At 35.2% G+C, this 115,343-nt stretch carries 100 protein-coding genes, 1 tRNA gene and 1 pseudogene (1 of these 102 running past the window's edge); 41 read left to right on the plus strand and 61 right to left on the minus strand.

The window, feature by feature from the left end; genetic code table 11:
* From H602_RS0104690 to radC, 8 genes are all read right to left on the minus strand, one after another.
* The coding region (locus H602_RS0104690) for a transposase (protein WP_035758939.1) at nucleotides 1-246 on the minus strand (246 nt) is incomplete at its 3' end.
* Between the two features lie 429 nt (nucleotides 247-675).
* Nucleotides 676-1,692, minus strand: a complete 1,017-nt coding sequence (locus tag H602_RS0104695; protein ID WP_157504912.1) for a hypothetical protein — start codon at nucleotides 1,690-1,692, stop codon at nucleotides 676-678.
* A gap of 405 nt (nucleotides 1,693-2,097) precedes the next feature.
* Entirely contained in the window at nucleotides 2,098-2,814 is a 717-nt protein-coding gene (locus tag H602_RS0104700) for a hypothetical protein (RefSeq protein ID WP_026976978.1), read from the minus strand.
* 20 nt (nucleotides 2,815-2,834) lie between these two features.
* Nucleotides 2,835-3,524 carry a YjjG family noncanonical pyrimidine nucleotidase gene (locus H602_RS0104705; RefSeq protein WP_026976979.1) on the minus strand — a complete coding sequence of 230 codons (690 nt, stop codon included), beginning with the start codon at nucleotides 3,522-3,524 and terminating at the stop codon, nucleotides 2,835-2,837.
* Nucleotide 3,525: 1 nt separating this feature from the next.
* Nucleotides 3,526-4,023 (minus strand): hypothetical protein, encoded by a 498-nt coding sequence (locus tag H602_RS0104710; RefSeq protein WP_026976980.1) that lies wholly within the window; start codon nucleotides 4,021-4,023, stop codon nucleotides 3,526-3,528.
* On the minus strand, nucleotides 4,016-5,260 hold the full coding sequence (locus tag H602_RS0104715) for an ABC transporter permease (protein WP_026976981.1): 1,245 nt from the start codon (nucleotides 5,258-5,260) through the stop codon (nucleotides 4,016-4,018). The genes H602_RS0104710 and H602_RS0104715 overlap by 8 nt, the downstream gene beginning before the upstream one ends.
* Nucleotides 5,257-5,883 (minus strand): ABC transporter ATP-binding protein, encoded by a 627-nt coding sequence (locus H602_RS0104720; RefSeq protein WP_026976982.1) that lies wholly within the window; start codon nucleotides 5,881-5,883, stop codon nucleotides 5,257-5,259. The genes H602_RS0104715 and H602_RS0104720 overlap by 4 nt, the downstream gene beginning before the upstream one ends.
* A gap of 82 nt (nucleotides 5,884-5,965) precedes the next feature.
* Nucleotides 5,966-6,655 (minus strand): RadC family protein, encoded by a 690-nt coding sequence (radC, locus tag H602_RS0104725; RefSeq protein WP_026976983.1) that lies wholly within the window; start codon nucleotides 6,653-6,655, stop codon nucleotides 5,966-5,968.
* Between the two features lie 75 nt (nucleotides 6,656-6,730).
* On the opposite strand from radC, the gene H602_RS0104730 reads away from it, so the two are divergent.
* The gene (locus H602_RS0104730; RefSeq protein ID WP_026976984.1) at nucleotides 6,731-7,309 is read left to right on the plus strand and encodes a DUF1287 domain-containing protein; all 579 of its coding nucleotides are present in this window, start codon (nucleotides 6,731-6,733) and stop codon (nucleotides 7,307-7,309) included.
* A 53-nt stretch (nucleotides 7,310-7,362) separates the two neighbouring features.
* Here the strand turns inward: H602_RS0104730 and H602_RS0104735 are convergent, their stop codons facing one another.
* Both H602_RS0104735 and H602_RS0104740 read right to left on the minus strand, forming a co-directional pair.
* Nucleotides 7,363-8,718 carry a UDP-N-acetylmuramate--L-alanine ligase gene (locus tag H602_RS0104735; protein ID WP_026976985.1) on the minus strand — a complete coding sequence of 452 codons (1,356 nt, stop codon included), beginning with the start codon at nucleotides 8,716-8,718 and terminating at the stop codon, nucleotides 7,363-7,365.
* Nucleotides 8,718-9,413, minus strand: coding sequence for a tetratricopeptide repeat protein (locus tag H602_RS0104740; RefSeq protein WP_026976986.1), 696 nt, complete (start codon nucleotides 9,411-9,413; stop codon nucleotides 8,718-8,720). Before H602_RS0104740 ends, H602_RS0104735 begins: the two co-directional genes overlap by 1 nt.
* Nucleotides 9,414-9,587: 174 nt before the next feature.
* On the opposite strand from H602_RS0104740, the gene H602_RS19280 reads away from it, so the two are divergent.
* Complete coding sequence (locus H602_RS19280) at nucleotides 9,588-16,079, plus strand: alpha-2-macroglobulin family protein (protein ID WP_026976987.1); 6,492 nt, start codon at nucleotides 9,588-9,590, stop codon at nucleotides 16,077-16,079.
* Nucleotides 16,080-16,135: 56 nt separating this feature from the next.
* Here H602_RS19280 and H602_RS0104750 read toward each other — a convergent pair.
* Nucleotides 16,136-16,375 (minus strand): annotated as a pseudogene (locus H602_RS0104750) (S46 family peptidase); the annotation flags it as partial.
* A gap of 154 nt (nucleotides 16,376-16,529) precedes the next feature.
* Between H602_RS0104750 and H602_RS0104755 the strand changes: the two are divergent.
* A complete protein-coding gene (locus tag H602_RS0104755; protein ID WP_026976989.1) occupies nucleotides 16,530-18,173 on the plus strand; it encodes a hypothetical protein in 1,644 nt (547 codons plus the stop codon).
* Between the two features lie 534 nt (nucleotides 18,174-18,707).
* Here H602_RS0104755 and H602_RS0104760 read toward each other — a convergent pair.
* The 7 genes from H602_RS0104760 to H602_RS0104795 all read right to left on the minus strand — a co-directional run bounded on the left by H602_RS0104760 (nucleotide 18,708) and on the right by H602_RS0104795 (nucleotide 27,483).
* A complete protein-coding gene (locus tag H602_RS0104760) occupies nucleotides 18,708-20,861 on the minus strand; it encodes a S46 family peptidase (protein WP_035758946.1) in 2,154 nt (717 codons plus the stop codon).
* 376 nt (nucleotides 20,862-21,237) lie between these two features.
* Nucleotides 21,238-22,293: an o-succinylbenzoate synthase gene (locus H602_RS0104770; protein WP_026976992.1), complete on the minus strand. Its 1,056-nt coding sequence runs from the start codon at nucleotides 22,291-22,293 to the stop codon at nucleotides 21,238-21,240.
* 6 nt (nucleotides 22,294-22,299) lie between these two features.
* Entirely contained in the window at nucleotides 22,300-23,505 is a 1,206-nt protein-coding gene (locus tag H602_RS0104775) for a tetratricopeptide repeat protein (RefSeq protein WP_026976993.1), read from the minus strand.
* Between the two features lie 156 nt (nucleotides 23,506-23,661).
* The gene (locus H602_RS0104780) at nucleotides 23,662-24,339 is read right to left on the minus strand and encodes a metal-dependent hydrolase (RefSeq protein ID WP_026976994.1); all 678 of its coding nucleotides are present in this window, start codon (nucleotides 24,337-24,339) and stop codon (nucleotides 23,662-23,664) included.
* A gap of 26 nt (nucleotides 24,340-24,365) precedes the next feature.
* The gene (gene menA / locus H602_RS0104785; protein ID WP_026976995.1) at nucleotides 24,366-25,340 is read right to left on the minus strand and encodes a 1,4-dihydroxy-2-naphthoate octaprenyltransferase; all 975 of its coding nucleotides are present in this window, start codon (nucleotides 25,338-25,340) and stop codon (nucleotides 24,366-24,368) included.
* Between the two features lie 122 nt (nucleotides 25,341-25,462).
* Complete coding sequence (locus tag H602_RS0104790; RefSeq protein ID WP_026976996.1) at nucleotides 25,463-26,968, minus strand: PH domain-containing protein; 1,506 nt, start codon at nucleotides 26,966-26,968, stop codon at nucleotides 25,463-25,465.
* Nucleotides 26,968-27,483, minus strand: coding sequence for a PH domain-containing protein (locus H602_RS0104795; protein WP_026976997.1), 516 nt, complete (start codon nucleotides 27,481-27,483; stop codon nucleotides 26,968-26,970). Before H602_RS0104795 ends, H602_RS0104790 begins: the two co-directional genes overlap by 1 nt.
* Before the next feature lie 386 nt (nucleotides 27,484-27,869).
* On the opposite strand from H602_RS0104795, the gene H602_RS0104805 reads away from it, so the two are divergent.
* A complete protein-coding gene (locus H602_RS0104805; protein WP_084404207.1) occupies nucleotides 27,870-30,209 on the plus strand; it encodes a patatin-like phospholipase family protein in 2,340 nt (779 codons plus the stop codon).
* 33 nt (nucleotides 30,210-30,242) lie between these two features.
* Here the strand turns inward: H602_RS0104805 and H602_RS0104810 are convergent, their stop codons facing one another.
* From H602_RS0104810 to H602_RS0104820, 3 genes are all read right to left on the minus strand, one after another.
* Nucleotides 30,243-30,515, minus strand: a complete 273-nt coding sequence (locus H602_RS0104810) for a type II toxin-antitoxin system YafQ family toxin (protein WP_026976999.1) — start codon at nucleotides 30,513-30,515, stop codon at nucleotides 30,243-30,245.
* Complete coding sequence (locus tag H602_RS0104815; protein WP_026977000.1) at nucleotides 30,508-30,723, minus strand: hypothetical protein; 216 nt, start codon at nucleotides 30,721-30,723, stop codon at nucleotides 30,508-30,510. The genes H602_RS0104810 and H602_RS0104815 overlap by 8 nt, the downstream gene beginning before the upstream one ends.
* A 124-nt stretch (nucleotides 30,724-30,847) precedes the next feature.
* The gene (locus tag H602_RS0104820) at nucleotides 30,848-31,687 is read right to left on the minus strand and encodes a 1,4-dihydroxy-2-naphthoyl-CoA synthase (RefSeq protein ID WP_026977001.1); all 840 of its coding nucleotides are present in this window, start codon (nucleotides 31,685-31,687) and stop codon (nucleotides 30,848-30,850) included.
* Between the two features lie 60 nt (nucleotides 31,688-31,747).
* Here H602_RS0104820 and H602_RS0104825 point away from each other — a divergent pair, with 60 nt between their 5' ends.
* A complete protein-coding gene (locus tag H602_RS0104825) occupies nucleotides 31,748-32,863 on the plus strand; it encodes a C1 family peptidase (protein ID WP_026977002.1) in 1,116 nt (371 codons plus the stop codon).
* 32 nt (nucleotides 32,864-32,895) lie between these two features.
* The gene (locus H602_RS18200) at nucleotides 32,896-33,243 is read left to right on the plus strand and encodes a PH domain-containing protein (RefSeq protein WP_035758949.1); all 348 of its coding nucleotides are present in this window, start codon (nucleotides 32,896-32,898) and stop codon (nucleotides 33,241-33,243) included.
* A gap of 82 nt (nucleotides 33,244-33,325) precedes the next feature.
* Here the strand turns inward: H602_RS18200 and H602_RS0104835 are convergent, their stop codons facing one another.
* Together H602_RS0104835 and menD are read right to left on the minus strand one after the other, a co-directional pair.
* Nucleotides 33,326-34,180, minus strand: coding sequence for a CvfB family protein (locus tag H602_RS0104835; protein ID WP_026977003.1), 855 nt, complete (start codon nucleotides 34,178-34,180; stop codon nucleotides 33,326-33,328).
* Nucleotides 34,181-34,339: 159 nt separating this feature from the next.
* On the minus strand, nucleotides 34,340-35,995 hold the full coding sequence (menD, locus tag H602_RS0104845; protein WP_026977004.1) for a 2-succinyl-5-enolpyruvyl-6-hydroxy-3-cyclohexene-1-carboxylic-acid synthase: 1,656 nt from the start codon (nucleotides 35,993-35,995) through the stop codon (nucleotides 34,340-34,342).
* 182 nt (nucleotides 35,996-36,177) lie between these two features.
* On the opposite strand from menD, the gene H602_RS0104850 reads away from it, so the two are divergent.
* The gene (locus H602_RS0104850) at nucleotides 36,178-36,672 is read left to right on the plus strand and encodes a GNAT family N-acetyltransferase (protein ID WP_026977005.1); all 495 of its coding nucleotides are present in this window, start codon (nucleotides 36,178-36,180) and stop codon (nucleotides 36,670-36,672) included.
* Between the two features lie 139 nt (nucleotides 36,673-36,811).
* Here the strand turns inward: H602_RS0104850 and H602_RS0104855 are convergent, their stop codons facing one another.
* Nucleotides 36,812-37,351 carry a glutathione peroxidase gene (locus tag H602_RS0104855; protein WP_425402316.1) on the minus strand — a complete coding sequence of 180 codons (540 nt, stop codon included), beginning with the start codon at nucleotides 37,349-37,351 and terminating at the stop codon, nucleotides 36,812-36,814.
* A gap of 247 nt (nucleotides 37,352-37,598) precedes the next feature.
* Between H602_RS0104855 and H602_RS0104860 the strand changes: the two genes are divergently transcribed.
* Together H602_RS0104860 and H602_RS0104865 are read left to right on the plus strand one after the other, a co-directional pair.
* Entirely contained in the window at nucleotides 37,599-38,129 is a 531-nt protein-coding gene (locus tag H602_RS0104860; RefSeq protein WP_026977007.1) for an RNA polymerase sigma factor, read from the plus strand.
* Nucleotides 38,129-38,917, plus strand: a complete 789-nt coding sequence (locus H602_RS0104865; protein ID WP_026977008.1) for an anti-sigma factor — start codon at nucleotides 38,129-38,131, stop codon at nucleotides 38,915-38,917. The genes H602_RS0104860 and H602_RS0104865 overlap by 1 nt, the downstream gene beginning before the upstream one ends.
* A 326-nt stretch (nucleotides 38,918-39,243) precedes the next feature.
* Here H602_RS0104865 and H602_RS0104870 read toward each other — a convergent pair whose 3' ends face one another.
* The gene (locus H602_RS0104870) at nucleotides 39,244-42,393 is read right to left on the minus strand and encodes a cytochrome c biogenesis protein CcsA (RefSeq protein WP_026977009.1); all 3,150 of its coding nucleotides are present in this window, start codon (nucleotides 42,391-42,393) and stop codon (nucleotides 39,244-39,246) included.
* Nucleotides 42,394-42,847: 454 nt separating this feature from the next.
* Here H602_RS0104870 and H602_RS0104880 point away from each other — a divergent pair, with 454 nt between their 5' ends.
* The 5 genes from H602_RS0104880 (at nucleotide 42,848) to H602_RS18205 (ending at nucleotide 48,034) form a co-directional block, all read left to right on the plus strand.
* Complete coding sequence (locus H602_RS0104880) at nucleotides 42,848-43,612, plus strand: Rossmann-like and DUF2520 domain-containing protein (RefSeq protein WP_026977010.1); 765 nt, start codon at nucleotides 42,848-42,850, stop codon at nucleotides 43,610-43,612.
* Complete coding sequence (locus H602_RS0104885) at nucleotides 43,596-44,123, plus strand: KdsC family phosphatase (RefSeq protein ID WP_026977011.1); 528 nt, start codon at nucleotides 43,596-43,598, stop codon at nucleotides 44,121-44,123. Before H602_RS0104880 ends, H602_RS0104885 begins: the two co-directional genes overlap by 17 nt.
* Before the next feature lie 298 nt (nucleotides 44,124-44,421).
* Nucleotides 44,422-45,636, plus strand: coding sequence for an RsmB/NOP family class I SAM-dependent RNA methyltransferase (locus H602_RS0104890; RefSeq protein WP_026977012.1), 1,215 nt, complete (start codon nucleotides 44,422-44,424; stop codon nucleotides 45,634-45,636).
* Nucleotides 45,637-45,746: 110 nt separating this feature from the next.
* Nucleotides 45,747-46,808: an endonuclease gene (locus H602_RS0104895; protein ID WP_026977013.1), complete on the plus strand. Its 1,062-nt coding sequence runs from the start codon at nucleotides 45,747-45,749 to the stop codon at nucleotides 46,806-46,808.
* Nucleotides 46,809-46,939: 131 nt separating this feature from the next.
* Nucleotides 46,940-48,034 (plus strand): endonuclease, encoded by a 1,095-nt coding sequence (locus H602_RS18205; RefSeq protein WP_051224202.1) that lies wholly within the window; start codon nucleotides 46,940-46,942, stop codon nucleotides 48,032-48,034.
* Nucleotides 48,035-48,128: 94 nt separating this feature from the next.
* Here the strand turns inward: H602_RS18205 and rho are convergent, their stop codons facing one another.
* Entirely contained in the window at nucleotides 48,129-49,838 is a 1,710-nt protein-coding gene (gene rho / locus H602_RS0104905; protein ID WP_026977014.1) for a transcription termination factor Rho, read from the minus strand.
* Between the two features lie 186 nt (nucleotides 49,839-50,024).
* Here rho and H602_RS0104910 point away from each other — a divergent pair, with 186 nt between their 5' ends.
* Nucleotides 50,025-50,444: a DUF4293 domain-containing protein gene (locus H602_RS0104910; protein WP_026977015.1), complete on the plus strand. Its 420-nt coding sequence runs from the start codon at nucleotides 50,025-50,027 to the stop codon at nucleotides 50,442-50,444.
* 425 nt (nucleotides 50,445-50,869) lie between these two features.
* Here H602_RS0104910 and smpB read toward each other — a convergent pair whose 3' ends face one another.
* Nucleotides 50,870-51,328 carry an SsrA-binding protein SmpB gene (gene smpB / locus H602_RS0104920; protein ID WP_026977016.1) on the minus strand — a complete coding sequence of 153 codons (459 nt, stop codon included), beginning with the start codon at nucleotides 51,326-51,328 and terminating at the stop codon, nucleotides 50,870-50,872.
* Nucleotides 51,329-51,453: 125 nt separating this feature from the next.
* Between smpB and H602_RS0104925 the strand changes: the two genes are divergently transcribed.
* Nucleotides 51,454-51,690 (plus strand): VF530 family protein, encoded by a 237-nt coding sequence (locus H602_RS0104925; protein ID WP_035758952.1) that lies wholly within the window; start codon nucleotides 51,454-51,456, stop codon nucleotides 51,688-51,690.
* A 127-nt stretch (nucleotides 51,691-51,817) separates the two neighbouring features.
* Here the strand turns inward: H602_RS0104925 and H602_RS0104930 are convergent, their stop codons facing one another.
* From H602_RS0104930 to hpt, 6 genes are all read right to left on the minus strand, one after another.
* Nucleotides 51,818-52,219: a hypothetical protein gene (locus H602_RS0104930; protein WP_026977018.1), complete on the minus strand. Its 402-nt coding sequence runs from the start codon at nucleotides 52,217-52,219 to the stop codon at nucleotides 51,818-51,820.
* A gap of 66 nt (nucleotides 52,220-52,285) precedes the next feature.
* Entirely contained in the window at nucleotides 52,286-53,134 is an 849-nt protein-coding gene (locus H602_RS0104935) for an aldose 1-epimerase family protein (protein WP_026977019.1), read from the minus strand.
* 68 nt (nucleotides 53,135-53,202) lie between these two features.
* Nucleotides 53,203-54,210 (minus strand): GTPase ObgE, encoded by a 1,008-nt coding sequence (gene obgE, locus H602_RS0104940; RefSeq protein ID WP_026977020.1) that lies wholly within the window; start codon nucleotides 54,208-54,210, stop codon nucleotides 53,203-53,205.
* A gap of 85 nt (nucleotides 54,211-54,295) precedes the next feature.
* Nucleotides 54,296-55,570, minus strand: coding sequence for a hemolysin family protein (locus H602_RS0104945; protein ID WP_084404209.1), 1,275 nt, complete (start codon nucleotides 55,568-55,570; stop codon nucleotides 54,296-54,298).
* 52 nt (nucleotides 55,571-55,622) lie between these two features.
* A complete protein-coding gene (locus tag H602_RS20300) occupies nucleotides 55,623-56,198 on the minus strand; it encodes an adenylate kinase (protein ID WP_026977022.1) in 576 nt (191 codons plus the stop codon).
* A gap of 51 nt (nucleotides 56,199-56,249) precedes the next feature.
* A complete protein-coding gene (gene hpt, locus H602_RS20305) occupies nucleotides 56,250-56,780 on the minus strand; it encodes a hypoxanthine phosphoribosyltransferase (protein WP_026977023.1) in 531 nt (176 codons plus the stop codon).
* A gap of 232 nt (nucleotides 56,781-57,012) precedes the next feature.
* On the opposite strand from hpt, the gene H602_RS0104965 reads away from it, so the two are divergent.
* Nucleotides 57,013-57,903 (plus strand): hypothetical protein, encoded by an 891-nt coding sequence (locus H602_RS0104965; protein WP_026977024.1) that lies wholly within the window; start codon nucleotides 57,013-57,015, stop codon nucleotides 57,901-57,903.
* Here H602_RS0104965 and H602_RS0104970 read toward each other — a convergent pair.
* Nucleotides 57,877-61,602, minus strand: a complete 3,726-nt coding sequence (locus tag H602_RS0104970; RefSeq protein WP_026977025.1) for a metallophosphoesterase — start codon at nucleotides 61,600-61,602, stop codon at nucleotides 57,877-57,879. The genes H602_RS0104965 and H602_RS0104970 overlap by 27 nt on opposite strands.
* A gap of 23 nt (nucleotides 61,603-61,625) precedes the next feature.
* On the opposite strand from H602_RS0104970, the gene H602_RS0104975 reads away from it, so the two are divergent.
* A complete protein-coding gene (locus H602_RS0104975) occupies nucleotides 61,626-62,816 on the plus strand; it encodes a Pycsar system effector family protein (protein ID WP_026977026.1) in 1,191 nt (396 codons plus the stop codon).
* Nucleotides 62,817-62,830: 14 nt separating this feature from the next.
* Here H602_RS0104975 and H602_RS0104980 read toward each other — a convergent pair whose 3' ends face one another.
* Nucleotides 62,831-65,188 (minus strand): GAF domain-containing protein, encoded by a 2,358-nt coding sequence (locus H602_RS0104980; RefSeq protein WP_026977027.1) that lies wholly within the window; start codon nucleotides 65,186-65,188, stop codon nucleotides 62,831-62,833.
* A gap of 120 nt (nucleotides 65,189-65,308) precedes the next feature.
* Here H602_RS0104980 and H602_RS0104985 point away from each other — a divergent pair, with 120 nt between their 5' ends.
* The 5 genes from H602_RS0104985 to H602_RS0105010 all read left to right on the plus strand — a co-directional run bounded on the left by H602_RS0104985 (nucleotide 65,309) and on the right by H602_RS0105010 (nucleotide 70,185).
* A complete protein-coding gene (locus H602_RS0104985) occupies nucleotides 65,309-65,845 on the plus strand; it encodes a hypothetical protein (RefSeq protein WP_026977028.1) in 537 nt (178 codons plus the stop codon).
* 70 nt (nucleotides 65,846-65,915) lie between these two features.
* A complete protein-coding gene (locus H602_RS0104990; RefSeq protein ID WP_026977029.1) occupies nucleotides 65,916-67,076 on the plus strand; it encodes a 5-(carboxyamino)imidazole ribonucleotide synthase in 1,161 nt (386 codons plus the stop codon).
* A gap of 107 nt (nucleotides 67,077-67,183) precedes the next feature.
* Nucleotides 67,184-67,666, plus strand: coding sequence for a 5-(carboxyamino)imidazole ribonucleotide mutase (gene purE, locus H602_RS0104995; RefSeq protein WP_157504914.1), 483 nt, complete (start codon nucleotides 67,184-67,186; stop codon nucleotides 67,664-67,666).
* 79 nt (nucleotides 67,667-67,745) lie between these two features.
* Nucleotides 67,746-67,973: a hypothetical protein gene (locus tag H602_RS0105000; protein ID WP_026977031.1), complete on the plus strand. Its 228-nt coding sequence runs from the start codon at nucleotides 67,746-67,748 to the stop codon at nucleotides 67,971-67,973.
* Between the two features lie 187 nt (nucleotides 67,974-68,160).
* On the plus strand, nucleotides 68,161-70,185 hold the full coding sequence (locus tag H602_RS0105010; protein ID WP_026977032.1) for a M3 family metallopeptidase: 2,025 nt from the start codon (nucleotides 68,161-68,163) through the stop codon (nucleotides 70,183-70,185).
* A 77-nt stretch (nucleotides 70,186-70,262) separates the two neighbouring features.
* Here H602_RS0105010 and H602_RS0105015 read toward each other — a convergent pair whose 3' ends face one another.
* Entirely contained in the window at nucleotides 70,263-71,378 is a 1,116-nt protein-coding gene (locus tag H602_RS0105015; RefSeq protein ID WP_026977033.1) for an ATP-binding protein, read from the minus strand.
* Between the two features lie 190 nt (nucleotides 71,379-71,568).
* On the opposite strand from H602_RS0105015, the gene H602_RS0105020 reads away from it, so the two are divergent.
* The 7 genes from H602_RS0105020 (at nucleotide 71,569) to H602_RS18210 (ending at nucleotide 77,917) form a co-directional block, all read left to right on the plus strand.
* A complete protein-coding gene (locus H602_RS0105020) occupies nucleotides 71,569-72,072 on the plus strand; it encodes a GbsR/MarR family transcriptional regulator (protein WP_026977034.1) in 504 nt (167 codons plus the stop codon).
* 58 nt (nucleotides 72,073-72,130) lie between these two features.
* On the plus strand, nucleotides 72,131-73,201 hold the full coding sequence (locus H602_RS0105025) for a YqjF family protein (RefSeq protein ID WP_342663477.1): 1,071 nt from the start codon (nucleotides 72,131-72,133) through the stop codon (nucleotides 73,199-73,201).
* Nucleotides 73,198-74,019, plus strand: coding sequence for a DCC1-like thiol-disulfide oxidoreductase family protein (locus tag H602_RS0105030; RefSeq protein WP_026977036.1), 822 nt, complete (start codon nucleotides 73,198-73,200; stop codon nucleotides 74,017-74,019). The genes H602_RS0105025 and H602_RS0105030 overlap by 4 nt, the downstream gene beginning before the upstream one ends.
* Before the next feature lie 3 nt (nucleotides 74,020-74,022).
* Nucleotides 74,023-74,931, plus strand: coding sequence for a TIGR01777 family oxidoreductase (locus H602_RS0105035; protein ID WP_026977037.1), 909 nt, complete (start codon nucleotides 74,023-74,025; stop codon nucleotides 74,929-74,931).
* A complete protein-coding gene (locus tag H602_RS0105040; protein WP_026977038.1) occupies nucleotides 74,928-75,380 on the plus strand; it encodes an SRPBCC family protein in 453 nt (150 codons plus the stop codon). Before H602_RS0105035 ends, H602_RS0105040 begins: the two co-directional genes overlap by 4 nt.
* Before the next feature lie 72 nt (nucleotides 75,381-75,452).
* On the plus strand, nucleotides 75,453-76,001 hold the full coding sequence (locus H602_RS0105045) for a LemA family protein (RefSeq protein ID WP_245574913.1): 549 nt from the start codon (nucleotides 75,453-75,455) through the stop codon (nucleotides 75,999-76,001).
* Nucleotides 76,001-77,917 carry a DUF2207 domain-containing protein gene (locus H602_RS18210; RefSeq protein ID WP_051224204.1) on the plus strand — a complete coding sequence of 639 codons (1,917 nt, stop codon included), beginning with the start codon at nucleotides 76,001-76,003 and terminating at the stop codon, nucleotides 77,915-77,917. Before H602_RS0105045 ends, H602_RS18210 begins: the two co-directional genes overlap by 1 nt.
* Nucleotides 77,918-77,968: 51 nt before the next feature.
* Here the strand turns inward: H602_RS18210 and H602_RS0105055 are convergent, their stop codons facing one another.
* A complete protein-coding gene (locus H602_RS0105055) occupies nucleotides 77,969-78,826 on the minus strand; it encodes a UbiA prenyltransferase family protein (protein WP_245574914.1) in 858 nt (285 codons plus the stop codon).
* A gap of 102 nt (nucleotides 78,827-78,928) precedes the next feature.
* On the opposite strand from H602_RS0105055, the gene gcvP reads away from it, so the two are divergent.
* From gcvP to rpe, 6 genes are all read left to right on the plus strand, one after another.
* Nucleotides 78,929-81,772: an aminomethyl-transferring glycine dehydrogenase gene (gene gcvP, locus H602_RS0105060; protein ID WP_026977041.1), complete on the plus strand. Its 2,844-nt coding sequence runs from the start codon at nucleotides 78,929-78,931 to the stop codon at nucleotides 81,770-81,772.
* Between the two features lie 85 nt (nucleotides 81,773-81,857).
* Nucleotides 81,858-82,244 (plus strand): group III truncated hemoglobin, encoded by a 387-nt coding sequence (locus H602_RS0105065; RefSeq protein ID WP_026977042.1) that lies wholly within the window; start codon nucleotides 81,858-81,860, stop codon nucleotides 82,242-82,244.
* Between the two features lie 114 nt (nucleotides 82,245-82,358).
* Nucleotides 82,359-83,417, plus strand: a complete 1,059-nt coding sequence (locus tag H602_RS0105070) for a 3-oxoacyl-ACP synthase III family protein (protein WP_026977043.1) — start codon at nucleotides 82,359-82,361, stop codon at nucleotides 83,415-83,417.
* A gap of 81 nt (nucleotides 83,418-83,498) precedes the next feature.
* The gene (locus H602_RS0105075) at nucleotides 83,499-84,041 is read left to right on the plus strand and encodes a class I SAM-dependent methyltransferase (RefSeq protein WP_035758955.1); all 543 of its coding nucleotides are present in this window, start codon (nucleotides 83,499-83,501) and stop codon (nucleotides 84,039-84,041) included.
* A gap of 74 nt (nucleotides 84,042-84,115) precedes the next feature.
* Complete coding sequence (locus tag H602_RS0105080) at nucleotides 84,116-84,964, plus strand: glycosyltransferase family 2 protein (protein ID WP_026977045.1); 849 nt, start codon at nucleotides 84,116-84,118, stop codon at nucleotides 84,962-84,964.
* 227 nt (nucleotides 84,965-85,191) lie between these two features.
* Entirely contained in the window at nucleotides 85,192-85,851 is a 660-nt protein-coding gene (gene rpe, locus H602_RS0105085) for a ribulose-phosphate 3-epimerase (protein WP_026977046.1), read from the plus strand.
* Nucleotides 85,852-85,885: 34 nt separating this feature from the next.
* Here the strand turns inward: rpe and H602_RS0105090 are convergent, their stop codons facing one another.
* The 16 genes from H602_RS0105090 to H602_RS0105165 form a co-directional block, all read right to left on the minus strand.
* Nucleotides 85,886-86,698, minus strand: coding sequence for a zinc-dependent peptidase (locus H602_RS0105090; protein WP_026977047.1), 813 nt, complete (start codon nucleotides 86,696-86,698; stop codon nucleotides 85,886-85,888).
* 46 nt (nucleotides 86,699-86,744) lie between these two features.
* Nucleotides 86,745-86,821 (minus strand) — tRNA-Arg (locus H602_RS0105095).
* Between the two features lie 37 nt (nucleotides 86,822-86,858).
* Complete coding sequence (locus H602_RS0105100; RefSeq protein WP_026977048.1) at nucleotides 86,859-87,308, minus strand: GatB/YqeY domain-containing protein; 450 nt, start codon at nucleotides 87,306-87,308, stop codon at nucleotides 86,859-86,861.
* Between the two features lie 304 nt (nucleotides 87,309-87,612).
* Entirely contained in the window at nucleotides 87,613-89,658 is a 2,046-nt protein-coding gene (gene ftsZ / locus H602_RS0105105) for a cell division protein FtsZ (RefSeq protein ID WP_026977049.1), read from the minus strand.
* A 53-nt stretch (nucleotides 89,659-89,711) separates the two neighbouring features.
* Nucleotides 89,712-91,085: a cell division protein FtsA gene (gene ftsA / locus H602_RS0105110; protein WP_026977050.1), complete on the minus strand. Its 1,374-nt coding sequence runs from the start codon at nucleotides 91,083-91,085 to the stop codon at nucleotides 89,712-89,714.
* A gap of 7 nt (nucleotides 91,086-91,092) precedes the next feature.
* Entirely contained in the window at nucleotides 91,093-91,827 is a 735-nt protein-coding gene (locus H602_RS0105115) for a cell division protein FtsQ/DivIB (RefSeq protein ID WP_026977051.1), read from the minus strand.
* Entirely contained in the window at nucleotides 91,814-93,163 is a 1,350-nt protein-coding gene (gene murC / locus H602_RS0105120; RefSeq protein ID WP_026977052.1) for a UDP-N-acetylmuramate--L-alanine ligase, read from the minus strand. The genes H602_RS0105115 and murC overlap by 14 nt, the downstream gene beginning before the upstream one ends.
* Nucleotides 93,164-93,169: 6 nt before the next feature.
* Nucleotides 93,170-94,264 (minus strand): undecaprenyldiphospho-muramoylpentapeptide beta-N-acetylglucosaminyltransferase, encoded by a 1,095-nt coding sequence (gene murG / locus H602_RS0105125; RefSeq protein ID WP_026977053.1) that lies wholly within the window; start codon nucleotides 94,262-94,264, stop codon nucleotides 93,170-93,172.
* Nucleotides 94,265-94,279: 15 nt separating this feature from the next.
* Nucleotides 94,280-95,584 carry an FtsW/RodA/SpoVE family cell cycle protein gene (locus H602_RS0105130; protein ID WP_026977054.1) on the minus strand — a complete coding sequence of 435 codons (1,305 nt, stop codon included), beginning with the start codon at nucleotides 95,582-95,584 and terminating at the stop codon, nucleotides 94,280-94,282.
* Nucleotides 95,585-95,603: 19 nt separating this feature from the next.
* Nucleotides 95,604-96,938, minus strand: coding sequence for a UDP-N-acetylmuramoyl-L-alanine--D-glutamate ligase (murD, locus tag H602_RS0105135; protein ID WP_026977055.1), 1,335 nt, complete (start codon nucleotides 96,936-96,938; stop codon nucleotides 95,604-95,606).
* On the minus strand, nucleotides 96,939-98,177 hold the full coding sequence (mraY, locus tag H602_RS0105140; protein ID WP_026977056.1) for a phospho-N-acetylmuramoyl-pentapeptide-transferase: 1,239 nt from the start codon (nucleotides 98,175-98,177) through the stop codon (nucleotides 96,939-96,941).
* A 6-nt stretch (nucleotides 98,178-98,183) separates the two neighbouring features.
* Nucleotides 98,184-99,647, minus strand: a complete 1,464-nt coding sequence (locus tag H602_RS0105145; protein ID WP_026977057.1) for a UDP-N-acetylmuramoyl-L-alanyl-D-glutamate--2,6-diaminopimelate ligase — start codon at nucleotides 99,645-99,647, stop codon at nucleotides 98,184-98,186.
* Nucleotides 99,644-101,650: a penicillin-binding protein gene (locus H602_RS0105150; RefSeq protein WP_026977058.1), complete on the minus strand. Its 2,007-nt coding sequence runs from the start codon at nucleotides 101,648-101,650 to the stop codon at nucleotides 99,644-99,646. Before H602_RS0105150 ends, H602_RS0105145 begins: the two co-directional genes overlap by 4 nt.
* Nucleotides 101,641-101,991: an FtsL-like putative cell division protein gene (locus H602_RS0105155; protein WP_026977059.1), complete on the minus strand. Its 351-nt coding sequence runs from the start codon at nucleotides 101,989-101,991 to the stop codon at nucleotides 101,641-101,643. Before H602_RS0105155 ends, H602_RS0105150 begins: the two co-directional genes overlap by 10 nt.
* 2 nt (nucleotides 101,992-101,993) lie before the next feature.
* On the minus strand, nucleotides 101,994-102,902 hold the full coding sequence (gene rsmH, locus H602_RS0105160; RefSeq protein WP_211224031.1) for a 16S rRNA (cytosine(1402)-N(4))-methyltransferase RsmH: 909 nt from the start codon (nucleotides 102,900-102,902) through the stop codon (nucleotides 101,994-101,996).
* Nucleotides 102,877-103,350, minus strand: a complete 474-nt coding sequence (locus tag H602_RS0105165; RefSeq protein ID WP_026977061.1) for a division/cell wall cluster transcriptional repressor MraZ — start codon at nucleotides 103,348-103,350, stop codon at nucleotides 102,877-102,879. The genes rsmH and H602_RS0105165 overlap by 26 nt, the downstream gene beginning before the upstream one ends.
* Before the next feature lie 412 nt (nucleotides 103,351-103,762).
* Here H602_RS0105165 and H602_RS0105175 point away from each other — a divergent pair, with 412 nt between their 5' ends.
* The 3 genes from H602_RS0105175 to H602_RS0105185 all read left to right on the plus strand — a co-directional run bounded on the left by H602_RS0105175 (nucleotide 103,763) and on the right by H602_RS0105185 (nucleotide 105,488).
* Entirely contained in the window at nucleotides 103,763-104,527 is a 765-nt protein-coding gene (locus H602_RS0105175) for an alpha/beta fold hydrolase (RefSeq protein WP_026977062.1), read from the plus strand.
* 92 nt (nucleotides 104,528-104,619) lie between these two features.
* On the plus strand, nucleotides 104,620-105,237 hold the full coding sequence (yihA, locus tag H602_RS0105180) for a ribosome biogenesis GTP-binding protein YihA/YsxC (protein ID WP_026977063.1): 618 nt from the start codon (nucleotides 104,620-104,622) through the stop codon (nucleotides 105,235-105,237).
* Nucleotides 105,238-105,254: 17 nt separating this feature from the next.
* Nucleotides 105,255-105,488: a hypothetical protein gene (locus H602_RS0105185; protein ID WP_026977064.1), complete on the plus strand. Its 234-nt coding sequence runs from the start codon at nucleotides 105,255-105,257 to the stop codon at nucleotides 105,486-105,488.
* A gap of 145 nt (nucleotides 105,489-105,633) precedes the next feature.
* Here H602_RS0105185 and gldC read toward each other — a convergent pair whose 3' ends face one another.
* Both gldC and gldB read right to left on the minus strand, forming a co-directional pair.
* Nucleotides 105,634-105,957: a gliding motility protein GldC gene (gene gldC / locus H602_RS0105190; protein ID WP_026977065.1), complete on the minus strand. Its 324-nt coding sequence runs from the start codon at nucleotides 105,955-105,957 to the stop codon at nucleotides 105,634-105,636.
* Between the two features lie 136 nt (nucleotides 105,958-106,093).
* Nucleotides 106,094-107,056 (minus strand): gliding motility lipoprotein GldB, encoded by a 963-nt coding sequence (gene gldB / locus H602_RS0105195; RefSeq protein WP_026977066.1) that lies wholly within the window; start codon nucleotides 107,054-107,056, stop codon nucleotides 106,094-106,096.
* A gap of 156 nt (nucleotides 107,057-107,212) precedes the next feature.
* Between gldB and nadE the strand changes: the two genes are divergently transcribed.
* Complete coding sequence (nadE, locus tag H602_RS0105200) at nucleotides 107,213-108,010, plus strand: NAD(+) synthase (RefSeq protein WP_026977067.1); 798 nt, start codon at nucleotides 107,213-107,215, stop codon at nucleotides 108,008-108,010.
* A gap of 97 nt (nucleotides 108,011-108,107) precedes the next feature.
* A complete protein-coding gene (locus H602_RS0105205) occupies nucleotides 108,108-108,740 on the plus strand; it encodes a LuxR C-terminal-related transcriptional regulator (protein ID WP_245574915.1) in 633 nt (210 codons plus the stop codon).
* 2 nt (nucleotides 108,741-108,742) lie between these two features.
* Here the strand turns inward: H602_RS0105205 and dnaG are convergent, their stop codons facing one another.
* The 6 genes from dnaG to H602_RS0105235 all read right to left on the minus strand — a co-directional run.
* Nucleotides 108,743-110,728: a DNA primase gene (gene dnaG / locus H602_RS0105210; protein WP_026977069.1), complete on the minus strand. Its 1,986-nt coding sequence runs from the start codon at nucleotides 110,726-110,728 to the stop codon at nucleotides 108,743-108,745.
* Between the two features lie 321 nt (nucleotides 110,729-111,049).
* Nucleotides 111,050-112,246, minus strand: a complete 1,197-nt coding sequence (locus tag H602_RS0105215; RefSeq protein WP_026977070.1) for a POT-type proton-dependent oligopeptide transporter — start codon at nucleotides 112,244-112,246, stop codon at nucleotides 111,050-111,052.
* Between the two features lie 429 nt (nucleotides 112,247-112,675).
* Complete coding sequence (locus H602_RS0105220; RefSeq protein ID WP_026977071.1) at nucleotides 112,676-113,728, minus strand: hypothetical protein; 1,053 nt, start codon at nucleotides 113,726-113,728, stop codon at nucleotides 112,676-112,678.
* 29 nt (nucleotides 113,729-113,757) lie between these two features.
* Nucleotides 113,758-114,465: a hypothetical protein gene (locus H602_RS0105225; protein ID WP_026977072.1), complete on the minus strand. Its 708-nt coding sequence runs from the start codon at nucleotides 114,463-114,465 to the stop codon at nucleotides 113,758-113,760.
* Nucleotides 114,452-115,012, minus strand: coding sequence for an RNA polymerase sigma factor (locus tag H602_RS0105230; RefSeq protein ID WP_026977073.1), 561 nt, complete (start codon nucleotides 115,010-115,012; stop codon nucleotides 114,452-114,454). Before H602_RS0105230 ends, H602_RS0105225 begins: the two co-directional genes overlap by 14 nt.
* Before the next feature lie 110 nt (nucleotides 115,013-115,122).
* A protein-coding gene (locus H602_RS0105235) for a hypothetical protein (protein ID WP_026977074.1) crosses the window boundary here: on the minus strand, nucleotides 115,123-115,343 show its final stretch. Its footprint extends 337 nt past the window's final position; 221 of the gene's 558 nt are visible here — the last part of the coding sequence; its start codon lies beyond the right edge, outside the window; it ends in the stop codon at nucleotides 115,123-115,125.

The raw sequence follows: 115,343 nt of genomic DNA on the forward strand, positions 1-115,343 counted from the left end.
TTTTAAGATATCACGTTCTAGCGTTACTTCTCGTAATTCCTTCCTCAATGCCTTAAGTTCTTGTTCCTCTGGCGAGACGTCTCGCTTCTTAGAGAAATCACCTGATTTAGCTTCATATTCACGTCTCCAACGACGCAGCATATTGCCATTCAAGCCATACTCATCACTTACTTCCTGTACTTTTCGTCCCGAATTTAATAGTTCAACCAACATAACCTTAAATTCTTGTTCATAAACTTTTGCCATAATTCAAATATACTATTTTATGGGCTCAATAAATTCGTCTCAGCAAAGGTAGACACTCCAAAAAGCCATAAAAAAGTGGAAGAGTAAAATTAGAATAATTGAATTAGTTAACAAAGCATTATATTTATTGCGTCCCGATTCAATATCGGGAAGGTCGCAGGTTCGAATCCTGCCACCCCGACTAAAAGATCCTTTCTGTTTTCAGAAGGGATTTTTTATTTTCAAAAGAATCGTCTTGTAATAAATTTATTACATCATTTTATCAGAAAGCAGGTTTACACATTCTAAACACGTTAGTAAAGCAAAGCAAGATTACATAAAAATGCCCCAAAAAACTAATTGTTGTTTGGGGCATTATACTTTTGATTTATGCGTAATTCGATTTTTTAAATTGAAATTAGTACCGCTTTAAATTACACCAGAATTATATTAATCGCAGAATTTAATCGTCAACGGCTCTGAAACCAGTCTTCCGTCAATAAAATACTCAAAAACCCATTGGTCATTTTTCATAAATACTGCACCGAATTTTTGATCAATTCGAGCCTCATAATAATTCGCTTGTAATGTATTGGTTATTTTTAAAATAACTTTTGGTGTTGTATCTATCAACTGATATCCATTCTCAATCGCTTGAGCATAAAGCAGCATTCCACTAAAACTATCCTCTTTTTGAATAGCCTCTTTTTTGCTTGAATCAACTTCTGCCTTAACTTCCGCAGTAATTTGCGTGGCCTTAGACTGCTCTTTAACCGGTATTTTCACAGCAGGATTTTGCGGCACTACTTTAGGCGTCGAAACAGCAACTGTAGACGTATTTTTATTTACAACTGTTGGTTTAGCAATTTCGTCATTATTACCTTTACTAGCAGCTTTTACTGCATCTTGTAGCGCTGATGCTACTATTTTTACTTCTGTTGACGCACTAGGGTTTTGCTGCAATGTACTTATCGCTTCTAAAGCAGGTTCAACTTTAGTGATTTCCAAAGCATTGCCATTAGTAAGTATTATTTGTCTTTTGACACCTTCGTACTTATACTTCAACAGATTTGGCGACTTTAACGCACCATCTAAAGCTGCAGTAAATGCATCATGGTGGTCCTTTTCACTACTTCCACCAATTTCAGATTGATAAATTACCGAATTATTGCAATCCGTAAACTCGATAATAAACTTAAATAAAAAGATATTACTCTTAGGAATAACGTTCGCATTTAAAATATAACAGCGGTCACTTTCTTGTACATTTGCAAGATCAGAGTTGTACAGCACATTGAAACCATACTCTTCCAATTGGCATTTCAAAAGTCTGTTGAGTTGGTACTCATCTGGAGTGCGTTGAAAATTGTACTTCGGACTGATCGAAACGTATTCGTAATCATTCAAGGTTTGTGCAAACGACATTACAGTGCATAAGCTGCAAAGCGCTAAAATTATCTTTTTCATACTCATTTTCATGAAATACTCATGATTTTTTTTTGGCACAATAGGCCAAGTTATAATTAATGTAGATTTTGGGGGAGGTTAATTGGCGTATACTTTTACAAAATGTTTTTACAAAACACGAATACTAATCGCGTCGAAAAATTTATTTTCTTTCAATGATGGATGCAACTTTTCTAAAACTAATTCAATAATTTATTAGAAAATAGCACTGCTGATTCGCAATTTGTCTTACAAGCTCTAATGGAACATAGAACTAAGTAAAAGACTACAATTGGAACCGCAAATTTTGCGCAAAAGTACTCTTAAAAACACAATTAATAGCTATTTTGTGAAGATTTTAAAATGTAATTTGACTCGCTGAACTCTAAATTTTAGGATAGATACGTATTGTAACGGATTTAGGATTTAAAACTTAATGATCAATTGCTCTGAAATAAGTTTTTCATTCTTGTAATATTCAAAAAACCACTTACTGTCTTTTTTGAAAACCAAACCATTTCTTTCGCCTGAAGTGGCCATAAAATAGTCGGGTTGTGAAGTACGATGCATCTTCAATATTACTTTTGGACTGGAGTCAATTAACTGAAAACCATTGGGAATTGGTTGCGCAAAAAGAGTATTATCAGAAACCAGCGTTGTAACAGGAGCCACGGTGTTCACCTCACTTTGAGGTTCTTGTGTCTTTGCTTCATTTTTCTTACCAATAAATTTATAATTTATCGCTTTAACGGATTGCAATGCATCTTGTAATGCTTCATTATACGCCTCTTTTTTTGCTTTGATTTTACTTGTTCCAATATCCGATTGAAAAATGGTCGCATTATTGCAATCTTTAAAAACGATATAAATCTTGGTAAGAAACATGGTGCTTTCGTCTATTACATTTGCGTTTAAATACAAGCATCTGTCCGTATAATTGGTATTCATCTGATCTGAAGTATAAGACGCCGTGAAGCCATAATCTTCCATACGGTATTTCAATAATGTATTGAGTCGATATTCATTTTCGTCACGCTGGAAATCAAATTTAGTTGGCACCACTACAAACTCAAATTCATTGATTTTCTGTGAAAACACCATCAACGAACATAACCCAAATACCATTAAAAATGCATGTTTCATTATTCTACTTTTTATCCTTGTTATAGGTATGTTTTTAAATCTAACAAGTGATTGACTTGTCTTATTGTTTGATCTTCGAGAATTTGAGGGATTTCATTAAAGAGAATGGCTTCCATTCCGCAATTGATCGCGCCACAAACATCTGCGTGAATGCAGTCTCCAATCATAATACTCTGTTCTCTATTGGCATTCGCTTGACGCAAGGCAAACTCATAAATAATGGGATTTGGCTTCTTGACTCCAGCAGATTCACTGTTCGTAACTGTTTTAAAATATGGTGTCAATTTGGAATTATCCAATTTATAATTTTGCAAATCATGAAAACCATTTGTTATAATGTGCAAATTATATTTCGGCTTTAGGTACTCTAAAAGTTCAAATGTTCCCTCAAAAAGATGATTGTTATCAGGCAAGTACTGGATATATTCGTCCGCCAAAATCTCCACAGCCGATTGGTTTACTTGCACATTTAATGCCGCAAAAGTATCAATTAATCGACCGTACCGCATTTCATCTTTCGAAATCTTATCGTCCAGAAAAAGATCCCAATATTTATAATTTATGGGAGAATAGTGTCTTATAAATTCCACCGGATCCACTGGAATGTTGTTTTTCAGTAAAATTTTCTCAAAAGTCATTGCAGAATTTTTCTCAAAATCCCACAACGTATGATCTAAATCAAAGAAAACGTCTAAAATAGGTGCTTTCAAATTATTTACCTTTTACAATTTCTGCATTCTCAATGTGATAAATCCAATCTTCCACATCATTTTCATTGATTCTAAAAGTACCAACTAAAGTTACATATTGATCGGTTTTTAACTTAGGAGTTGCTCCTTTAAATTTGATTCCCATAATGGTTTCTGGACCAGCATTTCCGCAGAAAAAACAAGAAGCAAAGACAAATTTACTCAATGCAAATGTGGTATTGTCAATAGGAATAATGAAACCGCTCATCGAAATTCGCTTGGACGCTTTTTGTTTCAATAAAGGACTCACTTGAGGATACATGATTTCTCCGTATTCCTTATCTGCTTTTTTGATGAATTTAATCATTCCGAGAAGCTTCCAATTTAAAGAATCTATAGGCGAAGCGATAAAATAGGATGCAGTTGATTCTACATTTGACATTTTTTTAAAATGAGTCTCTTTGGCAGAAGCCAAAAAAGTACACAATAAAAGAGCGGATATAAAAATTGATTTATGCATTTGCTAACGTTTTTGAAATATTAAGTCGATATGCTTTTACGGCTGGAATCACTGCCGCAATCAAACCGACAAAAATAGTGGTTAAAAATAAAATTCCTTCTTCTTTTCCGGCAAATTCAAATGGATTGAATGCCATTTTATAATTTTCTTCTGTGGAAGTGGAAATAAGATACAGTCCGAGACGACCAACAATTGTGCCTAAAATAAATCCGATGACACAAAGTAAAATACTTTCAAACAAAACTAAAATTAGTAATTGTGAACGACTTGCTCCAGAAACCCGCATTAATGCAAATTCGTATTTCCGTTCTTTCAAGGTATTGTACAATGCGATAAAAATACTAATTCCAGAAATGAGCATGATTCCATACGCTAAATATTGGAGTGCTTCCAATCCAATTCCGAACAGCGAAAACAATCGATTGATCTCAATAGCAGGCGAAGCAGCTTGCATTTTGGTATTCTGAGCAATCAATCTCGGCCACAATATGAAACCCATTTTATTTTTTAATTTGACCAACACTGCGGTAATCTCATGGTCACTTTCATGATCGTGTGCTTCTTCATGATTGTGATCGTCGCCTTCTTCATGCTGGTGTTCTGCTGCAGCGGTCGCGTCTTCTTCATGATGGTGCATGGCCCAAACGCTTTCAATGTTTGACAAAATCAAGTTGTCAATCACTTTTCCAGTTGGTGACGCAATTCCTTTAACGATGTAAGCATATTCGTCATGAACTTCTCCTTCTTCTGCATCTCCGTGTGACCCAAAAAATTTGTCCCCAACTTTAAAGTTCATTTTTCGCGCTACTTCGCTTCCCAATACTACTTCAAAGTTTTTAGTAAACATTGTACCCGAAACTAGGTTGGCTTCATATTTTTTTAAGTACTCCTCGGTAGTTCCCACGATTCTAAAACCGCGGTAATTATCACCAAAAGCCAATGGAATTGCTGTTTTTACAAACGGATGCTTCATCCAGACTTGTGCTTCTTTGTAATTGATATTTCCCGTTGGCGCGTCCATTTGATAAACAGAAGAAAGAATCAGTTGCATCGGACTACCTTTGGCTCCAATAACCAAATCCACACCGTCAATGTTACTCGAAAATTGTTTTTCAAATTGTTTCTGTAACAAAATCAAGAGGGAAATAATCGCCACACTTGCTGTCAAAAGTATGATGCTCAAAACGGTGTTGAGTGGCTTAAACCAACTGTTTTTCCAGGCAATTTTAGCTATCATAATTCAATAGTAGTTTTAAAACGTTCTTTTAATCGTTGATCGTGCGTCACTATAATTAAAGCCGCATTGTATTTCTGTGATAAAGTAGCCAACAATTCTGCTACAATTTTTGCGTTTTCATCGTCTAAGCTGGAAGTAGGTTCGTCTGCTAAAAGGAGTTTGGGTTGGTTAATCAAAGCTCTCGCTATGGAAACGCGTTGTTGTTGCCCCACACTCAATTGACTCGGTAATTTGGATGCCGATTGCTCCAAACCCAAAAGCGACAATAATTCGATTGCTTTTTCTCTCTTTTTGGTATTATCGGTTAACCAAGAAGCTAGCTCAATATTTTCCAAAACAGTTAACGAAGCTATGAAATATGCTTTTTGCAAAATCAAACCAATATTTTGACCTCTAAAATGATCCAATTTCTTGGCGGAAAGTGTGCAAATATTGACATCATTTATAAAAATAGCACCGGATGTTGGTTTTAAAAGACCACCAAGCAAATGCAGTAATGTCGTTTTTCCGGTTCCCGAAGCGCCCGTGATCAATGTGGCTTCTCCTGCTTTGCATTGCAAATCGGAAAACTGAAACTGTGTTTCGGAATTGTACTGAAATAAAAGTTGTTGCGTACGAATCATCGGCAGAAAACGTTAAATTTTACAATTGGGAAAGATAGGCATCTAGAAAATTTTCGGCAACAATTTAACGTAAGTTTTATACTTATAAAATTCCGTCATCGGCAAAACTTAAATATCCATTTTGAGTTACAATTAAATGATCGATTACGTTTACATCGAGCATTTTTCCAGCTTCTTTTAGCTTTCTTGTAATTTGTTTGTCGGCCTCACTTGCCTGCAAAATCCCTGAAGGATGGTTGTGACAGAGAATTAAATTCACTGCATTTTGTTCAAATGCCATTTTAAAAACAAGGCGAATATCGACCACAGTTCCCGTAATTCCGCCTTTACTCAATTGTGATTTGTAGATGACTTTATTGGAATTATTGAGGTATAGAATCCAAAATTCTTCATGAGGCAATTCGCCAATAAATGGGTAGATGATGTCAAATGCTGCCTTGCTGGACGTTATCTTTTTGAGTTCGACTTCCTCTTCAGAACCACGGCGGCGTCCAAGCTCCATCGCTGCCATAATTGTAATGGCTTTTGCTTCGCCAATTCCTTTGAATTTAGTGAGTTGCTGCAGTGTCATTTTTCCCAATGCTTTTAAATTACTGGCTTCGCCCAAAATGCGTTTACTTAAATCAACAGCACTTTCGTCGCGACTTCCTGAGCCAATTAAAATAGCAATGAGTTCTGCATCGCTCAAAACTTGTTTGCCTTTGAGCATTAATTTTTCACGCGGTTTATCGTCTTCGGCCCATTGTTTAATTGAAAATGAAGTCTGTTCCATGGCTTTTAATTTATCTGAATAATACTAAAACTACTTTTCAAACGTTTGAACATCTGAAAATCAAGTACTAAATTAATGAAATTACTCTATACTCTAGGATTATTTTTGATGATTTCTTTTCCAAATCAAGAAATAACTTTTGACCGGAAATTATCCAATGCCGCAATTACTTTAACTAAAGATAACGTTACTTATGATGGTGCATACGTTTCCATTAAATACCCAAACGGTGATGTTCCTTCAAACAAAGGCGTTTGTACAGATGTAATTATTCGAGCGTACCGAAAGCTGGGTATTGATTTACAAAAAGAAGTGCACGAAGATATGAAAGCCAATTTCTCAAAATATCCCAAAACCTGGGGTTTGCGAAAAACCGATACGAATATTGACCATCGACGGGTACCAAATTTAGAAACATTTTTTAGTAGAAAGGGACAAAAATTAGCAGTCACTAACAATCCATCTGATTACAAAACAGGAGAAATGGTGACTTGGATGATTGGTGGTAAAATGCCTCACATTGGGATTGTTACACATTTAAAATCGCGTGATGGGAAACGTTTTTTAATTGTGCATAATCTAGGCGGTGGCCAAGTTTTAGAGGATTGTTTATTTAGTTATGAGATTGTGGGCCACTTTAAGTTTAAAAAGTAAAAACCAACTAACTTAAAGTTAATTGGTTTTTAATTATTACAAAAAGAATTTTTCTATGAAAGCATTCCTTTCACCTCATCAAAGTTCAAACCACCATAATTTCCAGAACTCATTAGTAACAATGCACTTTCTTTTAAATCATGGGCACGCAAAAAATCTTGAAATTCTTGTGGGTTGGTGTAAATAATCAAGTCATTTCTTTTGAAAGCTGCTGAAATTTGTTCGTAAGTTACTTCTTCCAGTTGTTTGATTTTTACTGCGTCAGGCGAATAGAAAACTACGGCAACATCTGCAGCATCAAGTGCTCCTTCATATTCTTTTAGAAACTCGGCGTTCAAACTACTGTAGGTATGCAATTCTAAACAAGCTACTAATTTCCGATTGGGATATTGTGCTTTTACGGCTTGTGTAGTCGCTTTTACTTTACTTGGGGAATGTGCGAAATCTTTATAAGCAACAGCCGTTTTCGTTTCGGCTATTTTTTCTAAACGTTTCGAAGCACCTTTAAAAGTAGCAATCGCTTCATAGAAATCGGCTTCATCCACTCCCATGTTTTGGCAAATCCATTTGGCTCCAGCCAAATTATTTAAATTGTGTGCGCCAAAAACCTCTATTGGCATTGGTCCTTCTGGCGTTGACAATAGAGTGGTTCCATCTTCAACGGTATATTCTGGTGTTTTGTAAGCGATTTTACGAATTGGATTTGTCGCATCTTCAGCCACTCTTTTCACCTCGGCATCGTCTTCGTTATACACTAAAATCCCACCATTTTTTATTTTTTGAATAAAAGTTTCAAATTGCTCCACATAAAAGTCATAAGTGGGAAACACATTAATGTGATCCCAAGCAATTCCTGAAATCAATGCAATATTGGGTTGGTACAAATGAAATTTCGGACGCAAATCAATGGGAGACGACAAATATTCATCGCCTTCTAAAACGATAAAATCATTTTCTTTGGTCAAATGCACCATCGTATCAAAACCTTCCAATTGAGCGCCAACCATATAATCAACTTCGATATTGTGGTAATGCATCACGTGCAAAATCATCGACGTTATCGTAGTTTTTCCATGTGAACCGCCGATTACAACCCGCGTTTTATTTTTGGATTGTTCAAATAAAAACTCCGGATACGAATAGATTTTCAAACCCAATTCTTGTGCTTTTAGCAATTCTGGATTGTCTGCCTTGGCGTGCATTCCTAGAATTACTGCGTCAATTTCTGTAGTAATTTTTTCTGGAAACCAACCCATTTCCATAGGTAACAATCCTTTTTTATCCAGACGTGTTTTTGACGGTTCAAAAATTGCGTCATCGCTACCGGTTACTTGATCTCCTTTTTGGTGTAAAGCCAAAGCTAAATTGTGCATGGCACTGCCGCCAATTGCTATAAAATGAGTCCGCATTATTTATTTTTTTTAGTGTCAAAAGCAATTTTCAACGCTTCTGCTTTCTTAGATTGATTTAATTTATTTTTATACAAATTGTATAATTTTTCAAAAGTAGTTTTGGATTGACCCATTTCAAATGCCTTCTTAAATTCGGGTTCGGCTTTTAAGTAACGGCTAAAATATTCCTGAATATGTCCTCGCGATAAATAACCATCCACAGGTGAAATTACTAAAAGTTCATCGGCGTATTTCTGTGCTTTTTTCTCACTTCCGCCTAAAATTCCAGGCACTTGCAAGTAAAATTCAATTAATGCCCAACGTGCATCAATGTGTTTTGGATCTAATTGAATGGCGGTTAAAAATGATTTTTCAACATCGCCAAGCATTCCTAAAGCGGCAAATTTATTTCCCTCTTTTGCTTTCATACCCAAAACGCCTCCGTATTTATAGTGGTAATTGGCATTTTGTGGATTAGCAATTTTTAATTTCTGGTAGTATTTCAATGCCAGATTCCAGTCTTTAAAATGTCCAGCAATATCGCCTAGATATTCTATCGCCTTATAATTACTAGGTTCTGACCGTACAATATTTTCAAAAATAGGTTGTGCCAAGGTGTATTTCTCCTGTTGAAAAAGAAACTCAGCCTTTTTAAAATCAGATGCATCCATAGTTACAGTGAATAAAAGTAGAAAAACAATCAAAGTCCGCATGAAACAATATTTGATTTCAAAAATACGCATTTGAGTTGAATATCATTTGGTTTTTTAAAATGTTTAGTAGTTTTCGTTGTCGCAAATGTTGTAAATTGGCTTAGCAGAAAATGTTGTGCTGTGATTTCAACCTTCTGCCCTTTTTTGTACTCTATATCATTATACACCGGACTTATGAAAAAACTTCTACTCTTCATTTTATTCTTTACATTATCATTTGGGTTTGCACAAGATTTTCAACAAGAATGGCGCGAAGTAATCCAGTTTGAATTGGACGGAAAAGTTAAATCTGCCAGTTCATTAGTGGATGAAATTTACATAAAAGCCAAACGAAAAAATCTAGAAGATCAGATTATAAAGTGTTTTTTCTACCAATCCAAATTTCTGCAAATTCAAGACGAAAATGCGCAAACGTTGATCGTAAAAAACATTAGAGCTGAAATTGCCAATTCCAAATTTAGTAAAAAAGCGCTTCTAAGTTTTATTTATGCTACGCTTCTCGAAAGTCACTACCAGCGAAATCAGTATGTAATAAATGCACGAACTGATTTGGAACACAACAGCTCGCTTGATTTTAATACTTGGACTCGAAAAGATTTTGAAACTGAAATAGCCAAAATCTATACAACTTTACTAAAAGACGACAAGCAATTGCATGAAACACCGATTTTAAAATTCGGTTCTATTTTTGAAATTTCACCGTATACGGATGCTAAAAAATGGTCGGTTTATGATTTTCTTCAGGATAAATCATTGAAGTATTATTTTACAAATTTCAACGCTTTGGCAGAAAAAAAAGCGGCGAAAATCATTCCTTTGTTGCTTGCTGATGCGTCTGAATTTATAAAAATAAATGCCGACACCATTTCGAACGAGCAATTAAAAAGCATTGTAACCATTTTTCAAAATAATGAACGCTATGCTTTACAAAACAGTTTAAAAGAAATTGATGCTTTGCGCTACGAGCGGATGCATCGATTTTCAACATTTATAAGTGACCAAAAATTGTACTTTTCCCAGCTCGAAATTTTGCGAGAAAATACAAGCGATTCCTATTTACTTCAAGATTTGAAAGTTGATTTTGCCACTTTTTACAATTCGATAACGACGAAGGAAAGCATACAAAATTATCACCCTGAAGTTTTAGCTCTCATTGACGAGGTTTTAGATCAGAAAGAAAACCCCAACGCAAAAGCAACTGCCGAACGGTTAAAAGAATCCCTACTTAAAAAGAGTTTGAGCATTAATCTAGCGGGTGCTTTTTATCCGTTTCAAAACTACCGCGCTTTTGTAAGTTATAAAAATGTGGATACGTTGAAAGTCAGCTATTATAAAATTCCTGTATCCGTTTTCAAGAATTTGGAGGTCACAAATGATTACAACAGACGTGTAAGAAATGACATTTTCGATCGAGACGCTTTAGTTTCGGCTTATATTAAACAGCATCAGCCACAGAAAACTGTTGTAAAAACGCTTCCGTCCAAGAACAATCATTTTGAATATACGACTGAAATTTTAATGGATCCTATGGATGTAGGTCAGTATTTAATTTACTTTGAAACCAAAAATCCGTATCACAAATCCAAATCCGATTTTGCGTATAAAGTGATTCAAGTTTCTACTATTAATTTTGTGCAGCAGAAAAATAATGATTTTGATGCGTTTAATTTATTAGATCGAAAAACGGGAAAGCCTATTGAAAATGCAGTGGTCATTAATGAGAAAACTACGGTTAAATCGGACAAAACAGGAAAAGCGCGTTTTATTTTGGATTCCAAAGGATCAACTTCTACTACTGATTTGCTTTTGATCAAAGAAAAAGATACACTTTACACTTCTTATAGTAAAAGTAAAAAATACAACACAGACGACGGCGAAAAATTGGATTCAAAAGCAATGGTTTTTTTCGACAGAGCCATTTATCGCCCAGGGCAAAAGGTATTTTTTAAAGGCTATATGTTTCAAAATAAAAACTATTTCAAAAGTGTGGTTCCGAACCTGACTGTTCATGTCATTATTGAAGATGCAAATGGAGACGAGGTTAAAACCTTTGACATTCAAACGAATGAATTTGGCAGCTTTACGGGTGAGTATGTTATTCCGAAAAATGTGCTAACAGGCGAATTCAGCATTACGATTGAAGAGCCCGATAATTACGAGGCTGATTCAAACTATTATAACAAAAAAGAAGACGAACATTCATTTTGGGACAATGCCAACTATTCCAACTACCAAGGCTTTAAGTTTCAAGTGGAAGAATATAAACGACCGACTTTTGAAATCACTTTTGACAAAATTACAGCGAATTATACCATTGGCGATACTGTAATTATAAAAGGCAACGCCAAATCTTTGGCAGGAAGTAATTTGACAAATGTAAAAGTGGCTTACACGCTCTCAAAAAATATAGAGATGCAAGATGTTTTCAATCCTAATGAATATAAAATCGTTGAAAATGAAACGAAAACAGACGAAAAAGGTGATTTTGAAATCAAATTTGTTGCGGAATTAGAAATTGGCACAAATGCGACCGTAAACGTTATTAATTATAATTTAAATGTTTCCATCACTGATTTAAATGGCGAAACAAGAACGGCAACTTCCCGAATCGCTGTGGGACAAGAAATGCTTAAACTCAACTGTGTCATTGAACCTGTACTTGTGCAAGAAGATCAAAATTCGATGGAAATAGTAGCTACCACTTTAAACGACTTTCCTATAAACGCCAAGGGAAGTATTACGTTTATTGAACAAAATGCGTCCGATTTTCTAATTCAAAGAGAGCGGTTTCCCGAATTGCAAAGCATCGAAAAGAAAGAATTCGAACGCTTATTTCCTTATGAAGCTTACGATAAAAAAGATATTGAAATAACTGAAAAAGAAGTTATGACTATCAATTTTGACACTGAAAAATCTAAAGTTGTTGACTTGTCTTTTTTGAAAAAATTTAGAACTGCTAATTATAAAATTATCCTTAAAGCGAACGATCAAAACGGAAATGAAATTGTTAGTGATCGCACCTTTGAACTCATTTCAAAAATAAAAATAGCCGATAAAAAAGAACTTTTCACTTATTCTCAAATTGAGTCAGATGCGTCACATTTTGTTTTTGAATTAAAATCGGTTATACCTGATTTGTACATTACAACAAGAATGTATAATGATAATAAGCAAGAATCAGAACTAGTAACTCAATTAAAAAACGGCTACGGCGTGGTGAAAATTTCGCGTAAAGCAAAATACAGGAACGATGTTCATTTTCACTTTTCAACGTTATGGGAAAACACGTATGTAGAAGATCAGTTTTCAATTTTAAAAGACGACATCACAAATAACCTCGAATTTGAAATTGTGAGTATGCGAAATAAAGTGGAACCCGGAAGTCTCGAAAATTGGTCTTTTGTACTTAAAAATTCAAAATTGCAATCGGAAGTTTTGGCCAGCATGTATGATTCTTCTTTAGATCAGTTTACAACTAGCGATTGGAAAGTACAGGAATTTTACAAGAATAGAAATTTACCCGAAGTTATTTACCAAACTGAATATTGGTATAATAACACGATACAGTTTAGAAATTTAAGTTTTACATCCAGTCATTTTAAACCGTATAATCCCGATCCTGAACTCAATTGGTTTGGTTTTAATTTTACAGATCGAAGTAAATATGTCAACAAGAGTTATTTAGAAAAAGTACAAAGCATCGCTTCCATTCCGGCAAATGCTACAATGGTTTCGGGAAGTATTTTTGAAAAAGAACTTCCATTACCCGGAGCTGTTGTGATGATTCAAGGAACAACTCGTGGCGCTCAAACTGATTTTGACGGACGCTTTACCATTGCCGTTGCAAAAGGCGAAGTATTGGTCTTTAGCTATTTGGGATTCCAAAATGAAACAGCTGTTTATAACGGTCAGAAAAATTTTAAAATTATCTTACAAGAAGATGAAAATAAACTAGAAGAAGTTGTTGTGCAAGGTTATGATGTTGTTAAAACAAAAAGAAGTTTAAGCCTTTCATCGGTAACAATTACATCGCGTCCCAATGCATCATTATTACAAACACTTCAAGGTCAAGTTGCCGGTTTAAACATTGTAAGTAGTAGCGGCCAACCGGGAGGTAGTTCAATGATAATGATTAGAGGCGTAAGTTCTGTAAATAATGATCCATCTGAACCGTTATATGTAGTTGATGGTGAAATTGTAACTTCAGAACAATTTAAAAATCTAAATCCTGATGATTTACAAACAGCAAGCATTTTGAAAGATGCTTCTGCAACTGCAATTTATGGAAATCGCGGAGCAAATGGCGTTTTAATTATCACCACTAAAACTGGGATGAAAGATTTGGTACAAGTTAAAACGAGAACCAACTTTAATGAAACCGCCTTCTTCTATCCAAACTTAACTACCGATTCAAAAGGAAACCTTAATTTCAGTTTTACCACTCCCGAATCTTTAACCAAGTGGCGCTTGCGGTTATTCGGTCATAATAAAAAAGCAGAAACAGGCTATTTTCAAACGGATATTATTTCGCAGAAAGACATTATGGTCATGCCAAATATGCCGCGATTTGTACGAGAAAAAGACGAGATTCAATTTGCAACGAAAGTTGTGAACATGACCAACGAAACGAAATCTGGAAACGCTATTTTATTGCTTTTTGATGCGGCAACCAATACCGCGATTGATTCCATTACAATGAATTCTGACAATATGAAAGTCTTTAATTGCAAAGCCAAAGAAAGTGTGGTAGTAAAATGGAACGTTAGCATTCCAGAGGGCGTTCAAGGTTTACGTTATAAAGTCATTGCAAAATCAGGAACAGTGAGCGACGGTGAAGAAAACATTTTGCCTGTTTTAACCGATAAAATTCTTATTACGGAAAGTATTCCAATTTGGGTCAAAGGAAATACGAAACGAGAATTCACAATTGAAAATCTAAAGAATAATACGTCAACGACTTTGCAAAATCATGCGTTGACTTTTGAATATACGTCCAATCCGGTGTGGATTGCCTTACAATCGCTACCGTATTTGATGACGTATGAACACGAATGTTCCGAACAAGTTTTTGCAAAATATTACGCCAATTGTATTGCAGAAAAAATCATTTCAAGCCATCCGCAAATTGAGCATTTATTCAAAAAATGGCATGACGACAAATCTGTTGTTTCGAAATTAGAGATGAATGAAGAATTGAAGTCAATTGTACTCGCAGAAACACCTTGGTTATTAGACACCGAATCAGATGCGGAGAAGAATAAGCGATTGGCAGTTTTGATGGATTTGAATACATTAAAGCAGAACAATACTGATACGTTTAAAAAACTAGAAGATAAAATGTTAGCGAGTGGCGGTTTTCCTTGGTTTAGCGGTGGAACGGAAGACCGATTTATTTCGCAACACATTTTGGCTGGAATTGGGCATTTGAATCAACTATTTCCTACAGACAGTTTGAAATATAAAACAATTGTTTCGAAAGGAATTCCGAATTTAGACCATAAGTTTGTTGCAAATAATTCTAAAAAAGAAAAAATAGATCGTCCGTCTACTTTAGATCTAAATTACTTATATACACGAAGTTTTTATTTGAAAAATTATCCTTTTGAGACCAAAACAGATTCACTAATTCAGTTGCAATTGAAACAATGCAAAACAGATTGGCTTTCTTATTCATTGTACGAAAAAGGTTTGTTAGCCTTAATTATGAATCGTTTTAATGAAAAGGATTTTGCCCAAAAAGTAATTACAAGTCTAAAAGAAACGGTTTCAAATAATGATGAGATTGGCATGTATTGGATTGAAAATAATTCGGGTTACGGTTGGTATCAGTCTAGTATTGCAACACAAGCTTTATTGATTGAGGCTTTCGCCGAAATTGATAAAGACAAGGAAACAATTGACGCAATGAAAGTTTGGCTGATTAAAAACAAGCAAACCAATCGTTGGTCTTCTACAAAATCCACCACTGAAGCCGTTTTTGCATTAATGAATCAAGGAAGTGATTGGACTTCGCTGAAAGAAAATACTAAAATTGAAATTGGAGACGAGAAACTATTTACACAAAAAACTTCGAATAAAGAGGACGAACAAAATGCAGGTTATTTAAAAATCCACTATAAATCAGAAGAAATAACTCCAGAAATGGGCAGTATTTCTATAGAAAACAAATCAGATGTTCCGGGTTTTGGTGGTTTGTATTGGCAGTATTTTGAGTCTTTAGCAATCATCAAGAAAGATTCGACTCAAACCATTTCCATTGATAAAAAGTTGTTCAAAAAAGTCACCACCTCAAAAGGAGAAGAATTGATTGCGATTACAAATGAAACCTTGAAAGTGGGCGATCTATTGACGGTTCGCTTGATAATTAAAACGGAAAATGATTTGGAATTCGTTCATTTAAAAGACTTACGAGCTTCGTGTTTAGAACCTGTTGATGTGATTTCAAAACATGAATGGAAAGGAAATTTCAGTTACTACAAAAGCACAAAAGACGTTTCCACGAACTTCTTTTTCGACCGATTGCAAAAAGGAACTTACGTTTTAGAATACGATTTAAGAGTGACCAATCAAGGAAATTTCAATAATGGAATTTCGACTTTGCAAAGTATGTATGCTCCGGAATTTTCGGCACATTCTGAAAATAGTAAAGTGATAGTAAAAGAGTAACAAAAAACCCGAAAGCACAAACTTTCGGGTTTCTTAATTTATAATTCTAAAGTAAATTACTTCACAATAGTCATCTCATCAATGATGTGTTTTGCACCAGCATATTTGTCGATAATCCAAAGTACGTAACGAATATCTACGTTAATTGTTCTTTGTAATTTCGGGTCAAAAATAACGTCACCTGCCATAGCTTCAATATTTCCGTCAAAGGCAAGACCGATTAATTCTCCTTTTCCATTCAATACCGGAGAACTTGAATTTCCACCTGTAATGTCATTATCTGTTAAGAAATTGATTGATTAAATAATACAGCATTTTGCTATTCTAAATAATATTTCATAAATTTCAGCTAAATAACTTAAAACCATATATCATGAAAGAAAGAAAGAAAGAAAGAAAGAAAGAATAAGTCATATTGTACTTTTTCTATCATTAATTGGATTGCTGTTTATGAATTGCGACACTAAAGACGACACATTTGAAGAGGAAAGCAGACTGAAAAGTCCAATAGAATACGTTACACTTTCGGATTTTAGCTCCAACATAACTACTAGTGATATTTCAGAAAAGTTAAAACTTAATTTTGACATCAACAAAAACAATAATCAGTTGGCACAAAGTAAAGGTGTTACTAATGATGATTTAACTATAATTACCGATGAAATTATAAAAATCACAAAGAACGACACTATTTATTATACTTTTAAAACATTTACCCCACTTGCAAAAAACAATGAATTTTATAACTTAATTGTTTATGTAAATCGCCAACACGAAATTTTTAATCTCGAATTATTGAGATATACCCCAGAAATTGATTGGCTTTCCGATATTAAAAAGCCATACAGGGGCACGGTAGCAAAGATAGAACATGAAATTTCAATGAGCACTTTAATTGCAAACCGCTCTTTTAATGGTTTAGGAAATTGCCTTCAAAGCGTTTCTACGAAGTGGAACTGTGAACAAGATAATGAACATTCTGGTCCAGGAAAAGGTAGAACTTGTACGTATTGGGATTTAATTGTTACGCTAAATTATGGCCCTTGCCCTGATGAGAATGAGGAAGAAGTTGAAGTAATTGTAGATGTACCTTCACCAGGTGGCGGAGGTGGTGCAACTCCTGACGGAACACCTACTGTACCAACACCTCCTTGTCAAGAAGTTGTTGGAGGTCAAACTATTGGGATTACTGACGGAAGTGGGGGGTGTTTGGATGCACAGTTGTCTTTAACTGCAATTCAATTGAAAAATGCTTTAGAGACAAACCCGTATTTACTTTTAGACATTCCTTGCGACCAAATACCAAAATGGCAAGAAATAGCACAATATGAAGTTCCGCAGGTAGTAAAAGACAAAATTAATACTATTGATTCTCAAACTGGTTGGTTTTCATCAGCTGCAATTCAAACTTTAAATGATTCAAACAATGGCGCTGCTGTAAATATGGATTTTTTTCCGGTTACAATTTCCCAAATGCCAAAAAAACCTAATGGACAAGTTTTTACTCAAAAAGAATTATTTGAATATATAAGAACTAATATCAATGATTTTTTTGACGATTTAACATTTACTCCAATTGTTGATTCAAATTATAATATAGATGACACAGCATTGTGGCAGTCGAATAATCCACTAAAAGCTATTCTTCAAATAAACATCTTTCCAAATATGGGAAGCGTTGTCTGCAGTAATTTCAACTCAAATACAGGAGAATGGTACTTTTCAACCATAACTGATCCTTGGTCTTATAGTCATCCTGTAAGCGGAAATAGATCATTTGGCTATTTTACCGATAATTTAGGCCGTATGGTAATTTATACACGTGGAGTTGATAGGATCACTCATGGAAGCTCCATGCTAAGTTTACCAGGTGTTATTGCTGAGGCTATTCAGCAAGAAATTGCTTTTAACAGTGCTGATAATAAGTGGATAAATTTTCAAAATAAGATTAAAGATTTCGTTAATAGTGGACAAGCTGCATCTAATAATGGTCAAGCTGTTGCTAATATTCCCAAGAAATTTAGGCCGAATTGGGATAAAGTGAAAAATGTACTAAATGGTAGTCAGCCTATTTCTAGTCTAGGATGTAATTAAAATAGAAAACAAGATATGAAAGTAATAATTGCTCTATTGGAATCTTTTTTAGGCATATTACTATATGCTATTGTGAACTCACTATGTCATTATTTAAAGTTAGATTTTTTTTCATTGGAAATGAATCTTAATCAATTTACTTTTTATAATATTTTTTCATCAATATTTTTAACACTGTTCTACATTTTATTTAATTTTAAACTTCTACTACTATTTTTATTATTTTATGTTTTACAAAATATTGTTTTACAAAACAGAGCATATAAGCTACAAATTAAAATTGTGCTTTTTTTGCTTGTATTTATTATTTTGACACTTATTTTTGACAGCAATTTCAGTTCTAATAATCAAACAATAAATCGGTTTCTGCAGTCCTGTATTTCGATTTTTATAACCTTAATTCTTGTCTCTAAAATTTCAGCATACGTACAATTGAAATATAGAGATTGGAGTTTATGAATGATAACTGTATTTTGTCAACAAAAAACCCGAAAGCACAAACTTTCGGGTTTTCTATATAATAATAAAATTGAATTACTTCACAATCGTCATTTCATCAATAATGTGTTTTGCACCAGCATATTTGTCGATAATCCAAAGTACGTAACGAATATCTACGTTAATTGTTCTTTGTAATTTCGGGTCAAAAATAACGTCACCTGCCATAGCTTCGATGTTTCCGTCAAAGGCAAGACCGATTAATTCTCCTTTTCCGTTCAATACGGGCGAACCTGAATTTCCACCTGTAATGTCGTTATCCGTTAAGAAATTTACCGGCATGAAACCTGCTTTATCAGCATATTGACCGTAGTCTTTTGCTTTGTTCATTTCGATGATTTTGGTTGGCATATCAAATTCGGCATCGCCTTTTTTGTATTTCTTTACCATTCCGTCCATCGTGGTGTAATTGTTGATTTTTGCATCGTTACGTTTGTCCGCTGGCAAAGCTCTTACTTTACCGTAAGTCAACCGCAAAGTTGAATTGGCATCTGGATACTGAATTGCATTCAATTTAGACTCTCTCAAACCTTCCACTAATAATCTAAATGACTTTTGAAAATCATTTTCCATAGCTCCCAATTCTGGCGATTTTGCACGGTATTGGTTCAATAAATCCGTTGAAATTTGATACAATGGATCATTTTTAACCACTTCTGCATCTGGATTCTTCATAAACTCCTCCACTGCTTCTCTACTTGAAAAAATACTTTTCTCCGTAGCGTTATTTACAAATTGCGTAAAATCACCACCGTTTTCAGCACTTAATTTAGCAACCATTGAAGGCAAACCATAAGCAGCTCCTTTTTTTGCATACAAATTCATTTGAGCAGCAAAAACATCTCTTTCTAATGGAGCATAAAACTCACCGTAATAATTTTCCAAAGCCCCTTGAAGTCTTGGCAACATTTCTGCTCTTTTTGCTTCATTTTCGCCAGCATAAGCAATCAAACCATTTCCTAAGTTAGCTGGTAAAACACTATAAGTAGCCGTTCTCAACGCTTGCATCAAATAACTATCGTGACCTGACTTTAAATCTGTAGCTGCGTAATATTTATTGATTGTAGAAAGTACGTTTCCGTATTTTTCTTTATTTGCTGATTTGTTTGCCCATTTGTCAAATTTAACTTCCTGACCTGCTTTGGTTTTTGCTGTTCCAAATTTAGTCAAAGCATCAATCATTCCTTGACGGTTTTTCCAGTAGTTTGCAGTAGATGCAAATTTAGAAGCATACATTAAGTTTACTTTTTCGTCTACTTTCATGTATTTCTTCATGTTGTCCATACCCGTTTTAGCACCTTCAACCCAAGCAGGGTAAGCATACTTTACGTTCTGGTCAATTCCACCCGCCGGCATCCAACGGTTTGTTCTTCCTGGATAACCTAAAATCATAGCAAAATCATTTTCTTGAACACCTTTCAAACTTACAGGCAAATGGTGTTTTGGTTCCAAAGGCACGTTATCCGCAGCGTATTCTGCAGGATTTCCGTCTTTATCCGCATATACTCTAAACAGAGAGAAGTCGCCTGTGTGACGCGGCCATTCCCAGTTGTCTGTGTCGCCACCAAATTTTCCAACACTCTCTGGAGGCGTACCTACTAAACGAACGTCTGTGTAATCTTGATATACAAAATAGTAGTACTCATTTCCTTGAAAAAACGGACGAACAGAAACGGTATATTTTCCACCGCCGTCATTTTCTTTCTGGATTTTTGCCATTTCTTGATTTAAAGCTTTTTCACGCTCTAATTCAGTCATTTTGTCGTTTACAACGGCTAACATTCTTTTAGAAACATCGTCCATACGTACAAAAAATCGAACGTATAGTGACTTTGGTTTCATCTCGTCTTTTTTGGTAGCTGCCCAAAAACCATTTTTCAAGTAGTTTTGTTCTTCGCTTGAAAGTTCTGCGATCGCATCGTATCCACAGTGGTGGTTTGTTAAAACCAACCCTTGGCTTGAAACCATTTCAGCAGTACAACCGCCGTTAAATTGAACGATTGCGTCTTTCAAACTTGAATTGTTAACGCTATAAATTTCCTCTGCAGTCAATTGAAGACCCATTTTCTGCATATCTCTGTGATTCAAACGTTCGATGAACATTAAAAACCACATTCCTTCATCGGCCTTAACCGTTGCCGGCATTACCATTATCGAAAGGGTAACGAATAAAATAATTTTTTTAAACATGTGTATGTTAATTAAATAGTTAGTGTTTTGCAAGTACAAGATAACTTGTTTTTTGCGGTGCTAATATATGACATCTAAATAAGTTGAAATACTTTATCGATTGCAAACTAACTCGTTTGCGTAGTTTTTAACTTTTCTTTTAGAAATTTTTGCCGATAGGGAATATGCATCGGTGTTCAAATGTAATTTCGCTTAAGAATTTTTCTGGTTCTGGTTTAAAAAATTGGCTCGCAAAGTCGCAAAGAAAAGCAGCTCGAACTTCACGTCCTTGCGGGATAAAAAAATTTAATGTTAAAATAGAAATCATGAAGTATTATATCACACTCAAGCCACAAATGATAACATTTCAAACTCTGCATATTTGCGAGCTAGAAAATTAACGGTTAAAAATGAAATTTGGCACATTTATCGCCCATTTTAAGTGAGAATTGTACCACAATTGTCCTTCTTTTACTTCCAAAGGCGAATCAAAATTATTAGTATACAAACCGCCCGTTCCCAAACCTTGCGGCAAAGCTGATTGAAGTGTAAAGGTAAATTGCGCAATCGCATTTAAACCGATGTTACTTTCTAAAGCAGAAGTAATCCACCAACCGATATTGTATTTCTCAGCAACTGCAATCCATTCTTGAGTACCTTGAAATCCACCCACCAAACTTGGCTTTAATATGATGTATTGCGGTTTTATTTCTTGTAAAAGTCGTTCTTTATCGTCAAGCGAAAAAACACCAATGAGTTCTTCGTCCAATGCAATTGGAAATGGTGTTTGTTGACACAACTTTTTCATCTCAGCAATCTGATGTTGCTTAATTGGTTGTTCGATGCTGTGTAAATCAAATTGATGCAATTCTGTTAACTTCGAAAGTGCTTCTTCTTGCGAAAATCCACCGTTGGCATCCACCCGAATTTCCATGGTATTTGAATCAAAATTGGTTCGGATGAACTGCAATAATTCGAGTTCTTTACTAAAATCAATTGCTCCAATTTTAAGTTTGATGCAGTTGAAACCTTCCGCGATTTTCTGTTCAATTTGTTCCTTCATGTAAGCAGGTTCGCCCATCCAAACCAAACCGTTTATAGGAATGCTTTCGCTACTTTGTGTAAATTTTGAAGGGAATAATTCTAATGGATGATCACTTTCTACTGATAAAAATGCCATTTCAACGCCAAATTGAATGGATGGAAATTCAGTCAAGGCATCATAAAGTTTTTGTTTTCCTAAAGCAATGTTTTGACAAACCCATTGCAATTTCTCTTCGTAATCCGGTCGGTCGTCAATACTCAATCCGCGAAGAATTGCGCATTCGCCAATACCTTTTTTACCACCGTTTTCAAGAATTAAAAACCAGGTTTCTTTCTGTGTCAAAACACCTCGTGAAGTTCCCGAAGCGCGTTTAAAATCCAGCACATATTTTTGGTAAGTAGCTTGCAACATGATTTATTCCTGAATTAATTTCAAAATACGCTCAAAATTATCCGACTGAATTCCTGCTTTTTTCATTTCCTCAAAATCGGCTTTGGTACGGTTGATCCAACTTTCTGTAGCCGAAACATTTTGGTTTTTGTACTTTTTATGCACCGTTTTTGCATCATTGTATTGGTCGTTAAGAAGATAAACGTGTGCCAAATTCAATTGAATCAACAATTCGCTTTCGTCCATTTTTTCGGCTTCTTGCAAGGCTTGTGTTGCCTTTTCGTACTGCTTGGAATAAAGGTAATAGGTTCCCAAAGCGTTGTAATCCATCACTTTTCCATTGCCGTTGTCAATAAGTCCGACTTTTAACAATCGAATAGCACGGTCGTACTTTTTGCTATTGAAATATTGAAAGGAGCTGATGCGAACCGTATTCAAGATGGCTTGATTTTCTGGTTTATTGGTAAGACATTTTGCCCCAAAATCTTTATACGCTTTTGATTTTTCAGCCGCTAAGAGTTTTTGATACTCAGGAAATGTATATTTCTGCATGAACTGTTCTAAAATGCAAACGCAAAAATCATTAGAATTCCCCATTAATTCTGCTAAGTCGGAGGTCTTGCACAAATCAATAATTGATTTTTTATTGTCTTGACTCCAACCTCTACTTAGTTTAGTATCTACCCAAGGCACGATTTCTAAAACAATTTTTTGTTTCATAATCCAATTCTGACTTTCAAAAGCAAACCAAATATTTTGAGAATTTGCTTTTAAACATTTTGAATTTTCCAAAGAAAATAATTTTGCTTCCTTGCTCAAAGGTGTGTTTTGAACAAAGCAAGCAACGTCTGATTGCCCAGATTCTTTGTAATTGGTTGCCTTTTCTTCTGATGAAAATAAGGCATACGTACATTTATCATCGCCAGAAATCTTGGACATTAAGAAAACGGCACCTGCAGAACCTTGACTGATTCCTGAAGGATCTGGAACTGATTTTAGCAATGATACTAAGCTGGTTGCTAATTGTTGGTTGTCATCAAGAAGCGTAATTCGGTAAATGATTTCGGTCGTTCCTTTGGGAAAATCTTCGGACTTCACCGATATTCTGTTTCCGGCTCCTAGTGTAATTTCTTTGCTAGTGACGCGGGTTTTGTCCCAATATCCGGTTTGTTGGGCGGAAAGGGAAATGGTAAAAAAAAGTGCGATGAAATAAATAAACTGTGTTTTCATAGTAGCGAAAAGTTTGCTGCATAGCTCCGATTGAAGTCCTGATAGTTATCGGGATCCCGACTTTTTATCGGGAGATTTGGAAGGAAAGCGGAAAAATGGAAGAGATTGCTTCTAAACTCGCAATGACGAGCCCAAGCCATCCGCTTCAATAAAATTTTACAATTCAATTGATGCACCAATTTCGAGCAACATCAAATCTTTTCCGGCATCAAAAAATTTCTTTACAGCCTCTTTGTGGTCAATTTCTATATAGCCAAAAGTGTCAAAGTGGTAGCCCAAAATCGTATCGCATTCCACAAAATCTGAGGCAATGATTGCGTCTTCTACATCCATTGTAAAGTTATTTCCGATAGGCAAAATGGCTAGATCTAACGAAGTGCGAAGCGGAATGAGTTGCATGTCAAACGTTAGCGCGGTATCTCCAGCGATGTAAATATTTTTATGTTCGCCTTCAATTACAAAACCGCCTGGATTTCCACCATAACTTCCGTCCGGGAAGCTGCTGGAGTGAATGGCCTGAACAAATTTTACTTTTCCAAAATCGAAGGTCCAACTTCCACCGTGATTCATCGGATGTGTTTCAAAACCTTTATTGGCATAATATCCTGCAATTTCTGCATTGGAAACGATGGTTGCCTTTGTGTTATTGGCAATTGTTTCCACATCAGCAATATGATCTCCGTGAGCATGAGTCAGTAATATATAATCTGCTTTCAATGCATTGACATCAATGTGTGCAGCTTTTGGATTGGGCGAAATATAGGGATCTACAATAATGTTTAATCCACCAATTTCTATTCCTAACGAGGCGTGTCCGTAAAAAGTAATTTTCATAGTATTTGATTTGAAAGTGTAGACTATTAGCTGTTAACAATTAAATCGGAGAGAAAAGAAATTAAACTGAGCGACAGTAGAACGGATAACAGAAAAGTACTAATGGCTAATTTTTTTAATTCTGGATCTAATAATTTTGAATTTTTATTTCTGTAAACCGTCATTAAGTGACTCATTAAAGGAAAATAAGCTACGACAAAGAAGTAATTATCAAAATTAAATTTATCGGATTGCCAATCTTTATTGAAATCAATGTAAACAGCAAAAATAAGCACTAAAACCATTGCCGAAATGACTAAAAAATAGTGGTATTTCTTAGCTGCTTCAAGTCCGATTTTTACTACAACTGTGTTTTTATTAGACTTTTTGTCGGATTCTGCATCACGCATATTATTGAGATTCAAAACTCCAACGCTCAAAAAGCCAATTGCTACAGCGGGTAACACCAAAATCCAGTCCAGTTGTTTGGAATATAAAAAATTGACACCCAATGTACTTACCAAGCCAAAGAATACAAAAACAAATAGATCTCCATAACCTGAATATCCATAAGCTGTATTTCCAACGGTGTATCGAATGGCAGAAATAATGGCCAGAATCCCGAGAACCAAGAAGATGAGTGAATACCAAATATAATCTACTCCAAAGGCAAAATAAATCAACAATACCGCCGAAATGAACGTTAATATTGACGTGATGATAATGGCTCTTTTCATTGCTGGAGCAGAAATTACACCGCTTTGAATGGCGCGTTTCGGCCCTACACGATGCTCGTTGTCCGTTCCTTTTATGCCGTCACCATAGTCATTGGCAAAATTGGACAAGATTTGCAATCCCAAAGTTGTTAACATCGCGAACCCAAAAAGTTGCCAATTAAAAACCTCTGTGGGTGTAAAAACCGTATCTGTAGGATACGCCAAAGCATACATACTTCCTACAATTATTCCAGAAACCGAAAGTGGTAGGGTTCTTACTCGTGCTGCTTCAATCCAATGTCTCATAATACTTGTTTCGTTTTTTAATTATATGCTTTCATCTGTTGCTAAGAATAGTTTTTGATAAAAATCCCTTTTAGATGAACGCTATTTCTTCGTTTTTAAATTTAAAATTAGCTTTTGTCAACTTACATCCAATTTACATTATTGGCCTCAACATTGTAAAGCCATAAATTAACGTAGTTTTTTACAGTTGTAAAATTCCCCAATTGAAACTGAATGTCGCCACCTGCTGTATGAATCGTAAGCGAACCAATGTCGGGCGATTTATGCCAAAACAATTGCGACGTTGTCAATGCTTGAATTTTTTCAATTTCAATGATTCGATTGTCCACGTCCCAAGCGCCAGTTTGCAAAATGATGAACTCTTGATTGACAAAAAGTCGGCTGTTTCGGTATCCAAAGTACACCAATACGGCAACAAAGATAGTATATCCGACGGCCAAAAACGCATAATCAAATGCTAAAGGTTCAACGTAGAATCCAAATCCAAAATAGATGGAAAGCGGTACAACTATACCTGTAAATAAACCAAAAACCAATTTTCTCCAATTGGGTTTTAGCAGCACTCCTTTTTCAGGGATTGTGCTGAAAATTAATTTCAAAATTTCATTTTTCTCTAATTCATTGCAACCCGGAATTTCAATACTATCTTTTCCCGATTGCGCATCGCCACTTTTAGCTTGCTGGATTTTAATTTCTAAAATATCCATTTTTCGTTGAAAAAAATTTCTTGTAATGGTGGTAATTTGCACTTTTTCGGGTTTGATGATTGTACTTTTTGTGTTGAACAAACCGAAACTCAACAGTAGAGAACCCTTTTGTTTTGAAATCGTAAATCCGAAAAATTTGACAACCGTACGAACGATATTGACTAATAAAACGATGATTATTAGAATTACTCCTGCAGTTAAAACACCTTGCAAAATGCTTTGTTTAGAAAAATAAGTATCAATTTGGCTCCCATTTAAAAAATCTTTTTCTGAGAAATTACGCAGATTTTCGCGTACATAGCTGTAAAAAAGAAAAAGCAAACCAATACTTCTGAGGTAATTTGATGTAATTCCAATCTTGAGCAAAGTAGCAAATCCGATCTTAATAAACGGCTTTGGATCTTCAAGAATCTTTGGCATTTCCTCAGAATCTATCGCGACTTCTTGAACTATTTTTGCTTCATTTTCAAGCAATCGGGATTTTAGTGCCAAAGCCAATTGATGCGAGATCGCTTTAATTGCTCCTTCTTTCTTCGCACTTCCGGCAGTATCTACTTCTAAAGCATACACACCAATTATTTTTTGAATCAGCGTCTGATTGATATTAACTTGTTGAATTTTACTCAACTGTATCGCCGTTTTTGTCTTGTTAAAGATGCCTTCATTGATCACGAATTCCTCGTTTTCCTCATCAATATAAAATGTAAAATTTAAGAAACTGAGATATGCGTAAAGTCCTAAAAGTGCCAATAGTGCGATGACACCCGGAACAACAAGAAGCATGTTTAAATTTTCGCTTTTGAAGAAATAAATTAAGATTATTGGAAATAAAGCGCGCCCAAATTGCTGCAATGTATAAACAAACATTACAATAATTCCGACTTTGGACTGTCTTTGCGGCTGATTAAAGGTTGCTTTCATTAAAGTTTCTGCTGGATTTTGCCCATCACTAATTGTTTGATTTTTTCGGCTTGTTCTTTTTCAATTCCAGGTATTTCAATATCACTTGAACTACCGCCTGCCGTGAATATTTCGACTTTAGCTAAGCCAAAATAACGCGAAAGCCACCCTTCATGCAATGCCACATGCTGCACTCTATTATAAGGAATAATGATGGTATTGGTAGCAATAATTCCGCTTCTAAACAGTACATCGTGTTCCCTGAAAGCAAAACCTTTTTTAAGAAAAGATAGTCTAGAAAAAAATAAAACAAGGCCAAACAAAACCGCTAGCGCTATCCAGATGTACAGCATTTCGTTACTGATTTTTTCCACTACAAAATGCAAAACTGTTGCTCCACCAGCCAATATAGTAAAGACAATGATCAAATTAATAAAGATCACCTTCCCATAATTGGGTTGCAATTTTTGAAATTCTACTTCTTCAAAACGCGGTAATTGATTGATATCAATAGTACTATTGGTAAAATTTTCCATAGAAAAGATAAAGGTATTTTTGAAGGTGCAATGCGTGTTTTAAAAACAGAACGACACAATTTGATTTGTAAAAATACAAAAAATATCGCACCTTAAAAATTAGAATTCAACGATATTTTGGTCATCGAAAAAACAGATGTAATTCCGTTTTTTAGGTGTATTAGTAAATCGATTAACTCCTATTTTGATGTTATTTTAAGTTTTCAGAGACCCGAGATCACATAACATATTGTAAAAAATCGATAATAGAAACACATTTAAATACGCGATCTTTGCCGTAACTTTATAAAATCCTAAATTGACTTTTTCAATATACGTTTAGGTTTAAAAAGTATTTTTACTTCATATCACAACGTTTTCTCAATTTCACGAATACAAAACACATCATGCAAAAAGGTTTACTTTTAAAAAATCCTTTCTTTTACGCGGTTCTATCGCTAGTAATTTTAGCTTCTTACCAAGGTTTTGGTCAGCAAAAAAAGCCTAAAGTAGCTCTAGTTTTAAGTGGTGGTGGCGCAAAAGGAATTGCACATATTCCGCTTTTACAGACGTTGGATTCTTTAGGGATTGTTCCCGACTTAATTGTTGGAAACAGCATGGGAAGTGTTGTCGGTGGATTGTATGCTATGGGATATTCGGGCGATAGTATTGCCAATATTGTAAAGCAAGCCAATTGGGAACAATTGATTGGCGGACGTGTTTCTCTAAAAAATGTGAGTGTCGAGGAAAAGACTGAATTCGGTAGATATCTGGTGGAATTGGATTACGAGAAGGGAAAAGTTAAAATTGGTAAGTTTCTTTTGAACGATCAAAATTTGCGTCAGTTTATGACAAACCTTACTTTTCCGAGTTATAAAATTAATGATTTTGACAAACTTCCAATTCCGTTTCGTGCTGTGGCAACTGACATTGTCAAAGGTAAAGAAGTAGTATTAAAAGACGGTTCTTTGGCATTAGCCATGAGAGCCAGCATGTCACTTCCAGGCGTTTTTTCTCCCGTTCCTTACAAAGATGGTTTACTAATTGATGGAGCAATTTTGAATAATTTCCCTGTCGATGTTGCAAAAAACTTAGGAGCCGACTTCATCATTGGAAGTGATGTAGGTGACGGAATGATGAAGAAAGAAGAATTGGAAAGCATCACTGCCCTGCTCTTTCAAGCTGGAATGTTGAGCAGTCATTTAAAAAATCCTAAGAACAGAGCGCTTTGCGACATCCTTATCAATCATACTGAATACTTGACGTATGGAACTACTGATTTTCAAGAGAACCAACAAATTGCTGCACAAGGCAAACGCGCTGTTAAAGACAAGCTGGTCGAATTAACGGCACTTTCAAATCGATTGAAACCCTATTATCAAAAAGTTGCTAAAGTGCCATTTGTTGAAGAACAAATTCAATTGGACACCATTATTTACAACAAAATTGACAAGACCAATTTACCTTTAGTAAAGGCAAGAACCAACATTCAACCGGGTAAAATTTACAGCAGGCTAGAACTTATAGAAGGAATTAACCGAGCCATGGGAACCACCATTTTTAGTCAAATTACTTTTGAGCCTTTTTCTGACAAAGGAGGCTTGGGATTGCAATTAAATGGTTTTGAGCGCTCAAAACACCAGGTAAAAGGTTCTATACATTACGATGATTTTCACGGCGTAGGAATTCTCTTTAATTATACTGGTAGAAATATTTTAGGTGCCGCATCACGATCGCTAGTTACGCTTGATTTGGCCGAACAGCCTCGATTTAGAGTGCAGCATCAGAAAAATTTTGGTTCGGATAGAAATTGGTGGTGGCGGACTGAGGCCTTGGGACAAAGAACTACGCAAGAAGTGCTTTTAAATAACCGAACTGAGGAAGAAATACGGTATCGTTATTTTGAATTTGAAAACCAAGTCAATAGAAATATTACATCGATGGCCAGCTATATCGGGCTAAACGTAAATTATCAAAACACACATTTAACTCCAAAAATTCGTCCAGAAGCTGGAGGAAGCGAATTTAAATTGAGTGAATATTCTTTCAACACGATCTTAGTTGGAGCGCATTATGAGTACAATACCATGAGTACAACTTCATTTGCAGTAGAAGGGTCCGCTGTTAAAGCAAGCATCGGAAGGTCAATAAATAATTCAATTGATGTCGCATTTTCGGGAGTTGACACACCAAACGAAAAAGGTTCTATAAGCAATTACACCAAATTTGGATTTGATTTTGAGAAGAGAATTCCGATAAGTGCAAAATTTACGGGTATCCTGGGTGCTTCGGGAAATTATCTTGTGATTGATTCAGAAGAGACGGATGACATTTCTTTTGAAAATTTTGGATTTGCAGCCAAATATTCTTTAGGTGGAAGTCAGTACAATCCACGAAGAGACAGTTTTCTTTTCAACGGACTCGATGAAGGTGAGCTTTCAGTGAGTCAATACACCAAAATTAATTTGGGTTTGCAATACAATTTTAAATCAAAATTATATGCAATTCCGCATGTAGATTTGGCTGTTATTGGTAGTGGAAAATTTGATAATTATGCAAATAACGTATTCAAACCAAAAGGCCAATGGCAAGATTTCAGAAATACGGGATTGCTAATTTCCTCTGGTATCACACTGGGTTACGATTCGATCTTAGGACCGGTGACTTTTGATGTATCATGGGTGAATGATGTGGACAAGGTGCGCTTTTTCTTTGGAGTAGGATTTCCTTTGAATCGCTCGAATTAAAAGAAGACGAACTGAATTTCAATACTTAGGAAACTAAAATAAATCAGCGTGAGTACCCGTGTCCATAAGTAACAAGATAACTTCATCGTCATTTTGTTGCCAAATTAGAAGCCAGTCAGGTTTAATGTGACATTCCCAACAACCTTTATAATTTCCAACCAACTTGTGTGCTTTGTACTTTACAGGAAGTGTTCCGCTAGATGCCAATAAATCGATAACGTCCTTTAATAAAGTCAAGTCGTAATTCCTTTTTTTACAAAGTTTCAAACTTTTATCAAACCTATTAGTGGTACGGATTTTATACATTTAAAACTTTTTTGAATAAGTCATCACTGTCTTTATAGACGTTTATTCTATTGTTTTTTATGTCATCAAGCGCTTCCTCTAAGCCTGATTTAGTTGTTGTTTGAACTATTTCAACACCTTTACTATCTTTAGATAATAATTCAATCATTGAGGAAAGCAACTTTCCTGCTTTGGTTTTTTTATCAATTTTTAAGGTTATCGTTGTCATAGGTTTTAATTTTAATCAAAGTTACACAATTTCCAAATTGAAAACATTTTAATTTAGAACTGGATATTAAAAAATGAAAAGCATTCTGAAAAAATGTATTAGAATGCTTTTATTGTTCTTATATTTAAGGCAAATATTTCTTTTCAAAATTCGGTTTTCTTTTCTCTAAGAATGCATTTCTACCTTCTTTAGCTTCCTCAGTCATGTAAGCCAAACGAGTAGCTTCACCAGCGAAAACTTGTTGACCTACCATTCCGTCATCGGTTAAGTTCATCGCGAATTTTAGCATCTTAATAGACGTTGGTGATTTCTCTAAAATTTCCTGAGCCCATTCAAAAGCAGTGTCTTCTAATTCATCATGAGGAATCACGGCATTTACCATTCCCATTTCAAAAGCTTCTTGAGCCGAATAATTTCTTCCTAAAAAGAAAATCTCACGGGCTCTTTTTTGTCCCACCATTTTAGCCAAATAAGCTGAACCGTAACCTCCGTCAAAACTAGTAACATCGGCATCTGTTTGTTTGAAAATAGCGTGTTCTTTACTCGCTAAAGTTAAATCGCAAACGACATGCAAACTGTGTCCTCCACCAACAGCCCAACCGGGAACAACACAAATCACGGCCTTTGGCATGAATCGAATCATTCGTTGAACGTCTAAAATATTTAGTCTGTGGTAACCGTCTTCACCAACGTAACCTTGAGCACCTCTTGCTTTTTGGTCACCACCACTGCAAAACGAATATATTCCATCTTTAGAACTTGGACCTTCAGCCGAAAGTAAAACTACTCCAATTGACGTGTCTTCTTGAGCATCATGAAATGCTTGAATCAATTCAGCCGTCGTTTTTGGTCGGAATGCATTTCTCACATCCGGGCGATTGAACGCGATTCGAGCTACACCGTCGCACTTTTTATAGGTTATGTCTTCGAAATCTTTAACAGTTTTCCAATTTATAGTTGCCATATTTATCTTATTTTAGCGTAAAAATAATACATTTACTTCTTACTAAAAATTAAAAACCGTATGAAAACCAATTTCATTACTATAGCTTTACTCTCTTTTGCCTTCTCTGTTTCTGCACAAAAATATGAATTCCAAACCGTTAAAGACATCGATGCGGAACCTGTAATTTCGCAAGGAAGCACTGGAACGTGTTGGAGTTTTTCTTCTACTTCTTTCTTAGAAGCGGAGATTATTCGTATAACAGGAAAGAAAATTGACTTGTCAGAGATGTATAATGTGCGTCATACGTATCCTAAGAAAGCGTGGAATTACGTGATGCGACAAGGAAAAGCACAGTTTGGCGAAGGCGGACTGAATCACGATGTAATTAATAGTGCAAGAGTTGCAGGAATTGTCCCGCAGGAGGTTTATTCTGGATTAGTGGGGGCTACTACGAAATACGATCATTCTAAAATGGTTTCAGAATTGGAAGTTTTACTAAAAAAATATGCAAACCCTGAAGTTAAATTAGACCCGAAATGGAAAACTGAAGTAAATGCTATTTTAGATTCCTACATGGGAAAAGAAGTAGCTGAATTTACATTTGAAGGTAAAAAATATACCCCAAAAAGTTTCTTGGAGATGACGAAACTGAAGTTGGATGATTATGTTACCATCACTTCTTTTACAAACGAACCTTTCTACAAAACCTTTATCCTAGACATTCCAGATAACTTTTCTAATGGTTCTTTTTACAACTTGCCCTTGGATGAATTTGTACATAATATCGATAATGCTTTAGAAAAAGGCTATACTTTGGCTTTAGATGCTGATGTTAGTGAAAAAACATTTTCGAGCAAATACGGAATTGCAGTCGTTCCTCAAAATGAGAGTGACGAGAAAACTATTTTGACAGAAATTAAAAACGAAAAGAAAATCACTCCTGAATTTCGTCAGCAAGAGTTTGAAAACTTCAATACGACAGACGACCATTTGATGCATATTGTAGGTAAAGTAAAAGACCAAAAAGGAACGACCTATTATAAGGTAAAAAATTCTTGGGGAAATGACCAAAAGTATATTGGCCACGAGGGTTACATTTACATGAGTGTTCCTTATTTAAAGTTGAAAGCAATTTCGGTTTTGGTTCATAAAGACGCTTTACTGAAAAACACTAAGAAGGAATTGAGCTTGTAATGACGGTTTTCAAATCATCAAAAAACTATATAATGATAAGTCTTTTGTGGCTTATCATTATTTTTTTATTTGTAATACCTTTTATACCTGAAAACTCAGAAAGTTCAGAAATAATGCCATTTATAGGTGTCGCAATTCTTTATTTGGTTACAGGAATATTGATCTGGATGCTACTCGATACAAATTATAAAATTGATAATATTCACAATATAGAACGTTGGAACAAATGGTATGTATCGAGTTTTCTCAAACCGGCTTTGGACAATGACGGACTCGTTATTTACTACGAAAAGTTTGATGATATTTATATTTCTCCCAAAAACAAAGGAGTTTTTATTGCCGCTTTACGCGAAATTAATCCGGAGATAAAAATAGTGTAAAGATTTACTTTGCGGAATTACAGTCATAGAAAAAGCCGTTTTTATCACTAAAAACGGCTTTCTTATTTTCTATATTGAACAGTTACTCTTTCACTAAGTAAATTCCATCGTCTTTAATTTCAATGAGTTTGTCTCTATACAAAGCACCAATCGCTTTTTTGAAGGTTTTTTTACTCATTTGCAACACCGTTTTGATGTCTTCTGGATGGCTGTTGTCGTTCAAGCGTAAAAAACCACGACTAGCACGAAGTTCATCCATGATTCTTTCTGAATTTGGCTCAATACGTTCGTAACCTATTTTCTCCAGCGAAACATCAATCTTATTATCAGGTCGAACGAGTTTAATATAACCTCTCAAACGGTCTCCGGTTCGAATGGAATCATCAAAAACCTCGTCTTTATAAAGCAAACCTTTGTGCTGTTCGTTTATAATTACATTGATTCCAAGTTCGGTAATGTGCGAAACAATTAATTCTACTTCTTCGCCTCTTTCGAGGGTTACATTATCATTATTTAAGAATTGGTTGGTTTTACTGGAAGCTACCAAACGATTCGTTTTTTCGTCCATGTACAAATACACTAGGTATCGTTTTCCTTTTTCCATCGGACGCGCTTGCTCTTTAAAAGGAACAAGAATGTCTTTTTCCATTCCCCAATCCATAAAAGCACCTACTTGATTGGTATAATTTACACGCAAAAGTGCAAATTCATTTAGCAAAATATACGGCTCTAAAAGTGTTGCAACCGGACGTTCTTCATGGTCAAGGTAAATGAAAACGGTCAGGTCTTGACCAAATTCAAATTCATGCGGTACATATTTATTGGGCAACAAAATATCGTGAATTCCATCTGGGTCTTCTTCTGGATTTCCTAAAAAGAGTCCCACTTTCGTATCCCGTAATATTTGTAGCGTATTGTATTTTCCTATCTCAATCATAAACTTATTTTCTAAAGTGCAAAGGTACAAACTTTATTCGCTTTTGGGTTCAATCAATTTTCATTAAAATGAGTGAACGACTTTTACACAGATTGCACGAATTTTCACAGATTTCCCCTTTAAAATTTGCGGAAATTTGTGCAATTTGCGGTAAAAAATTTATGTGAGTTCCTTAAAAAACTGAAGCAAAATTCCATCATTCAATAAAGTTGGCGTAAAAACTTCCAAAATAGCAGGTTTGTCATTTGCTGAAAAGAATATATCTAAATTCTCCAACAAATTCGTTTCGTTTGAAGCTGTGTAATAATCAAATTGAAACATTTTAGCTAAATGTTCAGCTGTGAAACAATGTGACGTTTCAAAATAACGGTTAAAAACAGGTGTTTCTTCATGTCCTGGCAAAATCCTAAAGATGCCTCCTCCTCCATTATTGACAAGGATAATTTTGAAGTTTTTAGGAATATATTGATTCCACAAAGCATTACTGTCGTACAGGAAACTGATGTCGCCGGTAATTAAAACCGTTTGTTGACTTGTTGCAAATGCAGCTCCAATTGCCGTGGAACTCGAGCCGTCAATTCCGCTGGTTCCTCGGTTACAGAAAACACTAATACTTGGATGAATATCAATTAATTGAGCATATCGAATGGGTGAACTGTTACTGATTTGCAGCATCGAATTTTGCGGTAAATGCGGCATAATCAACTCAAAAGCTTTAAAATCCGAGAATGGAATTTTTGATAAATAAATATCTTGCTTCATCTGACGCAATTTCTTCACTGCATCTATTTCTGATTTATAATTGCTTTCTACATTTTGCGAAAGCGGAATAAATTCCTCAAAAAATAAATTAGGTTCTGTTTTAAAATGCTTAGTCAAAGCGCCAAAAGTATCATAAGCTCGAAACGGGTCAATGTGCCAATGTTCATTTGGTTTGTACTTTCGTAAAAATGCTTTAATCCGTTTTGAAACCACCATACCTCCGAAAGTGAGTAGAATTTCAGGTTTAAAATGCTCGAAATCTTCAACGGTGAATGGTGTAATTATCGTATCGATATTGTTGATAAATGTTGCATCGTGTAAATTCGAAGTAGTTTCTGTCAAAACAACAATTGAAGGATCATTTGCCATCCAATCAATTATATTTTGCTGGATTGCGTTTGGAAAAATCACACCCACTAAAACTAATTTTTTAGTGGAAGCGTTCCATTTTTTTCCAAATTCAGTCAAATTTTCTGACTCTAAAACGGTTTGCATTTCAGGAATGATTTCACTTTTTACCACTAATTCTTCCGTAGTTTCATATAAAGGCTCTTCAAAAGGTACGTTGATATGAACTGGTCCTTTTTCTAAAATGGCTTTTGAAATCGCTTCGTTGATGAGTTGGTCATTTTCAGTAGAAACATTTTCCTGCAAATTTGCATTGAACAAACTATGATTGGCAAAAACATTTTCTTGACGAATGGTTTGGCCGTCGCCAATATCAATTTTATCATGAGGACGGTCTGCAGAAACAACAATTAATGGAATTTGACTGTAAAAAGCTTCGGCGAAAGCGGGATAATAATTCAACAATGCCGAACCAGAAGTACACAAAAGAACGACTGGTTTTTGAGTTTGTTGCGCAATTCCCAAAGCGAAAAATGCAGCCGAACGTTCATCAGCAATACTGAAACATTCGAAGGTATTGTTACTTGCAAAACCAATAGTTAAAGGTGCGTTTCGAGAACCGGGTGAAATGACAATTTGATGGATTCCTCGAGCAGTAAAAATTTCGATTATACTTTGTGCCAAAGGAATTTTCGGGTAAATCATAGAACTGAATTTGAAACACAAATTTACTAAATATACCTTTGACGACCTATATGGTTTAGGATTAAATTTAACAGTGTTGAACGATGGATTTGATCTGCTAAATAGTAATTTTGACATTATTGAATTATTTTCTAAAATTAAAACGGACGGAAATGATTTAACACAAAAATCAAAACTTTTTCATGGATTACATCATTCGAACAGCAACCTCATCCGACTTAACTTCAATTTTAGAAATTGTAAATCATGCCATTGCAAATACCACTGCGATTTATGATTATGACCCTAGAACTCTCGAACAGCAAGCGTTGATTTTTGAAACAAAAAGAGCAAATGGCTTTCCTACATTTGTCGTTGAATCAAATAATGAAATTCTAGGATTTGGCACTTATGATACGTTCCGAACCAAAATTGGCTATCGATTTACCGTAGAACATTCCGTATATGTGAAGGAAGGTTTTGCTGGAAAAGGAATTGGAGCGCTTTTATTGCAACAATTAATTGATACCGCAAAAGCAGAAAATTACCACGTTATGATTGGCGTGATTGATGCTTCAAACGAAAACAGTATTCGATTTCACGAGCGTTTTGGATTTCAATCCATGGGAATTCTGAAGGAAGTTGGTTTTAAGTTTGACCGTTGGTTGGATGCAAATTTAATGACACTTAAGCTTTAATAATAGGTTGTTGGTTGTATGTTCTACGTTGTAAGTTTGAGCAATATTTGGTGCATAAAAAAACAGAAAACGTCGATTTACCATCTCCATTTTCTGTTTTATTCTGTCTTAGTACTTACTACTAAAATCTTAATACTTTTTAAGCTTTAATCCACTCTACAATTTCAGGATCCGTTGGCAATGTTTGTGGTTTAACCACTTTTGCTAAATGACCGTTTTCGTCAATTAAATATTTCTGGAAATTCCACTGTACTTCTGAATCTTCTAAACCGTTTTTACTTTTCTCGGTTAAAAACTGGTAAATTGGCGCCATGTCACTTCCTTTTACAGAAATTTTATCCATCATTGGGAACGTTACTCCGTAATTCTGTTTGCAAAATTCTGCAATTTCCCCACTTGTACCTGGTTCTTGTGAAGCGAAATTGTTGGCTGGAAATCCGACAATTACTAAATTTTTATCTTTGTATTGGTCGTAAATGGTTTGTAAATTTTCATATTGAGGCGTTAAACCACATTTTGAAGCGGTATTGACAATCAAAATTTTCTTGCCTTTCAAGGTTGCAAAATCAAATTCTTTACCCGACAAATCGGTTACTTTGAATTGGTAAATGTCTTGTTTTTCCATTGTTTTTTCAGTTTTAATTGCCGTTTGTTTCTTGTTTTGAGCATTGTTTTCCATACAACTAACTAATGAAAGTGCGGTAAATGCAAGAAGAAATACATTTTTCATTGAATTTTATTTTTGATAAAAGTAAACAAACTAAACACTGTTTTTGTGAAATAAACCTTAAATTTCATCTTCCTCAATAGTTAAAGCACTATGACTAAGTTATAAATTATGAGTTCAATTCATTTTTTTTTGTTGTATTTCTCTAACTTTAAATTATCTTTAAAAAAAGTTTTATGAAACAAACAAACTCAAAATCATGACACAAGAAGAACTCTTGCCTCTCATCTTAAAAAAAGACGACAAGGCTTTCACTCTAATGTATGATATGTATTCTAAAAATCTTTACGGCGTGATTTATAATTTGATCAATGATCGTGAAGAAGCAGAAGATGTATTGCAAGAAGTATTTGTGAAAATCTGGAAAAACATTGAATCCTATAACGAAAGTAAAGGACGTTTTTTTACATGGATTATCAATATTGCTCGTAATACTACCATTGACAAATTACGTTCTAAAGGATTTAACAACAGCAGAAAAAACTTATCTTCCGATAATTTCGTACATCTACTTGATGACAGTAACAAATTGTCTCACATGATTGACAGCATTGGAATTCAAGAATTTGTAAAGAAGTTAAAGCCAAAGTGCATCCAAATTATTAACCTATTATTTTTTAAAGGTTATACCCAACAGGAGGCTTCGGACGAACTTGAAATTCCTTTGGGAACGGTCAAAACGCAAAATAGAAATTGCATTAATGATTTAAGAAACTTTTTACAAGTATGATGGAAGCAAGAGCATATATCGAATCGGGTATTTTAGAACTTTATGTTTTCGGGACGCTAAGCGAATCCGAGACACAAGAAGTGGCCCAAATGGCAGAAAAATATCCTGAAATTCAGGACGAAATTATTTCAATTGAGAAGGCAGTGATTAGTCTTTCTTACAGTATGGCTCCGTATCTTTCGGCAGCTAATTATGATCGTATCAAAGAACAATTGATTGAAAAACATACCACAAAAGTGGTAGCGATGCAACCTAAAAGTAATGCATTCTCCTACATTGGTTGGGCAGCTGCGGTACTTTTAATGGCAGGAATTGGTTGGCAATATACGCAACTCGATGCTGCTCAAAACCAAGTAGCGTTTGTTCGTACTGAAAATGACACGTTGAACAAGGAATTGAATGCGGTGAAACTGACGGAGACGCAAACCAAAAGTTTATTGGCGGTAGTGAGAGATCAGGACAATACGGTAGTAGCACTTGGAGGACAGGCAGTTTCGCCAGAATCTGCTGCAAAAGTATATTGGAATCAAAATACACAGACCGTTTATGTAGACGCTGCTGGATTACCAGAACCGCCGGAAGGATTTGTATACCAAGTGTGGTCGTTAAAACTAGATCCATTGACGCCAACAAGTATTGGATTATTGGATGACTTTAAAGGAAATGATTCACGCCTATTTGCCGTTAGCAATACTTCAGGAGCAGAAGCTTTTGGAATTACGCTGGAACCTGCTGGAGGAAGTGTTTCGCCTAACTTGGAACAACTTTATACTTTAGGTAAAGTTTAGATTTAAAAGCAAGACGTTTTAAAAATAGCGATTAAAACCATTAAGATCTTAAGTAAATTAAGTCTTAATGGTTTTTTTTATGTCATTAATCTTTGTGCGTAAGCTGCTTTTTTTTTGCGTGAGGGGTTGAAGAGGAGCTCTTTATTGCTTTGCAGAAAGTAATCTCTTTTTCTGAGATTGCTTTCTGCAAAGCAATAAAAGCGGGAACGGAAGACCCGACCCTTTTGGGGCACGCCCAAAGTATCCTACTAAAAATAGTTTTAAAATTTGAACATAAAAAAAGGGACTCACTTTAAATGAATCCCTTTAATCTGTATAGTAGCACCTTATTTTTTCATGTAATGTTTTTTGTACTTTGGATAACTTATTGCTCCTAAAAAAGCAATAGCCAAAATAGTTTGCCAAATCCAACTCAACGACTTGGCTTCTCCCGTAGCATACGAGTGCAAACCTACCAAGTGGAAATTTACACCATAATAAGTAAATAAGATGGACACAAATGCCAACATACTCATTACACTAAACACCCATTTTCCTCGTAAACCTGGAACGTATCGCATGTGAATTACAAAAGCATAAACCATGATACTAATTAAAGCCCACGTTTCTTTTGGATCCCATCCCCAGTATCTTCCCCAACTTTCGTTGGCCCATTGTCCACCCAAGAAGTTTCCGATGGTTAGTAAAATCAGACCAATGGTTAATGCCATTTCATTAATGTAGGTGATTTCGCGGATGTTCAATTCCATTCTTTCTTTGTTTTTTTCTGTGGTAAACAAAATCAAAATCAATGAAACGGTTCCTAAAATCATACCTAAAGCAAATGGTCCGTAACTCGCTACAATTACCGCTACGTGAATCATCAACCAGTAGGAATCCAAAACAGGCTGTAACGTTGCGATTTCTGGATCCACCCAATTGGCATAAGCTGCCATTAAAATCATGGAGGTCACAAAAGCGGATGACGCTACAGTTAATTTAGATTTCATGTCAAAAGCTAATCCAAAAAACATGGTTGCCCAAGCTACATAAATAATAGATTCGTAAGCATTACTCCACGGTGCATGTCCAGAAATAAACCATCTTAGAATCAATCCAGCGGTATGTGCCAAGAATAATAAACCGATAAAAATATGCATTCCGTTTACTAAGAACGTGAGCGCTTTATTTTTTTCATTGAAAATCTTCGCGATTACCAATAAAATCATCAAGATGCCGCCAAACATGTAGAGGTAAAATAAGTTCTTAAAAATATTTACTTTATTGTAAAAAATTTCTGAATTGATTTTATCTTCACTTGGAATGACTTTTTCACCGTAACGGCGTTGGTACTTTTGAATACCATCTAGATAAAAATTTGCTTCTTTATAGTCCCCTGTTTCCGTACCATTTGCCAATGATGCCAAATAGATTGGAATAATTTGTTTGGTAAACGTAGAATCCATTCCCTTGATGTTCGATTCGCTTAATTCCGGAAAGGAAACCCACTTATTATTTGCATCTCCTGGGATTGGAAAAATCTTTAAGATACTTCCAAATAAGGCCGAACTTAATAAATTGACTTTTTTGTCGGTTTCTACAAAGTCCTTTTCAAACTTGTTGGGATTGGCTGTTTTATAAGCCGCGTCCAGATATTTAGACAACTTGTAGTTTCCCTTATCATCAAAGAAATTAATAAAAGCCGCCAATTCTTGATCAGCAGGAATACCAATGATCTTCCGAATACTGTCATTTCCTTTGCTCATGTAAATCATCTGTACTTGATACCAAGCACTTGGCAATTGGGTCATGGATAGAAAAACTTGATCAGCATTTAATCCTTTGTACTCATCTTCATGACTTACTTTTCGCAACAATTCAGACGAAAAAGTATTTACCGGTTTCATCCTTCCACCGATATCTTGGATTACTAATTTTCCAAAACGCTCGGCATGTTCATCCGAAACCTTGTATTTTTGAATCAACGAATCAATTACTTTTAAACCGGCAGGTTCTTGCGAATGATTTTGCGCAAAGCCACTCAAACTTAAAAATAAGGCGATAACTGTCAGTTTTGCTTTTTTCATTTTCACTTTTTCTAACTTTCTTTTGATGTCTGCAAATCGAGAATATTTAGTAAACATGATCGCCATCATAGCAAAATAAAGCAATGAATACCCAATATACGTGATCCAAGTTCCCCAGAAATCGTGACTTACAGAAAGAATGGTTCCTTTTTCGTCTTCGTCAAACTGCGCTTGAAAAAAACGATAACCGCGGTAATCCAGTACATGATTCATGTAAATATGATAATCAAACTTTTCCGAGCCATCAATTACTTCCACTTTACTTTCAAAAGAAGAATAACTTTTCTCCGTTCCTGGATATTTTTTTGCAATAAAATCATTCAGTTTCACATCAAATGGCGTGTTGTAAATTTTACTTCCAAAGAATAAAGTAAATTCCAGTTCGCCTACTTTTACAACTTGCGGCACACCCATTTTTCCTTTAGAACCTAAAAGTGTCACCGATTTTTCTTCATTACCTGATTTTACTTTTAGGACCAATGCATCATCGGTACCTATATCTTTATAATCGTTATTGGAAACATATTCTACCTTACCATTCATTGGCATATCTGGAAAAACAAATTGTGCTCCACCAAGGTTATACAGCGATCGCATCATTAGCGGCTGCACTTTATTCATTTCCACTTTACCTTTAAGTTGATCGGCCATTCGCATAAAATCACCTTCAAAAGGGGCTTGAATGGTATGCACTTCACCTTCCGTATTGATATTAATGGCGCCTTGCGTAAATTTATTGAAAGCAAATAATACATTGTGGTAACTCACTACTTCGCCCGATTTCAAGAAATGATCGTGTCGTTCTCCTCCACCCGATTCCACCATTTTTAAATACTGAATACCGTTTTTATCGGCTACAATTTTCTCGGTAGCACCCATAACAAAGTCTTGGTACTCTATTTCGTAATCAATCTTATCAAATTTACTATCTATGGAAAAATCATTATTAGTAGCCGCTGAAAGCAACAGTGGATTTTCATGGGTTTTGCGTTTCATTTCCCCCAAATATTCCCCATCTACCAGAATAGTCAAGAACGTTTTATCAGAGAAAAACTCATTGGACGATTCGCCTTCACGAATGGGCATCATTCCTTCATGACTGATGTAGCGCGTTACAAAAGCACCTACCAAGATAAGAATAAAGGACAAGTGCAAAATTAAAGTTGCCCATTTCTCTTTTTTCCAAAGTTGGTATTTTTTAATGTTTCCAATGAAATTAATCACAAAGAAGAACATAATTGCTTCAAACCACCAGGCATTATAGACCATGATTCGGGCCGTGTCTGTATTGTATTTACTTTCTATAAAAGTTCCGGCTGCCATAGCAACAGAAAAACTGATAAACAAAAGCGCCATTAAACGTGTTGAGAATAAAATCGAACCGATAACCGAAATGATTTTTTTATCCATGGTAGTGGAATTAGTTTTTTATAAGATGGCGCAAAAGTACGTAAAAATGTTAGTATTGCCATTGCAACAAGTCCTTGGTAAATCTTAAAAATTGTATAAAACTTTATACTTTAATACTAAACTTCGTAATGTTGCAGGTCAGCAAATGAATATTTTACACTGCGACATACGATTTACTGACAAATTACTAATTTGGGCGTGCCCCTCCAAAAAAGGTCGGGTCGGGCTTCCGCTCCCGCTTTAATTGCTTTCTGCAAAGCAATTAAGAGCTCCACTAAAATCCCTCACGCAAAAGACTTTCTCTCATGTCCAATCATTTATTTCAATCGAAAATCATATCTAATACCATTCTCAAAAAAAACAGAACACTAGTTCAGTCCTGCTTTTTTACATGCTTTAAGAAAACCCTTACTTTTAAAACCTACCATTCACTTTATTTGAATAAATTTGCAACATGATAACACTAACTTTCATCGGTTACGGAAATGTTGCCCAGCATTTGATTAAGGCATTTCTAAACAATTCAGAAATTAAAGTGCAGCAAGTATTTCTGCGTGATGCTTCAAAAGCGATATATCCTGCCATTGATTTTGAATTTATTTCAGATTGGAACCAGCTTACACCTGCCGATATTTTTATAGTCGCCGTTTCTGACGATTACATTGCTGAAGTATCGAGCCAAATTCCATTAAAGAATCAATTGGTGGTTCATACCTCTGGAAGTGTTGGATTAGACACCGCGAGCGATCAAAACCGACGTGGCGTTTTTTATCCACTCCAAACATTTACTAAAGGCAAAAAAGTAGATTTTAAAGAAATCCCTATCTGTATTGAAACCGAATTTAGTTCCGACTTAGACGTATTGAAAAAGATAGCAAAAGCAATTTCAAATAAAACCCACATCATTAATTCGCAGCAACGCAAAGCACTGCATGTTGCAGCCGTTTTTATAAATAATTTCACCAACCATATGTATCAACTGGGAAGTGAAATTTGTCAAGAAAACCAAATTCCTTTTGCCATACTAGAACCTTTAATAGCTGAAACGGCTGCAAAAGTAACGCATTTATCGCCTTTTGAAGCACAGACCGGTCCAGCCAAAAGAAACGACCAAAAGACCATTAATGCACATATTGATTTTTTAAAATCTGACGCAATCAAGCAATCCATTTATAAATTATTAACTCAATCCATCCAAGAAAATGGCAAAAAGCTATAAAGAAATTTTAAACGACATTACCACTTTTGTTCTTGATATTGACGGTGTTTTGACCGACAGTTCGGTACACGTTTCCCCTACTGGCGAAATGTTACGCATCATGAATATCAGAGACGGATTTGCCATGAAAGCAGCCATTGAAAGCGGTTATAATCTTTGCATTATCTCGGGTGGCTCGAATGAAGGTGTCCGAATTCGACTTCAAAACCTAGGCATTAACGACATTCATTTGGGTTCTTCTGATAAAGTAAAAACGTTTAAGACCTATACTGATTTGTACAAAATCAATCCTGAACACGTTTTATATATGGGAGACGATATCCCGGATTATCACGTCATGCAGTTGGTAGGCTTGCCAACGTGTCCTCAAGATGCTGTTGCTGAAATTAAGGGAATTTCAAAGTATATATCCCATATCAAAGGCGGAAAAGGAGCCGTTCGTGAAGTGATTGAACAAGTCATGAAAGTGCAAGGAAAATGGACTGTTTATTTTGACGGAAAACACGATTAGTTTTCAATAGTACGTTTCAGCTGTAGTTGCCTATAGGATTTGCAGCATGATTTTGCAGTGTAAATAGCAAAATCAGAATTTCTGTTTACTACTGTAAGGTTAAAAAATCTTAGTTTGAAATTACCTCCAAAAGATAAAAAATAGCGTTGCAGGTTCAGTAGGAATCTTCTGAAAACTGTAACTAAATGTGATTGAATAAAGAGAGCAAAATCTGAGATTGAAAACTGCCACTAAATACTGAAATTTTAAACTGCGACGGAAAACTAAAATCAGTACCTTTGCACCTCAAATACAAAGAATGAGATTACACAGAAATTTAGTTTACACAACTATAGATTCATTAAATGCAATTTTTAATGAAGGAGAATATGCAGACAAAGTGGTAGCAAGAGCGCTAAAAAAAGACAAACGTTGGGGAAGCCACGATCGTAAATTTGTAGCAGAAACCATTTACGAAGTCGTGCGTTGGAAAAGATTATATTCAGAAATTGCAGACGTAAAAGAGCCTTTTGATCGTGATGATTTGTGGCGCATTTTTGCGGTTTGGGCAGTTTTAAGAGGTTTTCCAATTCCAGATTGGCGCCAATTGGAAGGAACTCCAGAACGAAAAATCAAAGGTCGTTTTGATGAACTTTCAAAAAACAGAGTTTACAGAGAATCTATTCCAGATTGGATGGATGAATTGGGTGCAAAAGAATTAGGTGAAGAAAAATGGAGCAAGGAAATTGCTGCACAAAATCAACCAGCAAAAGTTATTTTAAGAGTAAACACCTTAAAAACGACTAAAGAAAAATTACGTGCCATTTTAATGGATTTGGATATTGACACTGAATACATCAAAGGACACGACGACGCTTTGGTTTTAAAAGAACGTGCAAACGTATTTTTAACAGAGGCTTTTAAGTTAGGTTATTTTGAAGTCCAAGATGCCAACTCACAATTAGTTGCTGCTTTTCTTGACGTTAAACCAGGAATGAGAGTTGTGGATACGTGTGCTGGTGCAGGTGGAAAAACATTGCACATGGCTTCTTTAATGGAAAACAAAGGCCAACTGATTGCAATGGATTTATACGAAAGCAAACTAAAGCAGTTGAAATTGAGAGCCAAAAGAAATGGCGCTTTCAATATTGAATATAAAATTATTGATTCGACGAAAGTCATTAAGAAATTACAAGAGAAAGCAGACCGCGTTTTAATTGACGCGCCTTGTAGTGGTTTAGGTGTTTTGAAAAGAAATCCTGATGCGAAATGGAAATTACAACCTGAATTCATTGATAACATCAAAAAAGTTCAGGCAGAAGTTTTGGAAAGCTATTCTCGTATTGTAAAACCGGGTGGAAAATTAGTGTATGCGACTTGTTCCGTATTACCATCAGAAAACCAAGAACAAGTTGAAAAGTTTTTAACTACAGAAAACGGGAAGAAATTTACCTTCATCAAAGACCAGAAAATATTAGCTTCAGAATCTGGATATGATGGTTTCTACATGGCACTTTTGGAACGCAAGTCTTAGTACTCAATTTACAAAAAAGGAATTATTTTGCCTAACTATTTAAAATAAGTAGTTTTAACCGCAAAATGATTCCTTTTTTCATTTACTTTTGTTACCCTTAATTACACAATATGAAAAAAAATTACACTTTCTTACTACTTCTTCTTTCGTTAGTAGTACTTGCTCAGGCACCTGCAAATTATTACAACACTGCAACGGGAACTGGCTACACATTAAAAACACAATTAAAAACCATCATTAGTACTGGTGCTATTGACAAAGGTTATGGCGCACTTTGGACCATTTATCCCACTTCTGATGTTCGCGCAGACGGTAAAGTTTGGGATATGTATTCCAGTTGCAATTTAACTTTTGGATCAGATCAAGATACCGGAAGTAGCGGAACTTCACAGTGTCAAAGATTCAACCGTGAGCATTCTTTCCCAAAAAGTTGGTTTGATGATGCTTCGCCAATGCATAATGACGCTTTTCACGTTGTACCTGCAGACAAATATGTGAACGGGATTCGTGGAAATTTTGCTTATGGAATTGTTGGCAACGCAAATTTCACTTCATTAAATGGATCAAAAAGAGGAAATAATGTAGCTCCAGGATCACCAAATGCTACCGTTTTTGAACCAGCTGACGAATTTAAAGGCGATTTTGCACGTATCTACTTTTACATGGCTACTCGTTATCAAGATGCAGTTGTAGGTTGGATTGGAAATGATTCAGACGGAGACTCAATGTTAAATGGAACCAACACGCAAGTTTTTTCGCAGTGGGCTTTAGATATGTTGTATGCATGGCATATTGCGGATCCAGTTAGCACAAAAGAAATTAGCAGAAACAATGCCATATATGGATACCAATCTAATAGAAATCCATTTATAGATCATCCTGAATATGTATTTTCCATTTGGGGCGCTGTATTGTCTACGTCACAACACAATTCACTTGCTACGGTTATGGTTTATCCAAATCCATCTAACAGTCAACGCATCAATATTCAATCTGAAAATGATTTAGATGAAATTCAATTGATCAATGTAAATGGACAGCTTATGCAGCAAATTAAAAAACCTTCAGCCATCAATAAAGTATATACTTTAGAAAATATACCTTCTGGTTTTTACTTCTTAAGATTGACAGAAGACAACCAATCTGTCGTGAAAAAAGTGATCATCAACTAGATTTAAATTTATTTTTAAAACTCAAAACCAACGGTACTCCGTTGGTTTTTTTATACTATTTAATGGACAAATGTTAAATAATTCCAAAATCCTATTTATTCATTTACCTTTGCGGCCCTTAAATTCATTAAATGAAATCAAAAATTACCTTCGTTTTGCTCTTAAATGCTGTAGTTTTATTCGCTCAGCAAGGCGCTCCATCAACTTATTATAACGGTTTTAATTGGAACCAGAGTGCCACTGCATTAAAAAGTGCTTTGAGTACGAAAATTACTTCAACGCACACGAATATTCTAAACTATCAAGAGGCTGAAAACGCGCTTAAAGTCGTCGATTTAGATCCCGATGATACATCCAACAGCAATGTTTTACTACTTTACGGATTTAGTGCATCCATTTGCCCTTCTTCAGCAGGTAATGATAACGACCACAGACGAAGAAATAAAAACAGCGACGGCGGAGGATCTACTTGTGAGTGGAATCGCGAACATACTTATGCAAAATCATTAGGAACACCTAACCTAGGTACGGCTGGCGCTGGAGCAGATGCGCATCATTTGAGAGCATCAGACGTGCAACGAAATGGACAACGTGGTAGTATGAAATTTAGTAGTGGATCTGGTCTTTCCGGTAACCAAGGAGCAACGTGGTATCCTGGTGACGAATGGAAAGGTGACGTTGCGCGAATGATGATGTACATGTACCTGAGATATGGAAATCAGTGCTTGCCAAAAAATGTAGCATCAGGTACGGTGAATTCCTCTGATACTAATATGATTGATTTACTTTTGCAATGGAACGCCGAAGATCCTGTATCACAGTACGAAGACAACAGAAATACATATCTTGGAAACACAGCTAATACGTACGGTCAAGGAAATAGAAATCCATTTATTGACAATCCGTATCTTGCAACCCTTATTTGGGGTGGTCAAGTGGCACAAAATCGTTGGCCAAGTGTTTATCTTGCAACTCCTACGTTTGATTTAGCAGCTAATTTGACTGTTTTTCCAAATCCAACGAACAACCACCGCATTTCTATTTCTACAGAAATTCAATTAGACGAAATTCAATTGATCACTATCAACGGACAAATCATGCAGCAAATTAAAAAACCAGCTGTAATCAATAATAATTATGCTGTAGAAAATATTCCACAAGGTTTTTACTTTTTACGAATTACAGCAGAAAATCAAACGATTGTCAAAAAAGTGATCGTAAACTAAGCACTTTCTCTAATTTACATTCTACGTTAAACATAAAAAAACTCCGATACGAATTGAATCTAGTATCGGAGTTTTTTAATTTATGTAAACTGAATTATCCTTGATTCATTGAAATCAAAAATTCTTCATTATTTCTTGTTTTCTTAAAACGATCATTGATAAAATCCATTGCTTCCACTGGATTCATGTCTGAAAGGTATTTTCGCATTATCCACATGCGTTGTAATGTTTTTTCATCTAAAAGCATGTCATCACGACGGGTGCTTGACGATGTCAAATCAATTGCAGGGAAAATACGTTTGTTGGCAATTTTTCGGTCTAACTGTAATTCCATGTTACCCGTTCCTTTGAATTCTTCAAAGATCACTTCGTCCATTTTAGAACCTGTTTCAGTTAAAGCGGTTGCAATAATACTTAACGAACCACCATTTTCAACATTTCTAGCTGCTCCAAAGAAACGTTTAGGCTTTTGCAATGCATTAGCATCAACTCCACCACTCAATACTTTACCAGAAGCCGGCTGCACTGTATTATAGGCTCTTGCCAAACGCGTAATTGAATCTAGAAGAATTACTACATCATGGCCACATTCTACCAAACGTTTTGCTTTTTCTAAAACAATATTTGCAATCTTCACGTGTTCTTGTGGTTCGCGGTCAAAAGTAGATGCTACTACCTCACCTCGTACACTTCTTTGCATATCGGTAACCTCTTCAGGACGTTCATCAATCAATAAAACAATTAAATATACTTCAGGATGATTGGCTGCAATGGCATTGGCAATTTCCTTTAAAAGCATTGTTTTACCTGTTTTAGGTTGTGCGACAATCATTCCACGTTGTCCTTTTCCAATAGGCGAAAACAGATCGATAATTCTAGTAGAAATCGTACTTTCTTTTTCGGCCAATCTAAATTTTTCATCTGGAAAAACTGGTGTCAAATGCTCAAAAGAAACACGATCACGCACTACTTGTGGATCATGCCCGTTGATTTTTAAAACACGTACTAAAGGAAAAAATTTCTCGCCTTCTTTGGGTGGTCGAACCACTCCTTTAACGGTATCCCCCGTCTTTAAACCAAAAAGTCGGACTTGAGAAGTAGACAAGTAAATATCATCAGGAGACGCTAAATAATTATAATCGGATGATCTTAAAAAACCGTAACCGTCCGGCATCATTTCTAAGACACCTTCGCTTTCAATGATTCCGTCAAATTCAAAATCAGCATCGCGAAAATTATTCTTCTTGTTTTTATGATTATGCACCGGTGCAGGATTTGCATTCGGATTGGTATTTTGTTTTGTATTTACCTTTGCATTGGGATTAATTTTCTGAGCGTGGACCGGCTTTTTTGATGTGCTTTCTTCTACCGGTGCTTCAGCATTTGTACTTGGAGAAGCAGAAGTTTCGTCTTTTTCAACTTCACTTGAAGCCTTTTTTTCAGCCGCTGCATTTACCTTACTTTCGTATTTTGCCTTGTTGAACTTAATTACTTTACGTTCAGGCGCTATTTCAGGTTTATCCTCAACTTCAGGTTCAGTACCCTCTTTTTCAATTGGAGCCTGAGTCAAATCGGGTGCAGCGTCTTGATTTGCGTTAGGAACAATTCGTGCTCTCTTTGCCGTAGCTTCCACTTTTGGAGCAGCAACTTCAGAAACGTCACTCACTTGTGGCGCATTTTGTTTCTCTAAAATTTGCTGAACAAGAAGTTCTTTTTTTACACCTGCTGATTTGATTTTTGCCAATTTGGCGATGTCTTGAAGCTCAGCTAGCTTCATTTGTTTTAATGCAGAAAGTTCAAACATTTAGTTTATTTGAATTAATTAGTACGGGAGTTGTAGTATGATGTTGTTGTGCAAATTTATTTAGCTTGCAAACCCTAAAAGATGAAGTACTTATAGGTTTATACTGCAATATTACGAATAAAATTTTAGCTTACAATAGTATTTCTGAAAAAGAAGATATATTTTTGCGTCAGAATTTTAAAGAAAATGCTACAACGGATTCAAACCATTTACCTTATTTTAGCTGCAGTTGTGACTGGAGTTTTACCTTTTGCATTTCCTTTATGGAAGCAACAGGTAGGAACCACTATCAGCGATTTTTATTTCATGAGTGAAATGATTTACGTAGCTTTGTTTGGATTGAGTACAACGTTATCCGTAGTAAGTATTATCAGTTTTAAGAAGAGACAAAATCAATTTGTAATGGGCAGATTGAATATCATATCAAATTTATTTTTATTAGTGTTATTTGTGTATCGTCTACTAACGGTATCTGGAGAAACTTCGGTTTCTGAGAAAGGTATTGGGATGTTCCTTCCAATTGTTGCTATCGTTTTTTTGGTCTTGGCCAATAAAGCCATCAAGAAGGATGAAGATCTTGTAAAATCTGTGGATCGATTGAGATAAGACTTTTAACTTAGTTTATTAGTGCGAAGAAAAGTCCTGACGAAAGTTGGGACTTTTTTTGTTTCTGACCTTTTTGTTGTGCTACTAATTTGGGTGTTCCCCTACGGGTCGGGCTGTTCGTTCCCGCTTTTATTGCTTTAAAAAAAGCAATAAAGAGCTCCTCTTCCATCCCTAACACGGCAATCGTACCTTTCGAAACTATTTTACCACAACCTACCTAAAAGCGATTGTTTCAATACATTTTGAACTCCGAGGTTTCCTAAAGTTGAAACCACTGAACACTTCAAAATATATATTATTAAAGAGAAAATGAAAATCTAAATTAGTTGTACAACAAAAAAATGCCGAAATAAATTCGGCATGGGAAATTAAAATTCAATTTTTAACTTTGATATTTATGTGGCCTTTGCAGTTAAAATTGCAACCTACTTGTAAATCTTCTTAATCCGATCCAAATCACGTTTGGTATCTTGTTCTTTTAAAGATTCCCGTTTATCGTAGGTCTTTTTACCGCGAGCTAAGGCTATTTCAAGTTTTGCCATTCCCTTTTCATTGGTAAAAAGTTTTAATGGCACAATAGTCAAACCTTTAGATTGCACGCTTTTTGCCAGAGTCTTCAGTTCGCGTTTGTTCAGCAAAAGTTTGCGTTCGCTTCGAGCATTGTGATTGAATTGGTTTCCAAACGCATATTCCTCGATGTACATGTTAATAACAAAAAGTTCATTCGCTTCATTGAATTCGCAAAAACTCTCGGTAATGTTTGCCTTTCCCAATCTAATGGATTTAATTTCGGTTCCGGTCAACACAATTCCAGCGGTATACTTCTCGATTAATTCAAAATCAAAGCGCGCGCGTTTATTTAATATATTTACTGTCTTTAGCATAGGATTGCAAATGTAACAACATTCCTTTAATTCGTCAATACGTTTTGAATTTTGATCTGTTTTTTATTTTAATATTAACTATAATTACGCACTTTTACACCATTAAAAATTTCAACATCCTTATTATGGAAATTCCCAATCCCAAAAACCCGCTTCATGGCATTACTTTACAAAAAATGCTGGAAGTTTTAATTCAGTTTTATGGCTTTGACACCTTGGGCGAATTGATTAAAATTAAATGTTTTACAGACAATCCCAGTTTAAAATCAAGCTTAACTTTTCTTCGAAAAACACCTTGGGCTCGTGAAAAAGTAGAGCAACTGTATTTAATGACCTTGCCTAAGATTACGGGACAAGTTTAAAACTTACTATAACCTCCTATTAAAATTTGTAGGAATGATTCAAACAATCGGTACTCTAACTGTATAAAAAAATTCCCGAACTCATTTCTAAAAATGAGACGGGAATTTCAATGTTAAATAGAGTTAGTTATTGTACCGTTATAGTGTGTTCTATAAAATCTTCGTTAGTTTTTTTGAACTTCACAATGTAAACGCCCGCTTCACTCTTTTTAAACGCATAATTTTGCGTCTTAATTGATTCAACTTCGTCGCAAGCACAAGCATCATATACCGTATTTACTGTGATGATATCTATCAAAGGTTCTACACTTGGGTTTTTATAAAAAGAACTAAAGCTACCACAACTTGCTTTTGTTTTATAGGAAACCTCAAGATTGACGGTCTCATTTACAGCAGCTTCTACAGGACCTGTTACAGCAGTTGTAGATACACCAATAATAACAGGACAAGAGCTAGAATTCGTTTCTTTGATATCACAGTTGGCAAATACAACTGCCATTAATGCGACTAATGAAATTTTCTTAAACATAGTTTTATAGTTTTTGTAATAGATGTGAAATTGTAATAAGGGTTGCTTACTAAATTATATTTTTTTCTAGAAAATCTCAATAGTATACACAGAAGTAAAAATCTCATCGTGATTCAACACTTGAATACCTGCTTTATCTTCTAAATTTTGATTGGTTTTGACTTCATCGGCATGACCATACCAAGGTTCGATACAAATAAACGGCGCATTGACTTTGGTCCAAATACCCAAATCTGGAAAATCTTTAAATTGCACTTTTATAAAATCTATGCCTGATTCTTTGATGAGAATGAATTGGATCTTATGGTCTGTAAAAACCAGCGCATCTTTTTCAAATAGACTAAAATGCAATGGCAATTGCGCTTCAACGACATTCAAAGCTTGTGTATCTTCAGACAATAAATGATTTTCAAGCAAAGAAAAATTCAGATCGTCTTGATGTTCAAAGGTGAGCGAATACTTCTCAAAATTTTCTGCAAGCGCAAAACCAGGATGTCCTCCAATAGAAAAATACATTTTCCCATTAGATGTGTTTTGAACTCTATAATGCACCTCCATTTTATTTCCGATGAGGACGTATTCTATTTGCAATTCAAAATGAAAAGGATATACGTGCAGTGTTTCAGCATCTTCTTTCAATGCAAAAATAATCCTGTCGTCAGATTGCGACTTCACTTCAAATTCTTTTTCTCTTGCAAATCCATGTCGAGGCAAATGGTATTCTTTTCCTTCAAAGAAATACGTATCGTCTTTTAAAGAACCAATTGTAGGAAATAAAACAGGCGATTGTTTGTCCCAAAAAGCAGGATTTCCTTCCCAGATGTATTCTTTACCATTCGATTTTAATGAGACAAGTTCCGCTCCTAAAGTGTCAAAAGTAGCTGCTAAAAATGCGCTTTTAATTTGCACCTTCATAGTTCTAATTCTATTTGACAAAGAAAAGTCAGCAATAACGCTGACTCTTAATTTTATTTTATTGTAATCTATTCTTGCTCTTGGTTCAACATGTCCCAGAGTTTGTCTTTCAATTCAGTCAATCCTTGTTGCGCAACAGATGAAATCAACATATAAGGAATATTTAATTCTTTGTCCAGTTGCAACTTCAGCTCTGCTTTCAATTCGTCGTCCAGCATGTCGCATTTTGAAATCACTAACATTCGCTCTTTGTCCAACATTTCAGGGTTGTACTTTGTCAATTCATTTACAAGAATGTCGTATTCCGCCTTAATGTTTTCCGTATCCACCGGAACTAAAAATAATAGGGTGGAATTCCGCTCAATGTGACGTAAAAAATAATGACCCAATCCTTTACCTTCCGCGGCACCTTCAATAATTCCTGGAATATCTGCAATTACAAACGATTGAAAATCACGATAGGCAACGATTCCTAAATTGGGTTTCAAGGTTGTAAATGGATAATCTGCAATTTTTGGTTTAGCTGAAGTCAACACAGAAAGCAACGTTGATTTTCCTGCATTTGGAAAACCAACTAAGCCTACATCTGCTAACACTTTTAATTCAAGAACGATGTCTTTTTCTTCCGAAGGCAAACCTGGTTGTGCATAACGCGGCGTCTGATTTGTTGAACTTCTAAAGTGCCAGTTTCCTAAACCACCCTTACCACCTTGTGCAATAATTCTTTTTTCGCCTTGTTCCGTAATTTCAAACATAATCTCGTTCGTTTCCTTATCGCGAACTACAGTTCCTAAAGGCACTTCGATAAATTTATCTTCTCCATTGTGTCCGGTACTTCGATCACCACCACCATCTCCACCATGACCACCTTTAATGTGTCGTGCAAATTTTAAGTGAAACAGCGTCCATAAACTTTTATTTCCAACCAAATATACGTGACCACCTCGTCCACCATCTCCTCCATCAGGACCACCCTTTTCAATGAATTTTTCGCGGTGTAAATGCGTTGAGCCTTTCCCTCCTTTTCCGGAAGAAACATATATTTTTACGTAGTCTACAAAATTGCCTTCTGTCATTATATTTTTTTTAACAGTCTAAAGCCTACCACTTCAAGTGCTATTGTATTTCTACCTACTTGAAAATTAGTGCTTTAAACAAAATTTACTCTTTTAGCGTCTTGATCAATACTTTATCAATCTTCACGCCATCCATATCTATCACTTCCAACTCTAAGCCGTTCCAATTTAACTTTTCGCCTTGCTTCGGAATGCGCGAAAGCTCCGTCATAATCAGTCCACTAACCGTTGTTACGTCATAATCATTTATCAATTCATCAAATTCAAAATAGGTTAAAAAGTCGTGTAAGGAATAATGCCCGTCCACTAACCATGTTCCATCTTCTCTTTCAATTAATTGAAAATCTTCTTTATAAAAATCAGAAGCATTTCCAACCAATGCCTCCAAAATATCATTTAATGTTATAATTCCCTGAAAAATACCATATTCATCTGAAACAAAAGCGTAGTGAATGCCACTTTGTTTAAATGTTTCCAAGGCTCTATAAGCTGTAGTTTGCTCCATCATAAACGGCGCTTCTTTAACTATATCACTTAACGTAAATGATTTCTTATTGATATTTGCAAAAATACTTTTAAGATCTACACAACCTACAATGTCATCATAATTTTCTCCATAAACAGGATAAACAGAATGCAATTCCCGCAACATCAGTTCCGTAATGTGTGTTTTATCGGCATTTAATGGCAAAAATATAACTGACTTACGATGGGTCATTAGCGAGTTTATTTTTCGATCTCCGATATGAAAAACACGCTCCACAATGTCCTGCTCAATTTCCTGCACTTCACCACCTTCAGTACCTTCTTTAATTATGGCTTTAATTTCTTCTTCTGTCACTTTACCGTCAGCGGATGGTTTTATCATCAAAACTTTCAAAAGAAATTCAGTTGAAATGGTAAGCAACCAAATGAATGGTGCCGTAACTATTGAAATTACCCGCATCGGGACTGCTACTAATTTAGCAATCTTCTCCGGATGATTTAAACCAATCCTTTTGGGCAACAACTCTCCTAAGACTAAAGAGAAAAAAGTTAATATAACTACGACTAACCCCACAGAAAGTGAATCAGAATAGGGAACTAAAAAATCAAAACGCTCAATGAATAACTTTGCATCTGTAGTGATTTTATCTCCACTAAAAATACCTGTCAAAATTCCAATTAACGTAATTCCAATTTGAACTGTTGACAAGAATTTATTGGGTGCATTAGCTAAATCCAAAGCTACTTTTGCACTGTTATTACCTTTTTTGGCAGCCGTTTCCAGCCTGTTTTTTCGCGCTGAAATCAGAGCAATTTCCGACATGGAGAAAACGCCATTCAGAATTATTAAGAAGAGAACAATGAGTATTTCCATTATTATTTTTAAGGTCTTAGCATTTTGGTTTCATTACCCAAATCTAAAACAACTATATTAAACTATCAATCACAAGACTTAAACGTTCGGTAATTTCATTGATAGAACCAATTCCGTCTACGCTGTGAAATTTATTTTGACCTTTATAATAATCCATTAAAGGTGCTGTTTTCTCGTTATATTCTTGATAACGATTTCTGATCTTTTCCTCATCTTGGTCGTCTGGTCTACCCGAAGTTTTACCGCGTTCCAAAAGTCGTTTTACAAGAATTTCATCGTCTGCTTCAAGTGCTACAGTTGCTGTAATTTTATCATTTTTAGCTGCTAAAAACACATCTAAAGCTTCTGCTTGCGATAGTGTTCTTGGAAAACCGTCGAATAAAAAACCACTTGAATCTGGATTATTATTGCATTCACTTTCAAGCATTTTAATAGTTACCGCGTCAGGAACCAATTCGCCCTTGTCCATAAAAGTTTTCGCTAATAGACCTAAATCTGTATTTCCTTTTATATTGTACCTAAAAATATCTCCCGTAGAAAGATGTGTTAGATTGTATTTTGTTTTTAAAAATTCAGCTTGTGTACCTTTTCCCGCACCCGGCTTTCCAAATAAAACGATATTAATCATTGTGTTGTGGTATGTTGTGTTGTTGTTGTTGTTGTTGAATGTATTTTGAAATTATTCTTTTAACTGGTATACTTCTGGTAAGTTTCTACCTAAACCGTCGTAATCTAATCCAAAACCTACAATAAATTTATTCGGAATTCGAATACCGATATAATCCAATTTAATGTCTTTTTTATATGCTTCTGGCTTGAAAAATAATGTGGCAATTTTAAAATGTTTTACATTTTTTGCTTTCAAAATATCTTTCAGCACCTCAATTGTATTTCCTGTATCCACAATATCTTCTACAACGATGACCGTTTTCCCTGTTAAATCTTGATTCAAACCAATTAGTTCATTGACAGTGTTGGTAGTTTCCATACCTTCATAAGAAGACATTTTAACGAAACTCACTTCACACATGCCTCTATATTGTTTCATCAAATCAGACAAAACCATGAAAGAACCGTTTAAAACACCAATGAAAACGGGCTGTTCATCAAAAAAATCGTCGTCCATTTGTTTCGCCATATTCTTGATTGCGAAGTCAATTTCTTCGGCAGATATAAAAGGAACAAAATGTTTATCGTGAAGTTGTATCATAAGTCGTGTGATTTTAAAATAAACGACAAATTTACAAAGTATTAGCTATTCATACTAAGGTATTTTTATTTTTTTACAAAATTGCATTTTCAGTTAAAAAAATACGACATTAATATTCGGTTAATTATTGAATGCTTCAGAATTAGTACCTTTTCTGCCTAACTATTTAGAGTAGATTGTTAAAATACAAATTGCCTTGCAAAATTATTTATACTTTTATAAAAAAATAAAAATGTTGCCAAAAACACTTCCCTTTTTTCTTAGTTTCTTTATGCTCACATTTTGCAGCAGCACTGTTTCTGATGTTGATTTTAAAGAAATTTTTACAATGCCCAAAAAAATCAAGGAATCATCTGCTGTTGAAGTCGCTTCTAATTCTAAATTAATTTGGACACTTGAAGACAGTGGAAATAAACCCGAATTATTTGGATTAGATTTAGAAGGTAAAATCGTTCAACATATTTCTATCAAAAATGTAAAAAACAACGATTGGGAAGATTTGACTTCTGATAATGAAGGAAACGTATACATTGGCGACTTTGGAAATAATGATAATGAACGTAAAAATTTAGCCATTTATAAAATTTCTACAACAGATTTAACTAAAAACGAGGCAACACCAGTCCGTACTATATCTTTTTATTATCCTGAACAAAAAGCATTTCCACCCAAGAAATCAGAACGGAATTTTGATGTAGAATCTTTTTTTGTGTTCGAAAATAATTTTTATTTGTTTACCAAAAACAGAAGTTCCAAATTTGATGGCACGACTCATTTGTATCGTGTTCCAAATGAATCAGGGAATCATAAAGCCACCTTAATCGCGTCTTTTAAATCCTGTGAGAAATTCAGCAGCTGTGCAATTACGAGTGCTGATATTAGTCCGAATGGAAAGACGGTCGCTTTATTGAGCTCAAATCAAGTTTGGCTTTTTACTGATTTTACCGGAGATTCTTTCTTTAAAGGTACAATGCAAAATATTTCGCTTCCCACATTAACACAAAAAGAAGGCATCTGTTTCATTAATGAAAGTACGCTTTACATCACTGATGAAAAAGACAAACATACGGGAGGAAAATTATACCAACTGAATTTATCAAAATCCAAAGCCCAATCCCACTGAAAATCGACCGCCGTCTTCACCATGAAAATAAGAGACTTTACCGGTAACAACCTTCACGCCGTTTAACCAAATTCCGCCACCAATTGAGTTGTGCCATTTGTTTGAATTCGTTTCGGCAAGCCAAACTCTACCGCTATCATAACCTGCAAATACGCCGTATTGAGCTGGAATCAAACTGTTTTTAAATTTCCCGATTTTATATCTTAAATCTGACGTTATAAAAAACGATTGTTTTCCAGAAAACCGTTGAAAACGAAAAGCTCTCAAATCCGCATCTCCACCAAGTTCTGCCATTTGGTAAAATAAATAATCGTTACTGAACAACATTTTAGCTTTGGCCATAGTACCAAAAACAAGTTGGTCATCCTTCGTGATTTTATGGCTAAATCCTAAAGCCGTTTCAGCATAAGGCACGGTTTTATTAGACTCGTTGAGATTTATTTCATAACCACCTTCAACGTAAAATTTCATTCCCATTGTTGGAATTGAGGCATTGTCGTAATTTTCAAAACCATAACGCACTTGAGCTGCTAGGAAATTTTGTGTATTGAAAACTTCTTCATCAATTGCGAAATTATCCACAATAAAGCGATTTGCAGTTCGGTCCACTTCCACAGACCTGAAATTTAATTTTGCAGAAAAATGAGCGCCAAAATCACCTTGCCAATGAATTGATGGCGCAAAACCCAGCGTTTGCATCTTTATACGATTGTAATTCATTCCTAAATCATCATCCAAATTTTGAGTATCATTTCCAAATCCAAAGAAGTTGGAACTAAAATTAGGAGTTGTAACAATGGCATCCATTTCTAATCGCCAATTATTGATGCTATTTGGAAAAACACCGTTATATTTAAATTCATAACCCTCAGTTGCAAAGTAATAATTCGCCTGTAAATTGTGCTTTTGCGAAAATGGATTTCGTATAAATGAATTCACTTTATAAGTCAAAGAAACGCCCACTTTGACACCGTCATCAGGATTATAACCTACGTCAGGATAACCAGCAAAGGCATTGTACTTTGGTTTTTTATAATCGTATTTATTGAGTTCATAACTGTCACTTACTATTTTGCGGGTTTTATTATCAATTATAAAGACATTGTTTTTAGTCTTATAATCAAATAAGGTTACTCTTTTACCGTTTTCAATTTCATATAAATCATTGTTTGCCCCACCAATAATTTTCAATCGAATGACACCCGATTCCTTTCCTTTCACCTCAAAAACATCGTCGCCTTCCAAGCCGTAAATCCAAATTTGCTTAGTTTCGTTCTTGTCAAAAAGACGCGTATATTGAAATTCTTCACCGTCTTTTTTCAATCTAAAAACTTGTACTTCCGTTTTGCCTTTTGGCAATCGAGTGATGATGAATTTATCTTTTTTATTGGTCCCGACAAGCACTGCTGTACGTTGTAAAACTTTAAAATAATCTTGTGCAAAATCATTCAGTTTTTCTTTCCGAAGTCGTAACGTATTTTTTATTTCTTCAATTGTTGCATCTTGAACTTCTTCGGGTAGAACATCAAAAGCAGTATCAATTACCGCGTCTGTAAGATTTAACTTGATGAAATCAGCTTGTTCCTTCCAAACTTTTGCATCTGCGGTTTTCAAGAATTTTAGGTCCATCGGATACGGCTCCATATTGAACCACTTCACATTTCTAATATCCGAAGCAAATTCCTGCATGTGTCGCAACTCTGGTGCAGTTAAAACTATAGTCAACGCGACACCACCATATTTTGGAAAAGCTTGGTCGCGATCGCGAGGAATCGGCTTGTAAATCACCTTCTCATTTTTTCGAAATTCTCCCCAACGCCATTGGTCAGAGTGACGGTCCCAATCGCCAATTAACATATCAAAAAGACGTGCTCTAATATAGGATGCTTCATCAATTTCGTACTTTTCATCCTTAATCAGATTGGCTAAAACATCATCCGTACTCACAATGTTTTCTGGACTTCCAAAACTTTCGTAGCCTTTAAATTCCTCCATCGGACGCTCTTCAATCATGTACAATTCATCGCCATATTCTGCGTTAAAATCCATCAACGTTTTTTGTTTTGGAACATAAAACAAGATTGGATTGGCGTGACTTACTCCAACGGCTTCTGCTAAATTTCCGACAGCAAAAGGCGTATAAGGATGCGACGAAGTGTAAAAATCCAACAGAAAATCCTCCGTATAGGTATTATTAAATTCATTTTCAATGGATTGATCTTTAAAAGCCAATGCCTGAATAAATCGTGTAGCACTTTTTTTCAAACCTCTCATTACAAATTCTTTACCCGTACTGTCTTCCAATCGCAACGATTTTGATTGATGTCCACCACCCGCTTTTAAAGGTTTGAGCCCGCCAAATAAAGTATCTAAAAGTACTGTTGGAGCTTTAATGTTTTGACTATAAACGTCGCGGTAGTGATTTCCCCAAAGAAATTTATAAAAAGCACTCTTCGAAGTCCGATTTTTTGAATAAATAGATGCCTCTTTAAATTCTGGAACCGATGCATTAAATGTCAAATCCGTTACTTTCTTTTCAGACAAAACTTTATAGCTATACAGAAGTTGCTCCTTTTTTTGATTCACACCATAAAAAGAAACAAAAGCATCCCCATTTTTACCAATTTCTAAAACCGCATAACCGTTCATTCCTGCTGAAAAATCCTTTTCATTAATCGCTCTTGCTGCTTCCAATTTTGAACCCGAACCACTGATAATTTGTTTGACATTATTCTTTTCAATGTACTGCAAATTATGGTCGTGACCGGAAACCACCACCACATTATCATACGATTGAATCAATGCTTTTATGCGATTGGCCAATTCTGAATATTTTTTATTTTGCAAATCTTGTGGACTGATACCACTCGTTTTTCTTAAAAAATTGACCAGCGAACCAATTATTGGTAATGGAATTTTAGATTCTAAAGGAAACAATTGTTTTTCAAGCGAAAACTGACCTCCGTGTGTTCCATTAGTCATTAAAGGATGATGAATTGCAATTACCATCGTTTTTGACTGATTTTTATTAAGTACACTTTCCAGTTCTGTAAAAAACTCTTCGCGCGATTTCACATCGCAACCTTCGTTAATTGTTGGACTATCGTTCCAATCTTCTAAAAACCATTGCGAATCTATTGTAATCAGCTCTAAATTATCAGAAATAGATAATTTATCAATCGCACAACTTTCTCTTGGCATAAAGGACTTTTTTTCTTTAAGTGCTTCATTTATGTAATCCTCTTGCCTTTTTAGTCCTTTCAAACCATTGTTATACCAGTCGTGATTTCCGGGAATAAAAATTGTTTTACCTAAAAAATCCTTAGCTAAATCCAGTTGATTGTCTAACTTTTTCTCCGCTAATTTTCGGTTTTCATCGTCTTTTTTAGGTAAACCATCTGGATAGATATTATCTCCTAAGAAAAGCAACGTACTGTTTTCATCTGCTGATTTTAATTTTTCTTTCAAAAAGCCCAAAGTGTTTTCACCCGCTTCTTTATCTGCATTACCTGCATCTCCAATTAAGTAGAACGTGTGTTGAATTTCGGATTTTTCTGCAGATGAAACTGCAAATTGCTGTGCGTTTTTTCCGTATTTAGGTTCCTTAACGGCACAACTGGACAACGTTAATAGTGTTAACGCGAATATAAATAAAACTTTAAAAAACTTAAAACTATAATTGGAATGAAATAATTTCATAATTTGCGGGATATTCTTTCTTTATGACTATTGTTGAAAATGCAGAAAAATTTGTAAATCAATTATTCAAAGATAATTTATCTTTGGATTATATCTACCATAACTTTAATCATACTTTAGGTGTGGTGCAAAATACACGCTTACTTCTTAAAGCTGAAGGAATAAGTGATGATGATGCGGAAGTATTGCTTCTTGCTGCATGGTTTCATGACACCGGATACATCAAAGGTTTTGAAAATCATGAAGAAGTGAGTATTAAAATTGCACGCGATTTTCTCGAAGAACATAATTACGACTCGTCCAAAATTAGCATAATAAGTCAACTTATTCAAAAGACAAAAATTGACGAAATTCCTGTAACTCAATTAGAAAAAATAATTCGCGATGCAGATTGGTCGCATTTTGGCAACCCCAATTACTTTCAATTCTGCAACTTATTGCGTTATGAATTTAGCTTGACGAGAAAAATGAAGTTCAGTGATTTAGAATGGTCCACTGAAAATCAGAAAGTTTTTAACAATGTCCATGTGTTTTATACCGCTTATGCGAAAGCCAACTGGCAACCTATCAAGGATGCAAATGCTAAAATACTTAAAGACAAAATTGAAACATTAGCCAAAAAAGCCAAAGCGAAGAAAAAGCCAAAGGATTTACTGACAAAGAAGAAATTAGCAAAAATTGATTCTCCAGAACGTGGTATTGAAACAATGTTTCGGGTAACGCTTAACAATCACACGCAATTGAGTCAAATTGCCGATAGTAAAGCCAATATTTTACTTTCCGTAAATGCGATTATCATTTCCATTGCCTTATCGACTTTGATTCCAAAATTAGACAGCCCGAGTAACTCGCATTTGATAGTTCCCACTTTTATAATGCTTTTCTTCAGTGTATTGTCTATTATTTTTGCGATTTTATCCACAAGACCCAAAATTAGTGGAGGTTCTTTTACCCGAAAACAAATTGAAAACAAAGAAGTTAACCTCTTGTTTTTTGGAAATTTCTACAAAATGCCTCTAGAAGAATACACTTGGGCAATGAAAGAAATGATGAAAGATGGTGAATATCTTTACGACACAATGATTAAAGATTTGTATTTCTTGGGATTGGTCTTAAACCGAAAATATAAATTACTTCGAATTACTTATACCGTTTTCATGATTGGAATTCTAATTTCAGTTGCTGCTTTTGTGTATGCTTTCAAGAGTTTGTAGTCTACATTTTCTAATTACACATACGATTCCAACAGTTGATTGTAGGATAAATCATTTCTGTTTTTTTGATAATTGACGGCAACTCGAATTGCTTTCAAACCTGTAACACCTTGAAGGTCTTCCACATCAAATTCTTCAATATCTTGATTTAAAAACCCTTGGTTTTGCAGAAAATGGATGTAGTTCTTATATTCAAAAGCTTCTTCTTTTTGAGAATACACAATAACAAGATGTCCACATTTAGTAATTCGTTCCGTTGTTCCTTTGATATTTGCTTTGTCGATTCTTTTTTTAACTACTTCATATCTTGCATTATAAGTGCCATCAACATCAAAATGTTTTTCGTCCATTCTGAAACGTATCGAAATAGGTGCGTTAAAAACTAAAATGAGTGAAGTAACATCTAAACTGTAGGGAAGCTCTTTTCGAAGGTAAAAATATTCATGTTCCATCTCACACATTACATAAAGCTGCCACAACCTCAACTGCTGTAAATAAATAGATTTGTATGGGATTTTAGGATTTATAGACGCACCAATGTATAGATTATGTTCTACGCCATCTGTCTTAAAACGTTCATAATAATGGGGAAATAAGGCTTGCACTTTCTCTTGTTCTGTATCCATTATAGCCGCTAATTTTTTATTAATTAACGAAAGTGTATAGTCATAATCTTTTCTACAATTATAAACCAACTTGGTTTGCGGATTCAATTTTTCATAATAATTGGAAACCCATTGCGCAACTTCTGAAGCAGAATTTCGGAGCTGTTCCAATAAAGGATGGCACTCATTTAGGATAAAGGTATGAATCAACACTTCTGAATCAGCCTGCAAAGTATTGTTTAAGTTGTTTTTAAAATTTTGCAATTCAAATACATTTGCTGCTATAATTCCTGTCGAATTAGTCAGAGAAATTTTCTCAAATAGAGCAATAAGCAAGTCGATTTGTGTTTCCAAATCATCTAAAATAGCTTGATTTCTGTATTTAGATGAATCTTTAACATCAATTTGACCGTACAAAGGCCAAACATCTTCAAAAACAATTTCCTTGTAAGGTAAATCACGTTTATTTTTATCGGTAATATGTGAGGCCACTTCCTCTTTAAATTTCCAATACACACTGGGATGAATGGCGGTATATTCTTTTTGAATAACTGCCTCAATTTCCAACTCAATATCATTATAAAAACGCTCCATGGTTTCTTGTAAATACGGCATTACAACATCCATTTTGTGTGCATTCATGCTGTTCAATTGATGTTTTTGGTAGGAAACTAATTCCATCACTCCTAATAATTTAGTATTCGACATCAATGGAACGAGTAGAAAACTTTTGATTCCTAAACTCGCAAAATGCTTTAATAAATTATTGTTTGGGTTTTCTTTCAAAAATTTATCCAAATTGGAAATACTAAAATAGTGGTGTTTTTTGATGACACAATCAAATAAATTATCACAGATTAAATCACTCGGATGACGCGTTTCTGTTTCTTGTAGAATAAAACTTTTTAAACTATCGTCAAATGGCGCTTTAACAAACCGATTTTCTTCTGCATTTACGGCTGTGTAACCGGTTTCTAAATCTGCGACTTTAAAAATCGACCTGAAAATAGTTTGGATATTTTTAGAAATATAATCTTGATTTTCTTTCTTTCCCAGAAGGTTGGTTTTTAAATTTGAAATGGCGCTTTCAATCGTTGCGTCATATAAATTCATAATTCCGAAGCCTTTGAGAATCCAACTTTTTGGCGGAAATTTTTCACACCATAAATCAAAATTGTCAAAATTGTCCATCAAATCTTCAATTTCTTCTATTGAAAGTTGAATCGCTTTTTCAGTGGGAATAACCTCTACAAAATCAACATTGTACAAAACTCGGTAATGACATATAACACCATTTTTGTCTGGAATATCATAAAAAAGTGACTTTACCACATCTATTTTATAGTTGTAATATTTGAGTAAAATCAAGCAACAACTCATGACATAAATTTGCTGGTCGTCAAATTCACGAATATTCATGTCAAAATTTGCACCTGCATTTTCAAGAATCGCCTGGAAACGGTTGGAATAATTAAACAAAATATTATGAAAAGGAATCGCAGCTGCTTTAATTTCATTTCCACTTAAAGCAGTTGGAAACAAGTCTGCTAGCAAATGCCGAATCAAGACTTTATGCTCTTCTAATTTGGAAAAATCGGAAATTCCGCTAATTAATTCAGGCGTTTTTTTTACTTCATTAAGTAAACCTTTGGCATAATTGGCTCGATAATCAATATCAAATGACGCAATTTCCTCCAAGCGCTCCACCACTTTATGAAAGGAAATATGAACTTGAAAAGGGCTGTCGTCATTTTTTGTATAAATCATTTTATAAGGTCTTCAATTGTGGCAAAGATACTAATTAGTTCATTCTCATTCTGTATTTCCAAGGTTTCAATTCAACTAATTCAAAAGGCAAAATGCGCTTCTTTTAACTATATTTACCTTATGGATTTATCGCTACAAGCAACACTAGAAAAATGCAATTCAACCAAAATTGATTTGACAAAAATTAAAGATGTGGTCTTACGAAATACGGATTTGCTGGATGAATTAATTAACATGGCAACGGATTTGAATTATAATAACCATCCGAAAGCTTTGCGAATTGTAGAACTCATAACCGAAGACAATCCGATTTTTATTGAAAGTTATATTCCTCAATTAATTGAGCAAGCCTCACACTATAAAAAATGTGCAGCCGTGAGAGGAATATCGAGAATTCTGTATTTTGTGGTTTTGACACCAGAGATAAAGCTAAATAATTTTCAAAAAGAAGCACTTATTGAAATGTCTTTGGAATGGTTTATTGGCAATGAAAAAGTAGCTTGTAAAGTAAATGCTTTAAAAATTATGATGCATTTTTCGGGCCAATTTCCATGGTTACAAGACACTTTGCGTGATTTAATTGAAAAAGAATATGCCTCACAATTGCCTTCTTACCAAATTGCAAGTCGTGCTGCAATCAAGAAGTTCAATCAATGAGAATTTATAGCGTATCAATTGTCAATTACTAATGGTATAAGTATCTTTGCGTAAACAACAACGCAACACCATGAACTACTTTTCATCCGATTTTAAACTCGGAATTTTAGGCGGAGGCCAATTAGGAAAAATGCTTTTGTCCGAAACTCGAAAATTTGACATTCAAACGTATGTTTTAGACCCAAGTCCTGAAGCACCAAGTAGAATGGCATGCAACCAGTTTTTCCAAGGTAGTTTGATGGATTATGACACTGTTTATAATTTTGGAAAGAAAGTGGATGTGTTGACTTTTGAAATCGAATTGGTCAATTTGGAAGCTTTAGAACAACTTGAAATGGAAGGTTTAAAAGTATATCCTTCGCCAAAAACACTTCGAGGAATTCAAAATAAAGGACGTCAAAAAGCATTTTACAAAGAAAATAATTTACCTACTTCTGACTTTTCAACATTCAGCACTTTAAAAGAATTGATGGTTGCTTTTTTAGATGGAAAATTAAAAATTCCATTTGTTTGGAAAAGCACCGAATTTGGTTACGACGGAAATGGTGTGAAAATCGTTCGTCATGCCTCTGATTTGGAAAATCTTCCCGATGTAGAATGTATAGCTGAAGAATTAGTTCCGTTCAAAAATGAATTGGCCGTTATCGTGGTTCGGAATCCGAAAGGCGAAATCAAAACCTATCCCGTGGTGGAAATGGAATTTCATCCAGAAGCCAATCAAGTAGAATATGTAATTTGTCCTGCACGAATTGACGATGCCGTTGCATTAAAAGCTAGAAATTTGGCTTTGAAAGTTTCAGAAGCTTTTGGTCACGTCGGACTTTTAGCTGTGGAATTATTCCAAACCGAAAACGATGAAATTTTGATTAATGAAGTCGCTCCAAGACCACATAATTCGGGACATTATTCTATTGAAGCGAGTTATACTTCGCAATTTGAAAATCATTTACGTGCCATTTTAGATTTACCTTTAGGAAGTACTGAAAGTAAAATTAACGGAATTATGGTTAATTTAGTAGGCGAAGAAGGTTTTTCTGGCGATGTAATTTATGAAAATATTGAAAAAATATTAGCTATCGACGGCGTAACTCCTCATATTTATGGCAAACGTGAAACCAGGCCTTTTAGAAAAATGGGGCATGTTACGATTGTAAATGCAGATATGGAAGAAGCTAGAGAAGTCGCCGGAGAAGTAAAGAAAACGATTCGGGTAATAAGTTTAATTAGATAATTTGAAAATGATTAGGAATAAATTATTATTCTGATTATTAATTTTGGTCAATTCAGCACATTTTAAACCTTTAAACTTTTAAACCTTAAACATTTAAACTAAAAATTATGAAAGTAGCCATAGTAATGGGGTCCATTTCCGACATGCCGGTGATGCAAGATGCCATCGATATATTAAAAGAGTTTGGAATCGAAACAGAAGTTGATATCGTTTCAGCTCATAGAACACCCGATAAATTATTTGATTTCAGTCAAAATGCCCACAAAAGAGGAATTTCGGTAATTATTGCTGGAGCTGGTGGAGCGGCACATTTACCAGGAATGGTAGCTTCCATGTCGCCTTTACCTATTATTGGCGTTCCCGTAAAATCAAGTAATTCTATTGACGGTTGGGATTCGGTTTTGTCTATTTTACAAATGCCAGGTGGCGTTCCCGTAGCAACTGTTGCTTTAAATGGTGCGAAAAATGCCGGAATTCTTGCTGCTCAAATTATCGGAAGTGCCAATCCAGCCATTTTAGAAAAAATGATTGCTTATAAAGAAGGCTTGAAACAAGCGGTGTTGAAAGCTTCGGAAAATTTAAGCAAATAAGACATTTAGCAACTCTGTCAGAGTTTAAAACTCTGTCAGAGTTTGTGTATAAATTTGTAACTTTGATAAAAATACAGTTATGGATATTCAAACTTCAAAAATTGAATTAGCAAAAATTATTCTCAATTTGGAAAATCCTTCTTTAATCGAAGAAATTATATCCTTGATTCAATCCAACGACAGTTTAACACAAAATCAGAAAAATGCAACTGATGAGGCAATTTATTCTTTGGAAAACAACGAAGGCATTTCTCATGATTTAGTGGCAGAGGAAACTAAAATTCGCTATTCAAAATACTTTTGTTAGAAGCTATTTCCAGCTATCCACTTCAATCTTTTATTTTTTAAAGAAAAGAATAAAAGGATTTTCATTGCTATCTGGGCTAAACTATCACTTGTGGTCAGTCTCAACTCGATTAGTAATCAACAATTTAAAAACTTTGCGAACTTTGCGTAAATCTTTGCGAACTTTGCGGTCAAATCTTACTACAAACATGACACTACTCACAAAACAATTCACCACAAAATTCGAAACAGCTCCATTTTCGCAAATTAAAATGGAGGATTACAAACCTGCTTTTGAAGAAAATATAAAAAATGCAAAAGCGGAAATTGACGCGATAATCAATAATCCAGAAACTCCAACTTTTGAAAATACATTGGAAGCATTGGACTTTGCAGGAAATGCTTTAGATCGATTATCATCTGTTTTTTTTAATTTAAATTCGGCTGAAACATCGGATGAAATGCAAAAAATTGCTCAAGAAGTTTCTCCCTTGTTAACGGAATTCAGCAATGACATTACGCTAAACGAAGATTTATTCAAAAGAATCAAAGCGATTCACGATGAAAAAGATAGTCTGCATTTATCTACAGAACAAAAAACTTTACTTGACAAAAAATACAAAGGTTTTGTTAGAAATGGTGCTTTATTAAATGAAGAACAAAAAACAAAACTTCGCGACATTGACACGCAATTAGCCAAACTAAAACTAACTTATGGAGAAAATGTTTTAGCAGAAACGAACAACTATCATTTACAAGTTACCAATGAAGCCGATTTAAAAGGTTTGCCGGAAGGTGTAATTGAAGCCGCAAAATCAGAAGCTGAAAGTAGAGAATTAGAAGGTTATGTTTTCACATTAGACTACCCAAGTTATATTCCGTTTTTGACTTATGCGGATAATCGCGAATTACGAAAAGAATTGGCTATTGCTGCAGGAAAAAAAGCGTTTCAAAACAATGAATTCGACAATCAAAATAATGTAAAAAACATCGTTCGTTTGCGTCACGAACGTGCGAATTTGTTGGGTTATCCTTCACATGCTCATTTTGTTTTAGAAGAACGAATGGCTCAAAACCCAGACAAAGTAATTTCATTTTTGAATGATTTATTGGAAAAAGCAAAACCAGCTGCCGAAAAAGAATTTGCAGAATTAAACGCTTTTGCAAAAGAACTAGATGGAATTGAACATTTAGAAAAATGGGACGGAAGTTATTATTCAGAAAAATTGAAACAGAAATTATTCAATTTAGATGATGAGAAGTTAAAACCGTATTTCAAATTAGAAAACGTTTTAAACGGTGCTTTTACCATTGCTAAAAAACTATACGGATTAACTTTTACAGAAGTTTTCGATATTGAAAAGTACCACAAAGATGTTACAACTTACGAAGTAACGGATGAAAACAACGAATTAGTAGCTGTTTTTTATGCCGATTTTTTCCCAAGAAAAGGAAAAAGAAACGGTGCTTGGATGACTTCTTACAAATCGCAGTCCATTAGAAATGGAAAAAATGACCGACCACATATTTCCAATGTTTGTAATTTTACACCTCCAACTTCTACGAAACCTTCCCTCCTAACCTTTAACGAAGTTACGACTTTGTTTCATGAATTCGGACACGGTTTGCACGGCATGTTGGCCAACACCGTTTATCCAAGTTTGTCTGGAACTTCGGTTTATTGGGATTTTGTAGAATTGCCAAGTCAAGTAATGGAAAATTGGTGTTACGAACCAGAAGCGTTGGCTTTGTTTGCCAAACATTACGAAACCGGAGAAATTATTCCGCAAGAATTTGTCGAAAAAATCAAAGAAAGTGCGAGTTTTCAAGAAGGAATGGCAACCATGCGACAAATAAGTTTTGGTTTATTAGACATGACGTATCACGGAAAACCACAAATCATTGAGGATGTTAAAGCATTCGAAGAAAAAGCATTTGACAACACCAAATTATATCCGGATGTTCCCGAAAATTGTATGAGTACTTCGTTTTCGCATATTTTTCAAGGTGGTTATTCTTCGGGATACTACAGCTACAAATGGGCAGAAGTTTTAGATGCTGATGCGTTTGCTTATTTTCAAGAAAAAGGAATTTTTGACAAAGAAGTGGCTACAAAATTCAAAGAAAATGTACTTTCAAAAGGTGGAACAGAACATCCAATGACTTTGTATAAAAAATTTAGAGGTGAAGAACCAAAACCGGAAGCCTTGTTAAAACGAGCTGGATTGCTTTAATTCTAAAAATTTTTAACCATTAAGATATTAAGAGGATTAAGTGTAAGCGCTTTATCCTCTTAATATCTTAATGGTTTTTACTTCAAAAACTGCCTAAAATTATCCTTATTCACTACCATGAAACTCGGATTGTAAGCAGTTTCAAAAGATTTTACTAATTTTACTTTCTTCGTGGGCGACCATTTAAATTCAAAAGCACTTACCACATCAGCATTGGTTTCGATATAATCAATTTCCTGTTGCGTAGTTGTTCTCCAAAAATAAGGTTTTGCCAAACTATCGGAATATGAAAGTAGCTTCATTCGTTCTGAAACTAGAAAATTTTCCCACAAAGCACCTTTATCCTGCCGGAATTCCAATACATTAAAATTCCCAATCAGCATATTTCGAACACCATTATCGTAAAAATAAATTTTTCGATTGGCTTTAATTTCATTACGAAGGTTTTTACTAAAACTGTTCAATCTAAAAATCACGAAAACTTTTTCTAGCAAATCAATATAATTACTAACAGTGTTTTTATCAACACCAACCAATTGCGCAATTTCATTGTAACTTACTTCACTTCCGACTTGCAAAGCCAATGCCTGTAAAATTTTTTCTAGAACTTCTGATTTTCGAATACCCGCTAAACTCAATACGTCTTTATACAAATAACTGGAAACCAGATTTTTTAAAACTTCATATTCATTTCCGAAATTATTAATGACATCCGGATACATTCCATATAATAAACGCAATTCTAATTGTTGTTGGGCTTTGATATAACCCACATTGTTTTCAAATTCGTTCCAAGAAATTGGATATAAATGGTATTCAAATTTACGCCCCGTCAATGGTTCTTGAGTCAGATGATTAATATCAAAAGCCGAAGAGCCACTCACAATGACTTGTACATCTTTAATTTGGTCTACAATAATTTTTAATTTTAAGCCAATGTTTGGAATACGTTGCACTTCATCAATAAATACATATTTATAGCTTCCAATAATACTCTTTAATGTTTCGGTATTTGCATTTGCCAATGTATCGACCACTACGACATCGTCTCCATCTAAAAAAAGAAATGGAATTCCCTCTAATAATGTATTTACCAAAGTTGTTTTCCCTATTTGTCTAGGGCCGATAAGCACAATTGCTTTGCCTTTATTTAGTTTTCCTTTTACTCTCGCTGTTAAATCTCTAGAAATCATAGCTTAAAATTTATACAATGATATGCAAATAATTTCTATTCACCAATATTATACTATTTTTGGTGAATGTATTCACCAATATTATATTGTTTTCGGTGAACATATTCACCAATATTACATGGAAATAATTTAATAAATTAAACTTTCATTTTTTACTGAAACTTTAAAAACTTTTATTTACATTTGTATCATGGAATTCGCAGAAGCTAAAAATAAATTCATTCAAACCTGGGGCGCCTTAGGTTCGCAATGGGGAATCAATAAAACAATGGCGCAAATTCATGCGTTGTTGATGGTTTCTTCCGAACCACTTTCTATGGAAGATGTAATGGACGAATTGCGGATTTCTCGTGGAAATGCAAGTATGAATTTACGAGCTTTGATGGATTGGGGAATTGTGTACAAAGAATACAAATCGGGTGAGCGAAAAGAGTTTTTTACCGCGGAAAAAGATTTGGACGAATTGGCTGTGAAAATTGCCAAAGAACGAAGTAAACGCGAAATCAAGCCTGCTTTGAAAGTTTTAAAAGACGTTTCTTCTATAAATCCAGCAACCTCTTTGGAAACCAAACATTTTGTAGAACAGACTAAAAACTTATATGATTTTGTTTTGAAAGCCGACAATATGATTGATAAAGTAACTGAAATTAAAGACAACTGGATTGGTCGATTGGTGATGAAAATCATGCGTTAATCGACTTTTTTTTAATTAAAACTTTCATTTTTTTCTGAAAGTTTAAAATGTATAAATTATGAAAATTTTAAATTTTTTAAACGTATCCCTTATCCTTATTGTCTTTGGAAACCTTTTATTAGGCTTCGTTGACGACTCTTATTTTCCAGCCGCATTTGGTCTAGGTGCATTTTTGCTGCCTATTTTTCAATTAATTGTCGGGTTAATCTGGCTTATTGGATATAAGGAAAATAAAAAAATTCAGTTTTATTTTTACGCTGTTATCAGCTATTTCTTTATCCTATACAGTTCCGTTCTTTGGTGGGATGCTGCCGAGAAAGTTGCAATTCTAAACAAAATACTTTTATTTCTATTATTCGCAACGCCTATTTCTCTGGCTGTTTATTTCACTATTATATTATTTCAATTTTCTAAACAATGTAGTTTCATGAAAGCCGAATGGAACGATTTACTCTTTATTAATTATCAAATTGATCCAAAATTATTAGAAAAATACGTTCCAAAAGGCACCGAAATCGATTTATTCAACGGCAAATGTTACATCAGTTTGATTGGTTTTATGTTTGAAAACGTAAAGGTTTTGGGAATAAAAATCCCGTATCACGTCAACTTTGAAGAAGTCAACTTGCGGTTTTACGTCAAGCGATTTGAAGATGGAAACTGGAGGCGTGGCGTTGTTTTTATAAAAGAAATCGTTCCAAAACACGCCATTACTTTCGTAGCAAACACTTTGTATAATGAACAATACCAAACTTTGCCGATGCGTCACGAGCGAACTGTTACTAAAACTTCACGATTTTTTAAATACGAATGGCTTAAAGAAAACTATAGAAATTCAATTTCCGTAGAAACAGAGAAAAAATTAATGCCAATTGAAGAAAACTCCGAAGCCGAATTCATTTCAGAACATTATTATGGTTACACCATTCCACCCCGACAAAAAACAGTGGAATACGAAGTGAAACATCCAAGATGGCAACAATATAAGGTAATTGATTATGCACTAACTGTCGATTTTGAATTGACTTATGGAAAGGAATTTGCCTTTCTGCAAGACTTAAAAGCAGATTCTTGTTTTGTTGCAAAAGGTTCTAAAATTAGTATTGAAAGTAAACGAGTATTCTCATGAAAACGCTAGAAAACCATACATTGCTATACGATGAAGATTGTCCGATGTGCAACATTTACACTTCTGGATTTATAAAAACGAAAATGTTAGACTCGAACGGAAGAAAATCTTTCACAACGATAACAAGTTCAGAACACCTTTTTATTGATGTGGAAAGAGCTAAAAATGAAATCGCTTTAGTCGATAACGAAAACAAAAAAGTATTTTACGGAATAGAGAGTCTTCTAAAAGTAATTGGAAATTCGTATCCTTGGATGGAAAGCATCGGGAATTTAAAGCCCGTAAATTTTCTGTTGAAAAAATTATATAAATTTATTTCGTACAACAGAAAAGTTATCGTACCAAGCGACCTTAAAGCAGAAAAAGGCTTGGAATGCATTCCAACTTTCAATATAAAATACAGATTATCTTACATTGTTTTTGCGACTTTGTTTACAGCAATTGTCTTATTTCAATACTCAAAGATGATTGTGTTTTTACCAAAAGCTACTTTCGTCAGGGAATTACTTTTAGCTTTGGGACAAATTGCATTTCAATATCTCTTTATACAAAAATTAAGTAAACAAAGTCAGTTAGTATACATTGGAAATTTGGTTACCGTTTCCGTAATTGGAAGTTTAATTCTAACTCCTGTATTGCTTTTAAGTCAATTTGTACATCTAAATGAATACTTTATTTTAGGTTGGTTTGGGTTAACCGTAAACCTTATGATATATGAACATTTTCGTAGAATTAAATTGCTACACCTGCCAAAAAACCTCACATTCACTTGGATTTTATACCGAATCATTGCTTTGATTATCCTTCTAAATTTATAAATCATGAAAAAATTAGTAATTGCCGCCGGAACGGGATTTTTAGGCCAAGTTCTCGTGAATCATTTTCAAAATAAATATGATGAACTAGTTGTTTTGACAAGAGGGAAATCTCGTGTTTCAAATACTATTAAGTATGTCAATTGGGATGCAAAAACTATTTCTGGCTGGGAAAATGAATTAGAAAATGCTGATATCTTGATAAATCTTGCCGGAAAATCTGTAGATTGCAGGTATACGAAATCCAACAAAAATGAAATTCTAACCTCAAGAATTAATAGCACCAAAATTTTGAACGAAGCTGTATTGCGATGTCAAAATCCACCGAGACATTGGTTAAACTCTTCCACTTCTACTATTTATCGTCATTCGGAAGACAAACAAATGACGGAGGAAAATGGAGAAATTGGCGATGACTTCTCAATGAATGTTGCGAAAGCGTGGGAAAAATTTTTTTTTGAAACTGAAACGCCGAAAACTTTAAAAACAGCTTTAAGAACTTCAATCGTTCTGGGTAAAAATGGTGGTGCTTTTATTCCGCTGAAAACATTGACTAAATTTGGTTTAGGAGGCAAACAAGGAAATGGAAATCAATTTATAAGTTGGATTCATGAACATGATTTTGCTAGAGCAATTGAATTTGTAATAGAAAAAGAAATGACTGGGAAAGTAAATATCGTTTCACCTCAACCGATTACAAATAAAGATTTCATGTCCAATTTAAGAACGGAATTACATGTTTCCATCGGAATTCCTACGCCAAAATTACTATTAAAACTTGGTGCAAAAATCATAGGAACCGAACCTGAATTGGTTTTAAAAAGTAGAAATGTAATTCCCGAACGATTAATTAAAAACGCTTTTGAATTCCGATTTAAAACGCTAGAAGAAGCCTTAAAAAACCTTGTGAAATGACCACAATTAAATTACAAACAGAAATAAATGCTTCAATTCAAACAGTTTTCGACTTGAATAGAAACATCGACATTCACAAACTATCGACTTCAAAATCAAAGGAAACAGTAATTGCAGGTGTAACTTCAGGATTAATCCATAAAGGAGAAACCGTAACGTGGCGTGGAAAGCATTTTGGGATTTACCTTACGCATAAAAGTCTTATTTCGCAGATGGAATTTCCGCATTCATTTATTGACGAAATGGTGGAAGGAAAATTTAAAAGTTTTAAACACCAGCATGTCTTTTATGAAAAAGAGGGAAAAACAATAATGGAAGATCAAATTGAATACGAAACTCCTTTTGGAATATTTGGAAGCGTATTTGATACACTTATTTTAAAAAATCATCTTACCACTTTCATCAAGGAAAGAAATGAATTTATTAAGAAAACCGCTGAACATTTTTGAATTTGTTTTAAATTTTAAAGTTTGTAAAATTACAAGTCCTTTTTAAGTATATTTGACTTTAAATCAGAAATTATGTTGATTGCTTTAATTTTAGGATTCGTCGTTTTAGTGCTACTGTATTTTATAATTACCTACAATAAGTTGATTAAACTAACAGTGCTTGCTGAAGAAGGCTGGAGCGCCATAGATGTATTTTTAAAAAAGAGATATGACTTAATTCCGAACCTTCTAGAAACAGTGAAAGGGTATGCAAAACATGAAAGCGCAACCTTTGAAAATGTAGTAAAAGCTAGAAATAATGCAGTAAACGCTTCATCCGTTCATGAAAAAGAAGTTTCTGAACAACAATTAAATGTAGCCTTAAAAGGTTTAAATATTGTTGTGGAACAATATCCCGAACTAAAAGCGAGTGAAAATTTCAAGCAATTAAGTTCAGAATTAACTAAAATTGAAACAGAAATAGAAAGTGCACGCCGGTATTACAATGCTACGGTTAGAGATTTAAACATTGCAGTTACTACATTTCCTAGCGTAATTATTGCAAATATGTTTAAGTTTGAGAAAAAAGAATTTCTCGAAATTGAAATTCAAGCACGTGAAAATCCTAAAGTTGCTTTTTAATGAAAATCAACTTCAACTCCATTCTAATTTTTCTTTTTTTATTTCTTACTCATTCCATTTTTGGGCAAGAAGAAAGAATATTGAATTTTCATGTAGACTTAATCATCAACAAGGACAGAACAATAAGTGTTACCGAGAATATTAAAGTTTATGCTAATGGAAGTCAATTTGAGCGTGGAATTGTTAGAACTATTCCGCAAACAAGGAGTGACAGAACGGGAAAAACTTTTCGCTACAACATCGATTTAGAATCGGTGAAACACAATGGTCAAACATCAAATTATATTGAAGATGCTTCCGACGACTTCACTTTGAAAATAGGTGATAAAAATGTTTTCATCCCTGTAGGAATTCACGATTACGAAATAAAATATTCTATAAAAGGTCAGATTGGTTTTTTTGATACCTATGACGAATTATATTGGAATGCAACTGGAACCGAATGGAATTTCCCTATTGAAAAAGCTTCTGTAAACATTGTTTTACCAAATAAAACAACTGCAATACAATCGGCGTGTTATACAGGTTTTTCAGGTTCGACAGAAACAAATTGCAGTTCAAAAATTATTGGGAATCATACTTATTTTGTAGCAAACAATCTTCAAAATTATGAAGGGCTAACTGTAGCAGTTGGATTTCCAAAAGGAATAGTACTTCCTCCACCTCCTCCTACTTTTTTAGAAATTTACGGCAGCGTTATTTTATTTGGATGTGCTTTTAGTGTACTCGTTTATTTACTGGTATTAAATTGGGTTAAATTTGGAAGAGACCCTCAAAAGCCAACCATCGTTCCTCAATTTTATCCGCCAGAATCCTTATCACCGGCTGCGGTAAATATGATCATGAATGAAAGTTACGACGAATCTTCAGTAACGTACTCCATTGTGAATTTGGCAACCAAAGGCTACATTCAAATTACTGATATGTCAGAAAAAATGTTTGGCCTATTTGATAAGACAAGTTATGAACTAAATCGTTTAAAGGTTTCAGACCAGGAAATTGCTCCTGAAGAACAATCCATCATCAATACTATCTTTAATTCAAAAGGAAAAGTTAGCTTTAAAGGAGATTATAATTCTAAAATTGCAAAGGCATATTCATCGCATAGAGAAAAATTAGAGCAGCAATACGGTACTTTGATTAAAGACCAAAATAACTACATCAAGCTACTACCCTCTTTTACAATTTTTATTGTTTCAATATTTATCGGTGCTTTCTACTTTACACAAGATGTAGTACCTATTGCATCCATTTCAATATTTGCAATTGTGGGAACTTTCCTTATTTCAGGTTTTATAAAGGTCATTTTAAGTGTATTTAAATCTAAAATTTCTTATGGAAGCGTTTTCCGATTTGTATTAACTACAATAGGTGTTATTACTATTTCAGGAGCTGTTTATCTAAATACGCGGTACTCCTTGACAGCAATTGCTACCACGATTTACATCGTCGTTTCTCTACTTGCTTTGGTTTACTTTCAGCAACTTATTAAAATGCCAAGTGTTGAAAAATTACGTGTAAAATCATTAATTGAAGGTTTTAAAATGTACCTATCGGCGGCGGAGACCAACCGCTTAACATTTTTAAATCCACCAGAAATGACACCTATTTATTTTGAAATGATTCTTCCGTATGCGATGGCTTTAGGTGTAGATAAAATTTGGGGAGAAAAATTTGCCACAATGTTGAACAATTCTTCCATTGAATATAATTCAACTTGGTATGTTGGAACGCGTCCATTTGATTCACATTCAATGCACAATTTTGCTGGTTCATTTACAAATACTGCTAATGAGTCAAGTACTAGACCATCCCAATCCTCTTCAAGTTCTGGAGGTGGAAGTTGGAGTTCGGGAAGTTCAGGAGGAGGTTCATCCGGAGGTGGCGGAGGCGGCGGCGGCGGCGGCGGCTGGTAGAAATTTATTTTAAAAACCAACAATTCATCTTGAACTACGAGATGTACAGAATCAAAATAAAAGTTGAAAACCAATAAGCAACACCAACCAAAATATCGGAATACTCTCCGCCCAAAATGTCGTGTAATACCGACTTCGATTTTCATTGGCAAAAAATAAAAAACCAGCTGTAACCAATACTAGAATGACATTTACAATCAGTTGAATATCGTTTACAGCAGTTTTAAGAAATTCTAAAAAGTAGAAAGGAATTAATAGTAGATAACCCAAATACTTGGTTTTTTTAATTCCAATCTTCTGCGGAACGGTAAATAAATTTGGGTCATCGTCTTTTAAATCGATAATTTCGAAAATTAAAATCAGTACAATTACAAATAGGAAGCGTTGGCAGAATTTGATAAAAATATCATGATACAGTTCGATTCCAAAATTCATCATTGGCAACAAAGTAGTGACTCCTGCCCAACAAAAAGCCACGATATAAATCTTAATCCCAGACCAATTTCGCATGTTTTTCGTTGTAGAAAACACTGGAACTGTGTATAAAAAAGTAAGTCCAAAAAAGACAATTGCTGCAACTTGTGTTTTAATTTCTAATTGAAAGAAAAAATAAATAGAAGCCAATACAGCCGTCAAACTTAAAATCAACGTAGGCGTTAACGTTTTTCGATACGGCAACTTCTCTCGAAAAAAAGCTTCGTACTTTATGAAATTATAGCCGAATAAAGTTCCGAAAAATGCAAAACCAGCCATAGGAACATCAAAAGGTTGACTAAACATATGATTGGTCATCAAAACTAAACACAAAACCGAAACCGATACGTGAATACTAGCCTGAATATAAAAGTCAAAAAGTTGTTTTAGAAATTGCATTACAGCAAAAATAAACAAACCAACTACACAATGCATAATCCTTTGTGAAAATAGAAAAATTCATTGCCAAAAATCAATTAATTTTTAAGATAAATAAGTACTTTTGCCGCACGAAAACAACATACTACCACACATATTATGAAAACAGATTCATTTGCTTTAAGACATTTAGGACCAAGAGAAAACGATTTGTCTAAAATGTTAGAAACCATAGGAGTTGAAACATTAGATCAATTAATTTTCGAAACCATTCCCTCTGACATTCGACTAAAAAATCCGTTGGAATTGGAACACATTATGACTGAATATGAATATGCCAATCACATTCGGTTATTGGGTCGCACCAATAAAGTTTTCAAATCATATATCGGTTTAGGTTACCACCCGACCATTGTTCCTCCGGCAATTCAAAGAAATATTTTTGAAAACCCAGGATGGTATACTGCTTACACGCCTTACCAAGCAGAAATTGCACAAGGTCGTTTAGAAGCTATTTTAAATTTCCAAACTACGGTTATTGAATTGACAGGAATGGAAATTGCCAATGCCTCTTTGCTAGACGAAAGTACTGCTGCTGCAGAAGCAATGGCGTTGTTATTTGACGTTCGAACTAGAGATCAAAAGAAAGCCAACGTATGTAAATTCTTCGTTTCTGAAGAAATTTTACCACAAACATTATCCGTTTTACAAACCCGTTCTACTCCAATTGGTGTGGAATTGGTAGTTGGAAATCACCAAGAATTTGATTTTTCAACGGATTTTTTCGGCGCTATTTTACAGTATCCTGGGAAATACGGTCAAGTATACGACTATGCTGATTTTATCAAGACCGCTAATGAAAATGAAATAAAAGTAGCTGTTGCTGCTGATATTTTATCACTAACGAAATTGGTTCCTCCAGGAGAAATGGGAGCTGCCGTTGTAGTTGGAACTACGCAACGTTTCGGAATTCCGATGGGTTACGGTGGACCACATGCTGCTTATTTTGCAACTAAAGACGAATACAAACGTTCTATGCCGGGAAGAATCATTGGAGTATCGCAAGATGCAGATGGAAACCGTGCATTAAGAATGGCTTTGCAAACACGTGAACAACACATTAAGCGAGAAAAAGCAACCTCAAATATATGTACTGCACAAGTTCTATTGTCTGTAATGGCTGGTATGTTTGCCGTGTATCATGGACCAAAAGGTTTGAAATACATTGGAACAAAAGTGCACGCAAAAGCTTCAACACTTGCAGACGCTCTTAATAAATTAGGCGTTTATCAAACCAATACTGCCTTTTTCGACACGATCGTTGTAAAAGCAGATGCAGAAAAAGTGAGAGCAATAGCTGAAAAAAATGAAATTAACTTTTTTTACATTGACAGCGAAACAATTTCAATCTCACTGAACGAAACCACATTGTTTCCAGATTTAAATGGAATTGTTGCTGTATTTGCGGAAGCTGTAGGAAAAGAAGCTTTTGAAGTAACTGAAAATGTTAAAGACATTAATTATCCAGAAAATTTAAATCGTACTTCGTCATTTTTGACACACGAAGTATTTAATAAATACCATTCTGAAACGAGTTTGATGCGTTACATCAAAAAATTAGAGCGCAAAGATTTATCATTGACACACTCCATGATTGCTTTGGGTTCTTGTACCATGAAATTGAACGCAGCAGCAGAAATGTTGCCATTGAGTATGCCCTATTGGAACGGAATTCACCCGTTTGCTCCATTAGACCAAGTACAAGGTTATACCAAAATGTTGAAAAAATTAGAGCACCAACTGAATGTAATTACTGGTTTTGCAGGAACTACATTGCAACCTAATTCGGGCGCTCAAGGAGAATACGCAGGATTAATGACTATTCGTGCGTACCACCAATCAAGAAATGACGAAAAGAGAACAGTTTGTTTGATCCCGGCTTCGGCCCACGGAACCAATCCGGCTTCGGCAGCGATGGCAGGAATGCAAATTATCGTTACCAAAACTATGGAAAATGGAAACATTGACGTAGAAGATGTTCGTGCAAAAGCAATTCAATATAAAGACACACTTTCTTGTTTAATGGTCACATATCCATCAACACATGGAGTTTTTGAAAGTGCGATTAGAGAAATTACACAAATCATTCACGACAATGGTGGTTTGGTTTATATGGACGGAGCCAACATGAATGCGCAAGTTGGATTGACAAATCCAGCGACTATTGGAGCAGACGTTTGCCACTTGAACTTGCACAAAACATTCGCAATTCCTCACGGAGGTGGTGGACCAGGTGTTGGACCAATTTGTGTAAACGAAAAACTAGTTCCTTTCTTACCGAGTAATCCACTTGTAAAAGTAGGTGGAGATCAAGCCATTACCGCCATTTCTGGAGCACCTTACGGTTCGGCTTTGGTTTGCTTGATTTCTTACGGATACATTTGCATGTTAGGTTCTGAAGGAGTAACCAATGCTACGAAATATGCAATTTTGAATGCGAACTATATGAAAGCGCGTTTGGAAGAGCACTATCCTGTTCTATATGTAGGAGAAAAAGGACGTGCCGCTCACGAAATGATTTTGGATTGTAGAGGTTTTGAAACAAAAGGAATCAAAGTAACCGACATCGCAAAACGATTGATGGATTACGGTTTCCATGCTCCAACCGTTTCTTTCCCAGTGGCTGGAACGTTGATGATTGAGCCAACAGAATCTGAAGATGTAGCAGAATTAGACCGTTTTTGTGACGCGATGATTTCAATTCGTAGAGAAATTGAAGCTTCTTCAAAAGATGATGAAAACAACATGTTGAAAAACGCACCACATACAATGGCAATGCTTACAGCTGATACGTGGAATTTCCCTTATTCAAGAGAAACAGCAGCATTTCCATTAGATTATATTGCAGAAAATAAATTCTGGCCAAGCGTTCGTCGTGTAGATGAAACTTATGGCGATCGAAATCTTATCTGTTCATGTGCTCCAATTGAAGCATATATGTAATTAGTGTTAGATTTAGGAATAATGATAAAGAAAGAGGTTTTAAGTTTCGATTTAAAGCCTCTTTTTTTTTTGTAAAAAATTTAAAATGAACGATATAGCAAATAATGAAGACCTCCATTTGTTGGTTGATGAATTCTATAAAAAGTTATTGAACGACACTTCCATTGCCTACATTTTTACAAAAGTGGTACAAATAAAACTGCAAGAACACCTGCCCGTGCTGGTGCTTTTCTGGGCAAAATCGCTTTTCAATAGCGGAAGTTATCACAATAATATCACCAAGATTCATCTTGATATTAATCAAAAAGAATATTTATCACCCGCATTATTTGAAATTTGGTTGAATCATTTTAACGCTGCAGTGGACGAAAATTTTAAAGGAATTTATGCTGAAAAGATAAAAACACAGGCTTTAAGTATTGCAACAGTGATGCAAATTAAGATCCATAATGAGTCCAAAAAAAGCTCTTAAATCCACGCAATTAAAAAATTTTGTGATAAAAAAGAAAATATATATGCATGCATAGTATTTTTTATTTGTCAGTACATTTTAAAATAGTACCTTTATCTTTACAAAAAATGACAGATGAACATAAGAATAACAGGTACAGGAAGTTACATTCCTACGCAAGTTGTATCAAACATAGATTTTGCACAACACGTCTTCTTAAATGACGATGGAACCCTTTTTCCGCATCCAAATGACGTCATCGCAAAAAAATTTGTAGAAATAACTGGAATTGAAGAACGCAGGTATATTTCTGATGATTTAAATACTTCCGACGTAGCAACAATTGCTGCTCAAAGAGCTATTGCTGATGCAAATTTAGACGCTGAAACTTTAGATTATATCATCGTTGCACATAACTTTGGCGATGTTAAAAAAGGAGCTTTACAAGGCGACATGTTACCAAGTTTAGCTTCCAAAGTAAAACATAATTTACGCATAAAAAACCCAAAATGTGTCGCATATGACATGTTATTTGGTTGTCCAGGCTGGCTCGAATCCTTCATTCAAGCCCATGCTTATATAAAAGCGGGAATGGCAAAAAGATGTTTGGTAATTGGAGCCGAAGCCTTATCTAGAGTTTTAGACCCGCACGATCGCGATTCTATGATTTACTCTGATGGAGCAGGTGCCACAATCATTGAAGATACTGATGAAAAAGGCGGAATTCTAGCTCATGAATCTGCATCCTATACTTATGATGAAGCCAATTATTTGTTTTTTGGAAAATCATACAATGTGGATCATGATCCTGACGTTCGATACATCAAAATGCACGGTCGTAAAATTTATGAATTTGCCTTAAGAGAAGTTCCAAAAGCTATGTCCATTTGTTTAGAAAAAAGTGGAATTGAAATTGGTCAAGTTAAAAAGATATTGATCCATCAGGCTAATGAAAAAATGGACGAAGCTATTATTCAACGTTTTTACAAACTGTACAAAAAGCCTGTTCCAGAAGGAATTATGCCGATGAGTATCCATAGATTGGGGAATTCAAGCGTAGCCACTATTCCTACATTATATGATTTATTAATCAAAGGAGAAATTGAAAATCAATCACTCAACAAAGGAGATATTGTACTTTTTGCTTCAGTTGGTGGAGGAATGAATATTAACGCAATGGTATATCAGATTTAAAAAGTTTTAAATTTAAATTTCTTGTTTTAATAGTAATTTTATCCTCTGTTTCAACATGATTTGGAACTTGACACCTACTTTATGTACGAAAAAATATTTCCGAATAAACGTTTTAATCTCACGTTAAATTTTCTGAAGAGACATATTGCGACTTCTGAAAAAATATTTGATTTGGGCGTGACTAATCCGTTCTCCAAGATTATGATGGATCATGGATACCAAGTTTCAAACACGACCGGAGAAGATCTAGACAACGATCAAACGGCTTTAAAAACTCAAGATTACGACGTTTTTACTGCTTTTGAAATTTTTGAGCATTTACTGAATCCTTACACTGTTTTGCAAAATGTAAAATGCGACAAAGCTCTTATTTCCATCCCGATGCGACTGTGGTTTCAATCGGCTTACAGAAGTAAAACAGACCAGTGGGACCGACATTACCACGAATTTGAAGACTGGCAATTGGACTGGCTTTTGGAAAAATCCGGTTTCAAAATAATCGATTCGATCAAATTTACGCATCCCACAAAAAAACTTGGTTTCCGACCGATTTTGAGGTATTTTGTTCCAAGATATTATTTGGTTTATGCAGAGCGAGAAAAGAATATAGAGAAAAGAACATAGATTGGATGAGTTAATTTTTTGAAATTAAATTTCTGTTTCAATTTGCAACCATGACAGTTAAACCCTAAACTTCCTTGAACTACTACATCATCATACCCGCTTACAACGAGGCACAACTAATTTCATTAACGCTTCAGTCGTTAGTGGAACAAACCGTATTGCCTTCAAAAGTGGTGGTGGTAAATGATGGCTCAACGGATGCAACTGCAGAAATTGTTACGGCTTTCGCCAAAAAATATCCGTTTATTTCATTGGTGAATAAAACATCGGATGCGATTCATTTACCGGGAAGCAAGGTGATTCAGGCGTTTCAAAAAGGATTAGAATCTGTCGACGAAAACTATGATTTTATCGTTAAGGCAGATGCGGATTTAATTTTTCCCTTGAATTATTTTGAAACTTTAATCGCGCATTTTACATCGGATGAACGAATTGGAATGGCTGGTGGTTTTTGTTATATTGAGAAAAATGGCAATTGGATTTTAGAAAACTTAACGGATAAAGACCATATTCGTGGCGCTTTAAAAGCGTATCGAAAACAAACTTTTAAGCAAATTGGTGGTTTAAAACCTGCAATGGGTTGGGATACTGTTGATGAATTATTGTGCAAATTCTACGATTGGAAAATTAAAACAGACGAAACTTTACACGTCAAGCACTTGAAACCTACTGGAGCGAATTACAGCAAAACCGCTCGTTACAAACAAGGTGAAGCTTTTTACACTTTGGGTTATGGATTTTGGATTACTTCAATTGCGTCGGCTAAATTGGCTTTGCGCAAAAAGAAACCGCTTTTATTTCTTGATTATCTGAATGGTTTTTGGAAAGCGAAATCTTCAAAAAAAGCACTTTTAGTTACTGAAGAACAAGCAGAATTTATCAGAAATTACCGTTGGAAAAAGATGAAAGAGAAGATATTTTAAAAGATACGCCTTTTGTAGAATAATGGATCTACGGAAGACAACGTTTTGCGTTAAGGATGGAAGAGGAGCTCTTTGTTGCTTTGGAAAAGCAATAAAAGCAGGAACGTACAGCCTGACCCGTAGGGGAACGCCCAACTGCTCTTGAAAATTATTTTTATTGTTGTTGTCATTGAAATTGATATTGCCATTGAAATTGTATCTTTGGCAAAACTACAACACAACCCCTAATGAAAAACACACTTATAGCGCCATCGGTACTTGCTGCTGATTTTGGAAACTTGCAACGCGACTTGGAAATGATTAATAATAGTGAAGCCGACTGGTTTCATATTGACATTATGGACGGCGTTTTTGTTCCAAATATTTCTTATGGAATGCCGGTTTTAGAAGCAATCAACAGACACGCCAAGAAAACAATTGACGTCCATTTGATGATTGTGGACCCAGACAGATACATTAAGACTTTTGCTGATTTAGGCGCGAATATTTTGAGCGTACATTATGAAGCTTGTACCCATTTACACCGAACACTTCAAGCAATTAAAGCCGAAGGAATGAAAGCTGGAGTGGCGATTAATCCTCATACAAATGTGAGTTTACTGGAAGACGTGATTAAAGACATTGACTTGGTGTGCATCATGAGTGTAAATCCTGGTTTTGGCGGACAATCTTTTATTGAAAACACGTACAAAAAAGTCAGCCAACTTAAGGAAATGATTGAAAGAAACGGCGCTTCGACATTGATTGAAGTGGACGGTGGTGTTACCAATAAAAATGCAAAGCAATTGCAGGAAGCTGGTGCTGACGTTTTAGTTGCCGGAAGTTTTGTATTTAAAGCGGAAAATCCTACACAGACGATTGCTGATTTAAAACAGATGTTGCGATAAAATTTGACAAGCCTTTCTTCGGAGAGGCTTTTTTTTAGCTTTGGAAATTAATCATTCGTTTAACGTGCAGGAATAACTCGGGATAAATGCGATTGAATTCTTCTGGAGTTTCAAAGAAGTGCTCCAATAAAACGGCTAGGAATTCAAACTGATTTTGAAATGCATAATCTCTAAAATAGTTGTCGTTTAGCATTTTTTGTCTAAATGTGGCATCTTCTAAATATTGTAAGATTGCATTGAATTCGTCAATAAAAATGACGTCGCTGGAATAGTGCTTTTTTTTTGCGCCAAAATGCAACGCGTGTGTAAACTCATGCAAACCGAGGTTAATGTTATTATTTGTAATTTGATGTCCCGATAAAAAATCATTCCACGAAAAAACGATGGCTTTTAAATTTGGATTGAACTCGCCTTTGTGGTACTGTTCATTTACGGTTGAATAATAAATACTTGGATAGATAATGATTTTATCAAAAGTGCTTGTCAAATATTGCCGCATGCCGAAAGAAAGCATGACATAGGTTCCGGCAACGATGGTTTTAACTTCTTCATCATCTACCGAAATTCCGTTTCCGATGAACTGGTAGCGGTTTAAAAAAGTGCTAATTCTGTGTTCAAAGTACTGTTTCCGTTTTTTAGAAAGTCGGTTATAGAAGTAAAATTCGCGTCTTAAAATTGTCTTTTGAGCTTCACTAATTTTTTTAGGAAAAAGATAATAATGAACGTAAAGTGGTTTTTTAAAAATTAAAACGTGCAGCGGTTCTGCTATTAACTTGACCACCAACAGAATGGACAGCACTACAAAAATGAGTGCTAGAAAAGCCGCAATGAATTCAGTACTATCCAAGTCTAATTTTTAAGCATTAAAAAAGGGACAAAATGTCCCTTAAAAATGGTGACCCCGACTGGATTCAAACCAGTAACCGTCAGAGCCGAAATCTGATATTCTATTCAGTTGAACTACGGGGCCATTTTATTTTCAAATGCGAATCTACAATAATTTTGCCTTACGACAAAAGCTTTTTTACGATTGTTGAAATTGTTTTACCATCTGCTTTTCCAGCCAATTCCGCAGCAACTAATCCCATGACTTTACCCATCGAACCCATTCCTGAAGCATCTTCTTCCTTGATGATACGCGATACGATTTCTTCAATTTCCATTTCATTCAATTGCACGGGTAAAAACTTTTCAATCACGGCAGCTTGTGCCAATTCAGGCTCTGCCAAGTCAGGACGTTTTTGCTCAATGTATATTGCAGCACTGTCGCGACGCTGCTTTACCAAACGCTGTAAAATTTTGATTTCATCTTCTTCCGAAATCGCTTCTTTAGAACCTGTCTCTGTTTGTGCTAATAATATAGCCGACTTAACCGCTCTTAAAGATTCTAATGCAACGGTATCTTTGGCACGCATTGCAGTTTTAATTTCGTCCATTATTCTTTCAGAAAGACTCATAGCTTATAAATTTTAGATTTATGATTTTAGATTTATGATGGGCTAAATAGCCTCGATTATCTCACTCTACTCCTATTTTATCAGAGCTTAATGAGCACTTTTTGTTTTAGCGTAATTCCTTGCCATTTTTCTAGGCGCGATTGCATCGAAAGCGGAAAAATGAATCAGATGGTTACATTCAATCGGAATCACAATAACAGCCCTAAACATTCGCTCCTACTTTTTATACCAAAATCCAAAACGAAGGTAAAAAAAATAACCCGAAAAAAGATTTTTCGGGTTATTAAAGTTTGGTTAGAGTTAATTAATCGACATTGTCATGTAGAAAAGAATTGTTTGAACGCAACTGAATGTCGTCGTTACTGTCCGTTCCTAATGAAGTACGCGATTTATTACTGTTATTCGGTGTGGATAAATCTACTCCAAAGCGCTTGTAAGCAGGCTCTTTTTCATACTCATCTACACGCGATGGATTGTTGTGAAATTTATAATTAAATTCCTTCAATTTTCTACGTCGTTCATCCGCTCTCATTCTTAATGCGTCTTCGATTGGCATTTCTGTTGGCGTAATGGATTCGTAATTTTTGTCAAATTGAGAAGGTTCGTTCACTTTCATCGTGATTTTCAATTCTTCACGTTCTGGTTCTGCTACTTTATCTAACGGCTTTGAATCCATCAAACTGTTCTCCACTTCCATATACTCTTCTAAAGAATAACGAACTACACCTGTTTTATTTACCTCCGTGACAGGCACCACTTGAACCGGTTTGTTTACTTCAATATTTCTGGTTTCGTTTGTCAAATCAAAAATAGCGCGTTCTTCTTCTCTTTCAGTAGTATGTTTTGCGATAGGCAAATCAAAAGAAAAAGCAGATTCCTTTTTTTCATTCATCACTACTTGTGCATCACGAACAAAAATTTCTTTTACTTCTGGAGCCGTAAAGTAAAATTCTGTTTCTTGTTTTGCTGGAGAAACAATTTCAAAGGTCACATCTAAATTCTTAATAAATTCTGTTGTAGGAACTAAATTGTATTCGAATTTTGGCTCTTCTGTAACTGGTGGTTGTACTTCAAATTGTGGCTCTACTGCTTTTACTTCCTCAATTACTTCTGGCTCAAAAGAAAATGTAGGCTGCGTTACAATTGGTGCAAATTCTGTGATCAATTCAGGAACAATTTTAGCTTCTGGCGCTTCATCTTCCATCAAGTCATGCACAATAACATCATTGTTTTTTGATGCGGACGTAGGTTGCGAAAAATTAAATGACTCAATTACGTTTTGACTCAAATTGTGTGTCAACTTTTGCTCGTCACCTAAAGTATGAATGATTTTTTCTGGTGCTGTATTTACAATTTCGTTTTGTTGCTCTACATTAAAACCAGTAGCAATAATTGTTACTGCTACAGCATCACCAAGATTTTCATCTTCACCAACTCCCATAATGATATTGGCATTGTGACCCGCTTCCACTTGAATGTGGTCGTTGATCTCTCCAATTTCATCAATGGTAATTTCATTGGTTCCAGAAACAATTAATAACAATACGTTTTTGGCACCTGTAATTTTATTATCGTTCAATAACGGCGAATCCAATGCAGAAACGATTGCTTCTTTTGCTCTATTTTCACCACTTGCCGAAGCTGAACCCATTATTGCAGTTCCGCTGTTAGACAATACAGTTTTGGCATCTTTTAAATCGATATTTTGCGTGTAGTGGTGTGTAATTACTTCTGCAATTCCACGTGAGGCTGTCGCCAATACTTCATCCGCTTTAGAGAATCCCGCTTTAAAACCAAGATTTCCATATACTTCACGCAACTTATTATTGTTGATCACAATTAGGGAATCCACCTGCTTACGCAAACGCTCTACTCCTAATAATGCTTGCTCTTGACGTACTTTTCCTTCAAATTGAAACGGAATAGTTACAATTCCAACAGTCAATATATCGCGATCTTTAGCCAATTGAGCAATAACTGGTGCAGCACCCGTTCCTGTTCCACCACCCATTCCTGCAGTAATAAAAACCATTTTAGTATTGATGTCCAACATTTTTTCAATTTCAGCAATACTTTCAATAGCCGATTGTTGACCCACTTCAGGATTTGCTCCTGCACCAAGACCTTCGGTTAAGTTTACACCCAACTGAATTTTATTTGGAACCGAACTCACAGCCAAAGCTTGCGCATCGGTATTACAGACGATAAAATCTACACCTTTAATTCCTTGTTTAAACATGTGGTTAATCGCGTTACTTCCGCCACCACCTACACCGATAACTTTAATTACATTTGATTGATTTTTAGGTAAATCAAACGAAATACTTCCAAAATCTGATTCGCTTGTCATATTATTGGGTTTTTAATTTTTTATTTATATTCTTTTTCTAGCTTTCTTTTTTCTTATTCTGCGTTGTCCAAAAAGTTCTTGATTTTGTCCAAATACTTATCAAAAAACGTCTTTGAAATCTTGTTTTGAGTGGATTCTTGCGCAACTTCCTTTGCTTCTTCCTCTACTCTTTGTTCTTCCTTTTCCCGCTCAATTTCAGCAGCAGGAGCACGATAAACTGGTTTTTTCTCAATTATTTCAGGTTGGTATTTGGTAGCACTATCAGTTCCATTTGCAATACTGTTCATTACCAATCCAACAGCTGTAGCATAGCTTGGACTTGAAATTTCTTCGTCTGAATCTCCCGCCAAATGTTCATTAGGATATCCAATTCGTGTATCCATTCCCGTGATGTATTCTACCAATTGCTTGATGTGCTTTAATTCTGCACCACCACCTGTTAATACTATTCCTGCAATCAACTTTTTACGCGGATCTTCATGACCGTAAGCTTTAATTTCGGCGAAAGCCTGCTCAATAATTTCCACCACACGTGCGTGAATAATTTTGGACAAGTTTTTCAATGAAATCTCTTTTGGTTCACGACCTCTTAATCCAGGAATAGAAACAATTTCATTATCTCTATTTTCGCCCGGCCAAGCACTTCCAAATTTAATTTTAAGCAATTCTGCTTGTTTTTCAATAATGGAACATCCTTCTTTAATATCATCCGTAATTACGTTTCCACCAAATGGAATTACTGCAGTATGTCTGATGATTCCGTCCTTGAAAATTGCCAAGTCTGTTGTTCCTCCACCAATATCAATTAAAGCAACTCCTGCTTCTTTTTCTTCTTGACTTAAAACTGCATCAGCTGAAGCCAAAGGTTCCAACGTAATTCCTGACAATTCAATTCCGGCACTTTGGATACATCTACCTACATTTCTGATGGAAGAAGCTTGTCCCACTACTACGTGAAAACTAGATTCCAAACGACCTCCGTACATTCCCACTGGTTCTTTAATTTCCGATTGACCGTCAATTTTGAATTCCTGTGGCAACACGTGAATGATTTCTTCTCCAGGAAGCATTGCCAACTTGTGCACTTGGTTGATTAACAATTCAATGTCTTTGTCTCCAATTACTTCTTCCGCGTTGTTACGACTGATGTAATCGCTGTGCTGCAAACTACGAATGTGTTGACCTGCAATTCCTACTACAACATCTTTAATTTTATAACCCGATTGATTCTCTGCTTCGGCAACTGCTTGCTGAATGGACTGAATCGTTTGTGTAATATTATTTACCACACCTCTGGCCACACCAAGGCTTTTGGCTTTTCCAATTCCTAATATCTCTAGTTTTCCATACTCATTTTTCTTGCCAATCATAGCAACAATCTTTGTTGTTCCTAGATCTAATCCTACGGCAATCGTTTCTTTTTCCATATTCATTCTATTTTGTACACACCACTTGTTGTGTAAACTTGAGATTTATTATTTTGTACGTGTCGATTAATGTGTCGTGAACTGCTTTTTGAAAAAACGCTTTATAATTATCAAATTTTCGCTCGACTTCCATCGTCTTTCCAAATTCAATTTCGTAATTATAGTTTCTATTCGTCATCTTTAAGCTTCCACTTGGCAAAATTTCGATGCCAGTGATGTTCTTTTTTAAAAAATCGTCGTTGTAAATAAACCACAACAAATCGTACATTTCCTTTTCATTTTTACCGGAAATTTCTCCCAAAACAAGTGGTAATCTTGCCGTTTGAATTCCTGATAATGGCATCCTATTTCCCTTACTATCAATATAGAACGATCCTTCTCTACTGAAAATTCTAGCGATGGGTGTTCGTTGCGTTACCATTGCTTTTAACACACCATCAATACTTACAAACACCTCTGACTTTTGTATCATATCGTGTTCATTGAGCATTTTCTCCAATTTATTCAAAACTACCTTATCTTTTCCGATAGTTTTCAACTCTTCTCCATTTTCTATTAACAATTTATTAACCGCTTCATAGCTGACAAAAAGAGCTTCTTTGTTAACAAACTCGACTACCGTTTTCTGTGTTTTTCTTAAATCATTTCGGTTTGAAGTAAAAGAATATAAAAACACGACCAAGGCAAACATCAGCAGCATTCGGACATTAATCCAAAGATTTCTCCAATTAAACTTTTTCATGCAATGCTTTTTTTATACTCGTTACCATTGCTCCAATATCTCCTGCTCCAATACTTACAAAAACCGTAGCGTCACTTTTTAAAATTTCGGTAACTACTTCCGATTTCTGAACTACTTTTTTATATAAATTTGTCATTTTGCTCAAAAGCCATTCCGATGTAATTCCTTCCATCGGCAACTCTCTAGCCGGATAAATATCCAGTAATAAAACCGAATCAAACGCGGACAAACTTTTTGCAAAATCATCTACAAAATCTTTAGTTCTACTGAACAAATGCGGTTGAAAAACAGCAAGCACTTTTTGTCCCGGATATAATTCTGAAACCGCTTGACGCACTGCGTTTATTTCTGTGGGATGATGAGCATAATCATCAATATACACCAACTTTTCAGATTGAATTTGATACGAAAATCGTCTTCTAATTCCTTTAAACGAGGCCAATGCATTTTTAGAATCTTCATCAGAAACGCCGTACGTTTTTGCCATTGCAAACGCCATCAACGCATTTGTTAAATTGTGTCTACCTGGCAAAGCAAATCGAACATCCGTAATCAATTGGTTACTGGTTTTGATGTCAAAAATATAAGCACTTTTTTCAATGCGGATATTTATGGCTTCAAAATTGGCTGATTCATTTACACCAACGGTCTTCCCTTCAAGAGGCAATTGCGTGGTGACAAATAGATTTGCTCTATCTTCAATTTTATTTGCAAATTCTTCAAACGACGCTTCAATTGCTGCACTATCGCCATAAATATCCAAATGATCCGCATCCATTGACGTAATGCAAGCGATATTGGGATGCAGGTGCAAAAAGGATCGATCAAACTCATCTGCTTCTACAACAGTTACAGTTTTTCCATTTCCCACTAAATTTGAATTGTAATTTTCAACAATTCCACCTAAAAAGGAAGTTACATCTACGCCACTTTGAAACAAAATATGCGCCAAAATACTGGAAGTCGTCGTTTTTCCGTGGGTTCCTGCTACTGCAAAACAGAATGTGTTTTTAGTTATAATCCCCAAAACTTCTGCTCGTTTTTTTATTTCAAAATTTCGTTCCATAAAATAATTCCACTGCGAATGCGCTTTCGGCACTGCCGGAGTAATTACCACTAACGTATTTTCAACGGTAAATGCAGCTGGTATTAAATCTATTTTATCTTCAAAATGAATGGCAATCCCGCTTTGCATTAATTCATCGGTTAATTCCGTTGGCGTTTTGTCATAACCCGCAACATTTTTCCCAAGCGTATGAAAATAACGTGCCAAAGCACTCATTCCGATACCTCCGATTCCGATGAAAAATATATTATGGATTTTATCTAGATTCATTTTGTATTATTTCTTAATCAATTTTTCAATTTCATCTACAATGTCTTTTGTTGCATTTGGTTTTGCCAATTTCAACATGTTTTCAGACAATTTTTTTTGTAATTCATCGTCATTTAAGATCGCGTTGATCGCTGTTGTAAATTGCGTATCCAATTCACTTTCCTTAATTATCAAAGCACCTTCTTTATCTACAATGGCATTTGCATTCTTCGTTTGATGGTCTTCGGCAACATTAGGTGATGGAATAAAAAGCGTTGGTTTTCCCACCAAACACAATTCCGAAACCGATGACGCTCCAGCTCTTGAAATGATTACATCTGCAGCAGCATAGGCCAAATCCATTCGCTCAATAAACGACAAAACTTGCACGTCTTCTTTCTCATTAAAATGTGAATATTCGTCATGGTATAACTTCCCACATTGCCAAATCAATTGTACATTTTGCGAACTAAAATTCACCAATTCTTTAGCTATCAATTGATTTATTCTTCTTGCTCCTAAACTTCCACCTAAAACTAAAACCGTCTTTTTGTTTGGATTTAATTTGTAAAACGCAATCGCTTCCTCTCGTTTTTCTTTAAAACCAGTTAAATCTTGACGCACCGGATTTCCAGTGAGAACGATTTTATTTTTTGGAAAAAACTTTTCTAAATTTTCATAAGCCACGCAAATTTTACTTGCCTTCTTGCTCAACCATTTATTGGTTATTCCAGGAAATGAATTCTGCTCTTGCAATACCGTTGGAATTCCGGCAAATCCCGCTACACGAAGTAAAGGACCGCTTGCAAAACCACCTGTTCCAATTACTACATCAGGTTTGAATTGTCTGATAATTGTTCGCGATTTCAATAAACTATCCAGTAATTTAATAGGAAAAAGCGCATTGTCAAACGTAAATTTTCGCTGAATTCCCGCAATCCATAATCCTTTAATTGGGTAACCCGATTGCGGCACCTTTTGCATTTCCATTTTATTACTCGCGCCTACAAATAAAATATCAGCGTCCGGAAAACGCAATTTTAATTCATTGGCAATAGCAATTGCAGGATAGATATGTCCTCCTGTACCGCCACCACTTAATATGAATTTCAAATTTTGCATTTTCTTTATTTATTTTTATTTGAATTTAACCGCATCCATTGGATTGCCTGTTTCTTCTATGGTATAATTTTCAGCTCCAGCCATTGCCACGTTTAATTCCATTTCATCTTCAATTAACTGTTTGTCAATTAATTTCTGTAAAGCCGCCTCACGTTGCTCTTTCTCTTTCAATTCCTGAACAATTTCTTCTTCCTTTTTTGTCACACTTAAAATGATTCCGATAGCAATACTTGTCATCCAAATGGAACTTCCTCCACTACTGATCAATGGCAAAGTTTGGCCCGTTACTGGCAATAATTCGACAGCAACTCCCATATTAATTAAAGCTTGAAAAATAATCGGGAATCCGAGTCCGACGACTAATAATTTCCCAAACATAGAATTGCTCGTATGTGCGGCAACAATAAATCTAAAGAAAAGCAGCATGTATAAAAGCAAGACACCAAGTCCGCCAATCAATCCATATTCCTCTACGATTATCGCAAAAATAAAATCGGAAGACGACTGTGGTAGAAAATTTTTCTGCACACTTTTTCCTGGACCTACACCATAAATTCCACCAGAAGCAATTGCAATTTTCGCTTTTTCAATTTGATAATCATCTTCATCCGGTTTGTCGCTTGTAAAACTTTCAATACGGCTCATCCAAGTATCCACTCGATTCGGAAATGCATCTGGAAACGCTTTGACCACCAAAATAAAAAATGAGAATGCTACAACGCCCATTAAAATAATTAAACCAATGTACTTCAACGGATACTTGCCAATAAAAACAAGTAAAATAACCATTGAAAAAATCAAGGCTGCTGTGGAGAAATTGGCAGGAAGAATAAGAGCCAAAGTGATTCCGACTGGTGTCCAAAGTTCCCACAAGGAGTTCTTGAATGTAACTGGAGTCTCTCTAGTTTTGGATAAATATCTTGCAACATAGATCATTAAAACAATAGATGCGACGGTAGAGGTTTGAAATGTAATTCCAACAAAAGGCACTTGGATCCAACGGCTCGCATTGGCTCCATCAATTACCGTTCCTTTGAACATGGTATACCCCAAAAGTAACCATACTAAAGGCAATAATATTTTAGAGATGGCTCTGTAATAATGGTACGGCATCTTGTGCAAACGGTAAATCATGAAAAAACCAACGATGATGTGTACCGCATGTTTTACCAAATAACTCAACGTGTTTCCGCTACCATTATTCATGAATGCCAAATTACTACTCGCGCTAAAAACAGGCATAAACGAAAACAAGGCAAGTAAGGCCACGAATGACCAAATCCCTTTATCTCCTTTTAAATTACTGATTAACGTTTTCATATTTATTGAATTCTATTTTTTATAAATTTTGAACCGCTTGCTTAAATTGACGTCCTCTGTCTTCATAATTTTCAAACAAATCAAAACTCGCGCAGGCTGGAGAAAGTAAAACAGTATCGCCTTTTTCTGCAATATGTTGAGCCGTCCTTACTGCATCACTCATTGTAGAAACTTCCACCATCATATCCACGATAGATCCGAAAGCATCGATGATTTTTCTATTGTCCACTCCCAAACAGATGATCGCTTTTACTTTTTCATTGACCAATTCCATCAATTCAGCATAGTCATTTCCTTTATCCACACCACCAACAATCCAAACCGTTGGACTAGAAACGCTGTCTAAGGCAAAGAAGGTTGCATTTACATTTGTTGCTTTAGAATCATTGATGTATTGTACATTTTGGATCTTCAATACTTTTTCCAAACGATGTTCCACACCTTGAAAACTAGACAAACTCTCACGAATAGTCTGCTTTCTGATTTTCATCAATTGTGCCACAGAAGCCGCCGCCATGGCGTTTTTCATGTTGTGTTTTCCCTCTAAAGCAAGGTGTGTCGTGTCCATTGTAAATTCTTTATTGTCGATGTTAATTTTCATTGTTGTGTTTTGTATTGATGCTCCTTCTTCATAATTCTTTGTCAATGAGAAAGGAACTTTGTGTGCTTTAATAGTGTTGTTTTTAAGCCAGTTTTCAATCATTTCATCGTCGCCGTCGTAAATAAAATAATCCGATTCACTTTGATTTTGCAAAATCCTAAACTTCGAATCGATGTAATTTTCATACTTATAATCGTATCGATCCAAATGATCCGGACTTAAATTAGTTAGAATGGCAATGTGCGGGTTGAATGTAAAACTGCCATCGAGTTGAAAACTACTTAACTCTAAAACATACACATCAAAATTATTTTCTGCCACTTGCCAAGCAAAGCTCTTTCCAATATTTCCGCCCAAACCTACATTTAAACCAGCAGTCTTAAGCAAATGATAGGTCAACATTGTAGTGGTTGTCTTTCCATTGCTTCCCGTAATTCCGATTAGAATGGCGTCTGTCAACTTTGCTGCGAATTCAATTTCAGAAATTACTGGAATCTTCTTTGCCAAAAGCTTTTGTACAATCGGTGCTTTTTCTGGAATTCCTGGACTTTTCATCACCAAATCTGCGTTTAAAATCAACGCCTCGGTATGCTGATTGTCTTCCCACTTGATGCCATTAATGGACAACACTTCTTTATAATTCTCTTTTATGCTTCCAAAATCAGATACAAAAACATCGTATCCTTTTTTCTTGCCTAAAATTGCTGTACCTACGCCACTTTCGCCTCCTCCTAATATTATCAGTCTTTTCATTTATCGGAGTTTTAAGGTTACTATGGACAAAATGGCAAGCATAATTCCAACAATCCAAAATCGGGTTACAATTTTACTTTCGTGGTAGCCTTTCTTTTGATAATGGTGGTGCAATGGCGACATTAAAAATATTCTCCGGCCTTCGCCAAAACGTTTCTTGGTATATTTAAAATAAGCTACTTGTAGCACTACGCTGAAATTTTCCACCAAGAAAATCCCACATAATAACGGAATGAGCATTTCCTTTCGAACGGCAATTGCCAATACGGCTATAATTCCACCTATGGTTAAACTTCCCGTATCACCCATAAAAACAGCTGCTGGATAGGAGTTATACCAAAGAAACCCAATTAAAGCTCCAACAAACGCGGCTATAAAAACGGTCATTTCTCCCGAATCGGGGATATACATTATATTAAGGTAGTTGGACAAAATAATATTTCCCGAAACAAAGGTAAAAAGTCCCAACGCCGTAACCGAAATAGCCGAAGTTCCTGCAGCCAAACCGTCAATTCCATCCGTTAAATTAGCGCCATTTGACACAGCAGTAATAATAAAAATCACCACCGGAATAAAAATCAACCAAGCCCAATCGCGGTAGTTATCTCCGGTCCAGGCTAACAATTCGGCATAATCAAATTCGTTATTTTTAAAGAAGGGTATCGTCGTTAATGTGGATTTTGCCTCTACGTCAGATTGCATCAATACAGACTCATTTGCCGATATGGAATACGCAGCGGTATTTTTAGAATTGGCATCGTCACGAACGGTAACTCCCGGGTGGAAATACAAAACCGAACCTACAATTAAACCCAAACCTACTTGACCAACGACTTTAAATCCTCCTTTAAGTCCCTGTTTATCCTTTTTAAAAATCTTGATATAATCATCTATAAAACCAATTGTACCCATCCAAAGCGTGGTTACAATCAATAAAACAATGTAAATATTATCCAATTTGGTCAACAAAATTACAGGAATCAGCGTTGCCAATATAATAATCAAACCACCCATTGTAGGTGTTCCTGCTTTTTCATTTTGACCCACTAGACCCAATTCACGTACCGTTTCGCCAACTTGTTGGTTGCGTAAAAAATTAATAATACGCTTTCCAAAAACCGTGGAAATAATCAACGATAAAATAACCGCAAGTGCAGAACGAAACGTAATGTATTGAAACACTCCCGTTCCTGGAATGTCTTTTGTTTTATCTAAATATTCAAATAAATAGTATAGCATATCGTTCTATTTTTGTAGCATTTGCAAAAATTCCTTTACCATTTTCATGTCGTCAAAATCGTGTCGAACTCCATGAATTTCTTGATACGTTTCATGTCCTTTCCCAGCAATTAGGATAATGTCTTGAGCCGTGGCCAATTGACAAGCTGTTTTAATAGCTTGCTTTCTATCAGAAATCGACATTGACTTTTTATAATTTTGAGGCTCCACACCAAGTTCCATTTCAGCAATAATCGTTTCAGGATTTTCCGTTCTTGGATTGTCAGAAGTTAAAATTACCTTGTCACTCAATTGCGTGGCAATCTGTGCCATAATCGGACGTTTGGTTTTGTCTCTATCGCCACCACAACCTACAACTGTTATCAATTGCTCATTTTTAGTACGAATGTCATTGATGGTTTTCAATACATTTTCCAATGCATCTGGCGTGTGTGCATAATCCACAATTGCCGTAATTTTAGTATCCGAAACAATGAACTGAAATCTTCCAGAAACACTTTTCAATTCCGACATCAATCGCAAAACCTCTAATGATTCTAGGCCCAATTCAATTGCAGTTCCATAAATTGCAAGTAAATTATAAGCGTTAAAAGTTCCAATCAATCGCGTCCAAAGTTCATCTCCATTGATTTTTAAAAGCAAACCTGAAATTTGATTTTCTAAAATCAGAGCTTTAAAATCAGCATGCGTTTTTAAAGCGTATGTTCTTTTTCTGGCAACGGTGTTTTGCAACATTACGCTTCCATTTTTATCGTCTATATTAGTTAATGCAAAAGCATTCTTTGGCAAACCATCGAAAAACGCTTTTTTCACGTCACGGTATTCGTTGAAATTACTATGGTAATCCAAATGATCGTGTGATAAATTGGTGAAAATTCCGCCTTCAAAAGTCAAACCTTCTGTACGTTTTTGGTGAATTCCATGCGAACTCACTTCCATGAAACAGAATTCCACTCCGGCATTGTTCATTTCTTTCAGGTAGAAATTGATGGTCAATGAATCTGGTGTGGTGTGACTTGCTTTATATTCCACGTCGTCTACTAAAATTTTAACAGTCGACAATAAGCCTACTTTATAACCCGCGTTTTTAAACAATTGATAAAGTAAAGAAGCAACCGTTGTTTTTCCATTGGTACCGGTAACACCTACTAATTTCAAATTTGCAGATGGATTTCCGTAGAAATTTGTTGCCATAAATGCCAAAGCTGAATGCGAATTTTGAACCGCAACATAAGTTATTCCAGCCTGAAGATTCTCTGGCAAACTTTCGCAGATAACGGCAACTGCACCTTGACTGATTGCTTTTTCAATAAATTCATGTCCGTCAGAAAGTGTTCCACGAATGGCCACAAATACGTCATTTTGACTCACTTTTCGCGAATCAAATTCGATTTTTTCCACAAGTAAATCGGTCGATCCATGAACCGATTCTATCGCTACTTTATATAATATTTCTTTTAATACCATCATGATAATTCTAATGTAATGAGGGTGTTTTTGTCAATTTTATTTCCTGGAAGCACACTCTGATTGCGGACTTTTCCTAGGCCAATAATTTTGACACGCATGCCTAAATTTCCTAATAATGCTACAGCATCCATTCCTGTCATTCCTTTTACATTGGGAACCACATCTTGCTTTTTCTGCATTTTAGCGTAATACGAATCGTAACTTGCTTCTTGCTTCACATCCTTTTTCTTCAGATTTTTTACTTCATTCATCGTGGGAGAATCGGTAAAAATTTTCTGTGCAATTCTTTTAAAAACCGGCCCAGCAACATCAGCTCCGTAAATTCCCTTCTCCTTACTGGGTTTGTGAATGATGATTATGCAAGAATACTTTGGATTATCTGCTGGAAAATAACCTGCAAAAGACGACGCATAATACATTTGACTGTCAGCGCCTTTTCCTTTCCCATAATTTACTTGAGCCGTTCCTGTTTTTCCTGCCATTGAGAAATCTTTGGAATACAATTTTTTTCCCGTTCCATTTTTTACGGTATTGGCCAAAACTGCTTTTACTTTGGCAAGTGTTTCTGGTGAACAAATTCTCGGATTGATTACTTCTTTATCAAATTTCTTAATGGTTTTATTCCACTCTTTTATCTCTTTTACAAATATTGGCTTTACCATTTCGCCATTATTTGCCACAGCATTATACAGCGTTAGCATTTGCAGCGGCGTCATTGAAACATTGTACCCGTAAGCCATCCAAGGCAAAGTAATTCCTGACCATCCTTTCCCTTTGACTTGTGGAATAAAAGGAATTCCTTCTCCTTCAATTGGCAAGCCCAAAGGTTTATTTAAGCCGTAACTATTAATTCTGTTGATAAATTGCGATGGATTGTCTTTATACGCATTTTGAACCGCTTGAGCCATTACCGTATTTGAAGAAACCTCAAAGCCACGAGCCAAACTTATTTTTCCATAACCACCTCTGTGAGAATCACGTACGCGTCTTCGGTAATATTCTACTACTCCACCGTTTGTATCATAAACCGTACTTGTATCGGCTTTTTTATCATCTATAAGTGCAATTAAATCAATCAATTTGAAGGTGGATCCCGGTTCTTGAGATTCACCAATTGCATAATTTAATTTCTCATAATAATTACCATTTGCCTCGCGACCTAGATTTGCAATCGCTTTTACTTCTCCTGAATTGGTCTCCATAACTACGACACTTCCATGATCTGCTTCGTAATATTCCAACTGTTTCAACAAAGCATGGTGGGCAATATCTTGAATATACACGTCAATTGTAGACACAATATCATATCCATCTTGCGGTTCTATTTCATTATTGTCGCGCAACGGTTTCCACTGGCCTTTTGCAATACGTTGCTTTAAAATCTTACCATCTTTACCATTCAAATAATCGGCAAAAGCACCTTCAATTCCAGCGATTCGGGTTTTTCCATTATGGTCCACACGTTCGTAACCAATTGTTCTTTCAGCAATTTTGCCAATCGGATGCTCACGAACCGTTTCTTGCTCTACAATAATCCCACCTTTATAAGCGCCTAATTTGAAAAGCGGAAAACTTTTGATACGCATATAATCCGTATAACTCAAATCACGAGCCACCAAGAAGTACCGGTTTCTATTGGTTTTTGCACGATTCAGACTTGTTCGAAATTCATTACTTGATTTTCCTAATAACACTGAAAGTGAATCTGCCAGCGCATTAATATTTGCATTAAAATTAGCGTCGGTTGGCGCCAGTGCATCAAAACGAATTTGATAATTTGGAATGGATGTAGCCAATAAGCTTCCGTCCGCTGAATAGATATTTCCTTTATTTGCAGGAATAACAAAGTTTTTAACGGAACGTTCTTTAGCTAATTTTCGATAATAGTCGCCCTCCACCCACTGTATATTAGTGAGTTTAACCACAATTGCACCTGCCATGATTAACACGACCAATGCAAAAAGGTAGATTCGGTAGGACATACTTTTATCTTCTATTGCCATAGTTTCTGCACAAAATTTTTATCGGATTCTTCTGCTTTTACTTTTATTTTTACTGGAGGAACCGATGATGGTTTGATCTCCTTTTCAATCATTTTTTTCTCGATGGTGGACTCTAATTTTAGCTCCATCAATTCAGAGCGGCGGTCTACAAATTCAGACCGCAATTCCTTTACTTCATTTTCCAATGCTTTTATTTTGAAAATCTTCAACTCGTAGCGATTGGTATTTGCAATCATTATAATGGCTAAAAAAATAACGAATAAGATGAAACCCCAATTTCTATTGGCGTCTTCATCAACTAAAAATCGCGCTTTTAAAACATTATAAATTCCGCCTTTCATTATTATTTTTTTTCTGCAATACGCAATTTCGCACTTCTCGCACGGTTGTTATGGTAAATTTCATCGGCACTTGGCACAATTAATTTTCCAATGGATTTAAATGGAACGGTAAAATTTCCGAAGAAATCCTTTTCAGGCTCCCCTTCAAACATCCCGTTTTTCATAAATCTCTTCACCAAACGGTCTTCCAAAGAATGATAGGAAATCACACTTAAGCGACCTTCAGGCGCTAAAACTTCTAATGATTGTTCTAAAAACTCTTTCAGTACATCCATTTCTTGATTGACTTCAATGCGAATGGCTTGGTACATTTGTGCCAAAATTTTATGGCTTTTATGAGCAGGAAGAAACCGACCCAAAACGTGTTTCAACTGCTCTGTGTTTCTAATTTCTTCATTTTCTCTGTATTCCAAAATAGTTCTAGCAATTGCAGGTGCATTTTTCAATTCGCCGTAATCGAAAAACACGCGACGTAGATTGGCTTCGTCGTATTCGTTGACTACTTTAAAAGCGCTCAAATCGTTTTTTTGACTCATTCGCATGTCTAATTCTGCATCAAATCGCGTAGAAAAACCACGTTCTGCCACGTCAAACTGATGCGAAGAAACACCCAAATCTGCTAAAATTCCATCCACTTGACGCACGTTATGAAAACGTAAAAAGCGTTTTATAAATCTGAAATTCTCATTGATTAATTCAAAACGTTCGTCAGGCAATGCATTTGCCAAAGCATCTTCGTCTTGGTCAAAAGCAAATAGTTTTCCGTTGGGACCCAAACGATTCAAAATTTCCTTTGAATGTCCGCCGCCGCCAAAAGTTACATCCACATAAATGCCGTCTGGCTTTATATTTAAACCATCCACCGTTTCTTTCAGTAAAACTGGATTATGATATTCCATTTCCATCTTCATTTAAATTTCCCATTACTTCTTCCGCCAAATCAGCAAAATCAACATCATCACCACTAATTGACTCTTCGTACAACTCTTTATCCCAAATTTCCACGATATTCACCTTCGAGGAAAGCACAATGTCTTTTTGAATAGCACCAAAAACCACTAAATCTTTCGGGATCAACAAACGACCTAAATCATCAATTTCGATGATTTTGACACCTGCCATAAATTTTCGAATGAAGTCGTTATTTTTTTTATTAAATCGATTCAACTTATTGATTTTTAACATCATTAAGTCCCATTCTGCCATTGGCCACAACTCTAAACACTTGTCAAATACCGAGCGTTTCATCACGAAACCGTCTTGTAAAGAAGCATTTAACTGCTTTTTTAAAGGCGATGGCAAAAGCAGACGGCCTTTGGCGTCCACTTTACATTCGTATGTCCCGATTATTGAATTCAAGTTATATTAGTTTAAGAAGAAGCAAAAATATAAAAAATTTTACCACAATATACCACTTTTTCCCACTTTGTTGATAAGTTTTACCACTCGCATCTTCCAAATCTTAAATGTTGATTTTGTGAATATTAAGATTTTATTAGATATATTTTAATGAATTGTATTGATAATAAAACATTCGCTATTCAAAACTGCTGAACCTTCACTTTAAATGCAAAATCGATAATCAATTTGTAATGAAATTTGCGCGATTGAATGCATCTCAAACGGAAACAAATTTAAAAATGAAACAAAAAAACACTCTAAAAAATCCTTCACTTTTGTTAAAAAAAAAATTTTCAAAAAATGATATTGTTTTAATAAATCCTATATTTGTCGTCTCGACTTTTCGAGGAAATATGCCCAAATAACGAGAATGGAACACGAATTAAAAAAAGATGGTCGCTATACATATTACGAAGCTGGCGAAGGAACTCCAATCATTATTCTGCATGGATTAATGGGTGGATTGAGTAACTTTGATGGTGTTGCCCAATTTTTTCCAGCAAAAGGATACAAGGTTGTGATTCCAGAATTACCGATTTACACGCAAAGTATTTTAAAGACAAATGTCAAGGCTTTTGCCAAATACGTAAAAGATTTTATCACATTTAAGGGATACGATCGCGTTATTTTATTAGGTAATTCACTTGGAGGACACATTGCGCTATACCATACAAAAATGTATCCTGAAAAAATGCTTGGACTGATAATAACTGGAAGTTCAGGACTTTATGAAAGCGCCATGGGTGACAGTTATCCGCGTCGAGGCGATTATGATTATATTCAGAAAAAAGCGGAAGCTGTATTCTATGATCCTAAAATTGCTACTAAAGAAATAGTAGACGAGGTGTATCAAATGGCAAACGACAGAATCAAATTGATCAAAACGTTAACCATTGCCAAAAGTGCCATTCGCCATAATATGGCAAAGGATTTACCTAAAATGCATGTTCCCACTTGTATCATCTGGGGAAAAAACGACAGTGTAACGCCACCAGAAGTTGCCGTTGAATTTGACCAATTGCTACCAAATTCTTCTTTACATTGGATTGATAAATGTGGTCATGCCGCAATGATGGAGCAACCCGATGAATTTAATGAAATTATGTATACTTGGTTGCAAAAAGTAAATTTGTAACCTCAACTCAATATATCAAACCACTATTTGAAGATAAAAAACTTTAAATAGTGGTTGTTTTTTTTACCTAACTTTGCCGCAAATCTTTTATCATGAAAATCAATACTGCCGAATTCATCATTAGTAACTCTGAAGTGGACAAATGTCCGAAAGAACCCATTCCAGAATATGCATTTATCGGAAGGTCTAATGTTGGAAAGTCATCTTTGATTAACATGCTGACCAATCATAAAAACCTTGCAAAAACATCCGGTCGTCCAGGGAAAACGCAATTGATCAATCACTTTAAAATCAATAACAATTGGTTTTTGGTAGATTTACCAGGTTATGGTTATGCAAAAGTTTCCAAGAAAACCAAGTCGGTGTTTCAACAATTTATTACGGATTATTTTGAAACACGTCAGCAATTGATTTGTGCTTTTGTTCTGATTGACATTCGCCACGAAGCGCAAAATATCGACATTGAATTCATGAGTTACATGGGCGAAAGTGAAATCCCATTTTGCATCATTTTTACGAAAGCAGATAAAATTAGCAAAACTAAAATTGACTCACATATTGCCGCTTACACGAAACAAATGTATGCCAACCATTGGGAAGAAATGCCACAATACTTTGTAACTTCTGCTACAGAAGGATTGGGTAAGGAGTCTGTTTTAGAATACATTGCAGAAATAAATGAAGATTTATTTAAGAACGATTTGTTGTAATCTAAATTTCCAATCCAATGCAAAAAACACTATTAACGACACTCTTCGTTTTGATGACAATTTCAACATTTGCTAATGATGGAAATTCGTCCGTTGAAATAATAAAAAGCGGCGTCAGTTTCGGAACAGTCTTAGCAATCGTAATTTCTTGGTCTAGAAACAGCAGTTTGCTTTGGGCTATTGTACATGGAATTTTCGGCTGGTTATATGTAATTTATTATGCACTATTCCTTCCTTCACAATCAAAATAGAATTAAAAAAAACAAAAGGCTTTCTTCACAGAAAGCCTTTTGTTTTTTGAACAATTTTCATATTATATTTAGTTACAACTCTAATCATTTGAGATTCTGAATTAAATTCAGAATGACAAAACGCGGAGCTGTGCAAACCCAAATCTTACTTTATTAAATCCATTTTTTCGGCAAAGTACTCACAGAAATCTTTCATTGTATCAGTCATTTGTTGATCATCGGTGGCACGTTGAAAAGTATCTGACATGGCCACTAAAGTTTGGTGAAAAAACTTTTTCATTTCATCCACTGGCATGTCTTTCGTCCAAAGGTCAATTCGTAAAGTTTCTTGTGCTTTACTGTCCCAAATGGAAAGCATAATTGCCTTTGCTTCTTGCTGATTTACACCACCATCTTCGGCAGACCATTGCAGTTTTTCTGGTACGCGGTTTTCGTCTAGGTCAATTGAAAATTTTATTTCTGAAGTCATTTTTTTAGATTTTAAAGGTTGGAAGAAACAAGCTGAAAGTTGGAAATTTGCTGTCAAAAAATAGCTATCTGTGTATCTATACGTATTGAATACTAGAAAACTGAATACTGACAACTAAAAATCTGAACACTGAAAACTACTTCTTCGGTTTATATTTTGAATTATTGAATATAGTAGCGGCGTCTGTTGTTAAGATCGTTTTAATGTCTACGTTGTTGTTTTCGGCATACGATCGCACAATTTGCCAACCGATCCACGTCCCCACTCTTCCCGGAGTTTCATTGTCAATTTCCAAATAGAATTTAGAAAATGGCGCCCGGTTAATAAATCGGTTTCCTAATTTCGGGTCGGTATCATACAGCAGACTTTCGTCAATGAAAAAGCGCCACATATAACTTTCATTTTCTTGACACCACTGGATTTGTTCTGGCGTGTATCCGATTTTATCTGCATCAGAATAATCAGGAATCAATAAGTCCTTGATGTATAATTCTTTTCCGGCGAAAATCATTTGAGACAATAAATTCTTATTGGCATCTTCTGGAATTTGATTGTAGGACAAAGCCGTCACAACATCGGGCATAATTTGCGAGGCTTCAAAATTTTGCCTTATGTATGCAGGAAATTCACTTTTATAAAAATCGTGGTCTTTGCCTAAATACAATTCTAAAGCAATTAGTAAATAATCTCCAGTATAAATTACCTTGTTATTGTAATCCATTTCACTAATTACAGTCACCACTTCTGGCAGTCTGGTATTGGGAAAATAAAATTTAGCATGTTTAAAAACGGCGTCAATTTCTTCCTTCTGCGATTTAAAATCTGCATACTTCTTTTGAACTTCGGTATACAATTCTTTCCATTGGGTATTTTGCATTTTATTGGTCCAAACCGAGTCCGCAACATCTTTAGGGAAAAATTCTGGATAGGATAATTTCATCTTTTCTAGATCTGCAACAGGAGTTTCAAAAAAGACTTTATCAAAGCGGGACAACTTTAAGTCCACGGGAACAGCTTCTATTTTTTTTGCAGCTTCCGATTTATCTTTGCATGAAAAGACCAAAAATGCCAAAGTACACACTAAAAATATTTTCTTCATTTGTAATTTTTCTATTTTATTTTGTTCGCTTATTGCAAAACAACACTATAAAAACTACATAATACGTAGTTTAGTATAGCTGATTTTTATAAATTTATAGCACCTAAATTTTAACTGCAAATATACAGTGCTTGTGGTTTAAAAACGAAAAATGAGATGCAAAAAAAGATTAAAATTAATCCAGAGGAAGTTACAAATCACATTGTAAATTGGCTAAAAACCTATGCTGAAAACGCAAGAGTAAACGGTTTTGTAATAGGGATTTCAGGTGGCGTGGATTCCGCTGTTACCTCAACACTTTGCGCCATGACTGGCTTGAAGGTCGTATGCGTAGAAATGCCCATTCATCAAGATGCTAAACAAGTGACCCGAGGAAGAGCACATATTGAACAATTAAAGAATCGATTTCCTAATGTTTCAAATTTAGAAGTGGATTTGACTCAAACCTTTGACGTTTTCCAAAATTCAATTCCAAAAAGCGATGATGTAACCAAATACAATTTGGCTTTGGCCAATTCCAGAGCTCGACTTCGCATGACCACGCTTTATTATTTTGCTGGAGTAGACGGACTTTTGGTCGCTGGAACGGGAAATAAAGTGGAAGATTTTGGCGTAGGATTTTACACAAAATACGGAGACGGCGGTGTTGACTTAAGTCCTATTGCCGACTTGATGAAAAGCGAAGTTTATGAATTGGGAATGCATTTAAACATTCCAGATTCCATCCAAAATGCAGCACCAACCGATGGACTTTTTGGCGACGACCGGACCGACGAAGACCAACTTGGCGCATCGTATGACGAACTAGAAGTAGCAATGCTTGCAGACGAAGAAGGTAAAACCACAGCCGACTTTGAAGGACGCGCCTTAGAAGTTTTTACAATCTATAAAAGACTAAACCGCATCAATCAACATAAAATGATGCCCATCCCTGTGTACAAAATTAAAAGGTAGTTTATCAATTAAAAATTAACAAATATTTAGCAATATTAACTTTTAATTAGTAACTTAGCAAAGCCCCAAATCATAATTTATTCAAAAACATATAATTATGATGATAAACTTAAGTATTGCCGACAATCAACCCGTAGTTATGCACGGAATAAAGAGCTATTTTAAAAGTCATTCGGAAATTTCAGTTCTCGATACTTTCAACCATTTAAGAGAATTAGAACTTTCTTTAGATGCAAGAAAAGCAGGCGTATTATTGATTGATCTAGAATTAGAAGGATTGCACAGTATCAAATCGTTAAAGAAAATGGTGGAGGAACATCCAAAAACCAAAATCTTGGTTTACACTTCTGCCTCTGAAAAGTTATTTGGTGTAACCTCACTGAAAGCCGGTGCTTCTGGATTTATTTCCAAAAAGGAAACACTTTTAAAGGTGGAACAAGCCATTCTGCAAATAGCGGAAGGCAAAACCTATTTTAGTGATTTAGTACACAAAAGCGTCATTAGTTCTGCACGAATGAATAATGAGGAACGTATGTACCGTAAACTTTCGTCGCGCGAAAAAGAGGTTTTGAGTTATTTAATAAACGGTAAGAAGAACAATGAAATTTCAGAACTTTTAAATTTAAACGAAAAAACAATCAGCACGTACAAATTGCGATTGCTAAACAAGCTAAACGTAACCAATTTAATTGACTTGGTCAATAAGGCAAAGACATTAGAAATAGTATAATTTTAATTGTGGTACCGCGACATCACTCGTCCCAACTTAGCAGAAAAAGATCCTATCAATTTGTAATAATCCATTACCATTGATAGGGTTTCTGAATTATCAGCATCAGGTTCCGGTAAAATGTCTTTCTTCAATTCCTCAATAATTTTATCTACCAAAAACCATCTTAAAGTCAGAATAGTTTCGGTAACATATTGCCCAATGGTGTGGGATTTATCTTTGACCATGATGTTTTGCGCTTCCCAATTGTGCAGCGCTACCTTTTCATCATCCATTAAAACGTCCGTTACTTCTTGGGCCAAGTCTTGCGGAAGTTGCATCAAATAATGCTCCGTATTGAAGGTCTCATTTTGACGAAAAAACGTCATAATATTGTTATAAATGTCTAAAAATAGAGGATTTGCCAATTCCACCTCATCTTCGTGCAAACTTAAATAAACGCGATCGTATACTTTATAATTGCGTTTTTCGGTGTATTGTTCAATTTCGCCTTCTTCATTATTTCGCAATAAAACATCTTCAAATTCTTCTTCAGCATTTCCATAAAGCAAAAGAATTTCAATGATTTTACGTTCAATTTCATTTTGAATGTCCACCTTTGGAGCCGAATTTAAAGCAGACTCATCCTTTACCACTTGAAACGATTTCTGATCTTGCCTGCCTTTTTTCTCCGCTTCGATACCGTCTTTTTGAATCAGCTGTGCTAAAGTACTTACTAAAACTTGTTCCGAAATATCCATGATTCTGGAACATTCTTGAACATAAACCTCGCGCTGGATGCGATCCGGCACTTTGGAAATACTAACGACAATTTCCCGAATCAAATCGGCTTTTTTAACGGGATCATTTTTGGCATCTGCCATCAATAATGACGCTTTGAACTGAATAAAATCTTTAGAATTGGCTTCTAAATATTCGGTTACTTGCTCATAATTGTATTTTTTGGCAAAACTATCTGGATCTTCGCCATCAGGAAAACTGCACACTTTGACGTTCATTCCTTCTTCTAGGATCAAATCAATTCCGCGAAGTGAAGCCCGAAGTCCGGCAGCATCACCATCAAAAAGTACGGTAATATTTTTAGTCAATCGATTGATCAATCGAATTTGATCTGGCGTTAAAGCCGTTCCTGAAGAAGCCACAGTATTTTCAATCCCTGTTTGATGAAACTGAATTACATCTGTATAACCTTCCACCAAATAGCAATTATTTTGCTTTGCAATGGCTTGTTTGGCGTGATAAATACCGTACAAAACTTTACTCTTGTGGTACAATTCACTTTCCGGAGAATTCAGGTATTTGGCTGCTTTTTTATCGTTTGTTAGAATTCGTCCACCAAAACCGAGTGTTCTTCCCGACATACTTTGAATGGGAAACATCACTCGGGCTCTAAAACGGTCCAACACATTTTTATCTTCTTTGACAATGGTCAAACCACTTCCTTCCAAAAACTCCAATTGATATCCTTTTCCCAATGCTTCTTTTGAAAATGCGTCCCAAGCTTGTGGCGAATAACCTAATCCGAATTTTTTGACGGTTTCCAATGTAAAGCCACGTTCCTTGAAATAAGATAAACCAATTGCTTTCCCTTCGTCCGTTTCAAAAAGCGTATGGTGGAAATATTTTTGTGCAAATTCAGATACTAAGAATAGACTTTCTCTAAAATCAACTGTTGCTTTTTGTTCATCGGATTGCTCGGTTTCCTCGATTTCGATATTGTATTTCTTGGCCAAATATCGGATGGCTTCTGGATAGGTAAAATGCTCGTGTTCCATTAAAAATGCAACAGAATTACCACCTTTTCCTGAACTAAAATCCTTCCAAATTTGCTTTACCGGCGAAACCATAAATGAAGGCGAACGCTCACTCGAAAACGGGCTCAATCCTTTAAAATTACTTCCTGCCCTTTTTAATTGTACAAAATCGCCAATAACTTCCTCTACTCGAGCGGTTTCAAAAACGGTATCAATTGTGGCTTGGGTAATCATAGTTTAATTTAAGGAGTGCAAAGGTAGGGAAATTGTATTAAGATTGAAGTATTAAGTAGTAAGATGGAGGAGGAAAGATTAGAGGATTTGGGATTTGAGGATTGCAATTCAATTTTGAGGTTTGAAAGAATAAAAAAATGAGAGGCTTAAAGAACTCGCTTCTCAAAATTTCAATCTGCACGTTTATTACTTCCTAGGAATTTGTTATGATCTTGGCTGAAGAACCACGAGTTTGAATATTCAAATTTATATTTTAGCAAATATCAAGAAAAAGCCGCTTGAGAAAATCGTCTGAAGCACAGACATACTTTATGTTTAATTTCAAATGCTCTTTTTGTTCCACATAAAAAATCCAATTATTCCAATTAACGCCATTGTTATCATTGCCATTTGTAATCCAAAAATTGGATCTTCGATGCTATTACTATTATAAAATGCAAAAAGTAGCGACACCACTTTTGTGGGGACGAAAGCCAAACTAAGTAAAATGGCGAGATACTTTGGATTAGAAAATTTTGTCAATACAGAATGAACTACAGGTGCGATATGAATTTCGGCCGCACTAAGTAATAGCATGGAAATTAAATAAAGTGACGCATCTTGCTCGCTGGGAATTTCTGGTAATAGCAATAATACTCCGAAAGACAAGGCTGCAAAAATAAAACCAACCACGACTTTAAAAATTTGAGAACTGTAAAAATAAGAATACAAAAAGATTGCGAAGACACTCAACGGCAACATAATTATAGAACTCATTGATTGCCATAAATTTTGCGACCATTGAAAAGCAGAAATAGTGCTGAATTTTGTTTGCAATTCAAACATCCGAAAACTTGCCATTTCATAAATACCCCAAAACAAAGCAACGAGTACCAATACCATCGCAATTTTAAAAACCCTATTTTTTATGATGTATTTATCTTTTTCAAATTTATTTTCTACACTTTCCTTTGATGCAAGAACTGGAATTAATGATAATAGCATCAGAATACCAGACAATATAAAACCACTATTATAACTGAAAGTTTCTCCAATGTATCCAAGTAATATAACCCCCGAAAACGACCCTAAATTAACAGCGAGATAAAATAGCGTAAATCCTGAATCAAGTAGTTTGGTTTTATTTAAATAGAGCTTTCCATACGTTGAAATTATGTTAGGTGTATAAAATCCACTGCCTAAAACAACCAGAAGTAAGCCAATATAAAGTGTATTTAAAGAGGGAATGCACAAACAAAATGCACCAAGTGCTTGAGCAATTCCGCCGAGAAGTATTGCTTTTTTATTTCCTATCAGTAAGTCCCCGAAAAGCGCTCCGATGATTGGTGAAAAAATTAATGAACCCATTATCAAACTATACACAACCATTGCATCTGCATTGGTCATTTGCACTGTATCACCAACCATATAAAGAACTAAAACCGCTCGAAAACCGTAGAAAGAGGCTCTCTCCAACATTCGAGATAATGCGTAGTTGTACGCTTCTTTGGGATGTTTCTGATTTTCGATCTTTATCATTACAAATTGTTGATTGGTGAGGAAATTTTTTAGTGCTAGAATCTTCGCTATAATTTGGTAGGTGTTTTGTAAATATATGCAAATGCTTATAAAAATGCATTAAAAAAGATTCCTACGGAATGACAAATTTTAGTGGAGATGTTAATGCGCTTCTGGAACTGAAAGATTTAAATCTTGAAGGATCTAACTATTGGAACATTTAAAGTTACGGAATCAAAAGTAAAAGTAAAAAACCAATTAGCCCCGATTGGAGGGAACATCCTTTTTTATTTCCGTTGGCTTTAGCCAGTGGAAATAAAAAAGATGTGGAAGGAAAGCGGGATTACGGAAGCCTGACTAGCCCAAGCCATTCGCTCCAAATTATAAAACAAAAAAACGCTTCTCCGAAAAGAAACGTTTTTAAAAATAATGAGTAACTAACACAAATTTTTAAAGCAAATCAAAACGAATCCCTAAAGAAATGTTGTTCTGATCGATGGCATTGTCTTCAAACAGCGGACTCAAATCGTATTTTAAGTACAAACTCGTAGATTTATAACCAATGTAAGTGCTTACACCATAAACGAAATCATTGGCATTGAAGTCTCCTTTGGTTACTTCTCGGGATTTATATCCATCAATGTCATACTTTATAATTTGTTTCGATTTCAGGTTAACACCAGCAAATCCTCCAATTCCAAAACGTACACTTTCATGCGTTCTAAAGGATGTTTTACCGTCTTTTACCGTTTTACCGGAAAAATCAAATTCTAAATGCATGGGTACCACTAAATTTACATTTCGAAAACGGGAATCTTTCATGTTGACTGGATTTACTTCTAAATCTGTAGTTGTTCCGTTATCCACAAAATAGCGATTATCCGTAGCGCGAAGATTGTTATACATCACGGAAACTCCATATTTAAAGTGCAAGAGGTTGTTTTCTTTTGCAATTCGAGTGTTCCAGGTTACACCCCATTCGTAAAAATGTGAACCCATATAACGAAAATCTGAATTGGCAACTGCTCCATCTGTAACCAAATTATTTATTCCTGTAGCAAAGACAAATTGCGAAGTGGTTCGGGCTTCGCCTTTTTTCTGACTTAAAGTGTCTTTCTTTGTACTGAATTTTGGATCCCAAATGATTTTAAATCCACCTTTGGTTTTTAGAGTATCGTTATCGGCAATAGTTCCATTTACTTTTAATTGCACTAATTCATTTAATTCTTTTTGATAAATTGCAACTCGATTTTCAATGTTTTTTGCTCTTACTTCTGCCAAAACTTTCTTTTTTTCATCCGCTTCTGCAATTGAAATACTGCGATTTTCAAGCTGTACATTCACCTCTTCTACATCCTTTTTCAAGGCCGCTTTTTCTTCTTTTGTTGCCATTTCAATTTTGTTGGCAATTGCTCTGACACGCATGTCAAATGAGTCTTGGGCTTGGACTTTTGCCAAAAAAAGGCACAAGGAGACTACTAGATAAATTGTAAAATTTTTCATGATTGATTGTTTATTTGATTAATGATTGTTTATTCTAAATTTCTTTTAGTTACAGCAATTTTGACTTCCTTATACGTTTTATTCACTGATTTGATGACTTTTTCACGAAAGGAAAGTTCCAGTTCGCCGTCAACTTGTGAGAGCAGTTGAGCAGTATTCACGGATAGTGCAACGGGATCGTTTTTTGATTTTGAAGAGTGATTGTTTTCCACAGAAGCCAACAAAGAGTTTGCGTCCACTTTAACTTCCGTTTTCTGACTGTTGATTGGTTTTTTAATTATTTCATTTTCTGAACTTAAAGCAATTTGTACTGGTTTTTCTTTTTTTACAAGTGGGTTTGATTTCACTTTTAAAGCCTCTTTGTCCGTTTGCTTAACCACAGCTTTTTCACGTATTGAAACAATCGCTGTAGCATTTTGTTCTACTGGCTTTTCTATTAAATTTTCTAAATTATTTTCTTTTTCCAGATCATTTTCATTGTTTTCGATAATTACATCTTGCAAAACTACTTTCTGGTGTTCCGAGTCAATCACTTCTTCGGTTTGATTAAGAAAAACGGTTGCTATTATAATAAATCCCAAAAAACTTGCTGCAAAAAACATCCAACGATAGTTTTTTTTAGGTTTCTCGACAACGGTTAGCATGGCATCCAACCGGTCCCAAGAATTTTCGGACGGCTTGATTTCTCTGCTGTTGAGTTTGTCTCTAAACTGATTTTCTATATTATTCTGTTCCATTTTGATACTTCTTCATTTTGTTAATCAACTCTTGCAACATTTTTCTGGCATGCGACAATTGCGATTTCGACGTTCCTTCATTTATTCCTAACATTTCGGCAATTTCCTTGTATTTGTAACCTTCGATTGCGTAAAGATTGAAAATCATTTTGTAGCCTTCCGGCAAATTGTCAATCAAAGACTGAATATCCTCTACAGAAAAATTACTTTCAATATTATTAAACCCTTCTTCCTTATAATATTCATCTTCCAGAAAGCTGACTTTCTTTTGTGCCCGAATAAAAGAAATACTTTCATTGATCATTATCCTGCGAATCCATCCCTCAAAGCTTCCTTTGCTTTCAAAATTTTTGAGATTAACAAAGACTTTCATAAAAGCGGTAATCATTACATCTTCGGCTTGGTGAATATCTTTGATGTATTGTCGGCAAACACTTAACATCTTCGGAGCGAACTTCGAATAAATCTGCTGCTGAGCATGCCGATTCTTATCGACTGCCAGTTGGATTATCTCCTGTTCTTCTTGATGTAAGCGAATTACTTTCATTTTTTGATTTGCGATGTACAAATTAAGTTTAGGATTCTTCGAAAACGAAATAAGTACAAATGATTTCTATTATTATAGACGAGATTGATTTTAAAAAGGTTGCATGAAGCTTAATTTATTTTATAAACTTGTTCTGCTAGACCTGTTTTTAATGGAATGGTTACAATTTTTTGTACTGAAGAATTTCTAGTTCCAATTTCCGATTCAATGATTACTAAAGTTTCTGTCTTTTCATTAATCACCCAATTCACCAATGAAAAGTTGGCACTGGAAAGTTTTACTGTCTCAAACGTATTTAACTTTATCAAATACAATTGGCGGATTGTATTGC

Source organism: Flavobacterium tegetincola DSM 22377 (assembly GCF_000425485.1).
GTDB classification, from domain to species: Bacteria; Bacteroidota; Bacteroidia; order Flavobacteriales; family Flavobacteriaceae; genus Flavobacterium; species Flavobacterium tegetincola.

What these genes read in the sequence shown, in the direction of transcription:
- H602_RS0104695 (WP_157504912.1), bottom strand. Translation starts at nt 1,692, where the DNA reads ATGAAAAAGATAATTTTAGCGCTTTGCAGCTTATGCACTGTAATGTCG.
- H602_RS0104700 (WP_026976978.1), bottom strand. Translation starts at nt 2,814, where the DNA reads ATGAAACATGCATTTTTAATGGTATTTGGGTTATGTTCGTTGATGGTG.
- H602_RS0104710 (WP_026976980.1), bottom strand. Translation starts at nt 4,023, where the DNA reads ATGCATAAATCAATTTTTATATCCGCTCTTTTATTGTGTACTTTTTTG.
- H602_RS0104715 (WP_026976981.1), bottom strand. Translation starts at nt 5,260, where the DNA reads ATGATAGCTAAAATTGCCTGGAAAAACAGTTGGTTTAAGCCACTCAAC.
- H602_RS0104720 (WP_026976982.1), bottom strand. Translation starts at nt 5,883, where the DNA reads ATGATTCGTACGCAACAACTTTTATTTCAGTACAATTCCGAAACACAG.
- radC (WP_026976983.1), bottom strand. Translation starts at nt 6,655, where the DNA reads ATGGAACAGACTTCATTTTCAATTAAACAATGGGCCGAAGACGATAAA.
- H602_RS0104730 (WP_026976984.1), top strand. Translation starts at nt 6,731, where the DNA reads ATGAAATTACTCTATACTCTAGGATTATTTTTGATGATTTCTTTTCCA.
- H602_RS0104735 (WP_026976985.1), bottom strand. Translation starts at nt 8,718, where the DNA reads ATGCGGACTCATTTTATAGCAATTGGCGGCAGTGCCATGCACAATTTA.
- H602_RS0104740 (WP_026976986.1), bottom strand. Translation starts at nt 9,413, where the DNA reads ATGCGGACTTTGATTGTTTTTCTACTTTTATTCACTGTAACTATGGAT.
- H602_RS19280 (WP_026976987.1), top strand. Translation starts at nt 9,588, where the DNA reads ATGAAAAAACTTCTACTCTTCATTTTATTCTTTACATTATCATTTGGG.
- H602_RS0104755 (WP_026976989.1), top strand. Translation starts at nt 16,530, where the DNA reads ATGAATTGCGACACTAAAGACGACACATTTGAAGAGGAAAGCAGACTG.
- H602_RS0104760 (WP_035758946.1), bottom strand. Translation starts at nt 20,861, where the DNA reads ATGTTTAAAAAAATTATTTTATTCGTTACCCTTTCGATAATGGTAATG.
- H602_RS0104775 (WP_026976993.1), bottom strand. Translation starts at nt 23,505, where the DNA reads ATGAAAACACAGTTTATTTATTTCATCGCACTTTTTTTTACCATTTCC.
- H602_RS0104780 (WP_026976994.1), bottom strand. Translation starts at nt 24,339, where the DNA reads ATGAAAATTACTTTTTACGGACACGCCTCGTTAGGAATAGAAATTGGT.
- menA (WP_026976995.1), bottom strand. Translation starts at nt 25,340, where the DNA reads ATGAGACATTGGATTGAAGCAGCACGAGTAAGAACCCTACCACTTTCG.
- H602_RS0104790 (WP_026976996.1), bottom strand. Translation starts at nt 26,968, where the DNA reads ATGAAAGCAACCTTTAATCAGCCGCAAAGACAGTCCAAAGTCGGAATT.
- H602_RS0104795 (WP_026976997.1), bottom strand. Translation starts at nt 27,483, where the DNA reads ATGGAAAATTTTACCAATAGTACTATTGATATCAATCAATTACCGCGT.
- H602_RS0104805 (WP_084404207.1), top strand. Translation starts at nt 27,870, where the DNA reads ATGCAAAAAGGTTTACTTTTAAAAAATCCTTTCTTTTACGCGGTTCTA.
- H602_RS0104810 (WP_026976999.1), bottom strand. Translation starts at nt 30,515, where the DNA reads ATGTATAAAATCCGTACCACTAATAGGTTTGATAAAAGTTTGAAACTT.
- H602_RS0104815 (WP_026977000.1), bottom strand. Translation starts at nt 30,723, where the DNA reads ATGACAACGATAACCTTAAAAATTGATAAAAAAACCAAAGCAGGAAAG.
- H602_RS0104820 (WP_026977001.1), bottom strand. Translation starts at nt 31,687, where the DNA reads ATGGCAACTATAAATTGGAAAACTGTTAAAGATTTCGAAGACATAACC.
- H602_RS0104825 (WP_026977002.1), top strand. Translation starts at nt 31,748, where the DNA reads ATGAAAACCAATTTCATTACTATAGCTTTACTCTCTTTTGCCTTCTCT.
- H602_RS18200 (WP_035758949.1), top strand. Translation starts at nt 32,896, where the DNA reads ATGATAAGTCTTTTGTGGCTTATCATTATTTTTTTATTTGTAATACCT.
- H602_RS0104835 (WP_026977003.1), bottom strand. Translation starts at nt 34,180, where the DNA reads ATGATTGAGATAGGAAAATACAATACGCTACAAATATTACGGGATACG.
- menD (WP_026977004.1), bottom strand. Translation starts at nt 35,995, where the DNA reads ATGATTTACCCGAAAATTCCTTTGGCACAAAGTATAATCGAAATTTTT.
- H602_RS0104850 (WP_026977005.1), top strand. Translation starts at nt 36,178, where the DNA reads ATGGATTACATCATTCGAACAGCAACCTCATCCGACTTAACTTCAATT.
- H602_RS0104855 (WP_425402316.1), bottom strand. Translation starts at nt 37,351, where the DNA reads ATGGAAAACAATGCTCAAAACAAGAAACAAACGGCAATTAAAACTGAA.
- H602_RS0104860 (WP_026977007.1), top strand. Translation starts at nt 37,599, where the DNA reads ATGACACAAGAAGAACTCTTGCCTCTCATCTTAAAAAAAGACGACAAG.
- H602_RS0104865 (WP_026977008.1), top strand. Translation starts at nt 38,129, where the DNA reads ATGGAAGCAAGAGCATATATCGAATCGGGTATTTTAGAACTTTATGTT.
- H602_RS0104870 (WP_026977009.1), bottom strand. Translation starts at nt 42,393, where the DNA reads ATGGATAAAAAAATCATTTCGGTTATCGGTTCGATTTTATTCTCAACA.
- H602_RS0104880 (WP_026977010.1), top strand. Translation starts at nt 42,848, where the DNA reads ATGATAACACTAACTTTCATCGGTTACGGAAATGTTGCCCAGCATTTG.
- H602_RS0104885 (WP_026977011.1), top strand. Translation starts at nt 43,596, where the DNA reads ATGGCAAAAAGCTATAAAGAAATTTTAAACGACATTACCACTTTTGTT.
- H602_RS0104890 (WP_026977012.1), top strand. Translation starts at nt 44,422, where the DNA reads ATGAGATTACACAGAAATTTAGTTTACACAACTATAGATTCATTAAAT.
- H602_RS0104895 (WP_026977013.1), top strand. Translation starts at nt 45,747, where the DNA reads ATGAAAAAAAATTACACTTTCTTACTACTTCTTCTTTCGTTAGTAGTA.
- H602_RS18205 (WP_051224202.1), top strand. Translation starts at nt 46,940, where the DNA reads ATGAAATCAAAAATTACCTTCGTTTTGCTCTTAAATGCTGTAGTTTTA.
- rho (WP_026977014.1), bottom strand. Translation starts at nt 49,838, where the DNA reads ATGTTTGAACTTTCTGCATTAAAACAAATGAAGCTAGCTGAGCTTCAA.
- H602_RS0104910 (WP_026977015.1), top strand. Translation starts at nt 50,025, where the DNA reads ATGCTACAACGGATTCAAACCATTTACCTTATTTTAGCTGCAGTTGTG.
- smpB (WP_026977016.1), bottom strand. Translation starts at nt 51,328, where the DNA reads ATGCTAAAGACAGTAAATATATTAAATAAACGCGCGCGCTTTGATTTT.
- H602_RS0104925 (WP_035758952.1), top strand. Translation starts at nt 51,454, where the DNA reads ATGGAAATTCCCAATCCCAAAAACCCGCTTCATGGCATTACTTTACAA.
- H602_RS0104930 (WP_026977018.1), bottom strand. Translation starts at nt 52,219, where the DNA reads ATGTTTAAGAAAATTTCATTAGTCGCATTAATGGCAGTTGTATTTGCC.
- H602_RS0104935 (WP_026977019.1), bottom strand. Translation starts at nt 53,134, where the DNA reads ATGAAGGTGCAAATTAAAAGCGCATTTTTAGCAGCTACTTTTGACACT.
- obgE (WP_026977020.1), bottom strand. Translation starts at nt 54,210, where the DNA reads ATGACAGAAGGCAATTTTGTAGACTACGTAAAAATATATGTTTCTTCC.
- H602_RS0104945 (WP_084404209.1), bottom strand. Translation starts at nt 55,570, where the DNA reads ATGGAAATACTCATTGTTCTCTTCTTAATAATTCTGAATGGCGTTTTC.
- H602_RS20300 (WP_026977022.1), bottom strand. Translation starts at nt 56,198, where the DNA reads ATGATTAATATCGTTTTATTTGGAAAGCCGGGTGCGGGAAAAGGTACA.
- hpt (WP_026977023.1), bottom strand. Translation starts at nt 56,780, where the DNA reads ATGATACAACTTCACGATAAACATTTTGTTCCTTTTATATCTGCCGAA.
- H602_RS0104965 (WP_026977024.1), top strand. Translation starts at nt 57,013, where the DNA reads ATGTTGCCAAAAACACTTCCCTTTTTTCTTAGTTTCTTTATGCTCACA.
- H602_RS0104970 (WP_026977025.1), bottom strand. Translation starts at nt 61,602, where the DNA reads ATGAAATTATTTCATTCCAATTATAGTTTTAAGTTTTTTAAAGTTTTA.
- H602_RS0104975 (WP_026977026.1), top strand. Translation starts at nt 61,626, where the DNA reads ATGACTATTGTTGAAAATGCAGAAAAATTTGTAAATCAATTATTCAAA.
- H602_RS0104980 (WP_026977027.1), bottom strand. Translation starts at nt 65,188, where the DNA reads ATGATTTATACAAAAAATGACGACAGCCCTTTTCAAGTTCATATTTCC.
- H602_RS0104985 (WP_026977028.1), top strand. Translation starts at nt 65,309, where the DNA reads ATGGATTTATCGCTACAAGCAACACTAGAAAAATGCAATTCAACCAAA.
- H602_RS0104990 (WP_026977029.1), top strand. Translation starts at nt 65,916, where the DNA reads ATGAACTACTTTTCATCCGATTTTAAACTCGGAATTTTAGGCGGAGGC.
- purE (WP_157504914.1), top strand. Translation starts at nt 67,184, where the DNA reads ATGAAAGTAGCCATAGTAATGGGGTCCATTTCCGACATGCCGGTGATG.
- H602_RS0105000 (WP_026977031.1), top strand. Translation starts at nt 67,746, where the DNA reads ATGGATATTCAAACTTCAAAAATTGAATTAGCAAAAATTATTCTCAAT.
- H602_RS0105010 (WP_026977032.1), top strand. Translation starts at nt 68,161, where the DNA reads ATGACACTACTCACAAAACAATTCACCACAAAATTCGAAACAGCTCCA.
- H602_RS0105015 (WP_026977033.1), bottom strand. Translation starts at nt 71,378, where the DNA reads ATGATTTCTAGAGATTTAACAGCGAGAGTAAAAGGAAAACTAAATAAA.
- H602_RS0105020 (WP_026977034.1), top strand. Translation starts at nt 71,569, where the DNA reads ATGGAATTCGCAGAAGCTAAAAATAAATTCATTCAAACCTGGGGCGCC.
- H602_RS0105025 (WP_342663477.1), top strand. Translation starts at nt 72,131, where the DNA reads ATGAAAATTTTAAATTTTTTAAACGTATCCCTTATCCTTATTGTCTTT.
- H602_RS0105030 (WP_026977036.1), top strand. Translation starts at nt 73,198, where the DNA reads ATGAAAACGCTAGAAAACCATACATTGCTATACGATGAAGATTGTCCG.
- H602_RS0105035 (WP_026977037.1), top strand. Translation starts at nt 74,023, where the DNA reads ATGAAAAAATTAGTAATTGCCGCCGGAACGGGATTTTTAGGCCAAGTT.
- H602_RS0105040 (WP_026977038.1), top strand. Translation starts at nt 74,928, where the DNA reads ATGACCACAATTAAATTACAAACAGAAATAAATGCTTCAATTCAAACA.
- H602_RS0105045 (WP_245574913.1), top strand. Translation starts at nt 75,453, where the DNA reads ATGTTGATTGCTTTAATTTTAGGATTCGTCGTTTTAGTGCTACTGTAT.
- H602_RS18210 (WP_051224204.1), top strand. Translation starts at nt 76,001, where the DNA reads ATGAAAATCAACTTCAACTCCATTCTAATTTTTCTTTTTTTATTTCTT.
- H602_RS0105055 (WP_245574914.1), bottom strand. Translation starts at nt 78,826, where the DNA reads ATGCATTGTGTAGTTGGTTTGTTTATTTTTGCTGTAATGCAATTTCTA.
- gcvP (WP_026977041.1), top strand. Translation starts at nt 78,929, where the DNA reads ATGAAAACAGATTCATTTGCTTTAAGACATTTAGGACCAAGAGAAAAC.
- H602_RS0105065 (WP_026977042.1), top strand. Translation starts at nt 81,858, where the DNA reads ATGAACGATATAGCAAATAATGAAGACCTCCATTTGTTGGTTGATGAA.
- H602_RS0105070 (WP_026977043.1), top strand. Translation starts at nt 82,359, where the DNA reads ATGAACATAAGAATAACAGGTACAGGAAGTTACATTCCTACGCAAGTT.
- H602_RS0105075 (WP_035758955.1), top strand. Translation starts at nt 83,499, where the DNA reads ATGTACGAAAAAATATTTCCGAATAAACGTTTTAATCTCACGTTAAAT.
- rpe (WP_026977046.1), top strand. Translation starts at nt 85,192, where the DNA reads ATGAAAAACACACTTATAGCGCCATCGGTACTTGCTGCTGATTTTGGA.
- H602_RS0105100 (WP_026977048.1), bottom strand. Translation starts at nt 87,308, where the DNA reads ATGAGTCTTTCTGAAAGAATAATGGACGAAATTAAAACTGCAATGCGT.
- ftsZ (WP_026977049.1), bottom strand. Translation starts at nt 89,658, where the DNA reads ATGACAAGCGAATCAGATTTTGGAAGTATTTCGTTTGATTTACCTAAA.
- ftsA (WP_026977050.1), bottom strand. Translation starts at nt 91,085, where the DNA reads ATGGAAAAAGAAACGATTGCCGTAGGATTAGATCTAGGAACAACAAAG.
- H602_RS0105115 (WP_026977051.1), bottom strand. Translation starts at nt 91,827, where the DNA reads ATGAAAAAGTTTAATTGGAGAAATCTTTGGATTAATGTCCGAATGCTG.
- murC (WP_026977052.1), bottom strand. Translation starts at nt 93,163, where the DNA reads ATGAATCTAGATAAAATCCATAATATATTTTTCATCGGAATCGGAGGT.
- murG (WP_026977053.1), bottom strand. Translation starts at nt 94,264, where the DNA reads ATGCAAAATTTGAAATTCATATTAAGTGGTGGCGGTACAGGAGGACAT.
- H602_RS0105130 (WP_026977054.1), bottom strand. Translation starts at nt 95,584, where the DNA reads ATGAAAACGTTAATCAGTAATTTAAAAGGAGATAAAGGGATTTGGTCA.
- murD (WP_026977055.1), bottom strand. Translation starts at nt 96,938, where the DNA reads ATGAAAAGACTGATAATATTAGGAGGAGGCGAAAGTGGCGTAGGTACA.
- mraY (WP_026977056.1), bottom strand. Translation starts at nt 98,177, where the DNA reads ATGCTATACTATTTATTTGAATATTTAGATAAAACAAAAGACATTCCA.
- H602_RS0105145 (WP_026977057.1), bottom strand. Translation starts at nt 99,647, where the DNA reads ATGATGGTATTAAAAGAAATATTATATAAAGTAGCGATAGAATCGGTT.
- H602_RS0105150 (WP_026977058.1), bottom strand. Translation starts at nt 101,650, where the DNA reads ATGGCAATAGAAGATAAAAGTATGTCCTACCGAATCTACCTTTTTGCA.
- H602_RS0105155 (WP_026977059.1), bottom strand. Translation starts at nt 101,991, where the DNA reads ATGAAAGGCGGAATTTATAATGTTTTAAAAGCGCGATTTTTAGTTGAT.
- rsmH (WP_211224031.1), bottom strand. Translation starts at nt 102,902, where the DNA reads ATGAAGATGGAAATGGAATATCATAATCCAGTTTTACTGAAAGAAACG.
- H602_RS0105175 (WP_026977062.1), top strand. Translation starts at nt 103,763, where the DNA reads ATGGAACACGAATTAAAAAAAGATGGTCGCTATACATATTACGAAGCT.
- yihA (WP_026977063.1), top strand. Translation starts at nt 104,620, where the DNA reads ATGAAAATCAATACTGCCGAATTCATCATTAGTAACTCTGAAGTGGAC.
- H602_RS0105185 (WP_026977064.1), top strand. Translation starts at nt 105,255, where the DNA reads ATGCAAAAAACACTATTAACGACACTCTTCGTTTTGATGACAATTTCA.
- gldC (WP_026977065.1), bottom strand. Translation starts at nt 105,957, where the DNA reads ATGACTTCAGAAATAAAATTTTCAATTGACCTAGACGAAAACCGCGTA.
- gldB (WP_026977066.1), bottom strand. Translation starts at nt 107,056, where the DNA reads ATGAAGAAAATATTTTTAGTGTGTACTTTGGCATTTTTGGTCTTTTCA.
- nadE (WP_026977067.1), top strand. Translation starts at nt 107,213, where the DNA reads ATGCAAAAAAAGATTAAAATTAATCCAGAGGAAGTTACAAATCACATT.
- H602_RS0105205 (WP_245574915.1), top strand. Translation starts at nt 108,108, where the DNA reads ATGATGATAAACTTAAGTATTGCCGACAATCAACCCGTAGTTATGCAC.
- dnaG (WP_026977069.1), bottom strand. Translation starts at nt 110,728, where the DNA reads ATGATTACCCAAGCCACAATTGATACCGTTTTTGAAACCGCTCGAGTA.
- H602_RS0105215 (WP_026977070.1), bottom strand. Translation starts at nt 112,246, where the DNA reads ATGATAAAGATCGAAAATCAGAAACATCCCAAAGAAGCGTACAACTAC.
- H602_RS0105220 (WP_026977071.1), bottom strand. Translation starts at nt 113,728, where the DNA reads ATGAAAAATTTTACAATTTATCTAGTAGTCTCCTTGTGCCTTTTTTTG.
- H602_RS0105225 (WP_026977072.1), bottom strand. Translation starts at nt 114,465, where the DNA reads ATGGAACAGAATAATATAGAAAATCAGTTTAGAGACAAACTCAACAGC.
- H602_RS0105230 (WP_026977073.1), bottom strand. Translation starts at nt 115,012, where the DNA reads ATGAAAGTAATTCGCTTACATCAAGAAGAACAGGAGATAATCCAACTG.